This window comes from Pseudomonadales bacterium, assembly GCA_024234165.1.
Taxonomy (GTDB): domain Bacteria; phylum Pseudomonadota; class Gammaproteobacteria; order Pseudomonadales; family UBA5518; genus UBA5518.
Genome location: JACKOP010000003.1, coordinates 688,629 through 789,741, shown reverse-complemented (window position 1 = coordinate 789,741; position 101,113 = coordinate 688,629). Strand labels below are relative to the sequence as shown.

Annotated in this window: 94 protein-coding genes (1 of these 94 running past the window's edge); 40 read left to right on the top strand and 54 right to left on the bottom strand. The window is 65.6% G+C overall.

Annotated elements, in window-relative coordinates:
- Positions 1-213: 213 nt before the first annotated feature.
- Both H7A12_12905 and H7A12_12900 read left to right on the top strand, forming a co-directional pair.
- On the top strand, positions 214-522 hold the full coding sequence (locus H7A12_12905) for a hypothetical protein (protein MCP5321704.1): 309 nt from the start codon (positions 214-216) through the stop codon (positions 520-522).
- A gap of 176 nt (positions 523-698) precedes the next feature.
- Positions 699-1,847 (top strand): Fic family protein, encoded by a 1,149-nt coding sequence (locus H7A12_12900; GenBank protein MCP5321703.1) that lies wholly within the window; start codon positions 699-701, stop codon positions 1,845-1,847.
- A 453-nt stretch (positions 1,848-2,300) separates the two neighbouring features.
- On the opposite strand, the gene H7A12_12895 is transcribed toward H7A12_12900, so the two are convergent.
- From H7A12_12895 to H7A12_12875, 5 genes are all read right to left on the bottom strand, one after another.
- Positions 2,301-5,723 carry a methylmalonyl-CoA mutase family protein gene (locus H7A12_12895; GenBank protein ID MCP5321702.1) on the bottom strand — a complete coding sequence of 1,141 codons (3,423 nt, stop codon included), beginning with the start codon at positions 5,721-5,723 and terminating at the stop codon, positions 2,301-2,303.
- 116 nt (positions 5,724-5,839) lie between these two features.
- Complete coding sequence (locus tag H7A12_12890; protein MCP5321701.1) at positions 5,840-7,891, bottom strand: PEP-CTERM sorting domain-containing protein; 2,052 nt, start codon at positions 7,889-7,891, stop codon at positions 5,840-5,842.
- 527 nt (positions 7,892-8,418) lie between these two features.
- Entirely contained in the window at positions 8,419-9,378 is a 960-nt protein-coding gene (locus tag H7A12_12885; protein MCP5321700.1) for a hypothetical protein, read from the bottom strand.
- Between the two features lie 265 nt (positions 9,379-9,643).
- Positions 9,644-10,831: a chromate transporter gene (locus H7A12_12880; GenBank protein ID MCP5321699.1), complete on the bottom strand. Its 1,188-nt coding sequence runs from the start codon at positions 10,829-10,831 to the stop codon at positions 9,644-9,646.
- Entirely contained in the window at positions 10,828-11,814 is a 987-nt protein-coding gene (locus H7A12_12875; GenBank protein MCP5321698.1) for a chromate resistance protein, read from the bottom strand. The genes H7A12_12880 and H7A12_12875 overlap by 4 nt, the downstream gene beginning before the upstream one ends.
- 156 nt (positions 11,815-11,970) lie before the next feature.
- Between H7A12_12875 and H7A12_12870 the strand changes: the two genes are divergently transcribed.
- Positions 11,971-12,129 (top strand): hypothetical protein, encoded by a 159-nt coding sequence (locus H7A12_12870; protein MCP5321697.1) that lies wholly within the window; start codon positions 11,971-11,973, stop codon positions 12,127-12,129.
- Positions 12,130-12,167: 38 nt separating this feature from the next.
- On the top strand, positions 12,168-12,650 hold the full coding sequence (locus H7A12_12865; GenBank protein MCP5321696.1) for a nuclear transport factor 2 family protein: 483 nt from the start codon (positions 12,168-12,170) through the stop codon (positions 12,648-12,650).
- A 6-nt stretch (positions 12,651-12,656) separates the two neighbouring features.
- Here the strand turns inward: H7A12_12865 and eda are convergent, their stop codons facing one another.
- From eda to pstS, 9 genes are all read right to left on the bottom strand, one after another.
- Complete coding sequence (eda, locus tag H7A12_12860) at positions 12,657-13,280, bottom strand: bifunctional 4-hydroxy-2-oxoglutarate aldolase/2-dehydro-3-deoxy-phosphogluconate aldolase (protein MCP5321695.1); 624 nt, start codon at positions 13,278-13,280, stop codon at positions 12,657-12,659.
- A gap of 28 nt (positions 13,281-13,308) precedes the next feature.
- On the bottom strand, positions 13,309-15,138 hold the full coding sequence (locus tag H7A12_12855) for a phosphogluconate dehydratase (protein ID MCP5321694.1): 1,830 nt from the start codon (positions 15,136-15,138) through the stop codon (positions 13,309-13,311).
- 237 nt (positions 15,139-15,375) lie between these two features.
- Positions 15,376-16,689: a phosphate regulon sensor histidine kinase PhoR gene (gene phoR / locus H7A12_12850; GenBank protein MCP5321693.1), complete on the bottom strand. Its 1,314-nt coding sequence runs from the start codon at positions 16,687-16,689 to the stop codon at positions 15,376-15,378.
- A gap of 1 nt (position 16,690) precedes the next feature.
- A complete protein-coding gene (phoB, locus tag H7A12_12845) occupies positions 16,691-17,380 on the bottom strand; it encodes a phosphate regulon transcriptional regulator PhoB (GenBank protein MCP5321692.1) in 690 nt (229 codons plus the stop codon).
- A gap of 5 nt (positions 17,381-17,385) precedes the next feature.
- Entirely contained in the window at positions 17,386-18,096 is a 711-nt protein-coding gene (phoU, locus tag H7A12_12840; protein ID MCP5321691.1) for a phosphate signaling complex protein PhoU, read from the bottom strand.
- A gap of 12 nt (positions 18,097-18,108) precedes the next feature.
- Positions 18,109-18,891: a phosphate ABC transporter ATP-binding protein PstB gene (gene pstB, locus H7A12_12835; protein MCP5321690.1), complete on the bottom strand. Its 783-nt coding sequence runs from the start codon at positions 18,889-18,891 to the stop codon at positions 18,109-18,111.
- 38 nt (positions 18,892-18,929) lie between these two features.
- On the bottom strand, positions 18,930-19,772 hold the full coding sequence (gene pstA, locus H7A12_12830) for a phosphate ABC transporter permease PstA (protein MCP5321689.1): 843 nt from the start codon (positions 19,770-19,772) through the stop codon (positions 18,930-18,932).
- Positions 19,773-19,779: 7 nt separating this feature from the next.
- A complete protein-coding gene (gene pstC / locus H7A12_12825) occupies positions 19,780-20,736 on the bottom strand; it encodes a phosphate ABC transporter permease subunit PstC (GenBank protein ID MCP5321688.1) in 957 nt (318 codons plus the stop codon).
- A 9-nt stretch (positions 20,737-20,745) separates the two neighbouring features.
- Positions 20,746-21,798 (bottom strand): phosphate ABC transporter substrate-binding protein PstS, encoded by a 1,053-nt coding sequence (gene pstS / locus H7A12_12820; GenBank protein ID MCP5321687.1) that lies wholly within the window; start codon positions 21,796-21,798, stop codon positions 20,746-20,748.
- 171 nt (positions 21,799-21,969) lie between these two features.
- On the opposite strand from pstS, the gene H7A12_12815 reads away from it, so the two are divergent.
- The 8 genes from H7A12_12815 to H7A12_12780 all read left to right on the top strand — a co-directional run bounded on the left by H7A12_12815 (position 21,970) and on the right by H7A12_12780 (position 28,302).
- A complete protein-coding gene (locus H7A12_12815; GenBank protein ID MCP5321686.1) occupies positions 21,970-22,917 on the top strand; it encodes an HlyD family efflux transporter periplasmic adaptor subunit in 948 nt (315 codons plus the stop codon).
- On the top strand, positions 22,914-23,834 hold the full coding sequence (locus H7A12_12810; protein MCP5321685.1) for an ABC transporter ATP-binding protein: 921 nt from the start codon (positions 22,914-22,916) through the stop codon (positions 23,832-23,834). Before H7A12_12815 ends, H7A12_12810 begins: the two co-directional genes overlap by 4 nt.
- Before the next feature lie 35 nt (positions 23,835-23,869).
- Positions 23,870-24,994: an ABC transporter permease gene (locus tag H7A12_12805; protein MCP5321684.1), complete on the top strand. Its 1,125-nt coding sequence runs from the start codon at positions 23,870-23,872 to the stop codon at positions 24,992-24,994.
- A gap of 167 nt (positions 24,995-25,161) precedes the next feature.
- Positions 25,162-25,572: a nucleoside diphosphate kinase regulator gene (rnk, locus tag H7A12_12800; protein ID MCP5321683.1), complete on the top strand. Its 411-nt coding sequence runs from the start codon at positions 25,162-25,164 to the stop codon at positions 25,570-25,572.
- A 97-nt stretch (positions 25,573-25,669) separates the two neighbouring features.
- Positions 25,670-25,978 carry a PepSY domain-containing protein gene (locus tag H7A12_12795; protein ID MCP5321682.1) on the top strand — a complete coding sequence of 103 codons (309 nt, stop codon included), beginning with the start codon at positions 25,670-25,672 and terminating at the stop codon, positions 25,976-25,978.
- Between the two features lie 5 nt (positions 25,979-25,983).
- Positions 25,984-26,289 (top strand): PepSY domain-containing protein, encoded by a 306-nt coding sequence (locus tag H7A12_12790; GenBank protein ID MCP5321681.1) that lies wholly within the window; start codon positions 25,984-25,986, stop codon positions 26,287-26,289.
- On the top strand, positions 26,289-26,969 hold the full coding sequence (locus tag H7A12_12785) for a response regulator transcription factor (GenBank protein MCP5321680.1): 681 nt from the start codon (positions 26,289-26,291) through the stop codon (positions 26,967-26,969). Before H7A12_12790 ends, H7A12_12785 begins: the two co-directional genes overlap by 1 nt.
- A complete protein-coding gene (locus H7A12_12780) occupies positions 26,944-28,302 on the top strand; it encodes a GHKL domain-containing protein (GenBank protein ID MCP5321679.1) in 1,359 nt (452 codons plus the stop codon). The genes H7A12_12785 and H7A12_12780 overlap by 26 nt, the downstream gene beginning before the upstream one ends.
- Here H7A12_12780 and H7A12_12775 read toward each other — a convergent pair whose 3' ends face one another.
- Positions 28,303-28,515, bottom strand: coding sequence for a hypothetical protein (locus tag H7A12_12775; protein MCP5321678.1), 213 nt, complete (start codon positions 28,513-28,515; stop codon positions 28,303-28,305).
- Here H7A12_12775 and msrP point away from each other — a divergent pair.
- The 3 genes from msrP (at position 28,514) to H7A12_12760 (ending at position 33,840) form a co-directional block, all read left to right on the top strand.
- Positions 28,514-29,458 (top strand): protein-methionine-sulfoxide reductase catalytic subunit MsrP, encoded by a 945-nt coding sequence (gene msrP, locus H7A12_12770; GenBank protein MCP5321677.1) that lies wholly within the window; start codon positions 28,514-28,516, stop codon positions 29,456-29,458. The genes H7A12_12775 and msrP overlap by 2 nt on opposite strands.
- On the top strand, positions 29,409-30,131 hold the full coding sequence (locus H7A12_12765) for a sulfoxide reductase heme-binding subunit YedZ (protein ID MCP5321676.1): 723 nt from the start codon (positions 29,409-29,411) through the stop codon (positions 30,129-30,131). The genes msrP and H7A12_12765 overlap by 50 nt, the downstream gene beginning before the upstream one ends.
- Positions 30,132-30,300: 169 nt before the next feature.
- Positions 30,301-33,840, top strand: a complete 3,540-nt coding sequence (locus tag H7A12_12760) for a patatin-like phospholipase family protein (GenBank protein ID MCP5321675.1) — start codon at positions 30,301-30,303, stop codon at positions 33,838-33,840.
- 78 nt (positions 33,841-33,918) lie between these two features.
- Here H7A12_12760 and H7A12_12755 read toward each other — a convergent pair whose 3' ends face one another.
- Positions 33,919-34,515 carry a peroxiredoxin gene (locus H7A12_12755; GenBank protein MCP5321674.1) on the bottom strand — a complete coding sequence of 199 codons (597 nt, stop codon included), beginning with the start codon at positions 34,513-34,515 and terminating at the stop codon, positions 33,919-33,921.
- Positions 34,516-34,570: 55 nt separating this feature from the next.
- Positions 34,571-35,302 (bottom strand): aquaporin Z, encoded by a 732-nt coding sequence (gene aqpZ, locus H7A12_12750; protein MCP5321673.1) that lies wholly within the window; start codon positions 35,300-35,302, stop codon positions 34,571-34,573.
- A gap of 389 nt (positions 35,303-35,691) precedes the next feature.
- Between aqpZ and H7A12_12745 the strand changes: the two genes are divergently transcribed.
- Both H7A12_12745 and H7A12_12740 read left to right on the top strand, forming a co-directional pair.
- Positions 35,692-36,312, top strand: coding sequence for a hypothetical protein (locus H7A12_12745; GenBank protein MCP5321672.1), 621 nt, complete (start codon positions 35,692-35,694; stop codon positions 36,310-36,312).
- A gap of 6 nt (positions 36,313-36,318) precedes the next feature.
- Positions 36,319-36,822: an SRPBCC family protein gene (locus H7A12_12740; GenBank protein MCP5321671.1), complete on the top strand. Its 504-nt coding sequence runs from the start codon at positions 36,319-36,321 to the stop codon at positions 36,820-36,822.
- Positions 36,823-37,086: 264 nt separating this feature from the next.
- On the opposite strand, the gene H7A12_12735 is transcribed toward H7A12_12740, so the two are convergent.
- The 9 genes from H7A12_12735 to dcm form a co-directional block, all read right to left on the bottom strand.
- Positions 37,087-37,323, bottom strand: a complete 237-nt coding sequence (locus H7A12_12735) for a hypothetical protein (protein ID MCP5321670.1) — start codon at positions 37,321-37,323, stop codon at positions 37,087-37,089.
- A 109-nt stretch (positions 37,324-37,432) separates the two neighbouring features.
- Complete coding sequence (locus H7A12_12730) at positions 37,433-38,695, bottom strand: type II toxin-antitoxin system HipA family toxin (GenBank protein ID MCP5321669.1); 1,263 nt, start codon at positions 38,693-38,695, stop codon at positions 37,433-37,435.
- A gap of 18 nt (positions 38,696-38,713) precedes the next feature.
- Positions 38,714-39,049 carry a helix-turn-helix domain-containing protein gene (locus tag H7A12_12725; protein MCP5321668.1) on the bottom strand — a complete coding sequence of 112 codons (336 nt, stop codon included), beginning with the start codon at positions 39,047-39,049 and terminating at the stop codon, positions 38,714-38,716.
- Positions 39,050-39,135: 86 nt separating this feature from the next.
- Positions 39,136-40,041: a hypothetical protein gene (locus tag H7A12_12720; GenBank protein MCP5321667.1), complete on the bottom strand. Its 906-nt coding sequence runs from the start codon at positions 40,039-40,041 to the stop codon at positions 39,136-39,138.
- 215 nt (positions 40,042-40,256) lie between these two features.
- Positions 40,257-40,640 (bottom strand): hypothetical protein, encoded by a 384-nt coding sequence (locus H7A12_12715; protein ID MCP5321666.1) that lies wholly within the window; start codon positions 40,638-40,640, stop codon positions 40,257-40,259.
- Positions 40,641-40,662: 22 nt separating this feature from the next.
- The gene (locus H7A12_12710) at positions 40,663-41,370 is read right to left on the bottom strand and encodes a YkgJ family cysteine cluster protein (protein ID MCP5321665.1); all 708 of its coding nucleotides are present in this window, start codon (positions 41,368-41,370) and stop codon (positions 40,663-40,665) included.
- A 363-nt stretch (positions 41,371-41,733) separates the two neighbouring features.
- The gene (locus tag H7A12_12705; GenBank protein ID MCP5321664.1) at positions 41,734-42,153 is read right to left on the bottom strand and encodes a hypothetical protein; all 420 of its coding nucleotides are present in this window, start codon (positions 42,151-42,153) and stop codon (positions 41,734-41,736) included.
- Between the two features lie 752 nt (positions 42,154-42,905).
- On the bottom strand, positions 42,906-44,138 hold the full coding sequence (locus tag H7A12_12700; protein ID MCP5321663.1) for a type II restriction endonuclease: 1,233 nt from the start codon (positions 44,136-44,138) through the stop codon (positions 42,906-42,908).
- Positions 44,087-45,442 (bottom strand): DNA (cytosine-5-)-methyltransferase, encoded by a 1,356-nt coding sequence (gene dcm / locus H7A12_12695; protein MCP5321662.1) that lies wholly within the window; start codon positions 45,440-45,442, stop codon positions 44,087-44,089. Before dcm ends, H7A12_12700 begins: the two co-directional genes overlap by 52 nt.
- Positions 45,443-45,726: 284 nt before the next feature.
- Between dcm and vsr the strand changes: the two genes are divergently transcribed.
- Entirely contained in the window at positions 45,727-46,233 is a 507-nt protein-coding gene (gene vsr, locus H7A12_12690) for a DNA mismatch endonuclease Vsr (protein MCP5321661.1), read from the top strand.
- 827 nt (positions 46,234-47,060) lie between these two features.
- Here vsr and H7A12_12685 read toward each other — a convergent pair.
- Positions 47,061-47,207: a hypothetical protein gene (locus H7A12_12685; GenBank protein MCP5321660.1), complete on the bottom strand. Its 147-nt coding sequence runs from the start codon at positions 47,205-47,207 to the stop codon at positions 47,061-47,063.
- A gap of 106 nt (positions 47,208-47,313) precedes the next feature.
- Here H7A12_12685 and H7A12_12680 point away from each other — a divergent pair, with 106 nt between their 5' ends.
- From H7A12_12680 to moeB, 5 genes are all read left to right on the top strand, one after another.
- Complete coding sequence (locus tag H7A12_12680) at positions 47,314-48,312, top strand: aldo/keto reductase (GenBank protein ID MCP5321659.1); 999 nt, start codon at positions 47,314-47,316, stop codon at positions 48,310-48,312.
- 195 nt (positions 48,313-48,507) lie between these two features.
- A complete protein-coding gene (locus H7A12_12675; protein MCP5321658.1) occupies positions 48,508-49,140 on the top strand; it encodes a DJ-1/PfpI family protein in 633 nt (210 codons plus the stop codon).
- A 425-nt stretch (positions 49,141-49,565) separates the two neighbouring features.
- Complete coding sequence (locus H7A12_12670) at positions 49,566-50,693, top strand: glycosyl hydrolase (GenBank protein MCP5321657.1); 1,128 nt, start codon at positions 49,566-49,568, stop codon at positions 50,691-50,693.
- A gap of 4 nt (positions 50,694-50,697) precedes the next feature.
- Positions 50,698-50,955: a MoaD/ThiS family protein gene (locus H7A12_12665; GenBank protein ID MCP5321656.1), complete on the top strand. Its 258-nt coding sequence runs from the start codon at positions 50,698-50,700 to the stop codon at positions 50,953-50,955.
- Positions 50,945-52,111, top strand: coding sequence for a molybdopterin-synthase adenylyltransferase MoeB (moeB, locus tag H7A12_12660; protein ID MCP5321655.1), 1,167 nt, complete (start codon positions 50,945-50,947; stop codon positions 52,109-52,111). The genes H7A12_12665 and moeB overlap by 11 nt, the downstream gene beginning before the upstream one ends.
- A 55-nt stretch (positions 52,112-52,166) precedes the next feature.
- Here the strand turns inward: moeB and H7A12_12655 are convergent, their stop codons facing one another.
- The 5 genes from H7A12_12655 to H7A12_12635 all read right to left on the bottom strand — a co-directional run bounded on the left by H7A12_12655 (position 52,167) and on the right by H7A12_12635 (position 59,118).
- The gene (locus H7A12_12655; GenBank protein MCP5321654.1) at positions 52,167-52,937 is read right to left on the bottom strand and encodes an SDR family oxidoreductase; all 771 of its coding nucleotides are present in this window, start codon (positions 52,935-52,937) and stop codon (positions 52,167-52,169) included.
- Positions 52,938-52,968: 31 nt separating this feature from the next.
- Complete coding sequence (locus tag H7A12_12650; GenBank protein MCP5321653.1) at positions 52,969-54,024, bottom strand: metallophosphoesterase; 1,056 nt, start codon at positions 54,022-54,024, stop codon at positions 52,969-52,971.
- Positions 54,021-54,650 (bottom strand): TetR/AcrR family transcriptional regulator, encoded by a 630-nt coding sequence (locus H7A12_12645; protein MCP5321652.1) that lies wholly within the window; start codon positions 54,648-54,650, stop codon positions 54,021-54,023. The genes H7A12_12650 and H7A12_12645 overlap by 4 nt, the downstream gene beginning before the upstream one ends.
- Positions 54,651-54,725: 75 nt before the next feature.
- A complete protein-coding gene (locus tag H7A12_12640) occupies positions 54,726-56,921 on the bottom strand; it encodes a TonB-dependent receptor (protein ID MCP5321651.1) in 2,196 nt (731 codons plus the stop codon).
- 25 nt (positions 56,922-56,946) lie between these two features.
- Complete coding sequence (locus H7A12_12635; GenBank protein MCP5321650.1) at positions 56,947-59,118, bottom strand: TonB-dependent receptor; 2,172 nt, start codon at positions 59,116-59,118, stop codon at positions 56,947-56,949.
- A gap of 404 nt (positions 59,119-59,522) precedes the next feature.
- On the opposite strand from H7A12_12635, the gene H7A12_12630 reads away from it, so the two are divergent.
- From H7A12_12630 to H7A12_12610, 5 genes are all read left to right on the top strand, one after another.
- Positions 59,523-62,489, top strand: a complete 2,967-nt coding sequence (locus tag H7A12_12630; GenBank protein ID MCP5321649.1) for a molybdopterin-dependent oxidoreductase — start codon at positions 59,523-59,525, stop codon at positions 62,487-62,489.
- Complete coding sequence (locus H7A12_12625) at positions 62,486-63,523, top strand: respiratory nitrate reductase subunit beta (protein ID MCP5321648.1); 1,038 nt, start codon at positions 62,486-62,488, stop codon at positions 63,521-63,523. The genes H7A12_12630 and H7A12_12625 overlap by 4 nt, the downstream gene beginning before the upstream one ends.
- A gap of 20 nt (positions 63,524-63,543) precedes the next feature.
- On the top strand, positions 63,544-64,089 hold the full coding sequence (locus tag H7A12_12620) for a hypothetical protein (protein MCP5321647.1): 546 nt from the start codon (positions 63,544-63,546) through the stop codon (positions 64,087-64,089).
- Positions 64,086-64,571 carry a hypothetical protein gene (locus tag H7A12_12615; protein ID MCP5321646.1) on the top strand — a complete coding sequence of 162 codons (486 nt, stop codon included), beginning with the start codon at positions 64,086-64,088 and terminating at the stop codon, positions 64,569-64,571. The genes H7A12_12620 and H7A12_12615 overlap by 4 nt, the downstream gene beginning before the upstream one ends.
- Before the next feature lie 75 nt (positions 64,572-64,646).
- Entirely contained in the window at positions 64,647-65,660 is a 1,014-nt protein-coding gene (locus H7A12_12610; protein ID MCP5321645.1) for an AI-2E family transporter, read from the top strand.
- A 319-nt stretch (positions 65,661-65,979) separates the two neighbouring features.
- Here the strand turns inward: H7A12_12610 and H7A12_12605 are convergent, their stop codons facing one another.
- The 7 genes from H7A12_12605 to H7A12_12575 all read right to left on the bottom strand — a co-directional run bounded on the left by H7A12_12605 (position 65,980) and on the right by H7A12_12575 (position 72,472).
- A complete protein-coding gene (locus tag H7A12_12605; GenBank protein MCP5321644.1) occupies positions 65,980-66,996 on the bottom strand; it encodes an LLM class F420-dependent oxidoreductase in 1,017 nt (338 codons plus the stop codon).
- A gap of 115 nt (positions 66,997-67,111) precedes the next feature.
- The gene (locus H7A12_12600) at positions 67,112-68,176 is read right to left on the bottom strand and encodes an alkene reductase (GenBank protein MCP5321643.1); all 1,065 of its coding nucleotides are present in this window, start codon (positions 68,174-68,176) and stop codon (positions 67,112-67,114) included.
- A 68-nt stretch (positions 68,177-68,244) separates the two neighbouring features.
- Positions 68,245-68,874: a nuclear transport factor 2 family protein gene (locus tag H7A12_12595; GenBank protein MCP5321642.1), complete on the bottom strand. Its 630-nt coding sequence runs from the start codon at positions 68,872-68,874 to the stop codon at positions 68,245-68,247.
- A 13-nt stretch (positions 68,875-68,887) separates the two neighbouring features.
- Complete coding sequence (locus tag H7A12_12590; GenBank protein ID MCP5321641.1) at positions 68,888-69,685, bottom strand: SDR family oxidoreductase; 798 nt, start codon at positions 69,683-69,685, stop codon at positions 68,888-68,890.
- Between the two features lie 135 nt (positions 69,686-69,820).
- The gene (locus tag H7A12_12585) at positions 69,821-70,648 is read right to left on the bottom strand and encodes an SDR family oxidoreductase (GenBank protein MCP5321640.1); all 828 of its coding nucleotides are present in this window, start codon (positions 70,646-70,648) and stop codon (positions 69,821-69,823) included.
- Between the two features lie 493 nt (positions 70,649-71,141).
- Entirely contained in the window at positions 71,142-71,807 is a 666-nt protein-coding gene (locus H7A12_12580; GenBank protein MCP5321639.1) for an HAD family phosphatase, read from the bottom strand.
- Positions 71,804-72,472, bottom strand: coding sequence for an NUDIX hydrolase (locus tag H7A12_12575; protein MCP5321638.1), 669 nt, complete (start codon positions 72,470-72,472; stop codon positions 71,804-71,806). Before H7A12_12575 ends, H7A12_12580 begins: the two co-directional genes overlap by 4 nt.
- Positions 72,473-73,082: 610 nt before the next feature.
- Between H7A12_12575 and H7A12_12570 the strand changes: the two genes are divergently transcribed.
- The 3 genes from H7A12_12570 (at position 73,083) to ggt (ending at position 76,128) form a co-directional block, all read left to right on the top strand.
- Positions 73,083-73,370 (top strand): heat-shock protein HtpX, encoded by a 288-nt coding sequence (locus H7A12_12570; GenBank protein ID MCP5321637.1) that lies wholly within the window; start codon positions 73,083-73,085, stop codon positions 73,368-73,370.
- A gap of 64 nt (positions 73,371-73,434) precedes the next feature.
- The gene (htpX, locus tag H7A12_12565; protein ID MCP5321636.1) at positions 73,435-74,322 is read left to right on the top strand and encodes a protease HtpX; all 888 of its coding nucleotides are present in this window, start codon (positions 73,435-73,437) and stop codon (positions 74,320-74,322) included.
- 3 nt (positions 74,323-74,325) lie between these two features.
- Complete coding sequence (gene ggt, locus H7A12_12560) at positions 74,326-76,128, top strand: gamma-glutamyltransferase (protein MCP5321635.1); 1,803 nt, start codon at positions 74,326-74,328, stop codon at positions 76,126-76,128.
- Between the two features lie 3 nt (positions 76,129-76,131).
- On the opposite strand, the gene rraA is transcribed toward ggt, so the two are convergent.
- Entirely contained in the window at positions 76,132-76,617 is a 486-nt protein-coding gene (gene rraA / locus H7A12_12555) for a ribonuclease E activity regulator RraA (GenBank protein ID MCP5321634.1), read from the bottom strand.
- A 12-nt stretch (positions 76,618-76,629) separates the two neighbouring features.
- Entirely contained in the window at positions 76,630-77,952 is a 1,323-nt protein-coding gene (gene aceA / locus H7A12_12550) for an isocitrate lyase (protein ID MCP5321633.1), read from the bottom strand.
- A gap of 94 nt (positions 77,953-78,046) precedes the next feature.
- Here aceA and H7A12_12545 point away from each other — a divergent pair, with 94 nt between their 5' ends.
- The 3 genes from H7A12_12545 (at position 78,047) to H7A12_12535 (ending at position 82,564) form a co-directional block, all read left to right on the top strand.
- A complete protein-coding gene (locus tag H7A12_12545; GenBank protein ID MCP5321632.1) occupies positions 78,047-79,009 on the top strand; it encodes a LysR family transcriptional regulator in 963 nt (320 codons plus the stop codon).
- 101 nt (positions 79,010-79,110) lie between these two features.
- Positions 79,111-81,288: a malate synthase G gene (locus H7A12_12540; GenBank protein MCP5321631.1), complete on the top strand. Its 2,178-nt coding sequence runs from the start codon at positions 79,111-79,113 to the stop codon at positions 81,286-81,288.
- A 616-nt stretch (positions 81,289-81,904) separates the two neighbouring features.
- Entirely contained in the window at positions 81,905-82,564 is a 660-nt protein-coding gene (locus H7A12_12535) for a class II aldolase/adducin family protein (protein MCP5321630.1), read from the top strand.
- A 16-nt stretch (positions 82,565-82,580) separates the two neighbouring features.
- Here H7A12_12535 and H7A12_12530 read toward each other — a convergent pair whose 3' ends face one another.
- The 3 genes from H7A12_12530 to H7A12_12520 form a co-directional block, all read right to left on the bottom strand.
- Entirely contained in the window at positions 82,581-84,047 is a 1,467-nt protein-coding gene (locus H7A12_12530; protein ID MCP5321629.1) for a transglycosylase SLT domain-containing protein, read from the bottom strand.
- 124 nt (positions 84,048-84,171) lie between these two features.
- Positions 84,172-85,287 (bottom strand): alanine dehydrogenase, encoded by a 1,116-nt coding sequence (ald, locus tag H7A12_12525; protein ID MCP5321628.1) that lies wholly within the window; start codon positions 85,285-85,287, stop codon positions 84,172-84,174.
- A gap of 64 nt (positions 85,288-85,351) precedes the next feature.
- Positions 85,352-86,554, bottom strand: coding sequence for a CoA transferase (locus H7A12_12520; protein MCP5321627.1), 1,203 nt, complete (start codon positions 86,552-86,554; stop codon positions 85,352-85,354).
- A 145-nt stretch (positions 86,555-86,699) separates the two neighbouring features.
- On the opposite strand from H7A12_12520, the gene H7A12_12515 reads away from it, so the two are divergent.
- Both H7A12_12515 and H7A12_12510 read left to right on the top strand, forming a co-directional pair.
- On the top strand, positions 86,700-87,587 hold the full coding sequence (locus tag H7A12_12515) for a TIGR03620 family F420-dependent LLM class oxidoreductase (protein MCP5321626.1): 888 nt from the start codon (positions 86,700-86,702) through the stop codon (positions 87,585-87,587).
- A gap of 178 nt (positions 87,588-87,765) precedes the next feature.
- Entirely contained in the window at positions 87,766-89,493 is a 1,728-nt protein-coding gene (locus H7A12_12510) for a wax ester/triacylglycerol synthase family O-acyltransferase (protein ID MCP5321625.1), read from the top strand.
- A 56-nt stretch (positions 89,494-89,549) separates the two neighbouring features.
- Here the strand turns inward: H7A12_12510 and H7A12_12505 are convergent, their stop codons facing one another.
- The 4 genes from H7A12_12505 to H7A12_12490 form a co-directional block, all read right to left on the bottom strand.
- Positions 89,550-89,921: a CoA-binding protein gene (locus H7A12_12505; GenBank protein MCP5321624.1), complete on the bottom strand. Its 372-nt coding sequence runs from the start codon at positions 89,919-89,921 to the stop codon at positions 89,550-89,552.
- Positions 89,922-89,943: 22 nt separating this feature from the next.
- Positions 89,944-90,825, bottom strand: coding sequence for an NAD(P)-dependent oxidoreductase (locus H7A12_12500; GenBank protein ID MCP5321623.1), 882 nt, complete (start codon positions 90,823-90,825; stop codon positions 89,944-89,946).
- A 35-nt stretch (positions 90,826-90,860) separates the two neighbouring features.
- Positions 90,861-91,199, bottom strand: a complete 339-nt coding sequence (locus H7A12_12495; protein MCP5321622.1) for a cupin domain-containing protein — start codon at positions 91,197-91,199, stop codon at positions 90,861-90,863.
- 137 nt (positions 91,200-91,336) lie between these two features.
- Complete coding sequence (locus H7A12_12490) at positions 91,337-92,251, bottom strand: SDR family oxidoreductase (protein ID MCP5321621.1); 915 nt, start codon at positions 92,249-92,251, stop codon at positions 91,337-91,339.
- Between the two features lie 218 nt (positions 92,252-92,469).
- On the opposite strand from H7A12_12490, the gene H7A12_12485 reads away from it, so the two are divergent.
- Together H7A12_12485 and H7A12_12480 are read left to right on the top strand one after the other, a co-directional pair.
- Positions 92,470-93,540: a TIGR03617 family F420-dependent LLM class oxidoreductase gene (locus H7A12_12485; protein MCP5321620.1), complete on the top strand. Its 1,071-nt coding sequence runs from the start codon at positions 92,470-92,472 to the stop codon at positions 93,538-93,540.
- A 32-nt stretch (positions 93,541-93,572) separates the two neighbouring features.
- Positions 93,573-94,361: an enoyl-CoA hydratase/isomerase family protein gene (locus tag H7A12_12480; protein ID MCP5321619.1), complete on the top strand. Its 789-nt coding sequence runs from the start codon at positions 93,573-93,575 to the stop codon at positions 94,359-94,361.
- 14 nt (positions 94,362-94,375) lie between these two features.
- Here H7A12_12480 and H7A12_12475 read toward each other — a convergent pair whose 3' ends face one another.
- From H7A12_12475 to H7A12_12465, 3 genes are all read right to left on the bottom strand, one after another.
- A complete protein-coding gene (locus H7A12_12475) occupies positions 94,376-95,938 on the bottom strand; it encodes a YdiU family protein (GenBank protein ID MCP5321618.1) in 1,563 nt (520 codons plus the stop codon).
- A gap of 123 nt (positions 95,939-96,061) precedes the next feature.
- Positions 96,062-97,213, bottom strand: a complete 1,152-nt coding sequence (locus tag H7A12_12470) for a thiolase family protein (protein MCP5321617.1) — start codon at positions 97,211-97,213, stop codon at positions 96,062-96,064.
- Positions 97,210-97,641: an OB-fold domain-containing protein gene (locus tag H7A12_12465; GenBank protein ID MCP5321616.1), complete on the bottom strand. Its 432-nt coding sequence runs from the start codon at positions 97,639-97,641 to the stop codon at positions 97,210-97,212. Before H7A12_12465 ends, H7A12_12470 begins: the two co-directional genes overlap by 4 nt.
- A gap of 108 nt (positions 97,642-97,749) precedes the next feature.
- On the opposite strand from H7A12_12465, the gene H7A12_12460 reads away from it, so the two are divergent.
- Positions 97,750-98,349 (top strand): LuxR family transcriptional regulator, encoded by a 600-nt coding sequence (locus tag H7A12_12460; GenBank protein MCP5321615.1) that lies wholly within the window; start codon positions 97,750-97,752, stop codon positions 98,347-98,349.
- Here H7A12_12460 and H7A12_12455 read toward each other — a convergent pair.
- The 3 genes from H7A12_12455 to H7A12_12445 are packed head-to-tail and all read right to left on the bottom strand — an operon-like array spanning position 98,321 to position 100,696.
- Positions 98,321-98,785, bottom strand: a complete 465-nt coding sequence (locus H7A12_12455; GenBank protein ID MCP5321614.1) for an SCP2 sterol-binding domain-containing protein — start codon at positions 98,783-98,785, stop codon at positions 98,321-98,323. The genes H7A12_12460 and H7A12_12455 overlap by 29 nt on opposite strands.
- Positions 98,776-99,672, bottom strand: a complete 897-nt coding sequence (locus tag H7A12_12450) for a U32 family peptidase (protein ID MCP5321613.1) — start codon at positions 99,670-99,672, stop codon at positions 98,776-98,778. The genes H7A12_12455 and H7A12_12450 overlap by 10 nt, the downstream gene beginning before the upstream one ends.
- Before the next feature lie 7 nt (positions 99,673-99,679).
- On the bottom strand, positions 99,680-100,696 hold the full coding sequence (locus H7A12_12445) for a U32 family peptidase (GenBank protein ID MCP5321612.1): 1,017 nt from the start codon (positions 100,694-100,696) through the stop codon (positions 99,680-99,682).
- A 187-nt stretch (positions 100,697-100,883) separates the two neighbouring features.
- On the opposite strand from H7A12_12445, the gene H7A12_12440 reads away from it, so the two are divergent.
- Positions 100,884-101,113, top strand: partial view of a CocE/NonD family hydrolase gene (locus tag H7A12_12440; protein MCP5321611.1) — the beginning only. Its footprint extends 1,525 nt past the window's final position; 230 of the gene's 1,755 nt are visible here — the first part of the coding sequence; it begins with the start codon at positions 100,884-100,886; its stop codon lies off the right edge, out of view.

The window sequence follows — 101,113 nt, the reverse complement described above, 5'->3', positions numbered from 1 at the left end:
GCGGCTCGCCCCTGCAACCCCGTGGATCGCATCCCCATCGTACGGGCGAGCGGCGGCTCGCCCCTACAATCCGGCGGATCGCATCTCCATCGTACGGGCGGGCGGCGGCTCGCCCCTACAACCCCGCGGATCGCATCTCCATCGTACGGGCGAGCGACGGCTCGCCCCTACAACCCCGCGGATCGCATCTCCATCGAGCAGCGGTGTATGCCGATGCTGGGATTGAAGAGCTTCCGCCCGGCCGCGATCACGCTCACCGGCATCGAGCTTGCCCACCGCATTCGCAAGCAGCAGCACTCATTGCCGAGGGGCCTGAACGGGCGGGCCGGTTCGCTCGAGGACTCGTGGACCGCTGCGCTGGCGGGTTCCGCAGTGTCTCATCATGGCGGTGGCGAGCAGTGTTCGCCAATGCACCAAAACTCAGGCACTGACCTTGATTGGCCGCGCGAGCGACCGCGCATCGCCGGCCAGGTTCGATTCCCGCGCAAGATCTTTTTCGTCGAAAATAGTCACCGTGAGTGACGGAAATGACGGGTCTGCAAACCGTTTCGACCGCATAATCGGTTACAGTACCGGCCAAATACACCCGGTTGGTAATGACAAGTCACTGTTTATAAGAATAATATTCCGGCCATGGAACCGGCCAGACTCTATGCAATGACGGGCAAGTCTTGACCCCCGCCGCCGCCGAGCCGTTCATGCCGGCCGAGGGCACGGCCGTGCTCGAGAACCTGGCCTTCGACCTGGCCCGGGAGGCCAGCGAGCTATCGGCCCAGCTGCATCCGGTGGTTCGGCTGTCGGTCGCCGATCTGGTGCGGTCGATGAACTGCTACTACTCGAACCTCATCGAGGGCCACAACACCCATCCGCGCGACATCGATCGCGCCTTGGCGGCGGACTATTCCAGCGACCCGCATCACCGCGATTTGCAGTTCGAAGCGCGAGCCCACATCGAAGTGCAGCAGATGATCGACGCGCGTGTGGGCGGCACGCCGCGACCGCCCGCATCGCTTGCATTCATCGAGTGGACGCATCGGGAATTCTGCAAGCGGTTGCCCGAGAGCCTGCTGGTTGTCGAGAACCCAGACACGAAGGAACGCATTCCGGTCGTTCCCGGACAGCTTCGCTCCCGCACGGTCGCGGTGGGTCGGCATGTTGCGCCTTCGGCCGAGGATCTCCCGTCGTTCATGCGCAGGTTCGGGGAAGCCTACGATGCGGCCCGCTTGAGCAAGCCGCGTCAGGTGATCGCCGTTGCGGCAGCTCATCATCGGTTCCTATGGATCCATCCCTTCCTCGACGGCAACGGTCGTGTCGCGCGTCTGATGTCGCACGCGATGTTGCTGGAGATCGGAATCGGCTCCGCGCTCTGGTCCGTGTCGCGCGGACTGGCGCGCAGCTCGGGCGAGTACAAGCGTCTCCTCATGGCGGCGGATGAACCGCGTCGGAACGATCTCGATGGGCGAGGAGCGCTGTCCCAGGAGGCGCTGATCGAGTTCTGCCGATTCTTCCTGGAGACCTGTCTCGATCAAGTCCGCTACATGCGCGAGCTGCTCGACCCATCCGAGATTCAGCGCCGCATGGAGCTGTACGTGCGTGATGAGGAAGGTGCGGAGCGGCTGCCGAAGCGCAGCTTCGCGGTTCTGCGCGAGGCGCTCCTCTCGGGTGAGCTGGAGCGCGGCCGCATCCCTCAGCTGATCGACACGAGCGAACGCACTGCGCGTCGCGTGATCTCCGCGCTGATCGAGAAGCGCTTGCTCGTCTCGGGTTCGCACAAGGCGCCATTGCGACTGGGCTTCCCGATCGACGTCGTCGAGCGCTGGTTCCCGAAGCTCTATCCGGTGACCTGAGAGCAATGTCAGGGCTTCGCGCAACGGAGGGATGCCAGGTGCGTGATCCAGGGTCGCGTTCGCCGAGGCGTCCAACGGATCTCGCGCCTCTTGTGGGCGCTTGTCATGTTTCCGGCGATCGCACTGGCTGGTCGGATTTGAAGCGCAGATTCAGGGTGCCGAGACCGAGACGCGGGATGGCCACAGTTCGACCAGTCTTGGAATAGGCGCGATTTACCGGCTCACGACATCCCTGAGGCTCCTCGGAAGAGCGGGCCCGACGTTTGAGCATGACGGCGGTCCCGTGACGCCCGAGGCGCGTGTCCTCACCATGCTCGAGCAGTTTGCCGGCGTGGGGCACCCGTCGCCCCTACAACCCCGCAGATCGCATCCCCATCGTACGGGCGAGCGGCGGCTCGCCCCTACAACCCCGCGGATCGCATCTCCATCGTACGGGCGAGCGGCGGCTCGCCCCTACATATTGCGGCGGTAGACCCCGCCCACCTCGTACAGCGCCTGGCTGATCTGCCCGAGTGATGCCACCTTCACGGTCTGCATCAATTCGGCGAACAGGTTGCCGCGCCGAATCGCGACCTCCTGCAGTCGCGCCAGCGCTGCCGGCGCCTCGGCCGCGTGCCGAGCGTGGAATGCGGCGAGGTTGTCGATCTGCTGGCGCTTTTCCTCATCCGAAGAGCGCATCAGCGCGCGCCCCTCGATCTTCTCCTCCTGCCCCGGCGGCGGCAGGAAGGTGTTCACGCCGATCAGCGGCAGCGAACCGTCGTGCTTGCGACTCTCGTAGTACTGGCTCTCGTCCTGGATCTTCGAGCGCTGGTACATGGTGTCCATCGCGCCCAGCACGCCGCCGCGTTCGCTGAGGCGATCGAACTCCTGGTACACCGCCGCCTCGACCAGATCGGTCAGCTCCTCGACGATGAACGAGCCCTGCCACGGGTTCTCGCAGAAGTTCAGTCCCAGCTCGCGATTGATGATGAGCTGGATCGCCACCGCACGGCGCACGCTCTCCTCGGTCGGCGTGGTGATCGCCTCGTCGTAGGCGTTGGTGTGCAGGCTGTTGCAGTTGTCGAACAGCGCGTACAGCGCCTGCAGCGTGGTGCGGATGTCGTTGAAGCTCATCTCCTGCGCGTGCAGGCTGCGCCCCGAGGTCTGCACGTGGTACTTCAGCATCTGGCTGCGGGCACTTGCCCCGTAGCGCTCCTTCATCGCGCGCGCCCAGATACGCCGCGCCACGCGCCCGATCACGGTGTACTCCGGGTCCATGCCGTTCGAGAAGAAGAACGACAGGTTCGGCGCGAAGTCGTCGATCGCCATCCCGCGCGCCAGGTAGTACTCGACGATCGTGAAGCCGTTGGCGAGCGTGAACGCGAGCTGCGAGACCGGGTTCGCGCCGGCCTCGGCGATGTGATAGCCGCTGATCGACACGCTGTAGTAGTTCTTCACCGCGCTCGCGATGAAGAACTCCTGCACGTCGCCCATCATCGTCAGCGCGAAGCCGGTGCTGAAGATGCAGGTGTTCTGTGCCTGGTCCTCCTTCAGGATGTCGGCCTGCACGGTGCCACGTACGCTCTCCAGCGTACGCCTCCTGATCATGGCGTAGGTCTCGGCGTCGACGAACTGCTCACCGCTGATACCGAGCAGCCCGAGTCCGAGGCCGTCGTTTCCCTCGGGCAACGCACCGTCGTAGCGCGGGCGTGCAGCGCCTGCGAACAACGCGTCGATCTTCGCCTGCGCGGCCTCCCACTGCCCGCTCTGCCTCAGGTGTTTCTCGACCTGCTGGTCGATTGCTGCATTCATGTAGAACGCCAGGATCATTGGCGCCGGACCGTTGATCGTCATCGACACCGAGGTCCTCGGATCGCACAGATCGAAACCCGAATACAGCTTCTTCAGATCGTCGACGGTCGCGATCGACACTCCGGAGTTGCCGATCTTGCCGTAGACATCGGGGCGTGACTGCGGGTCCTCGCCGTAGAGCGTGACCGAGTCGAAGGCGGTCGAGAGCCGGTTTGCCGGTTGACCGCGAGCCACGAAATGAAAGCGACGATTGGTGCGCTCGGGGGTACCCTCGCCGGCGAACATGCGTGTCGGGTCCTCGCCCTCGCGCCGGTACGGGAACACGCCTGCCGTGTAGGGGTAGTAACCCGGGAGGTTCTCCTGACGCAGGAACGCGAGCAGCCCACCCCAGCTCGCGTGATCCGGCGCGCCTATCTTCGGAATCTGCAGCCGACTCAGGCTCTCGCGATAGTTGTCGCCACGGATATCGCTGCCGCGCACGGTGTAGCTGTACTGCGGCGTGCGGATGCCTGCCCGACGCTCCGGCCAGCCGCGCAGCAGTTCGAGCGAATCCGCGTCCAGCTCCTCGAGCGTCGCCTGGTAACGCTGGCGCAGCACACGCAGGCTGTTGTCGGCGTCTGCAGCGGTGAGCGCCTGCGGCGCGTAGGCTGCCAGCGGCGCGGGCAACAGCGGATCGGCCAGTTCGGACAACGCCTGGTACAGGTGCTGGGCACGGTCGGCAAGCTCCGCCTGCGTACCGGTGCGCGCGTTCAATTCTCGCCCCTGCTCGGCGATCTCCGCGAGGTAGCGCGTGCGCGCAGCCGGAATCAGCGCCACCGCCTTCGGCTCGCGCAGCGTGATGTCGATCGCTGGGGTCCACTCGGTCGGGTCGAGTTCGAGCTTCCGTGCGATGCGTGTGCACAGCTCGTGGAACACCCAGTTCATGCCCGGGTCGTTGAACTGGCTCGCGATCGTGGCGAACACCGGAACCTGCTCTTCGGGCAGCGTGAACGCCTGGTGGTTGCGCCGCCACTGCTTGCGCACGTCCCGCAGCGCATCCTCGGCGCCGCGTCGATCGAACTTGTTCAGCACGATCAGATCGGCAAAGTCGATCATGTCGATCTTCTCGAGCTGGCTCGCGGCACCGTATTCGCTGGTCATCACGTAGACCGACAGATCGACCAGGTCGACGATCTCGGAGTCGCTCTGGCCGATGCCGGCGGTTTCGATCAGCACCAGGTCGAAGCCGAGCGACTGCAGGAACAGCGCCACATCGCCGAGCATTTCGCTGGTCGCGAGGTGCTGGCGGCGCGTGGCCATCGAGCGCATGTAGATACGTGAGGAATCAAGACTGTTCATGCGGATGCGATCACCGAGCAGCGCACCCCCGGTACGCCGGCGTGTCGGGTCCACCGCAAGCACCGCGATGCGCAACTGCGGAAAATGGCGCAGGAAACGCGCCAGCAGCTCGTCGGTCACGCTGCTCTTGCCGGCACCGCCGGTGCCGGTGACGCCGACCACCGGGGCCCTTGCACCACGCGCGCGCCATGTCTCCCGCAACCGCGCGAGCTCGTCGGCATCGAAAGCACCTGACTCTATCGACGACACCATGCGCGCCACGGCGATCTCGTCGTCGATGCCGATCGCCTGCGGATCGACCGGCGGGCGGCGCCCTGCTTCGGTACGCCGGATCAGGTCATCGATCATGCCGGGGAGGCCCAGCTCCATGCCGTCGCGCGGGTGGTAGATGCGCTCCACCCCGAGCGCCTGCAACTCGGCGATTTCCTCCGACGTGATCGTGCCACCGCCCCCACCGAAGACGCGGATGTGCGCAGCACCGTTCTCGCGCAACATCTCGACCATGTAGCGGAAGAACTCCATGTGCCCGCCCTGGTACGAGCTCACCGCGATGCCATCGGCGTCTTCCTGCAGCGCAGCGCGCACGATCTCGCGCACCCCCCGGTTGTGGCCGAGGTGGATCACCTCGGCACCGTGTGCCTGGATCAGGCGGCGCATCAGGTTGATCGCCGCGTCGTGCCCGTCGAACAGCGAGGCGGCCGTCACGAAGCGCAGCGGCGCTGCGGAGCGAGTGAATGGATCGTGCATCGATGTTCCTCTGCCGGAGTGCCGCTCATGGTGCATTACGAAGGCACAAAAATCGACGCACGGACGAGTGGAGCGACGCACAATGCGCGTCGCCGTGTACAGTCACGAAAAAGCTCTCACGCGAATCCGCGCCCTCCCGTCGCCTGCCTAGACAGCAGGACGGCGCAGCGTGCTTCCTTTGCCAGCACCACCCAAGGGCGCCGCAGCACCAGGACCGCGAGCCCGAAACCGAGCAGCAGCACCGAAGCGGGCTCGGGTGCCGGCGCGGTCTCCAGCCGCTGCGTGCCGACCGCGGCGAACATCGCCGCCGCATCGCGCGCGAACTGCTCGTCGTCCAGCCCCGCGCCGAGTTCGAGCCGCGGGTCATCGAGCGTGGTCAGCGCACTGAGGAAGGTCTCGCGCCCCTCGTCGTCGAGCAGGCGCATTGCGCTCTCGCTCCACTGTCCGCCCCGCGGGCCGGCAGCCAGGGCGAACTGCAGCCGCTCGGCCAGTTCCTGCCGCACCGACGGCGCACAGCCGTCGGGCTCGAACAGGCAGGGCGGCAGCGGCGCGGCACCCAGGTCGAAGCTGCCGGTGAAGCGGGTCTGTGCCAGCGCCTCGCAGTCCGGCGTCGTGCGCGTGCCGCACAGCGCACTGCCGTTGGCATCGACCCATTTCGCGGCATCGAGGGCGCCGAGCGTGGCGAACTGCTCTGGCTCGAAGGCCAAGGGCAGCTCGGGCAGCTTGAACAGCATGTTGAAGTACAGCCCCCCGAGGTCGGCCACACTGGTGGCGAAGCTCGCCTGATGCAGAGGGATCGAGCCGATCGGCACGCTCACCGACTCGGGCCCGAACAGCGGGCCGATGCCGCCGAGCGTCGTGCTGGCCTTCAGCGCCTCGAGGCTGAGCTTGGCCATCACCTGCAGCTCGAGTTCGTTCTGCACCACCAGCATCATGCCGAAGCGGGCCTCGCCGCCCAGCAGGCTGGCGCCGGTGTTGCGCAGCGAGACGCTCTCACCGAGGTTGAAGCTCAGGCTCTGGGTCGGCGCACCGTACTGCTCGACGCCGCCGCTGTTGCCCAGGTACTTCTGCACCGGGCTGGCGAAGTCGAGCGTGACGGTCGGCACGGTCTGCACGTTGACCCGCTGCTTGAGCAGCGTGTCGAAACCGGCGGACGATTCGATCAGCGCGTAGCTCGCACCGATGTGTTCGCCCAGCGCGTCGAAACCGACCTCGCCGCTGATCGGCACACCGGTGAGCTCGCGCACCAGTTCGTCGATGCCGAGCTCGACCTTGGCCACACGATCCTGCGCCTGGGTCTGCAACAGGCCGCCCAGCCCGCTGGGCGCGAGCGTCTTGTCCTGGGCGTCGAGCTTGGGCAGCCGCAACTCGTACTTGATGATGCCGTTCAGCGCCTCGCCGACCGGAGTGACCTGCTGGTCGAGCACCTTGAACTTGCCGTCGCCGTTGCGGTTGACCGACCCCAGCTCCCAGCGCTGCGCGAAGCCCAGCGGCGGCGTGCTGTCCGACACGCAGACGCCCACGCAGAGCTTGCCGCTGACGCTGGCGCCGAGTTCGCCGATCAGGTCGGCATAGGCCTGCACCGTCGGCCCGTGCGTGGCCAGCAGCGTCGTCACCGGCTTGCTGCCGCTGCCGGGTTGATTCAGCGTCTTGACGCTCGAGGTCCAGGACGTGCCGATCGTGAACGTCGAACCGAGCGTGGGCACGCCGCCGCCGGTGGCGTCGTAGGGCAGGTCGAGCGTCGCACGCAGCGGCACGCGTACGTCGAGCGTGCCGCCGCCGGCGCGCAACTGGTACTCGGTACCGAACTTGCCCCAGCCGCCGAGCGTGGCCTTCAGGCCAAAGTGGGCGCAGCCGGTCAGGCCACTCGGGTCGCAGTAGGAGGTGATGCCGCCGATGGGCTGCGACTCGTCGAAACTCAAGCCCAGGAACTTCGGGCCGGTGTCGAACACGTTGCTGGAGCCGAAGGCGCCGAGTCCGTAAGTGCCGAAGACGAAGTCGCCGACGACCTTGTCCTTCTTGAAGCCGTCGAACATGCCGACGGACGAATCGAACACCGGCTGGCCGACGACGATCGGGTCGGCTGCGGCCGCCACGCCGACGATGCCCAGGACTGCCGGCAGCCACCAACGGCGCGACAGGACGCGCCCCATGGGAAGGTGCTGCATGACACATTCCTCTCGATGTCCGTATGGCACTCATACGCGGCACCCACGGCGGCAGTCAATACCGGGGTTCGGGGAATTGCGTCCAGTCTTGACCTTGATCAAAACCAGCACACCGCGCGGCCTGACCCAAGCCATCCCGGTCTGCTGCTTCCAGGCGTAGGGGTGGCGCAGGACTTCCACACCCTGACCGGCCAGGTCGTCGGCAAGGTGGTCGAGCTGGCCGGCGGACTGGAGAGGGTGTCGCAAAACGCCGTGAAGCGCGGGACGATGCCATTGCATCGGGGGGCGTGTGCCGCAGGGATGCGGCACTCGAGCCTGCAGGGATGCATTTACGGCGTCCCACCGGTGCAAAGGGATCGTCCCGCGCTGCTCGCATCGACGATCGGAGACTTTTGCGACAGCCTCTGGATGCCAGCCTGGGCTTCTGACAACGCATCGCGATCGAACCCGGCTCGCTGCCGAGTGCGCCGGTGGCATACCGCAGCACCTGCAGTTCGTCGTCGCCGAGCGCGGCGCCCCGCCGAGACCTACCGGCTCATGGCGGCGCTCGCCGCCTTGTAGGCCTCGGCATTCCAGAACGCTCGGCCACAGGTGTCACCGCCCTGGCCGATGGCTTGCGCGTTGAAGGACACACGCTGCGCGAAGGCATCGCCGTCGACGCCGACTTCCTTGCGTGCGCCGCCGGACATCTCCGACAGCACGATCTTGCCGCCGCTGGCGTCGTAGCGCACGAAGCCCGTGGCTTCTTCCTTCAGCTTCATCATGTAGGCCGGCTTCAGGTTGCACAGCTTGGCGCCATCCCAGGCCATGTCTTCATCGCTCTGTTTCGCCGCCGTGACGGGCACGCCGACCTGCGACTGGATGGCCTTGAACTTCTCGGCGGTGTCCTGTTGCAGCCTGGCGTTGGCCGCTTGTTGTTGCTCGGCGCTCGTGCCGCCCGCTGCCGCCGCACCATTCTGTCCAGCTTGCAAGGCGGCGGCGTCACGCTCGGTCAATACGCGAGCCTGGCAGGCGATGATCTCGTTGCTGTGGGCGGCAATGTAGTCCTTCGTCATGTCAGGCGTGATGCAGCCGGTGCGATCACGGTCGTTGTAGCCGGTATCCGACCTGGCGGCGGTACCCGCCTGGGTGGGCGCGACCAGCAACCCTTGTTGGGCGAGTGAGTCGCAGTCATTGGACGTGACCACGCCGCCGCGCGTCATGATGACGGTAGGAATGGCGGCGGTGGTCACCTTCACGGTGCCGGTGGCGGGGTCGGTTCTGGCGTCACCGGGCCGCGCCAGGTCGGCGGGGCCGAGGTAACCGGTGTTGTTACCGTCGAAACAGGTCAGCCACTGACCACTTTGCAGTTGCACACGGCCGCGCACCGTGTAGTTGCCGCCCACCGCTTGCTTCAGCTGATCGAGAAAGCCCTGCGCCTGCACGGGCGTCGCGGTCGCCCCGGTCAGGGCCAAGGTGGCAAGCAAGCAATGAAAGCGAAATCCCATGACAACCTCCGTAGATGGCAAGGGGGCCTTGCCGCCATGTCACAATCGTCGTGCCCGCTGAGCGGATCGGGGAACGCTTCGCAGGATAGACGTATCAGCGCGCAATGACGAGGCACCATCCCGGTCTGTGTAGGCGCCATCCCGGTCTGCTGCTTCCAGGCGTGAGCGTGGCGCCCGAGCCACGAATTGCCAGCATCCGCCGCTTCATCGCGGGCCGAACGGCACGGGCTGGATGCGTGCGTCCATTCGCGCTCCCTTCGGTCCGCTACGCGCGGCTCGTCAGCGGATGCAGCAACAGCCCGGCGATCGCGGCGACCACGACGATGACGGGCTCGGGGATCTTCTTGAAGCGCCACAGCACGCCGACCGTGATCAGCGCCAGCGCGGCGGTAGCCAAGTCGGTGATCGAACGCCCGCCGATGACGATGACCGCCCCGGTGATCGCCCCGATCGCCGCCGCCGTCACCCCGTCGACGAAGGCGACGATACCCGGGCGCTTGCCGTGCTTCTTGAAGTACGGTGCCGGCAAGATGGTGAAGAAGTAGCAGGGAATGAACGTGGCCGCAGCCGCGACGACCGCGCCCCAGAAGCCGGAGACCAGGTAGCCGATGAAGCCGGTCGTGATCACCACCGGACCGGGCGTGATCATCGCCACGGCCACCGCGTCGACGAACTGCCGGTCGGTCAGCCAGTGGTAGTGCTGAACCACTCCGCCGTACAGGAAGGGCACGATCGCCAGGCCGCTGCCGAACACGAAGCTGCCGGCGTAGGCGAAGTACGCGCCGATCTGGCCGAGCTTGTTCCAGTCGAGCGTGTCGATCGCAAAGAAGCCCCCGATCGGCGCCACGAACGCGTTGACCGAGCCACCGGACAGCCACTTCGGCGGCGCCCGCAGGAACCAGACCAGCACGCCGGCACCCAGGAAGATCCAGACGATCTCGGACTTGGTGATCACGGTGATCGCGGCGCTGACCGAATAGATCGCCCACAGCAGTCGATCGTTGCCGATGTTCCTGGTGGTGAGCCTGTACGCGCTCATCGCGATGATGCCGATCACCGCCGCACCGACGCCATAGAAGACGGCCTGCATCCAGGCGATGCCTCCATAGGCGGCGTAGACGACGCCGATCGCGACGACCATCAGGAACGACGGCAGCACGAACGCCAGGCCGACGAGCGTCGCGCCGAGCACGCGGTAGTGCACATAGCCCAGGTAGATCGCCAACTGCGCGGCCAGCGGCCCCGGCATCAGTTGCGCCAGCGCCATGCCTTCCTTGTATTCGCTCTCGGAAATCCAGCGGCGACGCTCCACCAGATCCCGGTACATGTAGCCCACCAACGCCACCGGGCCGCCGAAGCCCCAGGTGCCCAGCGCGAGCATGTACCGCGCGATCTGCCCCAGCGAGTAGCCGGGCCGGGAAACGGTTTCGGTCGTGACGGCGGTTTCGGTCATCGGGCGCTGGGCCTCTCGCCCGTGTGTTGTGCTTCGCGCTGGAAGTGCGCGTAGAGGGAATCGAGTACCGCACTCATCTCGATCAGCAGCGCGTCGTCATCGCTCAGGCGTTCACGCGCGCCGGCCAGGACGGCTTCGAACCCTTTCGCCTCCGGCACCGGCTCGCCGCCGACGTCCAGCACGTGCACGAGCGCGCCCAGACGCGCCAGCGCGGCGTCAGCTTCCAGGCCGAAGCTGGCCAGCAGGGTCTCGAAGGTGACCCGATCGCCGACGTGCGTAAACGTTGCGCCGTCGAAGTCGAACCCGAGCGCTCGCCTGGGAAAGTCGGACGGCCTGGCGAGCCATTGGAAGCGGGCGTCTCGGTCGATGAAGCGACGGATCAGCCACGCGCTGGCCACCCGATCCACCCACAGCCGGCGCCGCGTGGCCCAGAGGCGGCCCTGGTAGCCCGTGCGATCGAGCCGCAGGATGCCTCCCCTGGCCTCGTGCGGTTCGTCGGGTGACAGCAGGCTGTCGATACGCTTGCCGAAATCGCTCCAGCCCGCCGCCGCCTCGGCACTCGCGTCGTTCGGAAAGAAATCGATGGCGCGCAGAGCCTCGAACTCCCGCGTCAACTTGCGTTGCAGCCGCGCCAGTTCCGGTGGCCCGAGAGACGCCAGACCACGGTTGGCCTGTTTCCAGGCCTTGCCCAGTTCGGCGTAATCCTCGCTGCGATCGAACAGCTGACGGTAGACGGCGTCCTCTTCAGCGGAGCGGTGCTGCACGGCCATCAGCCAGGCGCTGCCGCCTTCACGCCGGCATTCGTCGCCCAGTTCCTGCAGGGCCTGCTCGTGATCGGGACCGGCGGGCAGCAGGTAGGCACCGTCGCGCAGCGCCATGCAGCCGAGCGCCTTGAGCCCACGCCAGACGCGCATGCGCGCCGTGGCGCTGGCGGTCGGCAAGGAGACCACCAGCAGGAGCCATGACGGTGACGCTAGTTGCATGTAGCGAATAATACATGAATGTAGAGTACGCAACATCGCACCATGGGGAATGCCCGGCGTGAGCTGACTCCCTCGCGGGCTTCTTCGTGCGCTCCGGGACGTGCACAAAAGGGCGCGCGCACCTTGTCGGCCGGCGGCTGCAGGATACCCATCGCGTTGAGCGGAACGCCGTTGTCGTCGCGCACGCCGGGCATGGTGCGGCAGTGGATCACGCGCCGTGCGACGACGTACGCCACGGTGCCCGGGCTGCTGCGCGTCAACCGCAAACCGGTTGGCGGGCTGCTGGCTTTCAAACCGCTTCCAGCCTCAGACTGAGGAAGCCCGTTTCACACCACACACGGAGAATGCAGACGATGCCGCGCGAACATTCCGCTACCGAACGCCGCAACCTCGAGTCCGTGCGCAAGCTGATGGCGCCGCCTCCCGGCTTCGACCCCTCGACCCTGTTCGCCGACGACGCCGTATGGTGGAACGGTCTGCCACGGCTGCACGCCCCCGGCGCCAGTTGCGAGCACCGCGGGATCGACGCGATCCGCGCCATCATGGGCGGATCGTCCGTGGACCGGCGCCACCTCGGTATCGACGCCTACGACCTGTCCACGGTGCGCTACGAGAACGTGATCGAGCTGGTCGACGGCGACCGTGTGGTGCGTCAGCAGACCATGTACGCGAAAACGAAGTCGGGCCGCGACTACTGCAACGTCTACTGCTTCGTGTTCGAGTTCAACGCCGACGGCAGGATCGGCTACCTCACCGAACACTGGAACACCTGGTACGCCGACCGCTTCCTGTTCGACCAGCTCACTCCCACGCCACCACGGGCCGGTGGAGGCTGAACGAACTCAGGGACGCAGGCTGGCGGCTTCCCGCGCCAGTCGCGTGATGCGCGGCCAGTCTCGCGCGTCGATCGCATCCTGCGGCGTGAGCCAGGAACCGCCGCAGACCCTGACGTTCGGCAGCTTCAGGAACTGCGGGGCCGTCTCCACGCTGATGCCGCCGGTCGGGCAGAAAGCGACGTCGGGGAACGGACCGGCTAGAGCCTTCAACAGGCTCACCCCGCCCACGACCATGGCGGGAAACAGCTTCAGGAACTGGTAACCGGCGTCGTTGGCCGCCATCACTTCGGAGGCGGTGGCCACGCCGGGCAACAGCGCCAGATCGTGCGCTCGACTCGCCTCGCCCAGGGTCTCGGTGTACCCGGGGCTCACGCCGAACCGGCAGCCGGCGTTTTTGGCTGCCGCCACGTCACCTGGCGTGCGCAGCGTGCCCGCACCAAGGATGACTTCCGGCACGCGCGCCATCCGCTCCATCGCGTGCAGCGCCACCGGGGTGCGCAGCGTCACCTCGAGCACCCTGACGCCTCCCTCCGCCAGCGCTTCGGCAAGCGGCACGGCGTCCTCCACACGGTGGATGACGATGACCGGAATGACGGGGCCATAGGCGGCGAGGCTCAGGGTCTGCAACATGTTCGAACTCCAACCATCCGCAGGAAAATCACAGCCAGCTCACGGCGCCTTCTTCGGCACGGGTGACGTTGCGGCGCAAGCCGGCGAACAGCTCACGCCCCATGCCATGGGCGTTTTCGTCGAGTTCCGCCGGGCTCAGGGTAGCGACCTCGCGCGCCTGCCACTCGGCATCGTCGACCAGGGCGTGCAGCACACCGTCGGTTACGCACACCCGCACCGTGTCACCGTCGCGCAGCTTCGCCAGCGAACCACCGGCAAGCGCCTCGGGGCTCACGTGAATGGCCGCCGGCACCTTGCCCGAGGCGCCGCTCATGCGCCCGTCGGTAACCAGCGCGACGCGAAATCCCTTGCCCTGCAGCACCGCCAGTGCGGGCGTGAGCTTGTGCAGCTCGGGCATCCCGTTCGCTCGCGGACCCTGGAAACGCACCACCACCACCACGTCGCGCTCCAGCTCGCCCGCGTCGAACGCCGCCAGCATGGCGGCCTGGGTCGTGAAGATGCGGCAAGGCGCCTCGATCGTGTGACGGTCCTCGGGAACCGCCGATGCCTTGATGACCGCGCGCCCCAGATTGCCTTCCAGCAGTTTCAACCCGCCGGTGGCGCTGAACGGAGCAGCCACCGTGCGCACGATCGTATCGTCGCCGCTCACCGGTGGCACGGGCTCGCGCTCCACCATGCCCCTGGCGTTCACATTACACGGCCACTGGGTGTATGGGCGCAGCGAGTCGCCCGCGACGGTCAGCACGTCTTCGTGCATGAGACCGGCGTCCAGCAGCTCGCGGATCACGAAACCCGGCCCACCGGCAGCCTGGAAGCCGTTCACGTCCGCGCTGCCGTTCGGATAGACGCGTGTCAGCAGCGGCACGACCCCGGACAGGGCCGAGAAGTCGCCCCAGTTGATCACGATGCCGGCCGCACGCGCGATCGCCACCCAGTGCAGCAGGTGGTTGGTCGAGCCGCCCGTGGCCAGCAGGGCGACCATCGCGTTGACGATGGCGCGCTCGTCCACGATGTGACCGATGGGGCGCGCAGCGCTGTCGGGACACCGGCCGCTGATGCGCACTGCGGTGGCCACGGCCTCGTCCGTCAGCGCCCCACGCAGGGAATCGGCCGGGTGGATGAACGCACTGCCCGGCACATGCAGACCCATCGCCTCCAGCAACATCTGGTTGCTGTTGGCGGTGCCATAGAAGGTACAGGTGCCCGGGCTGTGATAGGCGCCCTCCTCCGCAGCGAGCAGTTCGATGCGACCCACCTTGCCCTCGGCAAACAGCTCGCGGGTCCTCGCCTTCTCCGCGTTGGAAATCCCCGTGCCCATCGGGCCTGCCGGCACGAAGACACAGGGCAGATGGCCAAAATGCAGCGCACCGATCAGCAGCCCCGGTACGATCTTGTCGCACACGCCCAGCAGGAGCACCGCATCGAAGGTGTCGTGGCTCAGCGCAACGGCAGTGGACAAGGCAATGACGTCGCGCGAGAACAGGCTCAGCTCCATGCCGGGCTGGCCCTGCGTCACCCCGTCGCACATCGCCGGCGTGCCACCGGCCACCTGCGCGGTCGCACCCAGGCTGGCCGCGGTCGCGCGGATCCGCTCGGGGTAGCGCTCGTAGGGTCGATGGGCCGACAGCACGTCGTTGTAGGCGCTGACGATGCCGAGATGCGGTGGGCGCTCGGCGGCGATGCGCCGCTTGTCCTGTTCCGGCATGGCCGCAAAAGCGTGTGCCACGTTCGAACACCCCAGGCGTTCGTGCCCCCGCGGACGACCTTCGTACCTGCGCATGCGGGCCAGATAGTCGCTGCGCGTCGCCGCGCTGCGTTCACGAATGCGCTGCGTGACTTCGTTCAACACCGGGTGCATCGGAGCCTCCTGTGCGGTGGGTGCCCAACCGTGCCCATTATGCCTGCGCCGCGCCCGACCGTGACCTGCCCGTCGGCTTGCAACACTCGAGGTCGTTACAGAAATTCCCGTGGCGTCCGACGGCCTCCAGATACACCCAGCCGCACGGCGGCAGCACCGTCCGCCGGCACGCGGTCAGTGTTGACGCGGCCAAGGCACGAATCCGGCAGGAACGGCGATGCTTGACAGTATGCACCGTCAGGAAAGCATCTCGCCTGTCGCACCCTGGACGCGCCAGGCCGGGAACACCGCGCTGAACATGCTGCCTGCGCCGAAAACGGACGTAATTTCCAGAGTGGCCTGGTGGCGCAACAGACGGTGCTTGACGATGGCAAGCCCCAGACCAGTGCCACCCGAGGCGCGCGAGCGTCCGCGGTCCACACGGTAAAAGCGCTCGGCCAAGCGTGGCAGGTGCTCCTCGGGGATGCCGATACCACTGTCCTCGACGCTGAATACACCCTTGCCGTCGCGAAGCATCCAGCGCAGCACGATGCGTCCGCCCGCTGGCGTGTAGCGCACGGCGTTGCTGACAAGGTTGGAGAAGGCGCTGCGCAAGTCCTCACGGCTACCCCTGAGAAAGCCGGGCGCCGCCTCGCAACTGATCGAATGACGACCACCGGAAAGTCGCCGCGCCTCGTTCAGGAGGTCGTGAACGAGATCACGCATGTCGAGTTCTTCCTCGGCCGGCGACTGTTCCTGGTCCTCGAGCCGTGACAGCGTAAGCAGGTCGTCCACGAGGCGCAGCATGCGTCTGGCCTGGTCGTTCACCATGTTCATCTGCTGCCGCCATTCGGCCGGATCCGGGTCGGGATCGTCATGCATGTGCTCGATGAAACCGGAAATGACCGTCAGTGGCGTGCGCAATTCGTGGGAAACATTGGCGACGAAATCGCGCCGCATGGCCTCCACCCGTTCGATGTGGGAAATATCGGAACTGATCAGCAGCCTGCGGTCGGGAGCGAAACGGACCACCTCGATGGAACACGCCTTGCCCTTCTTGTCCTGCGGTCGGCAGGTCAACGACTCGCCCTCCTTCGCACCGGCGAGGAAATCCGCGAAGCCCGGAAAGCGGACCAGGTTCGCCACCACCAGGCCCACATCCCGTTCACCACGCAGACCGAGGTGCTGCTCGGCAACGCGGTTGCACCAGACGATGTGATCGTCGGTGTCGAGAAGCACCAGTCCGTCGGGGGAAGCCTCCATTGCCTGGCTGAAAACCTCCAGATCGGCCTCGATGCGGGTCCGCACCGCCCGCTCCTCGCGCAACAGGCGATAAAGCGCAGCAAAGACCGCCCCCCAGACACCAGCAGCATCGGGAATCTCGTGCTCGTCAGGCGCCTTGAGCCAGCGTGCGAGGCGACCCAACCGGAAGGCCTGCGCCAGCAGCAGCAGCACCAGTGCGGCGATGACCGTCGACAGGCCGGGTGCGGCACCAAACAGAGATCCGACGATCAGCCCCGCCAGGATGGTGACCAGCAGGCGAAGCCACAGCGCAGACCAGACCTCGTGCATGTCATCCTCGCCGCAAGGTCAGTTTGTAGCCGGCACCGCGCACCGTCTCGATCAGTTCATCGCCCTGCGGGCCGAGGGCCCGGCGCAGGCGCCGAATGTGTACATCCACCGTGCGCTCTTCGACAAAAACGTGATCGCCCCACACCTGGTCAAGTAGCTGGGCACGGCCGAAAACCCGCCCCGGATGCGCCATGAAGAAGCGCAACAGCTTGAACTCGGTCGAAGTCAGCTCGACACGCTCACCGACCACCGTCACCTCATGGGAGATCGGGTCGAGGCAGATCGGGCCGACCGTCAGCTTCGTGTCGGCCACATGCGGCGTACGCCGGCGCAGCAGCGCCCGAACGCGTGCCACCAGCTCGCGCGGGCTGAACGGCTTCACCAGGTAATCATCAGCACCGCTCTCGAGCCCGGCGACGCGATCGGCCTCCTCGCCACGGGCGGTGACCATGATGAGCGGCAGGCTGGCGGTACGGTCGGTTTCGCGCAATTTGCGCGCCAGTGTCAAGCCGGACATCTTCGGCAGCATCCAGTCAATGAGAACGACGTCAGGCAACCCGGCCCTGAGGGCTGCCTCGGCTGCCTCGGCGCTGTCCACCAGGATCGACTGCAGGCCGGCCTTCTCGAGGGTGAAGCGGATCAGCTCCTGAATGGCGGGATCGTCTTCGACGACAAGCACCCGAGCGGACATGTGCATCATTGCGCTCCATCCGGTCCGCCCTGCCCCTCGCGCACGATATGACGCACGTCGGTGCCACGCACGATGTAGATCACCTGCTCGGCGATATTCTTGGCGTGATCACCAATGCGTTCGATGGCCTTGGCGATCCAGATGATGTCGAGTGCGGTCGAGATGGTGCGCGGGTCTTCCATCATGTAGGTGACGAGCTGGCGCACGATGCCGCGGAAGGCGTCGTCGATGGTGACGTCCTCGGCGATGATGCGCTCTGCCTCGCCGGCATCCAGCCGCGCCAGGGCATCGAGCACGCGGCGCAGCATCGTCAGCGCCCGCTCGCCGGCAGGGCGTACGTCCGCGGCGTGCGGGATGCGCAGGCGGCCACGTTCATGGATCTGGCGGGACATGCGGGCGATCTTCTCCGCCTCGTCACCGGCACGCTCGAGATCGGTGACGATCTTGCTCACCGCCATGATCAGTCGCAGATCGCTCGCCGCTGGCTGGCGCTTGGCGATGACGTGGGCGCAGGCGCTGTCGATTTCGATCTCGTAGCTGTTCACACGACGGTCATTCTCGCTCACCGCCATCATCATCTCGACGTTGCCGGTTGACAGGCAGTCGATCGCGGAGATGAACTGCGACTCGATCAGCCCCCCCATCCGCAGCACGCGCGAGCGGATGGCCTCGAGATCGGAATCGTATTGTCTGGAAAGATGTTCCGCATGCGGCATCGGTGCTTCTCCTCAGCCAAAACGGCCGGTGATGTAGGCCTCGGTCTTCTCGCTCTCTGGCCTGATGAAGATATCGTCGGTACGGCCGAACTCGACCAGCTCGCCCAGGTACATGTAAGCAGTGAAATCGGACACACGTGCCGCCTGTTGCATGTTGTGCGTGACGATCACGATCGTGAAATCGTTCTTCAGTTCGTTCAGCAGCTCCTCGATGCGCATGGTCGAAATCGGGTCGAGCGCCGAAGTCGGCTCGTCGAGCAGCAGCACCTCCGGCTTGACGGCGATGCCACGCGCGATGCACAGGCGCTGCTGCTGACCACCGGAGAGGCTCATGCCGCTCTGGTGAATCTTGTCCTTGACCTCGTCCCACAGCGCTGCCCGGCGCAGCGCCCATTCGATGCGCTCTTCCATTTGTCCCCTGGAGAGTCGCTCGTGCAGGCGTACGCCGAATGCAATGTTCTCGAAGATCGACATGGGGAATGGCGTCGGTTTCTGAAAAACCATACCGACCCTGGCGCGCAGGGCATGGACGTCGATCGTGCGGTCGAGAATGTTGCGGCCGTCGAGCAGCAACTCGCCCGTGGCGCGCTGCTCGGGATAGATGTCATACATGCGGTTCATCGTGCGCAGCAGCGTGGACTTGCCGCAACCGGAAGGGCCGATGAAGGCAGTAACGCAGCCCTTGTAGATATCCAGACTGATGTTCTTCAGCGCATGGAACCGGCCATAGTAAAAATCCACGTCCTTGAAAGCCATGTGCGGCTGCAGGCCGTCAGGCACCTTGGTCATCGTCATCGTGTGCGTCCTTTCAGTCATGCATGGCACCGGCGCTTTCAGTGTTTGTGCTTCTCGCGAAACATCAGACGGGCGGCCACGTTCAGCCCCAGCACGCCGAGCGTGATCAGGAATACCCCGGCCCAGGCGAGGCGCTGCCAGTCCGGAAACGGACTCATCGCAAACTTGAAGATCGTCACCGGCAGGTTGGCCATCGGCTTGCCGAGATCGATGCTCCAGAACTGGTTCGATAACGCCGTAAACAGCAGCGGCGCCGTCTCGCCGGCGATGCGCGCCACGGCAAGCAGCACGCCGGTGACGACACCAGCAACCGAGGCCTTCAGCGCCACCCGCACGATCACCACACGCTTTGGCGCACCAAGGGCGAAAGCGGCCTCCCGCAGGGTGCCCGGCACCAGCCCGAGCATGTTTTCCGTGGTGGCGACCACCACCGGAATGACGAGCAGTGCCAGCGCCAGCACACCCGAGAAACCGGAGAAGTGGCCGACACGGGTGACGTAGACGGCGTAGATGAAAAGACCAATGACGATGGACGGCGCCGACAGCAGAATGCCGTTGATGAAGCGCGTGGCCCGACCAAGCCACGTACGCTGGCCGTATTCCGCCAGATAGATACCGGTGAGGATGCCGACCGGCGTGCCCAGCGCGGTGGCCAGAGTAACGAGGATCGCGCTCCCGGCAATGGCGTTCAGCAACCCACCTTCGTCAGCGCCAGGCGGCGGTGTCATTTTCGTGAAGAGTTCGAACGAGAGCCCGGCAAGTCCGAGTTGCAGCGTGGTCAGGAGGATCCAGGCCAGCCAGAACAGGCCGAACGACATGGCGGCCATCGACAGCGTCAGAGCGGCCTTGTTGACCAGCTTGCGGCGCATCAGAAGATTCATCGTTGACTCACCCCCGGCTGCCTTCCCGCCTGCCCGGGCGCAACAGCAACCTGGACAGCACGAGTACGGCCAGGGTGATGAGAAAGAGGATCAACCCCAGCTCGATCAGCGCAGCCGTGTAAAGCCCCGGTGCCGCCTCCCCGAACTCGTTGGCCAGGGTGGACGTGATGCTGTTGCCAGGCATATAGAGCGATGCACCGGAGAATGCGTTGCTGTTGCCAATGACGAACGTCACGGCCATGGTCTCACCGAGCGCGCGTCCCATGCCGAGCATGACGCCGCCGATGACGCCGACGCGGGCGTGTGGCAACACCACATGCCACACGACCTCCCACGTCGTCGAGCCGACGCCGTAGGCCGACTCCTTGAGCAGGATGGGTGTCACCGCGAAGACATCGCGCATCACCGAGGCGATGAACGGGATGATCATGATCGCCAGGATGATGCCGGCGGTGAGCAGGCCAATGCCCAGCGGCGGGCCAGCAAACAGCGCGTTCGCGAAAGGCAGGCGCCCCAGCGTGGCAGAGAGCGCCGGCTGCACCCGTTCAGCGAAGATCGGCGCAAACACCATCAGCCCCCACATGCCGTACACGATGGACGGCACCGCCGCCAGCAACTCGATGGCGATGCCCAGTGGTTGGCGCAGCCAGACCGGTGACAGCTCGGTCAGGAACAGCGCGATGCCAAAGCTCACCGGCACCGCGATGACGAGCGCGATCAGTGATGTCACGAGTGTCCCGTAAATCGGGATCAGCGCACCGAAACGCTCCAGCGGCGGATTCCATTCCGCGGTCCAGAGGAAGGCGAAGCCCAGTTTCTGCAGCGCCGGCCAGGAACCAATGACCAGGGAGCCGATAATGCCGGCGAGCAGAAGCAACGTCAGCAGCGCGAAGGCGCGCGTCAGGTTGAAGAACAGCCAATCGCCAAGCCTTTGACCAGCGGTACTGCCGTGCGGCGTGCCCATGGGTGCAATCTACTTGTCGGCGGTGACGGAGTTGCCGGGCGCATCCTTGATCTGGCCCCACGCACCGTGGACCAATTCGACCAGGCTGTCGGGCAACGGCACGTAATGGAGGTCCTGCGCCATCTTGCCACCGTTCCTGTACGCCCAGTCGAAGAACCGGATGACTTCCGCTGTCTGCGCGGGCTTGTCCTGCACCTTGTGCACCAGAATGAAGGTAGCGCCGGTGATCGGCCAGGAATCCTTGCCCGGTTGGTCGGTCAGGACCGCGTAGAAGGCCGATTGGCTCCAGTCGGCATTCGCGGCCGCGGCCCTGAAACTCGCATCGACCGGCTCGACGAAAACACCGGCGCCATTCTTCAAGATGACGTGTGCGAGCTGGTTCTGCCTGGCGTAGGCGTACTCGACGTAACCGATCGATGCGGGCACACGCTGGACGAAGGCAGAGACGCCCTCGTTGCCCTTGCCACCGAGCCCTCCCCTTGCCGGCCATTGCACCGCCGCGCCTTCGCCGACCTGCTGTTGCCACGCGGTACTGACCTTGGACAGGTAACTGGTAAAGATGAAGGTGGTGCCCGAACCGTCGGCACGGTGCACCACGGCAATGCCTCTGTCCGGTAGCGCAAGACCCGGGTTCAGCCCGGCGATCGCCGAGTCGTTCCACCGGACAATCTTGCCAAGGTAGATGTCGGCCAGCACCGCGCCAGTCAGCTTGAGTTCACCCGGCTTCACGCCCGGGAGGTTCACCACCGGCACGACTCCGCCGATGACCGCTGGAAACTGCATGAGACCGTCCTTCTCCAGCGCCTCGGGCTTGAGCGGCATGTCGGAAGCACCGAAGTCGACAGTCCCTGCGATGATCTGCTTGATGCCACCGCCCGAGCCAATCGACTGGTAGTTGACGCGGTTGCCGGTGGCCTTCTGGTAGGCATCGGCCCACCGGGCGTAGATCGGTGCGGGAAAGGAAGCGCCCGCACCGGTCACTTCGGCCGCCTCCACGCACGAGGCGAGCACTACGCCGGCCACAGTCGCCAACACGAGACGTTTCGTGAATCCTGTCGACATGTCTTCACACCATTTCAACGAATGCTGCGTGAAGTCTATTTCGGCCATGTGACAGGAATATGACGAGACACGCGCCGCTCTGATCGTACGGGAAGCCCTGAACGGCTGCCGGCACCGGCTGCGACGCTTTTGCACTATATTGCGCGCTTGCCCGCAACGGAGAAAGCCCGGATGGTCGAGTGGTTGTGCGGTTTCGCACTGATCGCACAGGTATTCTGCAGCAACGCCGAGCCCCCACTGAGCGGCTATATCGAAGGCGAAACCGTTTTCATCGCACCGATCGCGGCAGCGCGCGTGGAATCGCTGGCAATCCGCCGTGGCGACAGCGTGCGTGCAGGCGATGCGCTCGTCACCCTGGACAGCGCCGATGCGCACTACGCGCTGGAGGCAGCACGCGCACGCGTCGCCGAAACCGAGGCGCGGCTCGGCAACCTGACCACCGGCAAGCGCGCCGAGGAAATTGCCGTGATCGAGGCCAGCCGGGCCGCAGCGCGCGCCGACCTCGCGCAGGCCGGGCTGGATCTGGAGCGTATCGGCGACCTCGTGCGTCGCCGCGTACAGAGCCAGTCCGCGCTCGACCAGGCGCGCACCGCACACGATGTGGCGAAGGCGCGTCTCAGCGAAATCGAAGCCAGCCTGCAGGTTGCCGGGATAGCCGCGCGTGTGCAGGAAATCGAGGCCGCGCGGCGCGTGGTCGACGCTGCACGGGCAGAGCTGAACGATGCCGAATGGCGGCTCGGGCAACGCACGCTGAGTGCACCGGCGAACGGTCGCATCGAGACCGTGATCCGCTACCCGGGAGAAATTGCCGGACCGTCGGCACCGGTACTGATGCTGCTGCCGGACGCGAACCGCAAGCTGCGCGTGTTCGTTCCGGAGCCGCGCATCGCCCGGGTGCGAATCGGCGATCTGCTCGCAGTGAGCTGTGATTCCTGCTCGCAGGCGCTGCAGGCTCGTGTGAACTTCATCGCGGCTGCGCCCGAGTTCACGCCGCCACAGATCTACTCGGTCGAAAACCGGCAGAAACTCGTGGTGCTGGTCGAGGCGGAACCGATCGGCGACGCCCGACTGCTCGCGCCGGGACAGATCGTCGACGTCACGCTGCCCGCTGCACCATGAACGTCATCGACGTGCGCGGGCTCACCAAGCGCTTCGCTGATCGCACGGTTGTCCACGGCATCGATCTGCAGGTGCGCGAGCGCGAGATCGTGGGATTCCTCGGACCCAACGGCAGCGGCAAGACGACGACGATCCGCATGCTGTGCGGCCTGTTGCGCCCCGATGCAGCCGAAGGGAGCTGCCTCGGTTTCGACGTGAAGCGCGATGCCGCAGCGATCAAGCGCCAGACCGGCTACATGACGCAGCGCTTCTCGCTCTACGAGGACCTCACGGTCGAAGAGAACCTCGATTTCGTCGCGCGCCTCTACGACCTGCGTCCGCGGGCTGCACGCGTCGCGCAGACGCTGGCGCAAAGTGGGCTCAGTGCTCGCCGCCACCAGTTGGCCGCCTCGCTCTCGGGTGGCTGGAAGCAGCGCCTCGCGCTGGCCGCCTGCGTGATGCACGAGCCCAAGCTGCTGCTGCTCGACGAGCCGACCGCGGGCGTAGATCCGCAGGCACGTCGGGAATTCTGGGACGAGATCCATCGGCTCGCGGATGCCGGCGTGACCGTACTGGTCTCGACACACTACATGGACGAGGCCGAACGCTGCCATCGCATCGTCTACATCATGGACGGCGTCATCCTCGCCGACGGCACGATACCGGAACTGATAGCGGGAGCCGGCCTGCACACCGTCACAGTGCGGGGTCCGGGTGTCGTCGCGCTGCGCCCGACGCTAGAGAGCCTCGATGGCGTCGATGAAGTCACGCCGTTCGGTGAGGCGCTGCACCTCACCGGCACTGACCACGCCGCACTGATGGCAGCGATCACACCGTATCGCGACAATCCCGCGCTGAGCTGGACCGAAGACGAGACTTCGCTGGAAGACCTGTTCATCCACCTGCTGCGCTCGCGCCGGACCGGGGAGCGACCTTGAGCACGCGCTGGAAACTCTGGCCGCGCGGCAACGGCATGTCGCTGTCGCGCGTACTCGCGGTGCTGATCAAGGAATTCATCCAGTTGCGCCGTGACCGCGTGACCTTCGGCATGATCCTCGGCGTGCCGCTGATCGAGCTGGTGATCTTCGGTTTCGCGATCAACAGCGACCCCAGGCACCTGCCTACGGCGCTGTTCGTGCAGGACCACAGCGCCTACAGCCGCGCCGTGGTGAACGCATTCGCGAACTCGGGCTACTTCGAACTGCAAGGCCAGCATGCCGGGCGCCACGCGGGTGACCGTGAACTGCTGCGCGGCGAAGTGGCTTTCGTGGTGACGATTCCGGAGGACTTCACGTATCGGCTGCTGCGCGGCGAGCGTCCGCGCGTGCTGCTCGAGGCGGACGCCACCGACCCGGCGGCGTCGTCGAACGCGATCGCCACTACCGAGATGCTGGTGCGCAGTGCACTCGCAAACGAGCGTCTGGCCGCAGCCGGAACGGACCCGGGCAACCCGGCGTTCGAACTCGTCACGCACCGACGCTACAACCCCGAAGGCATCTCGCAGTACAACACCGTGCCCGGACTGCTCGGCGTGATCCTGACCATGACGATGGTGATGATGCCGGCGCTGGCACTCACGCGCGAATCCGAACGCGGCACGATGGAGAACCTGCTCGCGATGCCGGTGACGCCGCTCGAAGTGATGTTCGGCAAGGTGCTGCCGTACGCCGGCATGGGCGCAGTGCAGGTGCTGATCATCCTCGGCGTCTCGCATGCGGTGTTCCACGTGCCGATGCTCGGCTCCTACGCATTGCTGTCGGTGATGATCGCGCTGTTCATTGCCTGCGTGGCCACGCTGGGTTATCTGATCTCCACGGTGGCGCGCAACCAGATGCAGGCGATGCAGATGACGCTGTTCTTCTTCCTGCCGTCGATACTGCTTTCGGGCTTCATGTTCCCGTTTCGCGGCATGCCGCAATGGGCGCAGACACTCGGCGAGTTGCTGCCGCTCACGCACTTCCTGCGCATCGTGCGCGCGATCATGCTGAAGGGCGCCGGATTCGCCGACGTCGTGACACACACCGGCCCGCTGCTGCTGTTCCTGCTGCTGGCAGCAGCAATCGCGCTGCGACGCTTCAGACGCACCCTGGATTCCTGATCGCCGGGAAACCGGCAAGAGCGGCAAGAGCGGCAAGAGGCTATGAACGCACCTCCGGCACGTTTACCATGGGCGCATCCCGCACGCATCCGTTCGGCAACCGCCTGGCCATCGGCCGCCCTGTTGCCGTCCGGATCGGGCCATATGCACATCCAGAGGATTCCGTCATGTCGACACCACCCCCGATCACCGTCTCCAGCCTCGACCTGGAACGCGTCGAGCGCCATCTGAACGGCGAGGCCGCCCGCCGCATGCCCGGAATCGACGCGCTGCAGGCCGAACTCGACCGCGCGACCGTGGTCGAGCCGGAGGAGATGCCGCCCAATATCGTCACGATGAACTCCACCGTGCGTTTCCGTGATGACAACAGCGGCAAGGAGTACGAACTGACGCTGGTGTACCCCGACGGTGCAGGCCAACCCGGCACGGTGTCGGTACTGGCACCGATCGGCAGTGCATTGCTCGGCGTTGCAGTCGGGCAATCGATCGCGTGGGTGGTTCCCGGCGGGCGCGCGATCACGCTGCGCGTGCTGGAACTGGTACGCCAGCCCGAAGCGATGGGTGAATACCATCGGTGAAGAAAACTTGCAGCGAATCGTTCAGCTTCGGTTCAGCGACACTGGCTAACCTGTACTCGTTGCCATGGTGGCAACACCAGTGAAACAGGAGTACCTCATGAATACCGTCGCATCACGCATCGCTGCCGTCCTTCTGCTCGCTTCGGGAGCCGCGTTCGCCAGCGAGGACATTGGCCCGGACCAGGCCGTGAAGCTGCTGCAGGAAGGCAAGATCAAGTCGTTCGAGGAGCTGAACGCCAGCGCGCAGGCCAAGCACCCGGGCGCAACGATCGGTGAAACCGAGCTGGAGCAGGAATACGGTCGCTATATCTACAAGGTCGATCTTCGCGATCCCCAGGGCCAGAAGTGGGATGTAGACCTCGATGCAGCCACGGGAGAAGTGCTGCAGGACAGCAAGGACGACTGAACCCCATGCACGCACGCCCCATCGCGGCAGCAGCAGTTCTGCTGCTCGCTGCCGCGACGGGCAGTGCCCGCGACATCGGCCACGACGAAGCGCTGCAGCTGCGACGCAGCGGCGAACTGCTCGCGCTCGCGGAGCTGCTGGAGCGCGCACGCACCCGTTACCCCGACGCCACCCTGCTCGAAGCCGACCTGGAACGGGAAAGCGGCACCCTGGTCTATGAACTCGAGCTGCTGACCCGCGATGGGCGTGTGCGCGAACTGGAGTTCGACGCCCGCAGCGGCACCCTGCTGAGCGACAAGGATGAGGACTGATGCGTCTGCTCCTGGTCGAGGACAACGTCGCGCTGGCAGACGAGCTGTTGCCGCTGCTTCGCCACGAAGGTTACGCCGTCGACTGGATCGTCGACGGGCGTGACGCCTCGCTGCGCGCCCACGACGACAACTACGACCTGGCGATCCTCGACCTCGGTCTGCCGGGGCGCAGCGGCATCGACGTGCTCGGCGATTGGCGCCGCGCCGGGCTGCCGCTCGCCGTGCTGATCCTCACGGCGCGCGACAGCTTCGCCGATCGTATCGCGGGGTTGCGCGCCGGAGCCGACGACTACCTCCCGAAGCCGTTTCATCCCGACGAACTGCTGCTGCGGGTGCGTGCGCTGCTGCGCCGCCAGCACGGCTCGGTCAACACGCCACGCCTGAGCGCGGGCGGGTTCATGCTGGACGAGGAACGCAAGTGCGTCGATACGGGAGCCGGGACGATCGAACTCAGCGCTGCCGAGTTCCGGCTGCTGCGCGTGCTGATGCTGAATCCGGGGCGGATGCTGTCGCGCGCTGCGATCGAGGAACACCTGTACGACGGCGCAACCGAGCGCGACAGCAACGTGGTCGAGGTGCTGGTGAACCGCTTGCGACGCAAGCTCGGACGCGACGCAATCGAGACCCGGCGCGGACTCGGCTACCGCTTGCGCGATGACACAAGCCCCCGCGAGGCCTGAGTTGGCCGGCGCATCGATCGCACGGCGCCTGAGCATCGGACTCGCCGCCAGCCTGTTGTTGACCGCTGCCGCACTCGCGCTGGTCGCGTCCGTCCTGTTCGAACGCGCGTTGCGCGAACACGCGCTCGGCCTGCTGGAGGATGACGCACGCACGGTGCTTGCCTCGATCAACAGCGGTCCGCAGGGGCTGTGGATCGATCGCCAGCATCTGCCACGCGTGTTCGAACGTCCGCTGTCCGGACGCTACTTCGTGGTGGTGTCGGCAGCCGGTACCTGGCGTTCGCGCTCGCTGTGGGACCATGAACTCGCCGTGCCCGACATTGCGGGAGCGGTCCCGGGGCTCATTGCCGGGCCGCAGGGGCAGCGGCTGCTGTGCCTGCGCACAAACTATCGCCGTCATGGCCAGTCACTGGCGATCATGGTTGCCGCCGACGTGGCGCCGCTGCTCGCCGATTTCCGCCGGATCGGCCTGCTGCTGCTTGGCCTGGGCGCATTCGCCGTGCTGGCACTGACCGCGATGCAGCGCGCCTGGATGCGCCACAGCGCGCTCGACCCGCTGCGTCAGGCGGGGCATCAGGTACACGAGCTGACCGAAGGCCGGCGCGATCGCCTCGACGCCACGGTGGCGGTCGAGCTGCAGCCGCTGGTTGCTGCGATCAACCGCCTGCTGGCACACACCACGCAGTCGCTCGCGCGCTCGCGCCAGGCGCTCGGCAACCTGGGCCACGCGCTGAAGACTCCGCTCGCGGTGCTGCTCGCGCTCGCCGAACGCAGCGACGAACCGCTGCGCACGAAGCTGCTGGAGCAGATCGCACAGATGCAGCAGCGCATCACGCGCGAACTCGGCCGTGCGCGCACGGCCGGCGCTCTGCGCGGGGCGCTGCGCTTTGCGCCACGGCAGGAACTCCCGCTGCTGGTCCGGGCGCTGCAGCAGGCGCACGCGCGCGACATCGCGATCACGTGGGAAGCGCCCGACGCAACGCTGGCGCTCGAGCGCGACGATATGCTCGAACTGCTCGGCAACCTGCTCGACAACGCCTGCAAGTGGGCACGCTCGCGCGTCGACCTGCGTATCACGGAGCAGTCGCAACTGCTGCTCATCCAGGTCGAGGACGACGGACCGGGCATCGCCGAAGGTCGCGAGACCGAGGCACTGAGCCGTGGCATGCGCCTCGACGAGCAGACACCGGGTCACGGGCTGGGGCTCGCGATCGTCAGCGATATCGTCGCTGCATACCACGGGGAACTGGTACTGGGGCGTGCCGGCCTTGGCGGGCTGGGCGTCGGGATACGCTTGCCGCTCGCAACCGAAGTCCCCGACGCCAGGACCTGATCACACGCACTGCGAAGAGATAGTGCCCCCGTCGACCACGAGTTCGGTCGCAGTGCTGTAGCTCGCGCAACGAGCGGTCTGCGTCGACGGCCCGGCGACGGCAGCCAGCGCGTCGCTGACGGTCGAGCGCTGGCGGATCCCGACCGTGATGTGACAGGCGCAGCCGTACCACGGATAATGCGGCGCATTCTCGATTTCCGGAGCTACCGCCATGGAACGCCACCGGACTTTTCCGACCCCCCGGCCCTCCGAGATCACGTCCGAGTCGGCCTACCTGACGCGCCGTGAGCTGCTGATCGGCGCGCTCGCGGCAACGGCGGCCGCGGCCGCACCTGCGGCTGAAGCGCCAGCGCCCACCCTGCACTTCCAGCGCAATTCCCGTTACGTCGTTGCCGACAAGCTCAATACCCGGGAAGAGATCACGAACTACAACAATTTCTACGAGTTCGGCACCAGCAAGACCGATCCGGCTGCCAATGCCGGCAGCCTGCGCACGCACCCCTGGAGCGTCACGGTCACCGGTGAAGCCGAAGTGACCGGCCGTTTCACCCTGGAGGACATCCTCAAGCCGCACCCTCTCGAAGAGCGCATCTACCGCCTGCGTTGCGTCGAGGCGTGGTCCATGGTGATCCCGTGGATCGGCTTTCCGCTCGCCGATCTGCTCCGGCGCTTCAAGCCGACGTCGCGGGCGAAGTACGTCGAGTTCACGACGCTCCTCGATCCGGCGCAGATGCCCGGTGAGCGCAGCGACGTGCTCAAGTGGCCCTACACCGAGGGCCTGCGCATCGATGAGGCGATGCACCCGCTGGCCCTGATGGTCGTCGGGCTCTACGGGCGCGAGCTCCCGAATCAGAATGGCGCACCGCTGCGGCTCATGGTGCCGTGGAAGTACGGTTTCAAGAATGGCAAGTCGATCGTGAAGATCCGTTTCACCGAAAGGCAGCCGGCCACCACCTGGGCGATTGCGGCGCCGGACGAGTACGGCTTTTACGCCAACGTGAATCCGACGGTCGATCATCCGCGCTGGAGCCAGGCCACGGAGCGGCGCATCGGCGATGGCTTCTTCGCTGCGCGCCGGCCGACGCTGATGTTCAACGGCTACGCGGATGAGGTGGCGAGTCTCTATCGGGGCATGGATCTTCGGCGCAACTTCTGAGGCCTCGCGCGCTGCACGCACCATGTCGTCCGTCGATCGCCGCTATCGCTTCCTCTACAAGCCACTCGTATTCACGGCCTGCCTCGTGCCACTGCTGTGGGCCGTCGGCGGCGTGCTGGCCGGAGCGGGTCTCCTGCACCTGCCCGTGCCCGGACTCGGCGCCGACCCGGTGCGGCGCGTGCTCGGCATCTTCGGCAAGACGACACTGAACCTCCTCGGCATCACGCTTTGCGTGTCGCCGCTGCGCGTGTTGACGGGCAACGCGCAACTCCTGCGCTTGCGGCGCATGCTCGGGCTCTTCGCATTCAGCTACGCGCTGCTGCATTTCCTCGTCTACATCGGCCCGTTCCAGGGCTTCGACTGGAGCGCCATCGGCAAGGAGCTCGGCAAGCGCCCGTACATCATGGTCGGCTTCAGCGCGCTCCTGATCCTCTCGGCGCTCGCGGCGACTTCGACCCATCGCATGCAACGCCGGCTCAAACGCAACTGGCAGCGACTGCACCGCCTCGTCTATCTCGCGGCGATACTCGGCGTGTGGCACTACGGCTGGCAGGTCAAGAAGGATCTGCGCGAACCGCTGCTCTATGCCGCAGGACTTGCCGTGCTGCTCGGCTGGCGGCTCTGGAATCAACGGCGGCTCAACACCCAGCGCGGCACGCGCCGCCAGCCCTGAACGAGCTCGCGATCGAGCGCAACATCAGCGTCTTGCGCCCGGCCTGCGGTCCGCACGGCGAGGAGCGCCAGCAGGCCAGGTTCCGCTTTCTCGCCTCGATGGCGCCACAGCTGCGGCGCGTGACAATCTCGCCGGCAGCGCCTAGATTGCAAGGCCTGCGAGGATCGCGATGCCCGAAGCAGCCCCCCCACCCGCCGACGCCGAGGATCCAGGCTTCGCCGCGCTGCGCATGCAGGAGCACGAGGCGCTCGCCGCGCGCCGCAGGATCGCGCTCGGCGACGGGGCCGATCCCACCGCACCGCGCATCGGCCTCGCGATCTCGGGCGGCGGCATCCGCAGCGCAACCTTTGGTCTCGGCCTGCTGCGCGGGCTCGCCAGGGGGCGGGTGCTCGAGCGGCTCGACTACCTGTCCACCGTCTCGGGCGGCGGCTTCGTCGGCGCGATGTTCGGCCGCATGGTCGCGGTGCTGGGCATCGCCGACGCGCAGGCGATGCTCGCACACAGCGCGTCGCCGGCGCTCGACTGGCTGCGCCGCAACGGCCGCTACCTGACACCGGCAGGCGCGCGCGACGCGTCGTTCGCGTTCGTGACCTACCTGCGCGCGATCCTCGCGATCCATGTCGAGGCAATGCTGCTGTGCCTGCCCTTCGTCCTCGCCGTGCTGCTGCCGCACCTAGTGCTGCAGGGCACACAGGGCGCCGATTGGGAGCCCGGCGCCTGGCCCGCCTGGCAGACGCCGTGGTGGCCCCTCGCGCTCGGCGTCTGGCTGCTCTTCGCCCCGGGCCTGATGACGGCCTACTGGGCGGCACGCGAGGGCACGCTGATGCCGATCCGCGACAGGGTGCTGCTCGCGATCTGCGTCGCCGCCGCGGCCGCGACGAGCGCGCTCGCCTGGCCGGGGCCCGATGCGCTCACGCGCGGCGACGGCTCCGCGCTCGCGGTGCTCGCGGCGCTGCTCGCCGGCTGGTCGGGCGCGGCGGGCATGGCGTTCACGCCGCTGCGCCTGGCGCTCGGCCAGAATTCGCGCAGCCTCGCACTGGCGCTGATGCGCAACAAGCTCACGCGCATGCTGCGCTGGGTCACGCTGGCCGCGGTCGCGATGCTGCTCGCCGGCGTGTTCGACCTCGTGAGCTGGTGGCTGCTCGAGGGCCTGCAGGGCGGCGAGACCTGGATCTGGGGCGGCGTCGGCATCGGCGGCGCGGGCGTCGTCGTGCTGCGCGCACTCGCCCAGCCGCTGCAAAAACTCGCCGAGCGCGCCGGCGCGCAGACGCAGGCAGGCTGGGGTCCGCGGCTGCTCAATCTCGCCGGCATCGTCGGCCTCGTCGCGCTGCTGCTCGCGTGGCTGGTGCTCGCGCAGTGGCTGGTCTTCGCGCCCGAGCCCTTCGCGGCGCTGGGCGGCATAGGCGCCGACCTGCGCGCGCTCGCACTCGCGTCGCTCGCGCTGGCGTGGTGGCTGCTGACCGCGCGCAACGACCAGATGGCCAACGCGTCGTCGCTGCACAGCTTTTATCGCGCACGCCTGACGCGCGCCTACCTCGCGGTCGGCAACCGCGGCCGCGGCATCGTCGTCACGGGCGGGGAGCTGCCCGGTGCGCAGAGCGTGCGCGAGGTGCTGCCGGGCGACGACATCGATCTCGCGAACTACCACCCCGAGGACAAGGGCGGGCCGATCCACCTCGTCAACGTCTGCCTGAACCAGACCCGCGACGACGCCTCGCGCCTGTACAACGCCGACCGCAAGGGCACGCTGCTCACCGCAAGCGCGCGCGCGCTCGAGATCGGCAGCCGCGAGGCGGTGGCGACGCCTGCCAACGCGGGAACGCTGGGGCGCTGGGTCGCCGCGTCGGGCGCTGCGGCGTCGCCGGGGGCGGGCTCGTACACGTCGACGGGCTGGGCGCTGCTGCTGTTCTTCCTCGGCGTGCGGCTGGGCTACTGGATGCCCGCGGCGCGCACGCCACAGGCGGGCTGGCCGGCGTGGATGCGCCACGCCTGGACGCTCGCCGCCAAGCCGCTGATGCTGTGGAGCGAGGTCGCGGCGTCGTTCTATGGCACCGCGCGCCCGCGCTGGTACATCTCCGACGGCGGGCACTTCGACAACACCGGCGTCTATGCGCTGCTCAAGCGCCGGCTCGACTTCATCCTGCTCGCCGACGGCAGCGCCGACGCCGACTACGACCTCGCCGACATCGAGAACCTGGTGCGCAAGGCACGCATCGACTTCGGCGCCGAGATCGACTTCTACACCCACGACGAGGCCGCGCGCATGCTCGCCGGCACCGGCCGCGAGCTGACCGTGCTCTCGCCCGAATCGCTCGCCGACAGCCACTCGGCGCGCGGCGTGCTGCTGGCGCGCATCCGCTACGCCGCCGACGCCGCCGGCCGGCGCACCGAAGGCACGCTGCTCGTCGTCAAGCCCAACCTGCACGATGCGCTCGACCTCGACCTGCTCGCCTACGCGCAGCGCCATGGCGCGTTTCCGCACGAATCGACCGGCGACCAGAGCTTCGACGAGGCGCAGTGGGAGAGCTACCAGCGCCTGGGCGAGGACTTCGGGCGCGCGATCACGCTCGACTGGCTGGCCCGCCTGCCGGGCTGGAGCCGCAGCGCCAGGCATCCAATGACGGTCGCGACGCGGCTGCGCGCCGACGCAGCACCGCGCGCCGCGGCGAGCGAGCCGCTGTGGCGGCGCAGCACGCGCGCGACGGCGATCGGCACCACCCTCGGCCTGAGCGTGTCGGGCACGCTGCTGCTCGGCCTGTGGCAGGTGGCCGAGCAACTGCGCCGGGACAGCGCGACGCAGCAGGACGACGCGCGCACGCTCTTCACCGAGGTTTCGAAGGACTTGCGCGGTCTCGACGGCAGTTGCCCCAACGTCGCCGACCACACCGCGACGCAGCTCATGCTGCTGCGCGACCTGCGCCGCGGCCAGCGGCTCCAGCCGCTCGAGCGTGTCGGCGTCGATCAGCTCTTCGCGCATGTGCGCGAGGAGTGCGCACGCCAGCCGGCGGCGTCCAGCGAGTGCGCCGCCGCGGTGCAGCGCGCTGCGGCCGGCATCTGCGCCGTCGTCGACAAGCCCTGGGAGCAGGGCGAGGCGCTGAGCTACTGGCATCCGGCCGAAGCCAGGGTCACGCTGGCGAGCCTGTTGGCGCGCGAGCCCGCCGAGCGCAACGTCGCGCTGGCGCCCGCGGACGGGGTCGGGGCGCCGGCGCGCGAGCCGGCTGCAACGGCGCCGCCACCCACGCCAACGACGCGCGGCGAGGACGATGCCGCGCCGTCAGCCACCCCGCCCGCACCTGCGCCGGTGCTGCCGAGCTGCGGTCAGGCTGGCCATCCGGTCCGGCTCTACGTCCAGATCTACGACGAGGCGTCGCGCGCCGCGGCGAGCGCGGTCGTGCGCGAGATCGCGCAGCAGTGGGGCGACGCGGCGATCGGCGTCGCGCCGATCGAGAACGTGACCCGCTCGGCCGAGGTGCGCGGCCAGCGCCGGCCGGCGCCCTGGCCGCAGCCGACGCTGATCGTCCACGGGGGCGCCGACAAGCCCTGCGCCGCCGACCTCGCCACGCTCGTTCGCACCGTGCTGCCCGCCGCGCCCGGCCGCGCGCCCGATGTCTGGGTGCGCGACCTGCCACGCTCGCTCAAGGCGCAGCCGGGCGTGATCGAGCTGTGGATCCCGCCGCGCGAGGCGGCGCCGGCGAAGGCGGGTAGCTGAGAGCGGCCGCCGCCTCCGTTCGCGTCGCCGAGACGAGCGCCAGGCCGACGGCGCAGTCGTCTTATCGCGCTGTCGCGGTCATTGCGCCTTGGCTGCCGCGAGCTTTTCAACCGCCGCCAACGACTTCGTGACATGGTCCGTGGGCGAGACGTTGTCGTCTGCCGATGAAAACACGGCCACGATCCGTGAATCGGGTGCGATGACGAACGTGGTGCGCTCCGTGAACGCGTGATCGATTTCCATCCTGCGGGTGTCCTTCGCACCGGGCTTCATTTCCATCACCTTCAGGTCATAGGACTTCGCGATCGCTCCGTCGGGGTCGGATGCCACCGGAAACTTGCCCGCGCAATACGCCGGATCGGCCGAGAAATCGTTGAGTCTTGCGATGCTGTCGTGCGACACGCCCAATATCGAGGCGCCGGCCGCGTCGAACTTTTCCTTGTTTACCGCGAACGTATGGGCCTCGATGTTGCAGCCACCGGTATAAGCCGACGGGTAGAAATAGACGACGACCGGACCCTTCTTCAGCGTCTGCGCGAGCGAGAACCTGAAGTCCTTCCCCGCCACTGACGCCAGGGTGGTGAAGTCGGGTGCGCTCGTGCCCGGCTTCAAAGCCGCCAGGGCAGGCGCCGCCAATGCGCCCAAAGCGATCAATCCAAGTACGATGGTCTTCATGACAAGTTCTCCTGGGTACCGTCCCTTGACCTTTCGATGGCCACAGCCCCTCGCCTCAGGCGATATCACCCGTGATGCCCGGCCGTGCCGCCTCTTCGCTCGTGAGGCAGCGGTACAAGACTCCGCCGATGATGCCGCCGATGATCGGCATCAACCAGAAGAACCACAGTTGGCCCACGGCCCAGTCTCCCTGGAACAAGGCGACGCCAGTCGAACGGGCGGGGTTCACCGAAGTATTGGTGACCGGAATGCTGATCAGGTGGATCAGCGTCAGGGAGAGGCCGATTGCGAGGCCTGCGAAACCGGCCGGCGCACGACGGTGCGTGGCGCCCATGATGATGAAGAGGAAGAAAGCGGTCATCACAATCTCGCAGATGGTCGCCGCGCCCATCGAGTAGCCGCCCGGCGAGTGCTCGCCATAACCGTTCGACGCGAAGCCGCTCGCGGCGGCATCGAAGCCTGCCTTGCCAGTCGCGATCAGGTACAGCACGCCGCCAGCAACGATCGCACCGATGAGCTGCGCGACGACGTAGGGCGCCACTTCCTTCCATGGGAAGCGGCCGCCGGCGGCGAGCCCGAAGGTGACGGCGGGATTGATGTGGCAGCCGGAGATGTGCCCGATCGCATAACACATCGTCAGAAGCGTCAAGCCGAATGCGAGCGCCACGCCAGCAAAGCCGACACCCAGCTCCGGAAATGCTGCGGCCAAAATCGCCGTGCCACAACCGCCCAGTACCAGCCAGAACGTGCCGAGGAACTCGGCCGTGCAACGCCTGCCCAGATTCATGATGCCCCCCGTGGAGTTGGTTGCCTGTCGCTCGCCAAGGGTAATCGGGTTGCGTTGCCCCGCAAAGGGGCGGCAACACCGTCCAGCGCGCATCGGCGTTGGCAGCCAGCGCCTGGCGAAAGCATTGAACGGCCTGGCAGCCGGTGTGAAAATGCACGGGACGAGTGATGGCCACGCCCCTCGCCGCCTTGATTGTCATCCAACGCGCGGCCCACTTCTGGCATCTGCAGAAGGAGGCGTGCCATGTCCAGCACCTCGTTCGGCATCATGGGTTTTCGCATCCTGGCGCTCGCGACGCTGTGGCTGCTGTGGCTCGAGGCCACCGCGAGCGCGGCATGAGCGGCGTGCTGCGGGTGCAGGAGTAGCCCATGGCATGGCGGCTGCCCGCCCTGGCACTGCTGACCATCCTGCCCCTGCCCGCCGCCGTGGCCGACCCCCTGAGCGATGCCCAGGCCCGCTTCGACGCGCTGCACGGCTACGAGGTCACGCTGCGCTCCACCGACGCGCAGGGCACGCAGCAGGTGATCCGCTATTTCTTTCGCAAACCCGGCTGGGTGCGCATGGAGTTCGAGCAGCCGCACCGGGGCGCCGTGTTGATCTACGCGCCCGACACCCGCCGCGTGCGCCTGTGGCCCTTTGGCCTGGGGCATTGGCCGGAGCTGAACCTGGCGCCGGACAATCCGCTGCTGCGCGATCCGCACGGCCACCGCGTCGATCGCTCGGACGTGGGCGTGCTGCTGGCCGACATGCGCGCCCTGAGCGCACTCGGCAGCACCACACCGCTGGGCGACACGGATCTGGCCGGCAGGGCGGCGACCGCGCTGGACATCACCGGCCCGCCCGGCGGCAGCGCGGGCGCGGTACGGCGCTACCGGGTCTGGCTGGCGCGGGACACCGGTTTTCCGCTGCGCGTGGACAGCTTCTCCGCCGACGCGGGCCTGATCGAATCCGTGGACATGAGCGACGCGCGCATCGACGTGCCGCTCCCCCAGCACTTCTTCACCCCCTGACCCCGCATGCGCAAACCCGACGCCTGCATCTATAAGCTGAGCTCCCGGTGGCGCTTCGATGCACCGCTGGATGCCGTCTGGAACGCCATTGCCGACGCGGACCGCTGGCCGCAGTGGTGGCCGGGCGTGGCCAGCGTGGTCCTGGACCCCGGCGACGCCCAAGGCCTGGGCGCCCTGCGACGCTACAGCTGCCGCGGCGCCCTGCCCCTGCGCCTGCGCTTCGTCGCCCGGGTCACGCGCATGGAGCCTCCGCACCTGATCGAGGGGCAGGCCTGCGGCGACCTGGAGGGCATGGGCCGCTGTCGTCTGAGCCATGACCGGGGCGAGACCCAGGTCTGCTTCGACTGGCAGGTGCACACCACCGGCTTCTGGCTGAACCGGCTCGCACCGCTGACCCATGTGCTGCTGCGCTGGAACCACGACTGGCTCATGCGCGCCGGCGGCCGAGGGCTGGAGCGCTATCTGGAGCACGACGCGGCTCTCTGTTCCATCAAAAAAGAGAGCGCGTAGCGTCACTGCCCTGACCCGGATTTCTCACACAAGAGGTGCGTCGGGTAAAGGTGGCACTCAGTTCGGTGCACGCCTGGAAGGGCGGCGTTCCTGCGTGCCTTCGAGTCGCCAAGCGCCGCGGCATGCCAAGCCGTGCAACAACACCCTCAGCCAGACTGTGAGAAATCCGGGTTAGGCGTTCGTAGTCGGCGGCCGTGGGCATGCACATGAACTCAGCCACATCGTTGGCCCGTTACTCGGCCACCGATTCGCGATCCTCACCGATCACGTCCTGCGCAGGCGCGTGAGAATTTCCTTGGCCAGTCGGCCGGCCTGATCGGTAGCCAGCATATTCATCGGATAGATCAGGATTGCCTTGAAGTCGCGCTTGTCTACTGCACGCTGTTGACGGCAGTGCTCCAGCACCGAATAGAGGAAGCACTCGGCCTTGCCCGTGTACTTGCGAAACGGCAGGCTGATGCTGACGTACGGCCCCCTGCGCGAGCTTCCCCGGCGTTGCAAGGAAGTCCGCCATCAAGGTCTCGAACCCGGGCGTCGTGGCCGGGAACGTCGTCGCGAGGAAATCCGCAACCCCTGGCGCACCTGTTCGGCGACGATCAATGGTTGCATGTCATTCCGGCTCCCTCGCTGGCCGGAATCCCGGATAGGCAAACGCCCCGGCGATCCGGTCGCCATCGGCATCGCTCACGCCGGCGGCGCGTGCGGTGGCAAACCATTGCGATTGCACGGTGGTCAGCATCGCTTCGACGATCGCGTGCGCATCGTCACGGCGCAGGCCGAAGCGCGCCGATTGCGAGAGCAGGTTTTCCGCCGTGGCGGCCCGGCCGAAATCCCCGATGGTCAGCGCCAGATCACGGCGCTCGCTGCTCACCTGCGGGCTGGGTGTCAGATCATAGGCCGGCGAGAGCTGCCAGTGACGACCACGTGCCAGCAAGGCATGGTTGCGCGGATGGTCGTCATTGTTGGAGATCAGCGCGTTGAAACACATGCGCCGGAACAGCTCCTGCGCATCCCGCTCGGCGTGCAGGCACGCCCGACGTACTTCTTCGGCCAGCAGCAGGTACGACCAGCGCGGACGGTCCTGGTAACCCTCGTCGGCGCGCAGCAAGCTCAGGGCGCTGACCATGCGGTGTCGCAGGTAACCACCGTCAGCCCGGTCGCGGTCGAAGCGGCGCACCAGCAACACGTCGCGCCCGGCCACGGAGACCACCTTGCTTTGCGCCACATCCAGGCCACAGCGTGCCGCCAGGCGCAGCATGGCGTGTTCAACCCGCGCCATGTTCCAGCGATCACTGGCGAGGTTGAACTTGGCCAGCCACAGCGCCGCATCGTCTTCGACCACCACCTTCGGGCGAGCGCCACCCATCGACGAACCCGCATGCAGCAGTTCGGCAACCTGCGCCGCAGTGGCGCCCTGCGACCGGCCGCCCTCGTCCAGCAAGGCTTCGGCAGCCTGCTGCAACGTCGCCAGTTCCAGGGTCTGGTTGTAGTCGCGGCGCGGCGCGGGTGGCAGCACGCCCAAGCCAAAACCCAGCGCCCCAGCACGATCATCGGCCGACTCCAGCAGATAGCCCAGCTCGTCCGCCGGCGGCCTGCCGGCGTGGCGCTCGATCACCAGCCGCCCCCAGTAATCGGGCCCGGCATCGCGCAGCGCGCCGAACACGCCCCGGTGATGGGTCGTCTGGTACTCGCGTTCGCCCAGGCGCAGCTCGACCGGATCGATCTCCACCGCGTCATCGCGCTGCAGATAACGACGGCCATAGACGAAACGCCCGACCGGCACACCGTTGCGCCCGACGCCCAGCTCGAACCGCCCGGCGGTGACGGCTTGCACCTGCCCCGGCAGGGTGATGTAGACGAAGCACTCACTCATGCCCGCGTCATCCCGTGGTCAAAAATCGTTGTCGAGTCGGCGCCGCGAGCGTGCCCGCTCGCGGCGTTCGGACAAGGCTTCGCCCACGTCATCCGTGCTCGGCGCGGCCAACGAATCGGCCTGTTGCAGCAGGCCATAGGCCCACAGCAGCGCGAGATAGGTGGCGATGGCGGTGGTCGGCTTGCCTTTCTCTGCATCCGCCACCGCACGCGGACCGGTACCGATCTTCTGTGCCGCCTGGGCCACGGTAAGGTTGCGCCGCAGGCGCGCGGTCTTCAGGTTCACACCCAGTCGCTGCAAAGTCGCTTCGACCTCGATCGGTGGGGTGGTACGCAGGAGGTTGGTTTTTGACATTAGCCTTATAGCGCTATTTATACCTGATTAGTTGCCTTATAAAGCCGCTTTACTCCCATGGCAAGCACGACCTTCCGTTCCCGGGCTTACGCCGCAAAAAACACCCAAACGCTGCGGTAGTCCGCCTCGCGGCTGGCGGTCGCAACAGGTGCAACGTACTCGATGATGAGCCGATGTGGGCCATCGGAGAATTCCAGCGCGCACCGGCCTAGCGCGGCAGCGCCGACGCCCATCAGGCCCTTGGAGCTGGTGAAGACGATGCGGCCCTCGATGTCGCACCAGGTATCACGCTCGTACTGCGGCATCACCGGGAACTGCGCGCGGTAGATCAGCAGCAGTTCGTCGAGGGTGAGGCCCAGGGCCTGGGCGACCAGCACGTCGATCTCGACCAGCGCCATGCGGCGGGCACAGTCGGAACGCAGAGCGCAATCACGTTGCCATGTCGGCGTGAGGCTGGCGAAGAAGCCCTGCGGCAGGCGCGGGTTGCCGGGTTGGCTCCAGCGCGGGTCGATGAAGGCGAGATCGAAGACCGGTTCCCAGCGATCGGCGTAGTGGGTGGTGAGCGCGATCAGCGCCAATGCGCGTGCGGCTATGCGCGGATTACTGGCTTGGGCAACCGGGAACTTGTCGCCAATATCACCACGGAAATCCTTCTTCCCCGTGGTTCGGCGGTAGAAATCCAGGACCAGCGAGGACCAATAACCAGCGTTTACAGCAACGTCATTGAGATGGCGAAACGTGATGCTGAAAACGCGATCGATGTGCCCCTGCCCTCTCGGTAGGATCGTCGGCCGGACAGAGCGTTCGTCCGCAGGATGAGCGCCACGGCGAACCGCCAGCCGGTAGTACTCCGTCACCGGCAGCGCCACCTCGCCGCGTCGCAGCGGACCACGTCCTCCGGCGTCATCTGCGCCTTGGGCACGAACCACGGTGCGGGTTTCGGTCCAGCCCACACGTGGCACACGGCAGGCGTGTTTGGCACGGTCGGCCATGGAGTGGTAATTGCTGCGCGACAGGTAGTCCTCGGGCAGGGCTTTCAGGTCGATGACGTCGTAGTGGCCGTTGGCGGTGCAGACCCGGCACGGGGTCTTGTTGTACGGATTGGCGAGGAAGAAGTGCGAGCGGAAATGAAGGTGGCAAAGCCTCGCCGGGGACGCGCGATGCAGGCCCCTGCGCCAATTGGCTATTTCTTGCTCGTCACCACGTCTTACTTCGGGCCACCGGCACCTGAGCCTTGCCCGCTCTTCTGTGCGGCATCTCCCACCGCTTCGCCCTGCTCGGACTGGTGATCAGAACGGTCCGGCAACTGGACCTTCTCGAACTTTTTCTGGACGGCGGGTGCGCCGGCTCTGGACTCGCCTTTGACGTCGTCGAATTTCAGGTACGCCCCACCGGCTTTTGCGCGCGGCGCGGCATGGTCCTGCACCTGAGCGGGTGAGTCCCCGGCCGCTGGCCCCGCCTCGTCCGCACCGAGCACGGTGGCAGGTGCGATGCCCATGGTCATGCCGAGCGTCGTTGCCGCCACGGCGAGCCGCAGCGCGTGGTCACGCGGTTCCGGCGTCGCGCCGGTCGATTGCCTGCGTTTGCTCATGCTGCCTCTCCTCCGGTTGTCTTCAGCCATGCATCGATGGCTTCGATGTACGACTGCAGCACCGCCTCGACGTCCTCGGGAACGGCCTGCCCGTGCTGCCGACAACGATGCCATCTGCATCCAGCCACTCCGCAAAACCCGGCAGTCCTGCGTCATCGGTCGGGGCGAGCAGCGCCGCCTCGGTCACCTGGCGCAGCTCCGGCCGTACAGGCAGGACGCCCTGCAGGGCGTCGAACAGGCGGTAGAAAAGTGCCTGGAGGCGGTCGACGGCGTCGAAGTAAGGTGACAGACCCTGGCGCTCGAGGAAGCCGGCGACGGTGCCGTCCTGTCCGTAGCGCCCCGCGCTCTGCGGGTGGAGCCGCAGTGTCCTGAAGGTCTCCACCTCGCCGGCCGTGACCCAGCGACCGAGCGGATAGACCCGGCAGGCGAGCGGCCGGTCGGCGTGCACGGTGCAACGCCCGCCGTCGAGAAAGACGCAACTGCCGTCCGGGCGCGAGGCGAGCCAGGGACCATCGGGCGCGACGTGCCGGCGCAGGAACTCGCCAGTCCCGAGCTTGGCGTGGCGCGCCAGCCGCAGCACGTCGTAAGGGCCGAGCGGAATGCGCTTGTGGTAGCAGCAGCGCCCGCAGGCGCCGCACTCGTAGCCGAAGGCACTGTCGCGCACGAGGTGCGCCGCGTCGCCGTCCTCCGGCGGGTGTGCTTCAGGCGGCGTGTCAGTGTTCTCGGGCATGCGCCATTATCCCCTGTTCAGGGGACTGCTCAGGTGCCGGTGCTTCGGTAACTTGCCTCTCGGCGATAGCGACCAAGCGACCTGCTGCCACAGCCTGTGCCCAAAACGGTGTCGGTGTTCACTGATTGCCTTTCTGGCACGGTGTCGCTTGTCGACGACGCTGGACCTTCGAAAAAGGCCATCAGTGAATACCGGCACCGTGTCCCTATGGACGCATATCCCGCAACGCAGGTCCCAGGAGTCTGTCGGACTTGAGTCCGCGCTGACGTGTTGACCGCGGACGCGGCTATTTTTTGATCAGTATTGCGCGAATGGGACGGTGCGAATGCTCTGGAGGTCGCCACAAGGCCCCTCAAGAGCCACTCAGCTCATTGAAGGCGTGATCGGGATGCACACCCCCGCAGCACATGCATGCGCTTGATGTTCCAAGCCATGGCCACCAGGCTCCACCGACTGCTTGCGCAGCTTGTACAGCGCCCGCCCGGTCTGGGTGCCCAGCCGGTGCGCCATCTGCACAACCGGATCGGCCGTCTCGGGCGCAGATGCATCGGGGCGAAGCGCTGCATCACGGGCAGGTGGTGGCACCTCTTGCCTGATCGCCAGTAGCGGCTCAATGCCCGCGTCGCGGCAGGCTTGCACGTTGGCCTGACTGCAGTAGCCGTCGTCCGCAATCAGCGACTGCACCTGACCCAGCGCCTTGGGCAAGAACTCAACAGCCTCGATCGTGGGCTCGACTTCGCGCTTGTCGTTGCAAGCTTGGCTGACGTGCCGGGTGATCGCCATCATCGTGCACGCGACGCTGGGCGACATCTATTTGCTGTGGCTTGCACTGGACGGTGTAGAGGAGGGGCAGCCAGTCACGCTGAGCTGGATTTCGGATATCGGTGGGGATCCACACGATCCCTCACCTGTACTTGCGCACCGGTGCCTCGCTGGGATGCGGTTCTGGCACGTGCACGTGGCGTCAACGTATCCCGCGTTGCCGCCGGCGCGGAACGCACCGCCCTGCTCAGTGCTCCGCTTCCCCCGAACCCGGACGTTCCGGACGAACAGTTCGCCGGAACCATAAAGCAGATACACCGCAGGGCGCTTGCATCGGTACACATCTGTCCGCTGCGATTTGCACTGCAGTGGACGCGGGAGCCTTCTGCTGCGTTCATGCAGGAGCACCATCACTGAATGCTCTACGGCAACGTGGTCGGGACGTTCGAGCATGCCGGAGGGGATCCCTGAGGAAGCCTGCGAACTGCTGTGGCAACAGCTGACCGAGGGAACGTGCGCGAGCGGTCTGGCAAAACCGGCGGGTGGGACCGGACGGCACTTTGGCAGGACTGGATGCTGACGCTTGGTGGCGACAGGGATGGTGAGGATGCCCCGTCGCTTGCCTACCGCTATGCGATATCCGGTACGCCCCGGCCGGATGTGTCTGCCCTTGCAGAGGGCGCGCATCTGGTCGCGATTGAATGGGGCAAAGCGTTGGCAGTCCAAGTCGTCAGCGCTGCAAGGTCGCGGTCAGCAACAGACGCGCGCCCTGCTCAGCCCGACTTGACCATGGAGATGAACTGACCAACCGTGAGCAGTTCCGGCCGGATCTCCCTTGGGTATCGCGTGTGTAGCGGTTCAGGAACGACCAGCCTGACGCCAGCCTTCCTCATCTCGTCATACTGGTTGCAGGATACGCCCTCCTGGAGTGTGGCCAGGTGTTTTACGGGAATGCGATCGGCTTCGTTCAGAATCTGCCGCCAGCGATCCTTGCAAGTCGTCTTCGCGGCGAGCATCCACAGGGGACTTTCGCCTCTCCGGTAGTGTTCGGCGGACGGAAACAGGAAATCCGGCTTTTTTGCACCCTCCGATACTTCTCCATGGGAATGCTTGACGCCCTCTTCCTCGAACAGTCGAGCCAGATGCAGTTCCAGTGAGCGCCCCGATCGCGACTTGCGACGATTGCTGACCGCATTGCTGTAATTGATGAAATCATCCACGGACGAGAAGCCGCGCGAAATTCGCGGAAGGACAACGATCTGTTCGATCGATCGAAACATCTCGTACTCACACTGTCGCCGACCGATAAGGCGCTTGTCGGCGCTCAGTCCGACGAGCGGACGCAGCGTTACGCAACGTTCCACGATTGTGGCACCCGACGGGAAACGCTCTTGCCACTCCGCAGGTATGGTTTCTGGAGTCAGCCAGCAACTGGGTATATGTCCGGTATCCACGACGGAGGCGGGTTTGAGCCCGGATTCAAGGAAAAGAGGCGCTCCCGGTTCAATTGTCCCGACATATCCCTCGAGCAGTTCTTCCTCTTCGAGATTACAGATCCAGACAAGACATGCGTCAGCGTCCCGGGACTCAACCTTCCGGAATGCAAACACGGCAATTGACCCCGTTGCGTCCGGATCGAGCAAAGGTGAGTTCTTACCACCCCAGCGCGTGATGTGGCACTCGTCGCGGGTCCTGCCGTTGTACCACGTTATCCGGACGTTCACCCCGGGTTGGTCGTGTGAGTCAATGATGGCGGTCAGATATGCATCTGGATTTTGCAGCCCCGGATCGCTTATCGAGGGGAAGAGCCGGAAAGCGACATTCTTCGGCAGGTACGGACCCGCCTGATGCGAACCTGTAGCAAGCGTGTCGTTGGCCGCGAGGCGCTTGATGAAGCAAAACCACTCCGGCGACGCACGCCGGTCCCGAAGCCAGGCCTCGAACGGCTCTGTAGTCACAGTGCCATTTCCACCACGGCATTTTCTGCTGGCTGCTCGTTCAGGCATGGGCGCCCATTGCGGTCGCGTCTTGCCTTGACCTGCGCCTTCTCGGCGACGTGCGGCCGCATGAGCCGCGCCACTTCCCGAAAGACCGGAACCACGACCGAATTTCCGAACTGCTTGTAAGCCCTGGTATCCGATACCGGAATCTTGAATGAGTCCAGAAAACCCATCAGTCGAGCGCACTCGCGCGGGGTGAGCCGGCGTGGCAGCTGATTCCTTCGTTGCCTAACCAGGATCTCGGAACCGTCCTTGTAGTAGCGCGCAGACAGTGTCCGAGCGATATCCTCGGGACCGACCAGGCCGAAACCGAAGCCATTGCCGGCTGCCCTGTGCTTGTCCGCGTAAGCCTGAAGGTAACTCCATAATTTCGGTGTCAACGTGTACTTGTCGCTGACCTTGCCTGTCCCGGGGTTCACGTAGCGATCGCCGTCGTGCTCCGGAATTATCTCGGAGCCGTCTTCGGGGTGCAGGATGGCAGACAGCCTCACCAGCCCTCTATCCGGCAGTTCCATGCTGTCAAACGAGAAGTTCACCTTCTCCCGAAAGCCGACAATAACGATCCTTTCACGATGCTGGGGGACGAAATGCATTCCGTCGATCACCCGAAACTGGATTTCGTAGCCGAGATCCCGCGTGAGCACGTTGCGCATCACCTCGAATGTGCGTCCCTTGTCATGGGAGCGCAGGTTCTTCACGTTTTCCAGAACGAAGGCTTTGGGGGCCTTTTCCGCGATGATCCGGGCGACGTCGAAGAACAGGGTGCCCTGTGTCTCGTCGAGAAACCCGTGATTGCGGCCCAGTGCGTTCTTCTTCGAAACACCGGCAATCGAGAAGGGCTGACACGGGAATCCGGCCAGCAGCACATCGTGCTGCGGTATATCGCCGGCTGCTACCGTTGTGATGTCACCGTGGATCTCCTCATGGGACCGGTAATTGGCCTTATAGGTCCGCTGTGCGTATTCGTCCCACTCACTGGTGAAAACGCACTCGCCGCCAACGGACTCGAACGCCTGCCGCAACCCGCCGATACCGGCAAACAGGTCGATGAAACTGAACGTTCCGGGGACCGGCTTGCGCAGGAACGGAAGGTACAACTGCCGCAACTGCTCGATGCGATCGTCGGCGTCGCGGGGGAGGCAGTCGCGGCTGGACCACCGCCGGACATTGCGTTCGTTGCTCTTCAGGTGTCGGGCAATCCCGGAGGCCGGGATTACTTCCAGCGCTGAATCGAGGGCTTCGTAGAACGGGTGCTCGTCCATCTGGCAGGTCATCCGCGGGAAATTTCCGGACATTCTGCCAGCGGGCATGCGTGCTGTCTATATATACATGATGCATGCGCACGACAAGCGAGCGCTTCGCGACGACTTCAGCCACCACATCACGACATTGGCTTCCTGCCCGACCACTCGCACGACCTCCTTCCAGACGCGCAGAAGCCGCGAGATATACCCTTGTCATCTACTCATCCTCTGTCTTCACTGAATCCGCTGCTGGTCAACCAGAAGTCGTGGTGCGCACCAGTGTGCTCCGCTAACCTGCCCGGACAGGGTCGGGTGCAGCGGGGTCCGATCCGCGAAGTGGCGGAGTGCATATGACGGATGTGGTTGACGCGCAAACACGCTCGCGCATGATGGCCGGCATACGGGGCGCGAACACAAGGCCGGAAATGGTGATCCGGCGCGGCCTCCATCGCGCAGGTTTTCGCTACAGACTGCACGTGCGCAAGATCCCCGGTCGGCCGGATATCGTGCTGCCGAAATATGAGGCCATAGTGCTGGTGAACGGCTGCTTCTGGCATGGTCACAACTGTCCGCTATACAGGATTCCCTCGACGCGCCGCGAATTCTGGAAGGAGAAGGTCCGCCAGAACCGGTTGCGAGACCGGCGCAACCTGCACATTTATCGCGAATCGGGATGGCGAGTCGCGATCGTATGGGAGTGCGCGCTGAAGGGGCCTGATCAGATCGGCGATGATGTGGTGATCGAGCGTCTGCACCGCTGGCTGCTGTCTAAGCGCCGCGAGCAGGAAATCAAGGGCCGTGCGCTGCCAGGTGCACTCGGGCGCCAGCCCGCAAAGCGCGCGATGAAGAACGCTTGAACACACATCAGATTCCTTCTGCCTCCAGGTTCTCTGGCTTCGAGGCTTCGGCTTGATTAGCTCGTCTAGCCTTCGGGCGGCCTTCGTTCGTTTTTGGTTTGCTACCGGCGGATGTTCGTGGCGGAGACTCGCGACGACGTCCGCTGACAGGAGCGCCTTGGGACGCGTCGGCAGTGTCGCTGTATTCTACGGGTGTCGAAACTGCTTGCTGCGCTACCGGAACAGGATCTCCCTGAGCACTTTCGCTGAAGAGGTCGGTACTCCCGGGGGATTCCGCTGCCATACCGGCGGCTCCTGAGCCCGGGTCAGCGCGCATATTGTCTTCCGCAAGAGTCACTACCTTTTGCGCCGGCAACTCGCCATCCTCGTCGGGAGCCTCAATAGGCGAGGCATCGTTTGTTACCGGAACAACAGGATCAGCCGGGATGCATCAGCAAATTTATCGCGCTGGATTATTGAGTGGATGGGACATTCATACTGCGCCGCCAGCAGGGTAAGCAGCAATCCGCACCAAGCGCAGGTCACTATTCACTATAAAGAAGAGTGCATCCAGTACGCGGCACTACCCAGCGAAATCCCCGACGACAAGGACCCGGAGGGCCATCAGCTCCACCAGAGAGCCATCCAGCGCGACCTCAAAAGCTCACGATGGGTCAATCCGATTTCCCGTTCTCGCGCACCCGCCGCCCCGCTTCATCAATCCCCGTACAAACGAATCCCGTAGAGGAATGTGGAGCCAGTCTCGAGATGGGCGCCGAAAGTCAGCGTGATGGGCGAACAGCACGCTGCTGCGGTCGGCAGCGATGCGCTCCTCGAGCGGCAAGCCCTCACGTGGTCAGCGCGACAACGCTCACGAGCCCGGTGCACGACGCCGTCAGCACGACGACAAAGACGAACAACGCCAGCCCCGCCGGCAGGCTGCCGGGCAGCCACGACCACAGAACGCCGGCACCGACACCCGCCAACGCCAGCAATAACGCACCGGCATTGCCGCCGGGCTGAGAGCCTGTGAAACCCTGACCGATCGAGCACCTTACCGATCGTCTACGCTGAGGGTCTGCCAACCAGCGAGGTTTCGTCATGCAATACCGCCGTCTCGGCCGCTGCGGCCTGCGCGTCAGCGCTTTGTCGCTGGGGTCCTGGGTGACTTACCACAACCAGGTGGACCACCATGCGGCGGTCGAGATGATGGCCGCCGCCTTCGACGCCGGCGTCAACTTCTTCGACAACGCCGAGGCGTATGCCCAAGGACAAAGCGAGGTCGTCATGGGCGCGGCGCTGAAGACACTCAAGTGGCCGCGCTTGAACTACGTCGTCTCGACCAAGTTCTTCTGGGGCCTGGGGCGCGACGCCGGGGCGGTCAACCGCAAGAACACGCTGAATCGCAAGTATCTGCTGGATGCCATCGACGGCTCGCTGCAACGCTTCGGCCTGGACCATATCGACCTGATCTACTGCCACCGCCCCGACCCGCAGACGCCGGTCGAGGAGACGGCGCGCGCGATGAGCGACATCATCGAGCAAGGCAAGGCGCTCTACTGGGGCACGAGCGAGTGGAGCGCCGACGACATCCGCGCCGCCTGTGCCGTCGCCGAACGCCACGGCTGGCACAAGCCGGTAGTCGAGCAGCCGCAATACAACCTGTTCCATCGCCGGCGCGTCGAACACGAGTACGCGCGGCTCTACGAGGACATCGGGCTTGGCCTCACGACCTGGAGCCCGCTCGCGTCCGGACTGCTGAGCGGCAAGTACCGCCGCGGCGTTCCCGCCGGCAGCCGCGGCGCGATGGAAGGCATGTCGTTCCTGCACGCAGACCTGGCCGACCAGGCAAAGACCGCCGCGGTGGCCGAACTCGAAGCGCTTGCCGCCGAACTCGGCGCCACGGCGGCGCAACTGGCGATCGCCTGGGCGGCGGCCAACCCGCGCGTGAGCAGCGTCATCACCGGAGCGTCGAAGCTGAGTCAGTTGCAGGACAACCTGGGCGCCATGGCCGTATTGCCCGGCTTGACGCCCGAAGTCAAGGCGCGTATCGAGGCGATCACGCAAGGCCTCGCCGACCGGGAAAGCGCGGCACCATGAGTCGCGCGCAGCAGCTCGACCGCACCGGCCATCTGTGGCACCCATTGCGGCGACACGCTTGAGCCTTGAGCCTTCCAAGGGTGATCCCTGGCGCACGCCGTTTTCATGTGTGTTTCGATGACGCATCATGCACTCGAGCCCGACTGGCCAGGTTGCGAGCAGGCAGGGTTGCCGACGTACGACGAGGAACGAGCCATGCTGATCAATATTCTGGCTTATCCGGGCATGACGATGCTCGATGCGGTAGGACCTTATGAAGTATTGAGCCGGCTGCCGGGAGCAAGACTGCAGTTCGTCGCGCTGGACAACGAGCCGATCACGTCCGACACGGGGTTCATGCGTTTCCTGCCGACTTGCGACGTGGCTGCCGCAGGTCGCTCCGATGTGCTGCTGGTGCCCGGTGGGCCACCTGCAAAGGTGATGCCGGTTGCGCAGGACCCGTCCGTCCAGCGCTGGCTGCAGGCGCAGCATGCCCAAACGCGCATCACGGCTTCGGTCTGCACGGGTGCACTGATCCTGATCGCAGCCGGGATCGTCACCCAGGGTGATGTCTCGACGCACTGGGAGGCGGCTGAGACGGTCGAGGAGATGGGGCTGCACTACAGTGGGAAACGCTTCACCCGGTCGGGCAAGGTGTTCATGGCAGCAGGCGTTTCTGCCGGAATCGACCTGGCGCTGGTCCTGTGTGCCGAAATTGCTGATCCGGTGACGGCTCAGGCCATCCAGGTCGGCATCGAATACGATCCTGAACCTCCTTTTCCTTACGGTGGATCAGACCCCATCATCAGGCAGAGGTCTCATGATCTGTTGATGGCGTCGCTGGGATGAACACGACCCTCCCCCAGCCTCGTCGGATCATTCCCGGCTTCCCCCTTTGCCTTCAACTGCTTGTGGCGCCGTTTCGCACGCTCGGCGGCGCTTGCTGAACGCATAAGCACCTGTCTGGTTGGAGCGATCCCGCTCGACACCCTGCCCGCCTGCTCGAATCGGGTCGGAACAGCGGATCGTCGGCGTCCGCTGCCGATCGCCAGCGTCCCTGCTCCCAATCCATGCACCTCGCGGAGGCGCCACTCACGCCATCACCAGCGACCCAGTCGACAGCGGGCCACGCGCGGGCGTGCCACCAGCGTCACCACACCGGTGGCGGCTTCCCTGCGTTGGCGTAAACTCGACGCGAGACGGCAACGCGAATGCCGTGGCGCCGGCACGCTGCAGCGCGCAATTTGGCAACCTGAGGGACTCGGAGGGGGGCAATGGCACACAAGACCCTGCTGCTCGTCGCGACACGCAAGGGTGCCTGGATACTGCACGGCGATGGGGCACGCAAGCGGTGGCGGATCGACGGCCCGCACTTCCTCGGCAACATCATTCATCACCTGGTGCTCGATCCGCGCGACGGCCGGACCCTGCTCGCGGCCGCGAGCACCGGACACCTCGGGCCAACCTTGTTCCGTTCGCTCGATCGCGGGCGCAGCTGGCGCGAGGTCAAACGGCCGCCGGCATTCGCCAAGGTTCCCGAAGGCGAGAAGGGCCGGGTCGTCAATCACACGTTCTGGCTGACACCCGGGCTCGAATCGCAACCGGGTGTCTGGTACGCGGGCACGTCGCCGCACGGCCTGTTCTGCTCGGAGGATGGCGGCGACTCGTGGGAGGAATGCGCCGGCCTCAACGACGATCCGCAGTACCGCGAGTGGATGGGCGGCCCGCAGGATGGCACACCGGATGGCCCGAAGCTGCACTCCGTCATCGTGGATCCGCGGGACGCAAACCACCTCTATCTCGGCATGTCGAGTGGCGGCGTGCACGAATCGACCGACGGCGGACAAAGCTGGGCGCCGTTGATCGACGGGCTGGAAGTCGTCGAGATGTTCGATCCCTCGAAGGTCTGGTTTCACGATCCGCATTGCATCCGCATCTGCCCCAGCAATCCGGACCGCCTCTATCAACAGAATCATTGTGGCATCTATCGACTCGACCGTCCCGGCCGGCGCTGGACACGCATCGGCAAGACGATGCCGAAGTCGATCGGCGACGTCGGCTTTCCGATGGTCGTGCATCCACACGATGACGACATTGCCTGGGTGTTCCCGATGGATGGCTCGTCCGTCTGGCCCCGTGTGAGCCTCGCCGGCAAACCGGCCGTCTACGTCACGCGCAACGGCGGCCGGACCTGGCGCCGCCTGGATGCGGGGCTCCCGGAATCCCAGGCGTGGTGGACCGTGAAGCGGCAAGCGATGACGAGCGATGCGCGCGATCCGGTCGGCCTGTATCTCGGGACGACGAGCGGTGAGTTGTGGATGGGGGCCGACGAAGGCGCGCACTGGAAGTGCATCGCACAACATCTTCCCGAGATTTACGCCGTGGAAACTGCGCAGGTCTAGTGCCGTGAAAGTCGTGATTCCGGGCCCGCTGCGCTCCTACACGAACGAGCGGGAAGTTGCGGCTTGCGGCGCGACACTGGGTGACGCCCTGGTCAATCTCGAGCGGCAGTTCCCGGGCATCCGTCATCGACTGATCGACGAACAGGGCGAGGTGCGCCCGCACATGCGCATCTTCATCAATGGCGAGCAGTGCTTCGATCTGCGCCAGCGCGTGGATCCACGCGACGTGCTGCAGATCATCCAGGCGCTGAGTGGCGGCTGAGGTGGCAGTCGACGAAGCGAGTGTCGACGAGGTCGCCTCGTGGCTGCAGCAGTCACCGGCGCTGGTCGTGCTCGACGTTCGCGAAACCGACGAACACGCTGCCGGCATCGTGGCTGGCGCCCTGTGCTTGCCGCGCGCGCTGATCGCCACGCACATTGCCAAGCTCGTCCCGGACAAGCAGCGCCTCATCGTCGCCTATTGCGGCAGCGGCGTGCGGTCGCAGCTTGCCTCGCAGGCGCTTGCCGACCTGGGTTACTCGCGCGTGTGTTCGATGCGCGGCGGCTTCGCCGAATGGCAACGCGCCGGACACGCATGGGTCGTTCCCGCAGGCGATGCCGACGGCCGTGCGGCGCCGCTCACCGCCGAGCAGACAACGCGCTACGCGCGCCACGTGCGGCTGCCGGAAATCGGCGTGGCGGGGCAGCGCAGGTTGCTGGCGGCGCGTGTGCTGTGCGTCGGTGCGGGAGGTCTCGGCTCACCCGCCGGCCTGTATCTCGCGGCTGCCGGAATCGGCACACTGGGGATCGTCGATTCCGATGTCGTCGAACTGAGCAACCTGCAGCGACAGGTGCTCCACGCCAGCGACCGCCTGGGCATGCCCAAGGTCGACAGCGCCGGTCAAACGCTTCGCGCCCTCAATCCGGATGTCCGGGTGATTCGCATCGCCGAGCGTCTCGGCGCCGCGAACGCGCTCGCGATACTCGCGGACTACGACCTCATCGTCGACGGCAGCGACAACTTTGCGACCCGTTACCTCATCAACGACGCGGCTCTGCGCCTTCGCAAGCCCGTGATCCACGCGGCCATCCAGCGTTTCGAAGGACAGCTGACAGCCTTCGCCGCCGATGGGGCACCGTGCTATCGCTGCCTCTTCCCGCAGCCACCGCCCGCGGACACCGCGCCGTCCTGCGCGGAAGCGGGGGTGCTCGGCACACTGCCCGGCGTGCTTGGCGTTCTGCAGGCCACCGAGGCGATCAAGCAGATCCTCGGCATCGGCAGGGGCCTGGTCGGTCGCCTCGTCACCTACGACGCTCTCGCGATGAGCTTCACGGAGCTCAGGCTGCAGCGCGACCCGCACTGCCCGACGTGCGGCGAAGGCGTCGATCGCTCGGCGATCCAGCCGCGGGATCAGGCACCGGACTGCAGCGCGGCCTGACTTCGCCACCGCGCTTGCCGCTCGCAACCGAAGTCCCCGACGCCCGGACCTGGGGTCACATGCGCTGCGAGGAGATATTGCCCCCGTCGACCACGAGCTCGGTCGCGGTGATGTAGCTCGCGTCCGCAGACAGCAGGAAACGCACCGCGCGGGCGATCTCGACGGGCTCACCCACACGCCCGAGCAGGATACGGCGCTCGAAGGTCCCCGCCGGCAGGATATCGAGCACCGGCTGCAGCATCGGTGTGCGGATCTGTCCTGGAGAAACGGCGTTGATGCGCACCCCGTCTGCCGCCAGTTCGTCGGCCAGCGAGCGCACCAGCGACAACATGCCGCCCTTCGAGGCGCTGTAGGCCGGGTTGGCCGCGTTGCCGAGCGTCGCGTTGATCGACGCGATGCCAACCACCGCACCGCCGCGTGCCGCCGCGAGATCGGCGCGGATCGCCTGCACGATGAACGGCAGCGCGCGCAGGTTCACGTTCAGCACCGTATCCCAGGCATCCGACGTCAGCTCGTTCAGCGGAATCGCGTTCGATACGCCCGCCGCGTGCACCAGCGCGCCGATCGCACCGATCGCAGCACGGGTACGCTCCACCGCCGCGGCGATGCCGTCGGTCCTGCGCAGATCGATGCCGAGGCCGATTGCGGGTACGCCGTGCTGTGCGGTGAGCTGTCCGGCAATCGCAGCGGCGCGCTGCTCATCCAGATCCCAGACCGCAACTGCACGGCCTTCCGCTGCCAGTACGTCGGCACACGCAGCGCCGATGCCGGAACAGCCTCCGGTCACGATTGCCCCACCCAGAGAAACCGCTTTCGTCGCGCTCATTCGTATGACTCCTTGTTGCTGCCAGTGTGAATCAATGTGCCACGGTCGGGCGCGTGCACCCTTCGGCACCGCAACGATCGAGCAGACCGTCGAGCCTGATGTTCGCGATCTCGGGCCCCTTGGCAGTCATCGTGACCCACATCACGTGATCCATGGTTCCCGGTCCGGGCGGGTGCGTATCGAGGGTGCCACCGGTGGTGCCCATCTGGATGTAGTCGCGACCGTTACGGCTGGCGAGTGAATAGTAGTGGAGGTGTCCCGCGACGACCGTATACGGCCGATCGCCGAGCATCGCCTCGATCTGCCTGAACTCCGGCGAATCGTATTTCCATGCCGGCTTGTGCAACAGCAACACCGTCCAGCGCGCATCGGCGTTGGCAGCCAGCGCCTCGCGCACGTACGCAACCTGCTCGGCACTGATCGCCACCTTGTCGAGATCCTGCAGGATCTTCATGACGCGCGCGAGTGCGGGATCGGTCCGCGCCGCGCGCCTGGCCTCCTCGGGGTCGTTCTGCATCAGCGCGACCGCCTGGCGAAACAGCGCATAGCCCTTCTCGTCGGCCTTGGCCGTCGAGAACGATTCCCTGCCGGGTCGCAGCACCGGAGGATCCTCGGTGTTCAGCGCCAGGAACAGCACGTCGCGGTAGCGAAAATGGTAGTAGTCACGCCCGAGCCGCTGCCGCCACACCGCCCGCATCGTCTCGTTGCCCATGTCGTGGTTGCCGACGACGTGGAAGTACGGCATCTGCAGCTTTCCGACCGCGTCGGCGATCTCCTGCCACTGGCGCGCCAGTTCGGCACGATCCTCCGTATACCCTTCGATATGGTCGCCGACACTCAACACGAAATCGGGCTGCAGCAGGTTGATCTGCTCCATCGCCCGCTCGAACACGCCGGCCCGATGCCCGCCGGTACGATCGCCGACGATCACGAAGCGAAACGCTGCGGGGTCCTGCACCAGCGGCTGGGCACTGCGCGGCACGTCGGGCGCCGCCACCAGCGGCGCCGCCGGCGGAGTTGCGGACGGCGCCGCACACGCCGCGACCATGATGGCAAGCAACGGAGCAAGCACACGCGATACGTTCATGCAGCCTCTCCCGGGCGGTGCAACACGCTGCGGGCCGCCGCGTGCATCAATGCACGGTAAGTCTCGCGCTGATCCGGCGCAACCGGATCGTAGCGGCGCACGCTACCGACCACACCGGCCGTGGCCGCAAAGAACATGATCCCGGCACCAAGCACATTCATCAGGTGAATCGGCGTGACATCGGCCAGCTCACCGGCCGCCTGCCCGTCCCGCACCACGCTCTCCCACAGTTCCAGCATCGGACCGGAATAGCGCACCGGAACGTCCTCATTCTCGTAATTCGAGACGCTGTCGCGCAGGATGATGCGCGCGAGCGTCGGGCGGGCCACCAGAAAATCCAGCGTGGCATCGAGCAGTGCAAACAGCCGCTCGGGATACGCAGGGGCCTGTCCGACGCGCTCGCACACGTAGTCAACCAGCGCCGAGTAGGCCCTGCTCTGGACGGCCTCGTACAACTGCTGTTTGGTCGGGAAGTAATAAATGATGGACGCGCGGCGTATATCCACCGCGAGTGCCACGTCCTCGAGACGGGTTGCCGAATAATCGCTCTCGGCGAAGATCCGCTCCGCCTCGTCCAGGATACGTTCGCGGGTCAGTTCACCACGACTACCCGCAGGGCGTGCCATCTCGACTCCTTGCAGACACCATCCGGGCAGACGCGACGCCTCCCCTTTCGAGGAAGCGCCGCTGCAACCCTCGACTCACAGCTCCCAGGTAAAATCCACGCCGTAGCTGCGCGGCTCGCCGTAGAGGGCGTACGGATCGATCACGCGCGCCAGGCTCAGCCAGTACTCCTTGTCACGCAGGTTCTTGCCCCACAGCGAAACGCGGAACGATCCACCGAAGGCCTGCACGTCGGCAAGCGTCAGCCGCGCGTTCAACAACGAATACTCCGGGATCAGGAAGGTCGGATTGCTGGTCGACGTGTGCATCTCGTCCTGCCACGAATAGTTCAGGTTGGCACTGAGCTCACCGGGCAACTGCCACGGGAACACGTATTCCAGATCGAGCGACCAGGCGTTCTTCGGCGAGTTGATCGGGGTGTAGACGTTTGCGCGGTTCACGCCATCGGCACCGATGATCTCCTTGTACTCCGGTTTCAGGTAACCGTAGTTGGCATGAAACGTCAGCCCCTCGAGCAGAACCGCGGTAAGCTCGGCCTCGACGCCCTTGATCTTCGCCTTGCCGGCGTTCAGCACGTCGGTGATCGACGGATTACCCACAACGGACGATGTGTTGACCTGGATGTCTTCGTAGTCCGCATCGAACACCGCGAGGTTGAAGCGGATGCGATTGTCCAGGAACTGCGACTTCAGTCCAAGCTCCACCGAGGTCAGCTCCTCCGGCTTGAAGCCCTGGTTGAAGCGAGGGATTCCGTTTGCACGCGTGTTGTATCCACCGCTCTTGTACCCGCGCGCGACCTTTGCGTAGACGTTGACGTCATCGGTGATGTCATACGCAACCACGGCGGTGGGGCTGACGTTGCGATACGTCTTGTTGCCGTCACCGGGCATACCCGTCGGTGTGATGACGCCGGCAGCAGCCGTTGCCATCACCAGCGTGGCTTCGCGCTTGTCTTCGGACCAGCGCCCGCCGAGTGTGAGGTGCAGGCGATCACCGAGCGCACTCGGGGTATACGTCGCCTGGCCGAACACAGCCGTTGCCTCGTTGTCCGCCGTAGAGATGGTTACGCCGGCCGTTATCGGAACGGGGATGAAATTTCCGGTGCGGGTGAAGCCCGTATTGTCACCGCTTTCCTTGAAGTAATAGAGCCCCGCCACGTACTCGAGCTGCCCGCCAAACGCATCGCCGGTGATCTGGAACTCCTGCGAGAACTGATCCTGGTCGAGATCTCCCAGGCTCGCTATGACGGGTCTGCCCGGAAAACGCGAGTAGGTGTCCGTCATCATGTTGTTCTGGACGTTGCTTTCCAGCTCGCGGTAGGTGGTGAGCGACTTCAGCTCGACCTTCTCGCTGAGCTGCCAGGTGAGCGTGAGCGAGTGCCCGTCAGCCGTGATATCGCTGTCCTTCAACTGGTCGTAGATGCTTCCGCGGTGCGGGATCTTCGGCCTGTCCGTCAGGGGGTTGACCTTGGCGAGGAACGCGGGGCTGTCGGCAATCGTGGAGCGGTCGTACGCATAACGGAGCTCGACGGCATCGCTGATGGCCCAGAGCACATCGAGGCGCAGGCCGTCACGATCGCGGTCGGCGTAATGGTCCGAGCCACTGCCCGCGTTGTCGATGAAGCCATCCTGCTTCGAATAGAGATACGCAATGCCCGCCGCCAACCGCCCTTCGATCAATGGGATGTTTGCGCGCGTCAGCGTGCGCACCAGGCTGCGATTGCCGATGCTCACACCCTGGCTGAAGCCCCACTCGTCGAGATCGGGCTTGCGGGTGATGAAGTTGATGGCACCGCCCGTGGCGTTGCGGCCATACAGGGCGCCCTGCGGACCGCGCAGCACCTCGACCCGCTCGAGATCGGCAACTTCCATCGCCAGACCCTGACTGCGCGCGATATAGGCTCCGTCAAGGTAAATGGCGACGCTCGGATCCTGGGTGATCTGATCGTCGTTGTTACCCACACCGCGCATGAACAACCGCACGGTGCTCGACGACGTGGGATGCGGTGCGAGCTGGAAGTTCGGTACCGAGGTACGAAGTTCGACGATATCGCGGATGCCCTTGCTTTCGAGATCCGCCGCTCCGAGCGCGACGATCGAGACCGGCGTGTCCTGCAGCGACTGTTCGCGTCGCTCGGCGGTCACGACGACCTCGTCCAGTTCGAGTTTCTTCTCGGCGCCCGGCTGGGCATGCGTGGTGGCTGCGACCGCGGCCAGTGCCATGGCAAGCGCACAACGGTCGAATCCGCGTGGGAAACGGGTACTCTTTATCATCATCGTGTCTCCAGGTTGGATTTTTTCAATACTCGTAAACGACGTCGATTCCGTAGCTGCGCGGATCGCCGAAGATCGCCGTCGGCATGCCGGCGTTGAAGTGGTCGAGGTAGTAGTCCTTGTTCTCCAGGTTGCGTCCCCAGATCGCAACGCGCAGCTCACCCACTCCCACCGGAATCTCGCTCAGCCCCACACGCGCGTTCAGCAGTCCGTAGTCATCGATGATGTAGCGGGTCGGCACCACCGATGAGCCGGAGAATTTCCTGTCCTGCCACGAGTAGTCCAGGCGCGCATTGACCACACCGATCGGCGTCGGCGGGAATTCGTATTCCGCCGAAATGTTGTAGTTGTGTTGCGGTGCGTTCACGAACTCGAACTGGGAGACGACATCGACACCCGCGCCGTTCTTGATTTCCTTGTATCTGGCGTTCAGATAACCGTAGTTCAGCGAGACGCTCAGGCCTTCGGTCAGCAGCGCAGTGACGTCAAGCTCGACACCGTCGATCACTGCCTTGCCCGCGTTCAGCACGTCGGTGATGCGGGTGTTCCCCGGGTCCGACTGTACATTGATCTGGATGTCCTTGTAATCGGCGCGGAAAACCGCCGCGTTGACGCGCAGGCGCCGCTCCCAGAGTTCGGACTTGATCCCCAGTTCGTAGGAGAGCAAGGTCTCCGGATCGAAGCCCTCGGCGAAGCGGGCGCTCGAACTGGCACGCTCGTTGAAGCCGCCAGTCTTGTAGCCCTTCACCACTTTCGCGTAGACGTTGGTGTTCTCGAGCAGGTCGTAGGCGAGCACTGCGGTTGGACTGAAGTCGTTGAAGTCCTTGTTGCCGTCGCCCTGCCGCGTGATCACACCCGGACCGCCGGCCGTACTGGTCAGCTCGAGCACACGTGAGTGGCGTTCGTCCTTCGACCAGCGCCCGCCGAGTGTGAAGTGCAGGCGATCGTCCAGCACCGTCGGGGTGTAAGTGCCTTGCGCGTAGACGGCGTACGCCGTGTTTTCGATGCGATAGGTGGTACTTGCAACGGTACGCCGTGGCGGCGTTGCACTGCGCCCGCGACCATCGGCCTTTTCGTCGAACCAGTAGATGCCGGCAACGTATTCGAGACGATCGTCAAAGGCATCGCCGATCAACTGGAATTCCTGGCTCTTCTGATCCTGGCTGTACTTGGTGGTACTCAGGCTGAGCGCCATCGTCGGTATGGCCGGGTTGGCACCCGTCAGGTAATTCTGGAAGTTTTCATTGTCGAGCTTGCGGTAACCGCTGATCGATTTCAGCGTCAGCGCGTCGCTGATCGCCCACTCCAGCGTCAGTGTATGCCCCTGCGCCGTGATGTCGTTCGGACGCAGATCCTGCACGTAGGGTGAACCGTGGCGCGGACGCTTGGCCTGGGCCGGATACAACGGCACCGCAGCAACGAACGAGGAAGTATCGTCGATCTGCGAACGGTCGTAGCTGTAGCGCGCCTGCAGCGCGTCGGTGGGCTCCCACAGCGCGGACAGTTGCCACGCATCGCGATCCTGCTCGCCGAAACGCCTCTTGCCGGTGCCTTCGTTCTTCACGAAACCGTGCTTGCCGGCGTTCAGGTAAGCCAGTTGCACGGCGGCCTTCTCGCCGAGCGGCACGCCGACCATGATGCGGCTGCGCAGCAGGTTGTAGTTGCCGCCGGTCAGCGACTGGCTGAATTCGAACTGGCCCAGCGCGGGAGCCCGGGTGATGAAGTTGATCGCACCGCCGGTTGCGTTGCGCCCGTAGAGCGAGCCCTGCGGACCGCGCAGGACTTCCACCCGCTCGATATCGGCGACCTCCATGGTCAGTCCCTGGCTGCGCGCCACATAGACACCGTCGAGGTACACCGCGACGCTCGGGTCCTGCGACAACTGCGCGTCGTTGTTGCCCACGCCGCGCATGAATACACGCAAGGCAGTGGTGTTCGACGGATGCGGCGTGAGCTGCAGGTTGGGCACGTTCGCTCGCAGGTCGGCAATCGTATAAATGCCCTTGGCCTCGAGCTCCCCACTGTTGAAGGCCGCCAGCGAGATCGGCGTGTCCTGCAGGGACTCCTCACGCTTTTGCGCGGTAACGATGATTTCCTCCAGCGCGGGCTGCGCACCAGCGGGTACTGCCATCACGGCCGCGAGCAGCGAGAGTGGCAGATGACGATATACAAAAGAACGAGCAACGACTCGGCGCATGGTAACTCCCCATTCAGATTCGAATCATTTTTGTCGCCGAGATGGGCGAGCATTGGACTGCTTCTATCTACCTGCGTGCAGGTATGTTTGTTACGGTATAGCCGAATCCGGGCGCTGTCAACACGGCATGAGTACACGCTGCCCGAGTGCACCTGACTGCACCGCCCCTGCCCGCGTTGTGTGCGGGTGGTCCGCCGCTGACGCGCAGGCGATGCGCGCACCTGCCCGGATCGGGGAACCCGGGGGTTTCATGCCAGACGGTGCGACCCCATCATGCCGCGCGAGTCGCACGAGGCTGACGCCCGATTGTTTGTTCAAACTCAAGGTTCTGATCAGGCTTCCTGCCTATCATCCTGTCGTATCAGTCGAGTCCGGTCCCGGCATCAAAGAGTAGGGAGAAGAACATGAGCGAGGTATCGACGAGCAGGCGCCAGTTCCTGAAGTTTGCCGCAGCCGGCGCCGCGATCGGCGCGGTGGGCTTGCCCCTGTTCCATTTCCGCTTCGTTTCTGCGGATGAAGCCACCCGGGTGGGGCCGCGCACCACACCGCCGCTAGGCACCTGGGAAGACCTCTACCGTCAGCGCTGGACCTGGGACACGATCACCAAGGGAACACACGGCTGGGCCAACTGTCGCTCGGCGTGTGCGTGGGACCTCTATGTGAAGGACGGCGTGGTCGTGCGCGAGGAGCAGACCGCCACCTACGGGCAATCCGAACCCGGCGTCCCCGATTTCAACCCCCGGGGCTGCCAGAAGGGCGCGTGCTACACGGAAGTGATGTACGGACCGTCGCGCACCAGCGTGCCGCTGAAGCGCGTCGGACCACGCGGCTCGGGCAAATGGGAGCGCATCGGCTGGGACCAGGCGATGAGCGAAATCGCCGAAAAGTGCATCAGCGCTGCCAGCCGCTGGGGCACCGAGACGCTTTATCAGGATCTGGGACCGAACTTCGATTTCGGACCGACCACCGCCGGTCGTTTCAAGTTCCAGTACATGGCTGCCGGCCTGTTCGCAGACAACTGGGCAGAGATCGGCGACCTGAACATAGGCGCCACGATGGCGCTGGGTGTCGCCCACGTCGGCGGCTCCTCCGATGAGTGGTTCCTGTCGGACTTCATCGTCGTCTGGATGATGAACCCGTCGGTGACACAGATCCCCGATGCGCACTTCCTGTACGAAGCGCGCTACAAGGGAAGCGAGCTGGTCGTGATCGATCCGGTGTACTCGGCAACCGCAGTGCACGCCGACCAATGGCTGCCGATCGCGGTGGGTACCGACGCCGCACTGGGCCTCGCCGTGGCACGACACCTGCTCGACGTCGGCGCGATCGACCTGCCGTTCATCCGCGAGCAGACCGACCTGCCGCTGCTGGTGCGCCTCGACAACGGGCGCTTCCTGCGTGCCGAAGACCTGAGCGACAGCGGCTCCGAAACCCAGCTCTACCTGTGGCATCCGCAGAAGAACGAACCGGTGCCCGCGCCCGGCTGCGGCGGCCATCCGGTACGCTCGCTGGTGCTCGATTTCGAACCGCCGATCGACGGACAGTGGACGCTGCGACTGAAGGACGGAACCGAGGTCGCCGTGGTGCCGGTCGGCGCGATGCTGAAGGAGCATCTGGCCCCGTGGACCTTCGAGCACACGGCCAGCGTGACCGGCCTGCACGTCGAACAGATCCGCCGCTTCGCCGATGGCTGGGCGCGCGCCGAGCGGCCGATGGTGCTGTCGTCGTGGGGTGCGAACCGCTACATGCACTCGGACCTGATGAACCGCGCGAAGATCCTCTGCCTCGCGCTGAAGGGAGCGATCGGCCGCAAGGGCACCGGCTACCAGTCATGCGGCTGGGTGGGACTGGACGGTTTTTCGAACGCGATGCAGATGGAGCGCGCCGGAATCACGGGACGCCTGGGTGCACTGCTCGGCACCATCGAGCCGGCGATGCTGTTCCAGTCGGTCCTCGATCTGGCGATGAAGCGCAAGACGCAGAACGAGGTGGAACGCGACGGCGAACTCTTCTACACGAAGAACCGCCTGTGCACGACCGACGTGGTCAACGTGAACTTCTCTGCCGAAGGCTACCTGGACGCACTGAACCGCGAACAGGAGGGTATGTCGCCCCGCCCGCTCGCGGCCTACCACCAGGAATCGAACGAAAAGGGCTGGGGACCGGGCGTGCCCGTGAAAGCGCCTCCGAAAGTGTTCTTCAGCGGCGGCGCCAACCTGCTGCGGCGCAACAACCTGCCGCAGTACCTGAAGGCCTTCATCTGGGACGAGATGGAGCTGATCGTCGACATCAATCCGAAGTTCTCGTACACCGGCACGCAGGCCGACTACATCCTGCCTGCAGCCGGCTGGTACGAGAAGCCCGGCATCAAGTACACGATGGCGTACATCCCGTACGTGCACTACTGCGGCGTCGCGGTGCAGCCGCTCGCGGAGTCGAAGGACGAGTTCGAGATCTACTGGTTGCTGTCGCGCGAGATCGAACGCCAGGCGAAGACGATGGACCTGCCGGTGTTCGACGGCTGCGGACGCGGCAGCAGCGACTGGAAGACGCTGCACCAGCGCTACAGCAACCACGGCGACCTCGGACAGAAGGACGCGGAGAAGCTGGTCACCGAAATCCTGCGCAGCAGCGCCACCGAAGGCGTCACGCTCGAGCAACTCAAGCGCGACGGCTACGCACGCTACACCGCCACCGGCGCCAGCCTGCAGCAGAGCGTGCTGCACAACCCCGACTGGGATGGCACCGGAGTGCTGAACACACTGACGCGCTTCACGGAGCACAAGGAACCGTGGCCGACCTGGTCCGGGCGGCTCACCGCGTTCATCGACCATCCGTGGTTCATCGAGTTGCGCGAGCAGTTCCCGACGCACAAGAACAGCCCCAAGGCGGGTGGCGACTACCCGTTCATGTTCGTGAGCTGCCATGCGCGCTGGTCGATCCACTCGAGCTGGCGCGATACCCCGATGATGCTGCGTCTGCAGCGCGGCGAGCCCGTGGTGTATCTGAACCCGACCGAGGCCGGCAATCTGGGGATCGCCGACCACGACTACGCCGAGCTCTACAACGACTACGGTTCGATCCGCATGCGGGTGAAACACTCGACCACGGTACGCCCCGGGGTGGCCTACTACTACCACGCGTGGGAGCCGCACCAGTTCCCGAACCACGAATCCTACAAGCAGTTGATTCCGGGTCTGGTCAACCCGTTGCACATGGCGGGCGGCTACGGCCAGATCGAACATCTGATGAACCGCTACCAGCCGGGCAGCGCGGTACAGGACACGCGCATCGGCATCCGCCCGTGGACCGGACAACCCACCGGTGTGAAGCCCGTGGCAACCCCTCACAGCGATGGTGAATCCGCATGAAATACGATGTCCCGACTCCGGACCGTCAGATCGCGATGGTCCTCGACCTGAACAAGTGCCTCGGCTGCCACACCTGCAGCATTGCGTGCAAGAAGATGTGGAACACCGACCAGGGCACCGACTACGCGTACTGGAACAACGTCGAGACGATGCCGGGCAAAGGCTTCCCGGCAAATGTCCACGACCCGGCAACCGCGGGGCGCGACCTCGACGGCAACACCAAGCGCGGCGAGATTCCCAATATCGACACCGGCTACGGACGCGCCTGGACCTTCAACCACAAGGATGTGCTGGCCTCGACCGGTGCGCCGGTGAAGGAATGGCTGCGACCGCGCGAGGAAGCCAAGTGGGGACCGAACTTCGACGAGGATCATGGCGCCGGCGAGTATCCGGCCGAGAACCACTATTTCTACCTGCCGCGCCTGTGCAATCACTGCACGCACCCGGCGTGCCTCGATGCCTGTCCGCGCGGGGCAATCCACAAGCGCAAGCAGGACGGCATCGTGCTGGTCGACCAGGATCGCTGCCACGGCTACCGGTTCTGCGTCGCAGCGTGTCCGTACAAGAAGGTCTACTACGACCACGTGCGCCAGGTATCGAGCAAGTGCATCTTCTGCATGCCGCGCATCGAGGAAGGCGTGGCACCGGCCTGCGCCCGCCAGTGCCCGGGACGGCTGCGCTTCGTCGGCTATCGCGACGATCCGGATGGCCCGATCCACAAGCTGGTGGACAAGTGGAAGGTCGCGATTCCGCTGCACCCCGAATACGGGCTCGGCCCCAACGTGTTCTACGTGCCGCCGATGAGCCCGCCGAAGCTCGATGCCGACGGCCGCCCGACCGACGAACCGCGCATCCCGCTCGCCTACCTCGAGTCGCTGTTCGGCAAGGCGGTTGGCCCTGCACTCGATATCCTGCTCGCCGAGCGCGAGAAGACGCGTCGCGGCGGCAACAGTGAGCTGATGGACCTGCTGATCGCATACAACTGGAACGACAACTTCAAGCTCGACGCGCACCAGCGCGAAGTGCTGAGCTGAACCGCGCTGGGAGCATCCACATGAACACGACCATCGAGTTGAGCGCAGCGCCCACCGCGATGCAGCCCGGCGGCTACGTCCCGGCCGCGTTCGCCGATCGCACCGCAGCCCTGACACCCAAGGCCTCGCTCGAGGCGGTGGCGACCGGCAACGGCTGGCGGATCACGCTGTCGTGGGCCTGTGCAGCGCCGGTGCGCCACACCGCCAACGAGACCGACCGTTTTCCCGACGCCTGCGCGGTACTTGCCCCGCTCGCGGACGATGCACCGTGGATCACGATGGGGGCACCGGAGCAGGCCGTCGAGGGTTTCCTGTGGAAGGCCGATCGCGAACAGCCGTGGCGGATCCGCGCCGAAGGGCTGGGCACCGTGCAGCGTTCGGCGCCACCTGATGGCACGCGCGTCAGTGCCGAATGGAGCGACGGTCGGTGGCAGGTGGTGTTCGAAATTCCCGAATGGGCTGCGCTTGCCACCCGGCGCCAGATCGCGGTGGCCGTCTGGGCCGGCGCTTCGCAGGAGCGTGCGGGGCTGAAATCGGTGAGTCCCGGCTGGCTGGCGCTCGGATGAACGCTGCCGCCAGCGGACCGAAGACCTCGACGCTGCGGTTGCTCGCGTGGGGACGCCTGTGGAGTCCGCTCGCCGGTGACGACGAACACGCCGAGGCATGGCACGCACTCGATCTGCCCGGCGATTTCACCACCGTGCGCATCGCCTACTGGAACGCCTTCCACGTCGGCAACCCGCAGCCCCCGGTGACGCTGCTGCTGCACGGACTGCTCGGACGCGACGGCGCCGCAGTGCGCGAGGACCTGATGCGTGCGGCCAACTATCTCGGCCTCGAAGGCAGCGAACACCGCCTGCCCCCGGATCATCTGGCACCGGCATGCGAGGTCTTCGCACTCGCGATCGAGCGCGAGGAGCCAGCGCTGGTCGCGGGCCTGCGCGAACGCTATCTCGCGCCGTGGGCGGTCCAGGCCGCCGAGCGCCTCGCCGATGAGGCCGAACTGCTCGCGCTGGTACAGCACTTCATGACGGATATCGGCGTGTAATTCTGCACGCTGCGCTTCCATGTGCCGTGCACGCTATGCTAGCGGCATCGAAATCGCCATCGCGATGAGCCGCCGATGAACACGATGTCCGCACCACGTCTCGATCTCGCAGTCTGCACGCTGTTCACACTCGCGCTGCTGCTGGTGCTGCCGCTGCACCTGTTGCCATCGCTGCTCGCAGGATTGTTGATCTACGCGCTGGTCGGGGCACTGGTGCCTCGGCTGGGACTGCCGATGCTCGGTCACGAAGGCGCACGTCTGGCTGCGGTGACGCTGATCGCGATCGTGGTGATCACCCTGGTCGCGCTCGCGATGGGCGGGCTGGTGTCGTTCCTGCGCCACAGCGGCGAGAGCCTGCCGTTGCTCGCACACCGCATGGCCGAGATCATCGACAACTCGCGCGACAGCCTGCCATCGTGGTTGATCGCCTCCATGCCGGCCGATGCCGATGCACTGCGCGCGGCCGCCGTTACCTGGCTGAAGGAGAACGCCGCGTTCTTCCAGGTCGCGGGTACGGGCTTTGGTGTTGCCCTCGTGCACATCCTGCTCGGCATGGTGATCGGTGCGCTGCTGTCGCTCGAGGCAGCCAGCTCGCAAGGCCGTGCGCGCCCGCTGAGCGCCTCGCTTGCCGAGCGCGCACGGCGCCTGGGCGACGCTTTCCGCCGGGTGGTGTTCGCACAGTTCTGGATCTCGACGATCAACACCATACTGACCGCGGTGTTCCTGGTCTTCGTGCTGCCGCTGCTCGGCGCCGAGCTGCCGTTCACGAAAACGCTGATCCTGGTGACCTTCATCGCCGGGCTGATCCCGATCCTCGGCAATCTGATCTCGAATACCGTGATCTGTATCGTCGGGCTGAGCCAGTCACTGTTCGTCGCGTTCGGCGTGCTGCTCTACCTGATGCTGATCCACAAGCTCGAGTATTTTCTGAATGCGCGCATCGTCGGCAGTCATATCAAGGCGCGCGCCTGGGAAATCCTGATCGCCATGCTGGTGATGGAAGCCGCATTCGGCATTCCGGGCCTGATCGCCGCACCGATCTATTACGCGTACCTGAAGCAGGAACTCGCCAGCCGCGAGCTGATCTGAGGCTGCCCCGTCGGGTTGAAACCCGACCTACGGGGGCGGGGTCGTGTTCGCAGGTCGGTATTCATGCCGACGGGAATGTCGGGTTGAAACCCGACCTACGGGGGCGGGTCGTGTTCGCAGGTCGGCATTCATGCCGACGGGAATGTCGGGTTGAAACCCGACCCACGGGGGCGAGCCGTATTCGTAGGTCGGCATTCATGCCGACAGGAATGTCGGGTTGAAACCCGACCTACGGGGGCGGGGTCGTATTCGTAGGTCGGCATTCATGCCGACGGGAATGTCGGGTTGAAACCCGACCTACGCAAACGGGGTGTGCGGCTCAGAGCATCTCCTTCGCAATCAGCTCCATGTTCGCCACGGTGCGATCGAAATCGTTGGCGTGTCCGATCAGCAGCGAACTCACCCGGGTCTTCTTCCAGTCCTGCAGGCGTTCACGTATGCGCCCGGGCGGGCCGAGCAACGAAATCTCGTCGACCAGCGCATCGGGCACGGCAGCGACCGCCTCCTGCTGACGACCGGAGAGGAACAGATCCTGAACCTTCTGCGCCTCGTCCGTGTAGCCCATGCGCCCGAGCAGGTTCTGGTGGAAGTTCATTCCCTTGGCACCCATGCCGCCAAGGTACAACGCCATCGTCCATTTGCCCGGCAGCAGCGCCCGCTGCAAATCATCGTCCACACCGAAGTTCACCATCGCCGCGATCTCGAAGCCGGGGCGTGCTGCCGCCAGACTGTCGTCGAAGATATGCATCTTGTACGGCGAACAGAAGATCGGCAGCCAGCCGTCGAAGCGTTCGGCCGCCAGCGCAACGTTTTTGGCACCTTCCGCGCCGAGCAGCACCGGAATGTGCTTGCGCAGCGGCTCGGTGATGCTCTTCAGCGGCTTGCCCAGGCCAACGCCGTCATTGCACGGCAACTGGTACTGGGCGCCCTGAAAGGCAACGGGCTCCTCGCGCGCGATCACCTTGCGGAAAATCTCCAGCCATTCGCGGGTGCGCTCGAGCGGCCTCGTGAACGGCTGGCCGTACCAGCCTTCGACCACCTGCGGACCCGATACGCCGACACCGAGCAGCAGGCGCCCGTTGGAGATATGGTCGAGCGTCAGCGCCGACATCGCCGCGCAGACCGGTGTGCGTGCCGAGATCTGCATGACCCCGGTACCGAGCCGGATGCGACTGGTGTGCGCAGCGATCGCCGCCAGCGGTGTAAAACAGTCCGAACCGTAGGCCTCGGCGGTCCACACCGAATCAAAGCCGATGCGCTCGGCGATCTGTGCGAGTTCGATGAATCGCGGCGTGGGATGCTTCTGCCAGTAACCGAGCTGCAAGCCGAGTTTCATGAGCGCTCTCCGTGACGGACCGTACGAACGGCAGCAAGTATAGGGTGCGCGTCGGGCGCGCAAGGAGAATCGAAGCGTGCCGACGCGGGATGAATTCCCGTCGTCGGCAGCCGCCTCACGGAGCAGGGGGATAGTCGGTGTAGCCCTTCGGCCCCGGGGTGTAGAGAGTCGTGCGGTCGAATACCGCGAGTTCGATCCCGTCTCGCATGCGGCGCACCAGATCCGGGTTGCTCAGATAGGCACGCCCGAACGACACCGCTGCCGCATCGCCCGCCGCCAGCACCCGCTCGGCCGACTCCTGGCGATAGCCATCGTTGACGATCAGCGGACCACCGAAGTGCTTGCGCGCCAGCGCAATCGCATCGAGATCGCGTCGCGGCGAGCGCACCACGTGCAGATAGGCGATGCCGAGCGGACGCGTCGCATCGAGCAGCGCGGCGAAGGTCTCGCTCGGATCATCATCGTGCAGGTCGTTGAACGGGTTCCCGGGGCAGATGCGCATGCCGACGCGTCCGCTGCCGGCAACCGCGATCATCGCTTCCAGCACCTCGATCACGAAACGGATGCGATTCTGCACGCTGCCGCCGTAGGCATCGGTGCGCAGGTTGGCTCCGGTGGACAGGAACTGCGCCGGCAGATAGCCACTGGTGCAGTGCAGCTCGACGCCGTCGAAACCGGCGGTCAGCGCCGATCTGGTGGCGTGGGCGTACTCGCCGATCACACCCGCGATCTCGTCGAGGCGCAACGCCCGCGGCTCGTCGAATTCGACCATCCCTGCCGCGTCGGTATAGATCTCGCCCTTCGCGCGCACCGCCGACGGTGCGACGGTCTCCGCGCCCGGGTCCTTGTTCAGGCGGCTGCTGGCGCGCCCGCAATGCATGAGCTGGACGACCATGCTGCCACCTTCGGCACGGACCGCGTCGGTCACGCTGCGCCAGCCCGCGATCTGCGCCTCGGTATGGATCCCCGGGGTGCGGCAATAACCCTTGCCGTGGATGCTCGGCTGTGCTCCCTCGCTGATGATCAGGCCTGCGCTGGCGCGCTGGCGGTAATACTCGACGTTGAGCGCGGTCGGTGCGTCGCCTTCGCCGGCACGGCTGCGCGTCATCGGCGCCATCACGATACGGTTGGCGAGCTTGAGTTCCCCGAGTTGCACGGGTTCGAACAGGTGTACGGTCATGCCATTGAGACTCCGGTCAGAATGTCGGCTGGATCGCGACCGCCACGACTTGCGGCGGCCGCCGCTGGTCAACGCACGCGAATGCGCGGTTCCGCCGTGGTGCGACGCATGCGCTTCAGGAACTCCCCGACCGGTGCCGGCGTGGCAACTTCGGGCTCGTCGTTCGACGGCGGATTGATCCAGAACTCCTTCCACGACGGGAACAGCTCGTGGTATGCACCATCGTAGGGTTCGCGGCCCGGCCAGCGCATCTTCTTGTCGCCGATCGGTGGCTTGTTCAGATCGGTGGCGTACCAGTAGCACGGCAGGCGGCGCCGGAAGTACCAGCTGCCGTCGACGCGCTCGTAGTTGTCCCAGTAGAGCATCTGCATGATCACCCACTCGGGACCCGTTTCATGCTCGTTCTTCGAGTACACCACCCCGTGGGCGTGGTCGGCATCGTCGAATTCGATGATGTGGTTGCCGATATGGTGCGAGGTGCCGGTGAACTGCAGCCGTAGCGTGTCGTCGAGCCAGCGCTTGAGATGCGCGCGCCCGACCTTGTCGCGGCTCACCCGGATATCCGGTGCGAACAGGTTCACGTGCGCGTCCAGATCGCGCATATCGAGCGACAGGGCATAGCGTGCCGGAAGCTGGCGGATCGCCTCCAGCGATTCGAGGCGATCGATGCGGGCCAGCAGGTCGGAATCAGAACTCATGGCATCCTCCGCTTCAGACTGCGTCCATGTCACCCATCGACGCCGAGCCGGTCTGCAGCTCGCAGGTCTTGCCGCCATCGACGACGAGCTGCGTGCCGGTGATGTACGAGGCCTCGTCCGAGGCGAGAAACAGGATCGCGTTGGCGACCTCCACGGGGTCGGCAATGCGCCTGAGCGGCACACCTGCCGCCGTTGCAAGCTGTGCCTCGCGGGTGGGCAGTGCCATTTCCGTCCCTGGCGTCATCACGACACCCGGGATGACCGAATTGACGCGGATATTGTGCGGTGCGCCTTCCAGCGCCGCCGTGCGCGTGAGGCTCAGCACACCGGCCTTCGCGGCGCCATACGCCGACGTGTACATCGAGCCGAGCAGTCCGCACACCGACGACACGTTGACGATTGCGCCGCCACGCTGGCGCTCCATCACGCGAAAGGCTGCCTGGATACCGAAGAACGTGCCGTCGAGCGAGACGCGGAAGCTCGCACGCCAGTCGTCCTCGCTCATGTCGACGATGGTTGCGCCGACCATCGAGTAGGCGTTGTTCACCAGGATATCGAGACGCCCTTCCTCGTGCTCGACTCCCTGCACCACATCCGCGAAAGCCTGGCGGTCGCTCACGTCGAGCAGGGCAGCACGTGCCGTGCCGCCCGCATCACGGATCGCTCGTACCACCTGCTCCAGCGGCTCGATGCGCCGCCCGCACACGACTACCCGTGCGCCTTCTTCCGCAAAGCGCTGCGCGCTCGCCGCGCCGATGCCTGTGCCGCCGCCGGTGATCAGCGCGACCTTGCCTTCGAGTCTTCCTGCCATGGTGCGTTCTCCTGTGTTGCCTCGGGCGTCGTTGTTGGGGCGTGCGCGGCACGCCCGTACGGATCATCGGGCGTGCGCGGCACGCCCCTACACCCCATCGGGCGTGCGCGGCACGCCCCTACATGCCGTTCCCCGTCAGAGCATGTGGCTGCCGCCGTTGGCGGCCAGCGTCTGCCCGGTGAAATACGACGCTTCGTCGCTGGCCAGGAACAGCGCCGTGTACGCCACCTCGACCGGCTCACCCATGCGCAGCAGCGGGATCTGGTCGGTGATCGTCTTGGCATACGCCGGATCGAGGTTGGCCATCATGCGGGTGTTGGTCGCTCCCGGGCAGATCGCGTTGACGCGGATGCCGCGCCCGCCGAGTTCACGCGCCAGGCATTTGGTGAAGCCGAGCACCGCAGCCTTCGAGGCGCAGTAGTGAACTGCACCGGTACCGTTCAATCCGGAGGTGCTCGCGATATTGATGATCGATCCCTTGGCGCCGGACTTGATCATCAGGCGTACCGCCTCGCGGCTGTTGTAGAAGACACCGTTGATGTTGATGTCCATCACGCGCTGCCAGCCGTCGTCCTGCATGTCGACGATGTGATCGAGGTGCACAGTCGGCGTTTCGCCACGCGCGAGCTGCGCGTTCAGTTCGCCGAGACGTTCGTAGAACTTGTCGTAGCCGTCGTTCGGCGCTGTACCGATACCCGCGTTGTTTACCAGTACGTCAAGGCGTCCGTAGCGCTTTTCGACTTCGGCAAAGACAGCGCCGACCTGGGCACTGTCGGATATGTCCGCGGTCAGCGCACAGCAATCACCGCGCGAATTGATGCGCGTCAGCGTGTCGTTCACATCGCCAGGCGTAAGGTCCACCGCGATCACCTTCGCGCCTTCGCGAGCGAACAGTTCCGCCATCGCCCGGCCCATTCCCAGCCCTGCTCCCGTAACGAGAGCCACCTTGCCCTGCAGCCGCATCGCCCGCACCTCTCTGCCGTGGTTTCATGTCAGCCGCGAACTATAGCGACCCGCGCCCCTGCGTGAAAGCACCGATCCGACTGGCCACAATTGACTTCGGGGTTCGCCCGGAGGGGGCGTAGATGCGCCTGCAAAGGCCATCGCAAAACGCTGCGAGGCGGCGCGTGGCGGTAATTCCGTCGGCATGAATGCCGACCCACGTGGGTCGGGTTTCAACCCGACCGGTATCAGCACCGACCATCGACGTGGGTCGGGTTCCAACCCGACAGGGATCGGCTCCGACCATCGACGTGGGTCGGGTTCCAACCCGACAGGGATCGGCTCCGACCATCGACGTGGGTCGGGTTCCAACCCGACAGGGATCGGCTCCGACCATCGACGTGGGTCGGGTTCCAACCCGACAGGGATCGGCCCCGATCATGACGTGGGTCGGGTTTCAACCCGACAGGTATCGGCTCCGACCATCGACGTGGGTCGGGTTGCACCCGCCCGTTCAACCGAGCAGGACCTCGATATCGCGGATGGTACGCGCAGGGTCCGGACCAACCAGCACGCCGTGCATGCCAAGTGCGCGCGCCGCTTCGACGTTTGCCGGGTGGTCGTCGAGGAATACGCAATCGTCCGCCCCCAGGTTGCCGAGCTCGGCGAGTGCGATTTCGAAGATGCGCCGGTCGGGTTTGCGCACCCCGACATGGCTCGAATCGACGACGAACTCGAACAGCTCGTGCACCGGGATCAGGGTGCGCCAGGCGTCGCCGAACTCGCGTACGTTGTTGGTGATCATGCCGGTGCGGTAGCCACGGCCGCGCAGCGTACGCACCAGCGTGACCAGTTCACCGCGACTGCTGCTGCCGGCGCTCGGATCGGCGGCTGCCATGCGTGCAAACAGGTCCCAGAGATCGACCTCGAGACCACGCGCACGACCGAGTACAAGAATCATCTCACGCGTGACATCGAGTGCCAGCTCACCCCGTTCGAGCCGGTGCCACGGGTGCTCGCCATCGTGCTCGTAGGAACCGAACACGATCTCGCTCACGACACGCGGATCGGCGCCGATGACACGCCCGAACTCCTCCACCGCGGTGAACGGCGAATCGGTGAATACACCTCCGAAATCGAACAGGAATGCCTTCGGCCTGCGTGCACTGCGCCCGCTCACCACGGCACGACTCCTTCGTTGAGGTACTGCCACTCGGTCTTGCCGAGCACCGTGCGATGGCGCGGCCCCGGGGCATCGGGATCCGAGGTGGCGTAGCCGGCGTCCCCCGCGTACATGGACTGTGCCGTGCGATCCGGACGCATCAGGAAGCAGGGCTCGAACACCGGCGGCTGGCGTCGCGCGATACGCATCAGCGCCTCTTCGACATCCGCGCATTGCGCCAGCTCGATCAGGCTGACGAAGGTGGGCGGCAGCAGCTCGATCTCGCCGCTGGCGCGCTTTTCCAGTGCTTCGGCCGGACGCACCCAGAGGTGATCGTGGATCTCGCCACCATCGACCGTCACGGCGCAGTCGAGCGGGGCTCTTGCAACGAAGAACCAGGTCGCGAAGCGCTTCGGTGACACCGGCGGCGTGGTCCAGTGCGAGTAATAGTGCAGGGACTCCGCGACGATCGACAGTTGCGCCTCCTCGAGCGTCTCGCGCACTGCAGCAACGCGCGCTGCGGCGAGCTCGTCCGGCGCCGTCGCAGTTTCCTCGGGATCCACACGTCCGCCCGGAAACACCCACGCACCACCGGCGAAGCCGAGCGCTGAATTGCGCCGCAACAGCAACGTGTGCAGACCGTCTGCGGCATCGCGCAACAGGATTACGGTCGAGGCGGGAATGATCATGGGAAACTGCTCCGGATTGCCGGGAGGCATGACTATAGAGAGTGTCGCAAAACATTACGAGGCGCGTGGCGATACCTTCGTATGACCGGGGCGTGTGCCGCAGGGATGCGGAACGGCAAGTCCCTCGGCATGCCCCCACGCGCTGGCGCGGGCGTGACGGGCTGGCTAGAATGCGCCGCCCGCACGTGCCCAGGAGTCACTGTGTCGGCATGAATGCCGACCTACGGGAAGGCGCCGCCCGCACGCGCCCAGGAGTCACTGTGTCGGCATGAATGCCGACCTACGGGAAGGCGCCGCCCGCACGTGCCCAGGTGTCACTGTGTCGGCATGAATGCCAACCTACGGGAAGGCGCCGCCCGCACGTGCCCAGGAGTCACTGTGTCGGCATGGCATGCCGACCTACGGGAAGGCGCCGCCCGCACGCGCCCAGGAGTCACTGTGCCGGCATGAATGCCGACCTACGGGAAGGCGCCGCCCGCACGCGCCCAGGAGTCACCCACGCAGGTCGGGTTTCAACCCGACATGTGGTAGGTCGGGTTTCAACCCGACATGTGAAGCACCGCCCACACGCGCCCAGGTGTCACAGAGGGCTCGGAGAGCAGACGTGAAGCAGTTGTTCGTGATCCGCAACCAGCATCAGCATTACCTGGGGCGCAATCACGAGTGGATCGACGGCAGCCACCCACCGGCGCTGTTTCGCACACCACATCGCGATATGGCCGTGAACGAACTCTTCGAGGTCAACGTCAAGGACTTTGCGCTGCGTGGTGAAATCATCGCCTGCGAGACCGACGAGCGCGGCTTGCCGGTGGTCGAGGTACTGAATCCCATCGCCGACGGCGTTCCGGATGCAGGCACCGACACCGCAGGCGCCGAAGCCACGCCGACTTGAAACTTCACCTGCCACACCCCACCTGAGCGCGGTACGAATCAACCGCAATGAGGAGCCTCCATCCATGATGCGCATAGGATTGTTCCTGTTGACGAACCTGGCAGTCCTGGTGCTCGCCAGCGTCACGCTGAACCTGCTCGGGTTCAACTCGATCATGGCGGCGAACGGGGTCGACATGAACCTCAACGCCCTGCTCGTGTTCTGCGCCGTGTTCGGCATGAGCGGAGCGTTGATCTCGCTGTTCCTGTCGAAATGGATGGCTGCACGCAGCACCGGCACGCGCGTGATCGAACAGCCGCGTACTCGCGAGGAACAATGGCTGGTGCAGACGGTCACCGAGCTGGCGCGTGACGCCGGGATCGATACGCCGCAGATCGGCATCTTTCCTTCGCATGGCTCAAATGCGTTCGCCACCGGCTGGAATCGCAACGCCGCACTGGTCGCGGTCAGCGACGGACTGTTGGCTCGCTTTCGCCCCGACGAGGCGCGCGCCGTACTGGCGCACGAAATCGGCCACGTCGCCAACGGAGACATGGTCACGCTGGCCCTGATCCAGGGCGTGGTGAACACCTTCGTGATGTTCTTCGCACGCCTGATCGGCCACACGGTGGACCGCGTCGTGTTCAAGACCGAACGCGGCCACGGCATCGGCTTCTACGTGACGACCATCGTTGCCGAAATCGTGCTCGGGCTGCTCGCGTCGATGATCGTGATGTGGTTCAGCCGCCAGCGCGAATTCCGCGCCGACGCAGCGGGAGCACGCTTTGGCGGGCGCAACGCGATGATCGCCGCGCTCGAACGGCTGAAGGCAGAACAGAACCAGCCGAAGGAGATGCCGGAAGCCCTGACCGCCTTCGGCATCAGCGGCGATCTGAAACAGGGGCTGATGGCGCTGCTGCAAACGCACCCTTCGCTCGATGCGCGCATCGCCGCGCTGCGTAACGGTGCCTGATCCATGCACACTACCCTGCACGCACGTGTGACACGACTGCTGATTGCCGCTGTTCTCGTATTTGCTCCAACCGCACATGCGGAGCAGGCCAGGCAAGCCGCCACACCCATCGTCGGCTACGACGCGCGTTTCCACCCGGTGCTGTCGAAGGCGGGAATGGTGGTCAGCGCCGAGAGCATCGCCAGCCGTGTCGGTGCGCACATCCTCGCCGTCGGCGGCAACGCGGTCGACGCGGCCGTCGCCACCGGCTTTGCTCTGGCGGTCACGTATCCGCAGGCCGGCAACCTCGGCGGCGGCGGCTTCATGCTGGTCCATCTTGCGAAGGAGAAGCGCACGGTCGCGATCGACTACCGCGAAGTGGCGCCCAGGGCCGCGCAGCGCGACATGTTCCTCGACGAGCGCGGCACTGTCGCCGAAGGCCGCTCGCAGCGCACGCACCTCGCATCGGGTGTTCCCGGCACGGTCGCAGGGCTCCTGCTCGCACACGAGAAATACGGCCGCCTCGATCGCGCCACCGTGATGCGTCCGGCAATCGACCTGGCCCAGCACGGTTTCCCGGTCAGCTTCACGCTCGCGAACACGCTGGCGAGTCCGTGGGGGAAACGCCTGCTCACGAATCCGGCGGCAGCGCACTACCTGTTCCGCCCCGACGGCACGCCGTGGGAACCCGGCGAAATCCTGCGCCAGCGCGATCTCGCCTGGACGCTCACCCAGATCTCGGACCGCGGCGTCGCCGGTTTCTACGAGGGGCCCGTCGCGGATCGTATCGTTGCCGAAATGAAGCGTGGGCACGGTCTGATCACGTACGATGACCTCGCAGCGTATCGAGCCGTGGAGCGCGAGCCGGTGCGCGGGACATTCCACGGTTACGAGATCGTATCGATGCCGCCTCCTTCTTCAGGGGGTGTGCATCTGGTGCAGATGCTGAACGTGCTCGAGGGCTTCCCGCTGCGTGAACTGCAACTGAACAGCGCGGCCTACATCCACGTGCTCGCGGAAACGATGAAGCACGCCTACGCGGATCGCAGCCGTCATCTCGGCGATCCCGATTTCCACCAGGTGCCGGTCGCCGCGCTGACATCACCGGAGTATGCGCGCACCATCCGTGCCGCCATCGATCCACAGCGTGCCACGCCGTCGCAGCAGATCCTGCCGGCGACGGAATTTCCGCACGAAAGTACCGAGACCACGCATTACTCGGTGGTCGACGCCGATGGCAACATGGTATCGAACACCTATACGCTGAACTTCTCGTTCGGCAGCGGCATTGCCGTTCCCGGAGGAGGCTTCTTCCTGAACAACGAGATGGACGATTTCGCCGTGGCTCCGGGCGTGAAGAACGCGTTCGGGCTGACCGGCGACGAAGCCAACGCCGTTGCGGCAGGCAAGCGTCCGCTGTCGTCGATGACGCCGACCATCGTGCTGCGCGACGGTCAGCCGTATCTTGCCACCGGTGCTCCCGGCGGCCCGCGCATCATCACGGTGGTACTGCAGATCCTGCTGAACACGCTGGTGTTCGACCTGAACATCGCCGATGCGAGCGCACAATCGCGCGTGCATCACCAGTGGCTTCCCGACGAGCTCTACCTCGAACCGGGAATCAGCCCCGACACCACCGCCCTGCTCACTGCCATGGGATATACGATCGGCGCTGCCGGACCGCTGTTCGGCAATGCACAATCGCTGATGTTGCGCGACGGCGTCATGTACGGTGCCAGCGATACGCGCCGGCCCGGCGGTGGCGTCACAACGGTGGAAGACGTGCAAAACGCCAGCGAACTGCGCAAGAAACTGCTGCCGCGCTAGTCGTCAGCCCGCATCGAGCGCCGTCGCTGCAACGATGATCCCGTTGGCGTCGGCGTAGAGGTGTTCGCCGGGGATGAAGTCCACCCCGGCGAAACGTACGGTGATATCCCGGTCACCGATCCCGCGCTTGTCGGTTTTCAGCGGGATCGCGGCAAGCGCCTTCACGCCAAGACCCAGGCGCGCGAGCGCCTCCACATCGCGCACGGCGCCGAATACCACGATTCCTTCCCAGCCATTGCGTACCGCCTTCTCCGCAAGCTGATCACCGAGCAGCGAACGGCGCAGCGAACCACCGCCATCGACCACCAGCACGCAACCACATCCGGGTTCTGCGACCAGGTCACGCACCAGCGAGTTGTCCTCGTGACACTTCACCGTGACGATGCGACCATGAAACGCGTCACGACCGCCAAAGTCACGAAACAACGGATCGGCAACGCGAACCAGTCCGGGGTGGCTGTCGCAAAGATCACAGGTGCTCGAGCTCATGTCGCCCCGCCCTCAATGGCTCGCAACGACGGTGAACTGCTCTTCCTCGGTCGAACCGGTGAGTGCGGTGACCGACGAAGCACCGCCCTGGATGCAGGTGGTGACCTGGTCGAAGTAACCGGTACCGACTTCCTGCTGGTGGCTCACGAAGGTGTAGCCACGCGAGGCGGCCGCAAACTCCCTCTCCTGCAGCTCGACGTAGGACGTCATGCCGTTGCGCGCGTAGCCGTAGGCAAGTTCGAACATGTTGTACCACATGCTGTGAATGCCAGCGAGCGTGATGAACTGATACTTGTAGCCCATCGCCCCGAGCTCGCGCTGGAACTTCGCGATCGTCGCGTCGTCGAGGTTCTTCTTCCAGTTGAACGACGGCGAACAGTTGTATGCCAGCAACTGGTCGGGGTATTCGCGGCGGATCGCTTCGGCGAAGCGCCGTGCCTCGGCCAGATCCGGCTTCGCCGTCTCGCACCAGATCAGGTCCGCGTACGGAGCGTACGCAAGACCACGGCTGATCGCCTGATCCAGCCCGGCACGCACGTTGTAGAAGCCCTCGGCGGTGCGCTCGCCGGTGACGAACGGCTTGTCGTTCTCGTCATGATCGCTGGTCAGCAGGGTCGCCGCGTTGGCATCGGTGCGCGCCAGCACGATCGTCGAAGTGCCGCACACATCCGCCGCCAGGCGCGCAGCAATCAGCTTCTGCACCGCTTCCTGCGTGGGCACCAGCACCTTGCCACCCATGTGGCCGCATTTCTTCACCGACGCGAGCTGGTCCTCGAAATGCACACCGGCCGCGCCTGCCTCGATCATCGCCTTCATCAGTTCGAAGGCGTTCAACACGCCACCGAAGCCTGCTTCGGCGTCCGCAACGATCGGCGCGAAGTAATCGACGTATTTCGGGTCGCTGGGCGCGATATTGCTCGCCCACTGGATCTGGTCGGCGCGACGGAACGCGTTGTTGATGCGCCGCACCACTGCCGGCACCGAGTCCACCGGGTACAGCGACTGGTCGGGATACATCGTCTGTGCCGAGTTGTTGTCGGCAGCGACCTGCCAACCGGAAAGGTAGATCGCCTTCACTCCGGCCTTGACCTGCTGTACCGCCTGTCCACCGGTCAGCGCTCCAAGGCAGTTGATGTAGTTTTCCTCGTTGATGTACTTCCAGAGCTTCTGCGCACCAAGCTCACCCAGCGTGTGCTGCGGTTGCAGCGAACCGCGCAGATGCACCACGTCGGCGGCGCTGTAGCCGCGCCTGATGCCCTTCCAGCGCGGATTTTCTGCCCAATCGTTCTCCAGCAGTGCGATCTGCTCGGCGCGTGTGGACGTGTGAATGCTCATCGGATCGGCTCCCTGGCCCTGTAAAGATGGACACAGTGTAGGTATCACGCGAAAATTGATCTAATTTATCGCTTGTATCGCTGGCATTCGCACTATGAATATAGAGAGGATCGACCTGAACCTGCTCGTCTACCTGGACGTGCTGCTGCGTGAACGCAACGTGACACGGGCCGCGAGCTACCTCGGGATCACGCAACCAGCGATGAGCAACGGACTGCGGCGACTGCGCGAAGTGTTCGACGACCCGCTGCTGGTGCGCACCAGCGAGGGGATGACGCCGACCGAGCGCGCGATGGACCTGCAACCGGTGGTGCGCAGCGTGCTCAGCGCGGTCGAGCGCGCCATCCAACCCAGAAAGCCGTTCGATCCCGCGCAATCGACGCGCGTGTTCCGCATCATGGCCAGCGACTACGCGGAATCCACGCTGATTCCAGCCGTGCTCGCGCGACTGCGCCATGAAGCGCCCAGCGTGGCGCTCGACATCATGACGCCGAGTGACGTCAGCTATCTGAACGTCGAACAGGGCAAGGTCGACATGGTGATCAACCGCTTCGACTCGATGCCACAGTCCTTTCACCAGACGACCGTATGGCAGGATGATTTTTCCTGCCTGCTGAGCGTCGAAAACCCCCTGTTGCCCGGCTTCAGCCTCGAGCCATACCTCCAGGCGCAGCACGTGTGGGTGAGCAAGACCGGCATGGGCGTCGGAGTCGGCGTCGATCCCAGCGCAGTGCAGGACCTCGGCTGGGTCGACGAGGCACTGGGTCGCCTCGGGCGCAAGCGGCACATCAGCGTATTCACGCGTCACTATCAGGTCGCGGTGCTGCTGGCGCAGCAGCGGCATCTGGTGGTCACCGTACCGAGCAAGCTTGCATTGCTGATGCGCGACGATCCACGGGTGGCCATCGAATCGCCGCCGTTCGAAATCCCGCCGTTCGAACTGAAGATGGCATGGAGTCCGCTGTTGCAGCGCAACCCCGGGCACCAGTGGCTGCGCCGACTGATCATCGAGGTGGCACGCGAAATCGATGACGGGGTCTCGACAGGCATCGAATGATTCACACCATGAATAGCGGGCATTGTCGCCATAATTGAACACACCCTGCCACGCCACCCTAGAATCGGACACTCGCCCCCCCCCTGCCGAGAACCCAGACCATGCAAGAGCGTATCGAAATCCACGGATTGCAGATTGCCCGCGAACTGCACGATCTGGTGCTCGACGAGATGCTCCCCGGCACCGGCATCGGAGCCGACGCCGTGTGGCGCGGGCTCGCCGCCATCGTGCGCGAATTTGCACCGCGCACCCGCGTGCTGCTTGCGCGCCGTGATGAACTGCAGGCGCAGATCGACGCCTGGCATCGCGCACACCCCGGACCGGACTTCGACCGCACGGCCTACCGGAACTTTCTCGAGCGCATCGGCTACCTGCTGCCCGAAGGCGAGGACTTCACGATCGGCACCGACGGCGTCGACGACGAGATCGCGCGCATCGCCGGGCCACAGTTGGTGGTACCCGTGACGAACGCCCGCTACGCGCTGAATGCGGCCAACGCCCGCTGGGGCAGCCTGTACGACGCGCTGTACGGCACCAACGCGATCGCCGAAGACGACGGCGCCGCGCGTGTTGGCGCCTACAACCCGGTGCGTGGCGCACGGGTGATCGCGTTCGCAAGGCGCTTCCTCGACCAGGCGGTTTCGTTGCATGCGGGCTCCTGGAGCGAAGTCACGGGCCTGGCGGTCGACGCGGGCGTCCTGCGCGCCCAAACGATCAGCGGCACGACGACGCTCGCCGATGACGCACGCTTTGTGGGCTACCGTGGCGACCCGACAAGCCCCGAAGTGGTGCTGCTGCGCAACAACGGCCTGCACATCGAAATCCTGATCGATCGCACGCACGCAATCGGGCGCGACGATCCTGCGGGAATTCGCGATGTCGTCCTCGAGTCCGCGCTGACCACGATCCAGGACTGCGAGGACTCGGTCGCCGCGGTCGACGTCGCCGACAAGGTTCTGGTTTACCGCAACTGGCTCGGGCTAATGAAAGGTGATCTGACCGAGCATTTCGACAAGGGCGGCCGCACGCTGACCCGGAGCCTGAGCCCGGATCGCGAATACACGGCCGCCGACGGCACTGCCCTGGTGCTGCCCGGTCGCAGCCTGATGCTGGTTCGCAACGTGGGACACCTGATGACGACGGATGCGGTGCTCGACCACGATGGTGCCGAAATTCCGGAGGGCATCCTCGACGCGATGATGACCACGCTGGCCGCGGTGCACGACCTGCGGCGTCGGTCGGGGGTACGCAATTCGCGTCGCGGCAGCGTCTACATCGTGAAACCGAAGATGCACGGACCAGACGAAGTGACGCTCGCCTGTGATCTGTTCACCGCGGTCGAGGACGCACTCGGTCTCGCGCGCGACACGCTGAAGATCGGCATCATGGACGAGGAACGACGCACCACACTGAACCTGAAGGAATGCATCCGGGCGGCACGTTCACGTGTGATCTTCATCAACACCGGCTTCCTCGATCGCACCGGCGACGAGATCCACACCAGCATGGAAGCCGGTCCGGTGGTGCGCAAGGAGGCGATGAAGGACGAAAGCTGGATCCGTTGCTACGAAGACCACAACGTCGACACGGGACTCGCGAGCGGCTTTCGCGGGCGCGCGCAGATCGGCAAGGGCATGTGGGCGAAGCCGGACGAAATGGCGCAGATGCTCGACAGCAAGCTCGCCCACCCGCTGGCAGGAGCCAACTGCGCGTGGGTGCCTTCGCCGACTGCAGCCACCCTGCACGCGCTGCACTACCACCAGGTCGACGTTGCCGCACGCCAGCACGAACTGGCCGGACGTGCGCGCACGCGGCGCGACGACATCCTGCGTATCCCGCTGCTGCGGGATCGACGTGCACTCGACGCCACGGCAATCCAGCACGAGCTCGACAACAACGCGCAGGGAATCCTTGGCTACGTCGTGCGCTGGATCGATCAGGGCGTGGGCTGCTCGAAGGTGCCCGACATCGCCAACGTCGGCCTGATGGAGGACCGCGCCACGCTGCGCATTTCGAGCCAGCACATCGCCAACTGGCTGCGTCACGGCGTCTGCGACACTGCGCAGGTGATGGCAACGCTGCAACGCATGGCAGCGGTCGTCGATACCCAGAACGCCGGCGATCCGCTGTATCGCCCGATGGCGCCGGACTTCGACGGCAGCATCGCGTTCCGTGCCGCCTGCGACCTGGTATTCAAGGGTCGCGAGCAGCCGAATGGTTACACCGAGCCACTGCTGCACCGCCACCGTCGTGCCCGCAAGGCGGCAACGACCGACTGATGCAGCCACCACGTAGGTCGGCATTCATGCCGACGGGGATGCACACCCATTCCGTCGGGTTGAAACCCGACCCACGCAGATCGGCATTCATGCCGACAGAGGTTCACGCCGATTCCGTCGGGTTGAAACCCGACCCACGCAGGTCGGCATTCATGCCGACAGGGATGCACGCCCATTCCGTCGGGTTGAAACCCGACCCACGCAGGTCGGCATTCATGCCGACAGAGGTTCACGCCGATTCCGTCGGGTTGAAACCCGACCCACGCAGGTCGGCATTCATGCCGACAGAGGTTCACGCCGATTCCGTCGGGTTGAAACCCGACCCACGCAGGTCGGCATGCATGCCGACAGGGATGCACGCCGATTCCGTCGGGTTGAAACCCGACCCACGCAGGTCGGCATTCATGCCGACACAGGGATGCACACCCATTCCGTCGGGTTGAAACCCGACCCACACAGGTCGGCATTCATGCCGACAGGGATTCACGCCGATTCCGTCGGGTTGAAACCCGACCCACGTAGGTCGGCATTCATGCCGACAGAGGTTCACACCCATTCCGTCGGGTTGAAACCCGACCCACGTAGGTCGGCATTCATGCCGACAGAGACAACAACGATGGAATACGTAACAGCCGCGACTGCACTGACCGACTGCATGCGACGCGCGGTAGCACAGGGACTGTCGCACGGCAGCTCCGGCAACGCATCGATCCGCTGCCCGCAAGGCATGTGGATCACCCCCAGCGGACTCGAGCCCGAGACGATGCAGGCCACCGACACGGTCACGGTCGATCTGCACGGCAAGGTATTGGCTGGTGCACTGCGCCCTTCCAGCGAATGGCCACTGCACGCGGCGATCTACCGCGCACGTCCCGACGTGGACGCGATCCTGCACTGCCACTCACGCCATGCAACAGCGCTCGCGTGTTGCGGGCGTGACATACCGGCGTTCCACTACATGGTCGCTGCTGCCGGTGGTGACTCGATACGCTGCGCTCCGTACGCGTTGTTCGGCAGCGAGAAACTTGCCGTGCACGCGCTGCAGGCACTGAGTGGCCGGCGTGCGTGCCTGCTCGCGAACCATGGTCAGCTCACGCTTGGTTCGAACCTCGGGCAAGCATTCGCTCTGGCCGTGGAAGTCGAGGAGCTCGCGGCGCAGTACCTCGCCGCGCTGACGGCAGGCGAACCACGACTGCTCGACGCCACGCAGATGCGCGCGGTGATCGCGCGCTTCGCCGACTATGGGGCCGCCCGCCGCAATGACGCCGACGACTGACGCAGCGGATACGCGATCAGCCCGTGCAGCCCGACAGACGCAGCGACTGTGACGGCCGGATCATGTAGCGCGGCGCAGCGATATTGTTCGCCCGTGCCAGTGCCTGCGGACTGGCACAACCGTGCTTGCGCGCGATGCTCGCCAGCGTATCGCCCTTGCGCACCACATACTGGCGCCCACCGGGAACCGCCGTCGCGGTTCGAGTCGTACTGCGCGACTGGCGTGCATCCTGCAACAGCACCGCAAGTTCAGCCATGCGTCCGCGTACACACTGTGCGTCGTAGACGGCGACCAGCCGCGAGGGCAAAGCCACGGTGCTGCCAACCGGCAGGCGCCGGTCGGGATCCACACGCGGGTTGAGGTTGCGCAGGGTACGGAACCAGCCATCGCGGCTGCCCGCCTGGCCGAGACAGATCGTCAGTTCGCCCAGCGTCATCGCCTGGGCAAGATGAACCTCTCCCGGTGCTCCGTCGACTTGCGGGAATTCCAGCCCGTATTCCTCCGGATGCAGGAACAGCCAGGCAGCCGCAAGCACGTAGGGCACATACTCGCGCGTTTCGCTCGGCAGTTGCCTGAAGATCTCGGCCGACCAGAAATCCTTGTTGCGCGCGCTGCCCGCGATGCGCCGCATGCGGCCTTCACCGCCGTTGTATGCAGCAAGCGCCATTTCGAGGCTGTTGTTGAGATGCCGGAACTGCTCCTGCAGGTACGCGACGTTGGCCTGTGCCGCTGCTGCCGGATCGAAACGCGTGTCGAATCCGTCCGAGTTGCGCAGGCCGAAGCGCATGCCGGTGTGGTACATGAACTGCAGCGGCCCCGCAGCACCGGCCGGCGACACCGCGTGCACCTTGCCACCCGACTCCTTGGCCAGGATGCCGAACAGCAACGCCTCGGGGAGCCCCGCCCGCTCATAGGCAGGCCACATCAGGTGACGCATGTACGCGTAGTTCTCCCACGCATTGACCAGATTCGGCCGCATCCAGGTAAGCCAGTCGTGCAGCGCGGCCTTTACCGGTCCGTTGATGCGGATCACTTTCGCCAGATCGTGCCCATGCAGCAAATTCACGCTGCGCGCAGCTTCCGGCACGTCATCGGTCAGCATGCGCGTCTCGCGCTGTGGCTCCGGCGTCAGCTCGGCGAAGCCCTCGGCATCGCCGGTGAGCACCGAGCTGCGCAGCGCCAGCAGGTTTCCGTACGCCGCCATGAAGCGCTGCGGCTCGCAGCCTGGCGTCGTGACACAGGCGTTGCCGGCAGCGGCAAGCTCTGCGCTTGCACTCTGCATCAGCTCGGGTCCACCCTCGACGTCACCCCCGCGCAGACCGTGCAGCCCGTCCCGATAGCGCGCCATCGCAAGCTCCAGCGTGGCGTACAACGCGTCCGGACTCTGCCGGGCTGCCTCGCGTCGCGGCTGTCCGGCGCACGACACGACCGCGACAGCCAATACGAGCACCACTGCCACCAGCCGTGCGACTCGTCCCGACAGTCGCACGCACCTTCTGCTGCCAGTCATGCTGCCACCCTTTCCGTTGCCGATTTGCGCTTGTGCCGCGAAGGGTAGTCGGATGGTCCACGAGCGGCAATACCGCACGCATCGATGCTGACCACGCTCAGGCCATCGCCTCTGCCACCGGCAACCACGCAAGCCCGAGCGCCTGCGCAACCGCCGCGCAGGTGATATGCCCACGATGAACGTTGAGGCCGTCACGCAGGTGCGGGTCTTCGGCCAACGCCTTGCGGTAGCCCTGGTTCGCCAGCGCAAGCACGAGCGGCAGCGTCGCGTTGTTCAGTGCAAAGGCCGCCGTGCGCGCCACCGCCGCCGGCATATTGCTCACGCAGTAGTGCACCACACCATGCTCCACGAACGTCGGTGCGGCGTGCGTGGTCGGTCTGCTGGTTTCGCAACATCCGCCCTGGTCGATCGCCACGTCCACCACCACCGAGCCCGGTCGCATCGCCTTCACCATGTCGCGCGTGACGAGCTTCGGTGCACGCGCTCCCGGAACCAGTACGGCACCGATCACCAGGTCGGCGCCACTCACATGCCGCGCCAGCGCCTCCCTCGTCGAGAAGACCGTATCCAGCGCCGAACCGAAACGGAAGTCGAGTTCCTTCAGGCGCTGCAACGAGTTGTCGAGCACCGCGACGTGCGCACGCATGCCCATCGCGACACGGATCGCATTGCTGCCGACGACACCACCGCCGACCACGACCACCCGTGCAGCTTCTACGCCCGGGACGCCCCCCAGCAGCACGCCTGAACCTCCCTGCCCCTTTTCCAGGCAATGTGCGCCTGCCTGGATCGACAGTCGCCCGGCGACCTCGCTCATCGGTGCGAGCAGCGGCAGCGTGCGCCCGGGACCGGTCACTGTCTCGTATGCGATTGCGACACACCCCGACTCGAGCAAGGCACGCGCCTGCACGGGATCGGGCGCCAGATGCAGGTACGTGAACAGGACCTGCCCCTCGCGCAACATGCCGTACTCCTGCGGTTGCGGCTCCTTCACCTTGACCAGCAGCTCGGCACGCGCGAATACCTCGGCAGCCGTATCCACAATCCCGGCACCCGCACGCCGATACGCGTCATCATCCAGCCCGACGGCGACACCCGCCCCCGCTTCGACGATCACCCGGTGCCCGTGGTGCACGAGTTCGCTGACGCTCGCGGTCGTGAGACCGACGCGATGTTCGTGGGTCTTGATCTCTCTGGGCACCCCGATGAGCATTCTGGCATTCTCCGCATGTATGGGCTCTTCGTCACAGCCGTGGCGCAGTATGCCCGGCTCGCCCTCAAATGATGCCGTCGGCACGCAGTGCCGCAATCGCCTGTTCGTCCAGGTCGAGCACCTCGCGCAGGACCTCGTCGGTATGGCTGCCAATGACTGGCCCTGGCCACTCGGTAGCACCCGGCGTATCCCGCAGGCGCGGCATCAGCGCGGGTATCTCCAGCACCTTGCCATCGACCTCGACGCGTTCGAACAGGCCGCGGGCACGGCAATGCGAGTCGGCACTCAGATCGGCCACGTCGTAGATCGGCCCGGCCGGTACGCGCCGCTGCTGCAACAGGTCGAGCACCTCGGCCGCCGGCCGCACGGCGCACCACGCAGCAAGTGCCGCATCGATTTCCGGCTCGCGCTCGACCCGTCCGGCATTGCTCGCAAGCTGCGGATCGTTGCCAAGGTCCTCGCGTTCGATCGTCTCCATCAGACGCCTGAAGATCGAATCGCCGTTGCCGCCGATCACGACGCACTTGCCGTCGCTGCAGCGGTAGGTATTGGTCGGCACGATGCCGGTCACGGTGGTACCTGCCGGCTGACGGATCACGCCGGCGCCCGAATACTCGGGCACCACTGCCTCGAGCAGGTTGAACATCGACTCGTAGAGCGCGACGTCCACCACCTGGCCGGCGCCGTCCGCGCTGGCGTCACGCGCGCGCAGCGCCAGCAGGATGCCGAGCACCGCATGCAGTCCCGCGATCGTATCGCCAATGCTCAGGTTCTGGCGCACCGGCACTTCGCCCGGAAAGCCGTTCAGATGCCGAAAGCCACTGATCCCTTCGCAGACCGACGCGAAACCCGGGCGGGAAGCGTATGGACCGTCCTGCCCATAACCCGAAATCCGCGCGATCACCAGCCGCGGATTCAGCTCCTTCAACGCTTGCGGCGCGAGCCCCCAGCGCTCGAGCACTCCGGGGCTGAAATTCTCGATCAGCACGTCCGAGCGCTCCGCCAGCCTGCGCACCGTGTCCTGTCCGCGTTCACTGCGCAAATCGACGGTGATGCACTTCTTGTTGCGCCCTAGCGAACGCCACCAGTACGAGGTGCCACCGTCGTCGAGCACACGCCAGCCACGGATCGGGTCACCTCCTGGCGGTTCGACCTTGATCACCTCAGCACCGAAATACGCGAGCATCGACCCGCAGAACGGCCCCGCCAGCAGTTGCCCCAGTTCCAGCACACGAAGCCCGGTCAGCGGTCGGATCGGTCGTGTCATCGGCATGTCTCCTCGCCAGCGTGAACAGCGTCGTCATGCTAACAGCGCGCTGCGTGCGACGGCAGCAACGCATGACCCGAGGTGCGCGTATTCGCTAGACTGGGCTTCGCACCCAATCAGGCAACACAGCAAGAAGGAGCGCGTCATGGCAACCGATATCGGCCGTCTCGGCGTCTGGGCTTTCGTCGACAATTTCAGCGCACCGGAACTCGCTGCGTTTGCACAGCGCGTCGAGGCCTGGGGCTATTCGGCGTTGTGGCTTCCGGAGGCGGTCGGCCGCGACCCGTTCGCGACCATCGGCTACCTCAGCGCGCACACGCGCTCGCTGGTGTTCGCTACCGGCATCGCGAACATCTATGCACGCGATCCGATGACGATGCAGGCGATACGCAAGACGCTGGCCGAAATGGCACCGGGCCGGATCGTGCTGGGGCTCGGTGTGTCGCACGCGCACCTGGTGCAGAAAGTGCGCGGTCACGACTACTCGACGAAGCCGGTGGCAACGATGCGCGCGTACCTCGAGGCGATGGAAAAGGCGCTCTATCTCGGCAAGGAACCCACGGAGGAAGCGCCTGTCGTGCTCGGCGCACTGCGGCAGAACATGCTGAAGCTGGCGGCTGAAAAAACGCGCGGAGCGCATCCGTACTTCGTCACGCCCGAACACACCGCACGTGCGCGTGCGACACTGGGTCCAGACGCCTGGTTGTGCCCGGAGCAGATGCTCGTGCTCGACAGCGATCCGGTCAACGCTCGCGCGGTTGCACGCAAGCACATGGCGATCTACCTCGGCCTGCCGAACTACCAGAACAACCTGCGCGAGTACGGCTTCACCGACGCCGATTTCGCCAACGGCGGCAGCGACCGCGTGGTCGATGCGATCTGCGCGTGGGGAAACGAAGCGCAACTGCGCGAACGCATCGCAGCGCACCATGGCGCCGGCGCCAACCACGTATGCATCCAGGCGTTTCGCCCCGACGGCGAGATGGGACCCGACGAACGTGCGCTGGAACTGCTTGCACCACGTCGTGGCTGAGTGCCTGCGGCGCACGCCCCCGCTGCGAAGCCTTCGCCACCCGTTTCGCCGCGTTTTGCGACGGCCGGTGCAGCCGTGACACATTCACACACACGGACACGGCAAATTGCCATGACAGAACAAAGCGTCGGTGGTTAAACTGCTGCCGATAAGGAGCCACTACCACAGGACCGCGAGCATGCGCCAGCTAGGAGTCACCGACAGCACGTTCATCAACCTCGAGAACCCCACGGTACCGCAGCACATCGGCGGTGTGGGGATCTACGATCCATCCACTGCACCCGGGAAATTCGTTCGCTTCAAGGACGTGCTCTCGAGCTTCGAGCATCGCCTGGCGAAGCTGCCGATCTTCCGTACACGGCTGGTCGAAGTGCCGCTCGGCCTGGATCGTCCGTACTGGGTGCTCGACCCGAACTTCGACGTCGAATTCCATATCCGCCATATCGCGCTGCCAAAGCCGGGTGACTGGCGCCAGCTCTGCATCCAGGTCGCGCGGCTGCATTCGCGCCCTCTCGACATGAGCCGCCCACTGTGGGAGGTCTACGTCATCGAAGGTCTGGACAATATTCCAGACCTGCCAAAGGGCAGCTTTGCGGTATACACGAAGATGCACCACTCGCTGGTCGACGGTGCCGGCGGGCAGAGCTTCATGAGCGCACTGCACGACCTCGAGCCCGTGCCGTCGACAGACAACGACAACGAAGGGAGCAAACAGGTGGTCCGGTTTGCCGAAATCGAACCGTCGAAGACCTACCTGTTGGGCCGAGCGCTGCTCAAGAGCGGATCGCGCTTCACCGGCGGTATAAGAGCGGTCGGCCGCACCATCGGCGGTTTCGGGTCGATGTTCAGGCGCATCGCGAAACACGAATTGCCGCCCATGCAGATCAAGGCACCCAAGGTCCGTTTCGACGAACCGGTGGGCCACAACCGCGTGTTCGAGGCGCGGCAGTTCGAACTGTCCGAGTTCAAGAAGATGAAGGATGCGGCCGGGCTGACGATCAACGACGTCGCGGTGACGATCATCTCCGGTGCGATGCGCAAGTACCTGCAGGCGCACAACGAGCTGCCGGAGGAGTCATTGCTCGCCTCGATGCCGGTCAACATGCGTGCGCGCGTCGGCGAGACCGACGACAACAACCAGGTCGGCTCGATGACCGCCATGCTGCACACCAACATCGAGGACCCGGTCGAACGCCTGCAGGCGATCAAGAAGAGTCTGGACGAGGGCAAGCAGTACATCGACACGCCGATCGCCGGTGTGGTCAGTCTACCTGGAACCTTGCCGCCGATACTGGCGAAGCCACTGGCCCGCATGTACGTACGCCGCAAGCTCACGCGCCGGTTGCCGCTGGGCCAGGCTACGGTGATCACGAACGTACCCGGACCGTCGATGAATCTCTACTGTGCCGGTGCACGGCTGGTCAGCTTCTATCCGATCGGGCTGATCAACCCCGGTCTGGGGCTGTTCCATGCCGTGTTCAGCTTCAACGGCAAGATCGCGGTCTCGATCACTGCCGACCGCGACCAGATGCCCGACCCGCAGTTCTATCGGGAATGCCTGGAGGCCTCGTACGAGGAACTGCACTCGATGCTGCTCGGCAAGTCGGCGAAAGTCGTGGGCAAGCAACGGGGACCCCGTGACACGGACAAGACCGACAAGACACGCGCTGCATTGCCAGGCAAACAGCGCGCGGCTGCGAAGTCGAAGCCGAAGTCAAAGCCGAAGCGCAGCGCACGCCCAAAGGCTGGAGCCAAGGCAAAGCCGGCTGCGACGAAACTGGCCGTAGTGAAGTCGGCGCCAGCGAAGCGCGCAGCGGCAAAGAAGGCGGTTGCAAAGCGCAGGCCCGCCGCACCCACCGCCAAGGTGACCCCGGAACCCGAGGCTCCGACAAGCGCCACCGCCTGAGAAAGGCGCCGGACAGCGCGTCCCGTCCACGCGGCGGGACGCCTGCCACTCCCCCGTCAGAACTCGCCGGTACGTAACAGCACCAGCGTACAGGCGTCCTGTGCGGCGATTCCGGCCGAGCGCAACGCGGCCTCCAGTTCCGGATTCTCGGTGCCCGGATTGAAGATCACCCGCTTCGGGCGCAAGGCCAGCAACTGCTCGCGCAATGTGCTCGAGATGGCCGGGCGCACGTAGACCGTGACCGTGTCCACCGGCGTCTTGATCGCTGCAAGGTCCGGCACCGCAGCGTCACCGTCGATCGCCGGCTCCCGGGTGCTGACCGGCACCACACGGTGTCCGTGCTCCTTCAGCAACCGCTGTGCCTGGAAGGCATAGCGCTCGGGGTCGGCGCTGGCTCCCAGAATTGCCACTGTCTCACCATCCTTCATTCGCATGCCTCCCTTGTCAGCATCATTCCGTATAGAGCTCGATCAGCGTCGACAGATCCGCATCCGCCTGCGCGCGCAATCCGTGCTGATGCAGCAATTGCGCTGCCAGTGCGACCAGCGGCAGCGCGGCACCGCTCGCTCGTGCACAGTCGATCGCGAGATCCAGATCGTGGCGCAACGCGGCCGTGGTGACCAGCAGGGGATCGAACTCACGTACCGCCATGCGCGTACCCATGCGTTGCAACAGCAGCGAATCAGCCGGCGCCCCCGCAAGAGCCGCAGCCAATTGCTCGGTATCGACCCCGTTGCGCTCGGCCCAGGCAATCGTTTCGGCCAGTGCCAGCGCGGTCGCACCCGCCAGCATCGCATGGCACAGGCGAGCGGCCTGCCCCGTGCCGACCTCGCCCATGCGGCTGACCCGCGCGCAGAAGAGTTCGAGCAGCGGCCGTACCCTCGCCACGTCCGCTTCGGCGCCGCCGACGGTTGCCAGCAGCGAACCCTGTTGCGCGTCCTCGAGATCGCCGACGACCGGCGCATCGACCCAGGCCATGCCGCTGCGTTGCGCGAGTTCGCGCGCGAACCAGCGCGTCGCTGTCGGCGCAGTCGCGGACAGATCGACCAGAATCTGCTCATCGGCGGCAAACACGGCCACCCCGTCGGCACCGAAGACGACCTCCTGCACCGTTGCGGTATCGTCGAGACACAGCAGCACGGCATCGCAGCGTTCCACGAGTTCGCCGAGCGTGGCCGTGGGCTCGGCGCCGTACTCTGCCAGCGCGTCGCAAACGTCGGCCGTGCGGTTCCAGACCAGAAGCGCACACCCCTCGTCCAGCAGTCGCGTTGCGATCGCGCGGCCCAGATGACCCAGACCGATCAGCCCGACCGGCCCGTCACGCACGCTCACCCACGCCTCCTGCCATCACGGCACGAACCGCCGTGTCAGGGCCCGTCACCCGCGGGGCCAAAGATCGCGAGCAGCGTGAGATCCTCCCGGATGTCGAAGAACGAATGCTCGGTGGTTGCCCCGACGAACAGCACCGTGCCGGCTCCCACATCCCGTTCCTGCCCATCGATGCGCAGCCGCGCCTTGCCTTCGAGAACGACATAGATCTCGTCCTCCAGATGCGGTGCCTGCATGTCGCGCGCACCGACCGGCAGGCGGTAGATCGCGCAGGACATCTGCGTTCCACGCAGGAACTCGACGATCCGTGGTTCGGTACCGGCAACCGATCGCTTGAGCTGTTCGAGATCGAAGACCTTCCAGACAGCAGACGACATCGAACAGACCCCCGGGTTGAAGATGAAAGAAACGACTGCGGAACTCTACTGTGCGCGCGCAGCACTGCCAAGCCACTGCCCGGCCCCGATCACACTTCCGCCACCGGCAGCCGCGCACCGCAAACCCGCTTGCCGCCTCAGTACTCCCGCCCGCTGTCGCGGCCTCCGATCGCCGCATCGCCCCCGGCCGACTGCAACGGATCCTCGCCGCGCAGCAGGCGTGCAAACACTTCTGCACCGTAGATCCTCTCCGCCAGCAAGGACATGTCACCGGCCTTGCGCATCTCGTTGCCACCGTCGATTGCGATGCTCTCGCCCGTCACCCACGACGACTCCGGACCGGCCAGGTAGCGCACGCCGGCCGCAATATCCCTTGGCTCCCCGATACGCCCCAGCGGGTTTTCGATGACCATCTGATCGTAGGTCTCTCTGTCGGCGTAGACGGGTGCCGTTCCCTCGGTACGCGTCAGCCCCGGGCGCACCGCGTTCACACGGATACGAAAGCGCGAAAGCTCCTCGGCCAGCGTACGCACCATGCCTTCCAGCGCAGCCTTGCCGGTCACGTACGAAGACAGCCACGGGTAAGCGAGCTTGGCCACATTGGAGGAAACGCAGACGATGCTGCCCCCGCCATGGCTTGCCATGATCGGTGTGGCATGCCGGATCACGAGAAATGCCGACATCACGTTCAGTTCGATTTCGGCGAGAAAACTCTTCTCGTCGTGCAGCAGGAACGGCCGGATCCCGCCGCCACCGACCGTGGGCACACAGATATCGACACGACCGGTATGTTCGCAGGCGAGCGCCAGCGCGGCCTTGACGTCAGTCGCGACCATCGAGTCGCCGGCAATGATTGCAAGGCGTGCGCCAGGGCGTACGCTGGACCGAAGCAGCGCGCGCGCCTCTTCGAGTGGTTCGATACGACGTGCGCTCAGGGTGACCGAGGCTCCATCGCGCAACAACGCCTCGGCACAGGCTACGCCAATACCTCCCGAACCGCCCGTGACCAACGCACTCATGCCGTCGAGCGGCAATACATCCACCGTGCTCATGACTGCAACCTCCTTCGCAGGCCTGGACGTCACGCCAGACATCATCACCGTGCATTTCCCGGCTGACAAGCCGCTCTCGCAGCACTCACGCAGCACGCCGGGACACCACGACGGCAGCTTTTGATACAAGCCCGTCCGCGCACACCGTTGAGATCACGCCAGCGCTGTGATTGGATGCGCGCTTTACGATCAGCCCACATGCACCAGGAGCGTCCATCATGGCACTGCGCGTCGAAACACCGCTGTTCGGCCCCGACACCAATCAGTACGCCGGACACGGCCAACCGAGCGTAACACTGGAACAGATGGCAGCGACCTGCCGTCTGCTCGAGGACATCGGCTTCGACGGCATCACCACGGCCGAGGCCGGCCACGACGCCTTCCTGCCGGTGATGATCGCCGCCGCAAACACCTCACGCCTGATCATCGGCACCAACGTCGCCGTCGCATTCCCACGCAGCCCGATGGTGACCGCGCAGATGGCGTGGGACCTCGCGCACTATTCCGGTGGACGCTTCACGCTGGGGCTGGGCACCCAGGTCAAGGGGCATAACGAGAAGCGCTACAGCACGCCGTGGCCGAGCGCTCCGGGGCCGCGCATGCGCGAGTACCTGCTGTGCCTGAAGGCAATCTTCGCCAGCTTCCAGAACCCTGCCAAGCCGACTTACTTCAAGGGCGAGTTCTACCAGTTCACGCTGATGGCTCCGTTCTTCAACCCCGGGCCGATCGCACACCCGGAGGTGCCGTTCTACATTTCCGCCGTCGGCCCCTATATGGCACGCCTGGCGGGCGAGCTGTGCGAGGGCTTGCGCCTGCATCCGATCTCGACCTTCAGCCATACCCGCGAGGTGATCCTGCCGGCAATCGCCGAGGGCGCGGCGCGCAGCGGTCGTGATCCGGCGAAATTCGACCTGGTCGGCGCACCATTCCTCGCCACCGGACGCACCGAGGCAGACGTCGAACAGGCGAAGAATGCCGTGCGCAAGCAGATTTCGTTCTACGCTTCCACGCGCTCGTACCACCGCGTGCTCGAGTACCACGGCTGGGAAGAAACCGGACTGCGCCTGCATGAGCTGTCGCTCGCGGGCAAATGGGCCGATATGCCGGCACTGATCACCGACGAGATGCTCGACGAGTGGGCGGTGGTCGCCACCTACGACCGGCTCGGTGACGCGGTGCGCGCCAAGGCCGACGGCCTGTTCGACACGGTCACGCTGACGCTGCTCGACGAGGCGCGCCGTGATGAAGACCTGATGCGTGCGACGATCGCGCGGCTGCACACAGTCTGACACGACGAATCCTGACCAGGGGAGATGTGACGATGAGCGACGTATTGCTTGACCGCGACGGTGCCGTGGCCACCGTGACGCTGAACCGCCCGCAGCAGCTCAACACCATTTCGCATCCGATGCTGCTCGCGCTGTCCGAGGCCCTGCTCGCCTGCGAGCAGGACCCGGCGATACGCGCCGTGGTACTGACCGGCGCCGGCAAGGCTTTCTGCGCGGGGCTCGACCTGCAGGACGCGGCAAGCGACGAAGGTGTGGCGCGTGGCGGTTTCGCGCTCGCGACCACACTCGATCTGCGTACCTTCCCGCCCGTGGTGCTGCACGGCATGGACACCCCGGTGATCTGCGCAATCAACGGCGGAGCGGCAGGCTTCGGCCTCGACCTCGCACTCGGTTGCGATGTGCGCTTCTGCAGCACGCAGGCAAAGCTTTCGGCCGCATTCACGCGTCGAGGCATCCTGCCCGAGACCGGCGGCACCTGGCTGCTGCCACGACTGATCGGCTGGCAACGCACGGCGGAGCTGGTGTTCACCGGTCGCACGCTGAGTGCTGCCGAAGCCGAACGGCTCGGACTGGTCGCGCACGTGATGGAACCGGATGCACTGCTGCCGGCGGCGCGTGCGCTTGCCGAGGAGATCGCCAGCAGCGCACCGCTCGCGGTGCAGGCCGCGAAACGCATGATGCGCTCGGGGCTTGGCGAGGACTTCAGCGCGCACATCGAACGCGTCTACCTGCAGACGCTGCCGCTGCTGCGAACCCGCGACTTCGAGGAAGGTTTCCGCTCGTTTCTCGAGAAGCGGTCTCCGCGTTTCGAGGGGCGCTGAGCACGACGCCCGGATCAGGAGCTGCACGACAGCCGGGAGCAGCCGGCGCGTTCGCGCGCCCAGTCGGGGCGCCTGCGCGCAAGGTGCTCGCGTCCCGGCTGTTCCTCGTACGGCCGGCGCAACACATCGAGCAGCTCATGGACGCCGGCGATGTCGCCCTGTTCGGCACGATCGATCGCCTGCTGTGCCAGATAGTTGCGCAGCACATACAGCGGGTTGGCCTGCCGCATGCGGGCATGGCGCTCCGCCACCGGCAAGGGGTCACCCGCAAGCCGCGCCGCGTAACGCGCGAACCAGGCGCTGAAGGCAGCGGCAGACGCGTCGCGCTTGCGCTCGTCGTAGAACGCATCGCCGAATGCGCGCAGATCGACTCGCGCCGGCTCCACATCGGCGAGCTTGCGGAAGAACAGCGTCATGTCGACCTCGGCCGCATGCAGCAGCCGCTGCAGCTCGTCCATCAGCCCGGGATCGTCGTCGCGGCACTCGACCAGACCCAGCTTCGCGGCAATATTGTGCCGTTCGGCCTCGTGCGCGGCCTCGTCATGACGACGCAACCCCTCGCGCAGCACCTCCACGTCGGCGAATGCCGGCAGCAACGCGCCAGCGAGTCGCAACAGCCCCCAGCGCGCCATCCCGGGCTGATGACCAAAGCGATAGCGACGCGTCGCTGCATCGCTGGTGTTCGGCGTCCAGTCGGGGTCGAAATCGTCGATCCAGCCATACGGACCGTAATCGATCGTGAGCCCGAGAATCGACAGGTTGTCGGTATTCATGACCCCGTGCACAAAGCCGACCCGCATCCACGCGGCAACCAGCCGCGCGGTGCGCTCGCAGACCTCGGCGAACCAGGCGGCACGTTTCTGTTCGCGGGAGCCGTCCAGCGCTGGAAAATCGCGCGCAATCGTGAAGTCGACCAACCGCTCCAGCAGCGTGAGATCCTCACGCGCGGCCGGCAGCTCGAAACTGCCGAAGCGGATGAACGAGGGCGCAACGCGGCATACGATCGCCCCTGGCTCTGCACGCGGATTGCCGTCGTAGAACATGTCGCGCACCACATTTTCTCCGGTCGCCACCAGGCACAGTGCACGCGTGGTCGGCACCCCGAGGTGATGCATCGCCTCGCTGCAGAGAAACTCGCGTATCGACGAACGCAGCACGGCACGCCCATCGGCATGGCGTGAGTACGGTGTAGGGCCGGCACCCTTGAGTTGCAGTTCGCGACGCTCGCCGGCTCGGGTGATCGCTTCGCCGAGCGAGATCGCACGTCCGTCGCCGAGCTGTCCCGCCCAGTGACCAAACTGGTGACCGCCGTAGTTCGCCGCCCACGGATCCATGCCCGCCAGCAGCGCGTTACCGCCGAATATCCCGGCAAGATGCGCCTTGTCGAGCGCATCCACATCGATGCCGAGTTCTGCCGCCACTTCGGCCGAGTACGCCAGAAGACGTGGTGCGGAGACCGGTGTCGGGCGCACCCGTGAGTACAGCGCACCGTGCACCTGTCGCACGTGCGTGCCCTGTTCGGGATCACCCGGCAGTTCGGCGACGAAGCGATTGTCAAAATGCAGCCATGATTCCATGCCTGCATTTACGCATGCGGGTGACCGGTGGATCTGCATCGGCATCAACGTCCATGTCGGCATGAATGCCGACCTACGTAGGTCGGGTTTCAACCCGACGGGTGTTCCGATCGAATCTGGGCTTCAGGTCTTCTCGAAGACATGGATCACGCAGGAACTGCCCATGTTCTGCCCACCGCCGACCACGTGCGTGAGTCCGATGCGCGCCCCCGGCACCTGGCGCGCGCCGGCTTCGCCGCGCAGTTGAGTGACGATCTCGCAGACGTTCGCGATCCCGGTCGCACCGAGCGGATGCCCCTTCGAGAGCAACCCGCCCGAGACGTTCACCGGAATGCGCCCGCCAAGCGCGGTCTCGCCACTGTCGATCAGCGCCCCCGCCTCGCCGTCTGCGCACAGCCCGAGGTTTTCGTAATGCACCAGTTCGGCGGTCGCGAAACAGTCGTGCAACTCGACCAGATCCAGATCCTGCGGCCCCAACCCCGCCTGCTCCCAGGCCGCACGCGCTGCGAGCCGCGTCACCGCGTTGAAGTCGGCGCTCGCGAGGGCACGTGCCTCGAAGGGATCGCTGGCCATCGCTGAAGCGCGGATCAGCACCGCTCGTGCGCCAAGCCCCAGACGCCTGACTGCCGACTCCGAAGCCAGCACCGCTGCCGCTGCACCATCCACGTTCACCGAGCACATCGGCCGGGTCAGCGGGTAGCTGATCATCGGCGCACTCATCACTTCCTCGAGCGGCGTTTCGACACGGTACATCGCCTTCGGGTTCAGCGTGGCATGGTGGTGATTCTTCACCGCCACGCGCGCAAACTGCTCGAAGGTGGTGCCGAAGCGGCGCGTATGCTCCTGCCCGATCAGCGCAAACATTGCCGGCATGGTATCCGAGCCGATCGCTCCCTCGGCGACGAAGCCATCACCCGTACCGGCGCCGAGCAATCCCTTGCCCATCTGTTCCACACCTACTGCCAACGCCAGATCGCAGATGCCGGCACGGATCGCGACCCACGCCTCGCGCAGCGCGGTGGCACCGGTGGCGCACGCATTCGCGACGTTCACCACCGGAATCCCGCTCATGCCGATTTCGCGCAGCACACGCTGCCCGACCATCGAGGCGGACTGGTACAGGTTGCCGCAGTACAGCGCCTGCATGTCACGAATCGACAGGTCACAGTCGTCGAGCGCGAGCAGCGCGGCTTCGGCTGCCAGATCCGCGACGCTGCGCTGCGGAAAGCGGCCGAAGCCGATCATATCGGCACCGATCACGTACACGCTGCTCATGATTGCTCCTCCAGATCCGGAACGAAGGCGAAGGCGATGTATGCAGCGCCACTCGCATCGCGCTGACCGCTGTCGCGAAACACCACACGCACCGGCATGTCGAAGCGCACCTGCTGCGGATCGACATCACACAGCGTGCCGCGCAGCGCCGGGCCGTCGTCGAGATCGACCACCGCCATCACGAACGGTACCGGCACGCCAGGAAAGCTGCGGCACACGGTGGTGAAGCTGTAGACGCGACCGCGATCACCAAGTCGCAATGTCGCCATGCGTTCGCGGGCGCCGCAGGCCGCGCACACCCGTCGTTCGCCAAGGAATACCGCATTGCAGGCGGTGCAGCGCGAGCCCGCCAGGTACGCGCCCCCGTCGCCAAGCACGATGTAGTCCTGCGCCGTGATCCGGCCCGCAGGTGCATCCAATGACTTCATCACGACGATACCTCCAGAAACGACACGCCCGCGCAGACGCTCGCCTGCTCGACGCCGCACACAAAAATTCGGGTTCTACTTGGCACGAAGTCAGATTAGAGTAACGGCATGGAAACTTCGACTCCCGAAACAACCGCACTGCACGATGCGCTGGTCGACGGCGCGGTCGCCGTGTGCGTAAAGGATGGCAACGGGCGCGTCCTGATGCAGGACGCACGTTGCCGGCAAATCTGTGGCGAGCGCAGCGGCACGGTGTGCAGCGATGGCTGCATGGCGCTGTTCGCCGCCGATCATGACCGCCAGTGGCGCGACTGGGGCAGCAGCACCTATGGCAACCGTCTGATCCATGGTGCGCTGTACGACGTGACGATGATCTGCAGTCCGCAGCGGATCACGACGCTGCTGCAGCCGCTCGATGAGCGCCAGCACAGCGCACTGGCTCACTACGCACATGCCGGACTGACCGCACGCGAGCAGGAAGTCCTGGCGCTGGCGCTGCGCGGAAACACGAATGCCGAAATCGGCACCCATCTGGGCATCTCGCGGGCGACGCTGCGCACACACCTGAACCGCATCTACGCGAAGCTGCGCCTGCGCGGCATCTCGACCGAATTCCTGCCCGGCTGCCGCACTCGCGATCTCGGCGTGATGCGCAGTGCAGGCGACGGACCTGACGACGCTACGCCGACGGCGGTGGTGAGGGCCTGATTCGCTCGCGCAAGGCGCGGTCGATCGCAGTCCAGCTCAGCGGCTCGAGCGAGTCGAGCATGTTCTTCACGATCAGCCCGAGCTCGGTATCCCCCTCGATATCGAGCCGGCGGTTGAAGAACAGTGTGTCGGGGTCTTCCTCGCGACGCAGCAGCTTCAGGTACTCGGCGGTATCGGCACTGAACATCAGATCGGGTTCACCCGGCCCGAACAGTGGCCGGAAGCGCCCGCCCTCGTAGCGGAAACGAAAGCGCGCGCCGACGTCGCGCACATGGATTACAAAGGTTCGCCCCTCGAGCGCCGACAGATCCTCGGGCAGCAGGCGCAGGTAGCGCGCAAGATTCAACGCCAGCGCAGCTGGAATGCCGTGCGGCCACTGCGGCAGGCGCTCGATCAAACGTGCCAACGGCGCGGGAAACCTCGACGTCACTCCCATCGCAGCGCCTCCGGCACACTTTTCTCCATCCCCGGCCGGCCGAACCAGTAGCCGTCGCAGGGGCCAACGGGCAGCAGGGAATCGATGTCGGGCGGCGTTTCGCCACGCAGCGCCACGGCCCACGCGTCGATGATTTCACGCATGTGCGTCGACTGCGGACTGAGCCGCAGCACATCGATACCGACGGACTGCAGCGCATGCACCTCGGCGAGCAGGTTGTAGCTCAGCGCCGACTGCGTCTGAATGCCGTTCAGCGTCAGGAACGGCTCGCCTTCGCGCGTGCGCAGCGTGATGCCGTCCGGATCGTCGAGACAGCGGAACTCGCAACTGTCCTTGTTCAGGTTGTGATGGCGTGCCGTGAAGCAGCGCGCCGAGAACGCGAGCGGCATGCGTCCGAACACGAACACCTCGGTCTGCATCCCGGCAGGCCGTGTCGACTGCATCTCGAGCACTATCTCGCGCGAGGCTTCGACCGCAGGCAGCCAGCGCGTCGCCCCCTGCCCGGCAAACCACTCGAGCGTGCCCGCGTTGTAGATGTTCAGGTGCGGACCCGCGACGAACGGCGCGCCAGCACGTGCGAGCAACCGGACCGCGCCGAGGTCGTTCGCCTCGACCGCGAACTCGCCATTGCCGGTCATCCTGCGCAGCGCCCGCAGGTCTGCTTCCGATTCGAGCAGCGCCTGCGTCGACAGCACGACCTCCTTGCCCGCATCACGCAGATCGCGCGCGAGCCCCATCCAGTCGTCGAAGCGCATCGCGGTACGCCGCGAGCACACGACCTCACCGAGATAGACGACATCGAACGGCGCGTCGACGAGATCGGCGTAGAACTGCAGCAACTGCTCCTTCGGCCAGTAGTACAGCACCGGTCCCAGAGAGAGTTTCATCGCGGGTTCATCTCCACGGCCGGTTGTACGCGCCGAGCGTCGCCTGGTGTCCCTCGGCCACCTTGTTCAGCTCGGCACTCCATGCCGGGCGCACCGAATAGCGCTGCCCGTCGATACCGCAACTGTCGATCGCCGCGCGCAGCGTGCGCGTGACCTGCGCCACGTAGGCCGGGCTGCGCTGGCGCCCTTCGACCTTGATCGCGGCCACGCCGATGCGAAACAGATCCGGCAGCACCGACAGCACGTTGAGGCTGGTCGGCTCCTCGAGCGCGTAGTAGGTCTCATCGTTGACCTCGAAGCGCCCCTTGCACAGCGTCGGGTAGCCGGCGTTCTCGTCGTCGCGGTAGCGGTCGATCAGGATGCCGTTCAGCCGGCTCTCCAGCCCCTGCTCGCCCTTCTGCCAACGCACGGCACGCGCCGGACTGCACACACCATGGGTATTCGGCGACTCGCCGGTTGCGTAGGAAGACAGCAGGCAGCGCCCCTCGACCATCACGCACAGGCTGCCGAAACCGAACACCTCGATCTCGACCGGCGTGTGTTCGATCACGTGCTCGACCTGCGGGATCGTCAGCACGCGCGGCAGCACGGCTCGCTGCACACCGAACATCTCGTGGCAGTAGTTCACCGCTTCGTAGTTGGTCGCCGAACCCTGCACCGACAGGTGCAAACGCAGCGCGGGATGCGTCTTCGCGGCGTAGGCGAGCAGCCCCATGTCGGCCAGGATCACGGCATCCACACCGAGCTCGGCAGCGCGGTCGACCGCGGCGCGCCAGCGCGCCAGGCCCTTCGCCTGCGCGTAGGTATTGATGGCGAACAGCACCTTGCGCCCACGATCGTGCGCATAGCGGATGCCTTCGGCGGCGGTCTTCGCATCGAAATTCAGGCCGGCGAAATTGCGCGCGTTGGTCTCGTCCTTGAGTCCGATGTAGACGCAGTCGGCACCGTTGTCGACGGCCGCCTTCAGCGCCGGCAAGCCTCCGGCCGGGCACACCAGTTCGGGCTTCCCCTGAAACGCAACCATGCGTGACTCCCTGGGTACGACAAGAGGCGCGCAGGGTACCACAAGCCACCCGGGGGATCGTATTGACCGGCATCAATGCCGAAACGACACGACGAGAATCGATTTTTAGTCAGGGAAATTTACTTCACCCCGGTTCGACCCTAAGATGATGCCCACACCCATTCGCACCGGCTCACGGAGGCCTCCCATGGCTCACGACATCCTCGTCGAGCGCGACGTGATGATCACGATGCGCGACGGCACGCGGCTCGCTGCCGACATCTACCGCCCGCGCGACGATGCCGCACACCCGACGCTGGTGAACGTTCACCCCTACGACAACGACAGCTTCCTGGTGGTGCACGAACTGCTGTTCAGCCCGTTGATCGCGGCCCAGAAAGGCTACGTCGTGGTTTCCGCCGAGGCGCGCGGGCGCGC

Bases quoted from the DNA above. Each gene is read 5' to 3' on its own strand.
- H7A12_12595 (MCP5321642.1), bottom strand. From the start codon at position 68,874: ATGAGTTCTGATTCCGACCTGCTGGCCCGCATCGATCGCCTCGAATCG.
- H7A12_12810 (MCP5321685.1), top strand. From the start codon at position 22,914: ATGAACGTCATCGACGTGCGCGGGCTCACCAAGCGCTTCGCTGATCGC.
- pstB (MCP5321690.1), bottom strand. From the start codon at position 18,891: ATGACGATGACCAAGGTGCCTGACGGCCTGCAGCCGCACATGGCTTTC.
- H7A12_12670 (MCP5321657.1), top strand. From the start codon at position 49,566: ATGGCACACAAGACCCTGCTGCTCGTCGCGACACGCAAGGGTGCCTGG.
- H7A12_12455 (MCP5321614.1), bottom strand. From the start codon at position 98,785: ATGGGAGTGACGTCGAGGTTTCCCGCGCCGTTGGCACGTTTGATCGAG.
- pstA (MCP5321689.1), bottom strand. From the start codon at position 19,772: ATGAATCTTCTGATGCGCCGCAAGCTGGTCAACAAGGCCGCTCTGACG.
- H7A12_12740 (MCP5321671.1), top strand. From the start codon at position 36,319: ATGCGCAAACCCGACGCCTGCATCTATAAGCTGAGCTCCCGGTGGCGC.
- H7A12_12680 (MCP5321659.1), top strand. From the start codon at position 47,314: ATGCAATACCGCCGTCTCGGCCGCTGCGGCCTGCGCGTCAGCGCTTTG.
- H7A12_12725 (MCP5321668.1), bottom strand. From the start codon at position 39,049: ATGTCAAAAACCAACCTCCTGCGTACCACCCCACCGATCGAGGTCGAA.
- H7A12_12645 (MCP5321652.1), bottom strand. From the start codon at position 54,650: ATGGCACGCCCTGCGGGTAGTCGTGGTGAACTGACCCGCGAACGTATC.
- H7A12_12790 (MCP5321681.1), top strand. From the start codon at position 25,984: ATGCACGCACGCCCCATCGCGGCAGCAGCAGTTCTGCTGCTCGCTGCC.
- H7A12_12605 (MCP5321644.1), bottom strand. From the start codon at position 66,996: ATGAAACTCGGCTTGCAGCTCGGTTACTGGCAGAAGCATCCCACGCCG.
- H7A12_12615 (MCP5321646.1), top strand. From the start codon at position 64,086: ATGAACGCTGCCGCCAGCGGACCGAAGACCTCGACGCTGCGGTTGCTC.
- eda (MCP5321695.1), bottom strand. From the start codon at position 13,280: ATGTTGCAGACCCTGAGCCTCGCCGCCTATGGCCCCGTCATTCCGGTC.
- H7A12_12450 (MCP5321613.1), bottom strand. From the start codon at position 99,672: ATGAAACTCTCTCTGGGACCGGTGCTGTACTACTGGCCGAAGGAGCAG.
- H7A12_12445 (MCP5321612.1), bottom strand. From the start codon at position 100,696: ATGGTTGCGTTTCAGGGGAAGCCCGAACTGGTGTGCCCGGCCGGAGGC.
- H7A12_12900 (MCP5321703.1), top strand. From the start codon at position 699: ATGCCGGCCGAGGGCACGGCCGTGCTCGAGAACCTGGCCTTCGACCTG.
- H7A12_12480 (MCP5321619.1), top strand. From the start codon at position 93,573: ATGAGCGACGTATTGCTTGACCGCGACGGTGCCGTGGCCACCGTGACG.
- H7A12_12515 (MCP5321626.1), top strand. From the start codon at position 86,700: ATGGCAACCGATATCGGCCGTCTCGGCGTCTGGGCTTTCGTCGACAAT.
- H7A12_12720 (MCP5321667.1), bottom strand. From the start codon at position 40,041: ATGGCCGACCGTGCCAAACACGCCTGCCGTGTGCCACGTGTGGGCTGG.
- H7A12_12765 (MCP5321676.1), top strand. From the start codon at position 29,409: ATGAGGTGGCGAGTCTCTATCGGGGCATGGATCTTCGGCGCAACTTCT.
- H7A12_12815 (MCP5321686.1), top strand. From the start codon at position 21,970: ATGGTCGAGTGGTTGTGCGGTTTCGCACTGATCGCACAGGTATTCTGC.
- H7A12_12905 (MCP5321704.1), top strand. From the start codon at position 214: ATGCTGGGATTGAAGAGCTTCCGCCCGGCCGCGATCACGCTCACCGGC.
- rnk (MCP5321683.1), top strand. From the start codon at position 25,162: ATGTCGACACCACCCCCGATCACCGTCTCCAGCCTCGACCTGGAACGC.
- msrP (MCP5321677.1), top strand. From the start codon at position 28,514: ATGGAACGCCACCGGACTTTTCCGACCCCCCGGCCCTCCGAGATCACG.
- htpX (MCP5321636.1), top strand. From the start codon at position 73,435: ATGATGCGCATAGGATTGTTCCTGTTGACGAACCTGGCAGTCCTGGTG.
- H7A12_12730 (MCP5321669.1), bottom strand. From the start codon at position 38,695: ATGAGTGAGTGCTTCGTCTACATCACCCTGCCGGGGCAGGTGCAAGCC.
- H7A12_12510 (MCP5321625.1), top strand. From the start codon at position 87,766: ATGCGCCAGCTAGGAGTCACCGACAGCACGTTCATCAACCTCGAGAAC.
- H7A12_12505 (MCP5321624.1), bottom strand. From the start codon at position 89,921: ATGAAGGATGGTGAGACAGTGGCAATTCTGGGAGCCAGCGCCGACCCC.
- H7A12_12465 (MCP5321616.1), bottom strand. From the start codon at position 97,641: ATGAAGTCATTGGATGCACCTGCGGGCCGGATCACGGCGCAGGACTAC.
- H7A12_12890 (MCP5321701.1), bottom strand. From the start codon at position 7,891: ATGCAGCACCTTCCCATGGGGCGCGTCCTGTCGCGCCGTTGGTGGCTG.
- H7A12_12495 (MCP5321622.1), bottom strand. From the start codon at position 91,199: ATGTCGTCTGCTGTCTGGAAGGTCTTCGATCTCGAACAGCTCAAGCGA.
- H7A12_12650 (MCP5321653.1), bottom strand. From the start codon at position 54,024: ATGAACGTATCGCGTGTGCTTGCTCCGTTGCTTGCCATCATGGTCGCG.
- rraA (MCP5321634.1), bottom strand. From the start codon at position 76,617: ATGAGCTCGAGCACCTGTGATCTTTGCGACAGCCACCCCGGACTGGTT.
- H7A12_12485 (MCP5321620.1), top strand. From the start codon at position 92,470: ATGGCACTGCGCGTCGAAACACCGCTGTTCGGCCCCGACACCAATCAG.
- H7A12_12610 (MCP5321645.1), top strand. From the start codon at position 64,647: ATGAACACGATGTCCGCACCACGTCTCGATCTCGCAGTCTGCACGCTG.
- H7A12_12875 (MCP5321698.1), bottom strand. From the start codon at position 11,814: ATGCAACTAGCGTCACCGTCATGGCTCCTGCTGGTGGTCTCCTTGCCG.
- phoB (MCP5321692.1), bottom strand. From the start codon at position 17,380: ATGTCCGCTCGGGTGCTTGTCGTCGAAGACGATCCCGCCATTCAGGAG.
- H7A12_12705 (MCP5321664.1), bottom strand. From the start codon at position 42,153: ATGGCGATCACCCGGCACGTCAGCCAAGCTTGCAACGACAAGCGCGAA.
- H7A12_12795 (MCP5321682.1), top strand. From the start codon at position 25,670: ATGAATACCGTCGCATCACGCATCGCTGCCGTCCTTCTGCTCGCTTCG.
- pstC (MCP5321688.1), bottom strand. From the start codon at position 20,736: ATGGGCACGCCGCACGGCAGTACCGCTGGTCAAAGGCTTGGCGATTGG.
- H7A12_12475 (MCP5321618.1), bottom strand. From the start codon at position 95,938: ATGGAATCATGGCTGCATTTTGACAATCGCTTCGTCGCCGAACTGCCG.
- H7A12_12600 (MCP5321643.1), bottom strand. From the start codon at position 68,176: ATGACCGTACACCTGTTCGAACCCGTGCAACTCGGGGAACTCAAGCTC.
- aceA (MCP5321633.1), bottom strand. From the start codon at position 77,952: ATGAGCATTCACACGTCCACACGCGCCGAGCAGATCGCACTGCTGGAG.
- H7A12_12805 (MCP5321684.1), top strand. From the start codon at position 23,870: ATGTCGCTGTCGCGCGTACTCGCGGTGCTGATCAAGGAATTCATCCAG.
- H7A12_12775 (MCP5321678.1), bottom strand. From the start codon at position 28,515: ATGGCGGTAGCTCCGGAAATCGAGAATGCGCCGCATTATCCGTGGTAC.
- H7A12_12635 (MCP5321650.1), bottom strand. From the start codon at position 59,118: ATGCGCCGAGTCGTTGCTCGTTCTTTTGTATATCGTCATCTGCCACTC.
- ald (MCP5321628.1), bottom strand. From the start codon at position 85,287: ATGCTCATCGGGGTGCCCAGAGAGATCAAGACCCACGAACATCGCGTC.
- H7A12_12895 (MCP5321702.1), bottom strand. From the start codon at position 5,723: ATGCACGATCCATTCACTCGCTCCGCAGCGCCGCTGCGCTTCGTGACG.
- vsr (MCP5321661.1), top strand. From the start codon at position 45,727: ATGACGGATGTGGTTGACGCGCAAACACGCTCGCGCATGATGGCCGGC.
- aqpZ (MCP5321673.1), bottom strand. From the start codon at position 35,302: ATGAATCTGGGCAGGCGTTGCACGGCCGAGTTCCTCGGCACGTTCTGG.
- H7A12_12520 (MCP5321627.1), bottom strand. From the start codon at position 86,554: ATGACACGACCGATCCGACCGCTGACCGGGCTTCGTGTGCTGGAACTG.
- H7A12_12760 (MCP5321675.1), top strand. From the start codon at position 30,301: ATGCCCGAAGCAGCCCCCCCACCCGCCGACGCCGAGGATCCAGGCTTC.
- H7A12_12630 (MCP5321649.1), top strand. From the start codon at position 59,523: ATGAGCGAGGTATCGACGAGCAGGCGCCAGTTCCTGAAGTTTGCCGCA.
- H7A12_12880 (MCP5321699.1), bottom strand. From the start codon at position 10,831: ATGACCGAAACCGCCGTCACGACCGAAACCGTTTCCCGGCCCGGCTAC.
- H7A12_12700 (MCP5321663.1), bottom strand. From the start codon at position 44,138: ATGCCTGAACGAGCAGCCAGCAGAAAATGCCGTGGTGGAAATGGCACT.
- H7A12_12785 (MCP5321680.1), top strand. From the start codon at position 26,289: ATGCGTCTGCTCCTGGTCGAGGACAACGTCGCGCTGGCAGACGAGCTG.
- H7A12_12865 (MCP5321696.1), top strand. From the start codon at position 12,168: ATGCCGCGCGAACATTCCGCTACCGAACGCCGCAACCTCGAGTCCGTG.
- H7A12_12540 (MCP5321631.1), top strand. From the start codon at position 79,111: ATGCAAGAGCGTATCGAAATCCACGGATTGCAGATTGCCCGCGAACTG.
- ggt (MCP5321635.1), top strand. From the start codon at position 74,326: ATGCACACTACCCTGCACGCACGTGTGACACGACTGCTGATTGCCGCT.
- H7A12_12535 (MCP5321630.1), top strand. From the start codon at position 81,905: ATGGAATACGTAACAGCCGCGACTGCACTGACCGACTGCATGCGACGC.
- H7A12_12655 (MCP5321654.1), bottom strand. From the start codon at position 52,937: ATGAGCGCGACGAAAGCGGTTTCTCTGGGTGGGGCAATCGTGACCGGA.
- H7A12_12620 (MCP5321647.1), top strand. From the start codon at position 63,544: ATGAACACGACCATCGAGTTGAGCGCAGCGCCCACCGCGATGCAGCCC.
- H7A12_12855 (MCP5321694.1), bottom strand. From the start codon at position 15,138: ATGCACCCGGTGTTGAACGAAGTCACGCAGCGCATTCGTGAACGCAGC.
- pstS (MCP5321687.1), bottom strand. From the start codon at position 21,798: ATGTCGACAGGATTCACGAAACGTCTCGTGTTGGCGACTGTGGCCGGC.
- H7A12_12545 (MCP5321632.1), top strand. From the start codon at position 78,047: ATGAATATAGAGAGGATCGACCTGAACCTGCTCGTCTACCTGGACGTG.
- phoU (MCP5321691.1), bottom strand. From the start codon at position 18,096: ATGCCGCATGCGGAACATCTTTCCAGACAATACGATTCCGATCTCGAG.
- H7A12_12780 (MCP5321679.1), top strand. From the start codon at position 26,944: ATGACACAAGCCCCCGCGAGGCCTGAGTTGGCCGGCGCATCGATCGCA.
- H7A12_12640 (MCP5321651.1), bottom strand. From the start codon at position 56,921: ATGATAAAGAGTACCCGTTTCCCACGCGGATTCGACCGTTGTGCGCTT.
- H7A12_12755 (MCP5321674.1), bottom strand. From the start codon at position 34,515: ATGAAGACCATCGTACTTGGATTGATCGCTTTGGGCGCATTGGCGGCG.
- H7A12_12625 (MCP5321648.1), top strand. From the start codon at position 62,486: ATGAAATACGATGTCCCGACTCCGGACCGTCAGATCGCGATGGTCCTC.
- H7A12_12885 (MCP5321700.1), bottom strand. From the start codon at position 9,378: ATGGGATTTCGCTTTCATTGCTTGCTTGCCACCTTGGCCCTGACCGGG.
- H7A12_12715 (MCP5321666.1), bottom strand. From the start codon at position 40,640: ATGAGCAAACGCAGGCAATCGACCGGCGCGACGCCGGAACCGCGTGAC.
- H7A12_12585 (MCP5321640.1), bottom strand. From the start codon at position 70,648: ATGCGGCTGCAGGGCAAGGTGGCTCTCGTTACGGGAGCAGGGCTGGGA.
- H7A12_12590 (MCP5321641.1), bottom strand. From the start codon at position 69,685: ATGGCAGGAAGACTCGAAGGCAAGGTCGCGCTGATCACCGGCGGCGGC.
- phoR (MCP5321693.1), bottom strand. From the start codon at position 16,689: ATGCACGAGGTCTGGTCTGCGCTGTGGCTTCGCCTGCTGGTCACCATC.
- H7A12_12490 (MCP5321621.1), bottom strand. From the start codon at position 92,251: ATGAGCACGGTGGATGTATTGCCGCTCGACGGCATGAGTGCGTTGGTC.
- dcm (MCP5321662.1), bottom strand. From the start codon at position 45,442: ATGCCCGCTGGCAGAATGTCCGGAAATTTCCCGCGGATGACCTGCCAG.
- H7A12_12470 (MCP5321617.1), bottom strand. From the start codon at position 97,213: ATGAGCAGCGTGTACGTGATCGGTGCCGATATGATCGGCTTCGGCCGC.
- H7A12_12710 (MCP5321665.1), bottom strand. From the start codon at position 41,370: ATGCCCGAGAACACTGACACGCCGCCTGAAGCACACCCGCCGGAGGAC.
- H7A12_12460 (MCP5321615.1), top strand. From the start codon at position 97,750: ATGGAAACTTCGACTCCCGAAACAACCGCACTGCACGATGCGCTGGTC.
- H7A12_12675 (MCP5321658.1), top strand. From the start codon at position 48,508: ATGCTGATCAATATTCTGGCTTATCCGGGCATGACGATGCTCGATGCG.